Source organism: Pseudomonas sp. SMN5, from assembly GCF_052041925.1.
GTDB lineage: Bacteria > Pseudomonadota > Gammaproteobacteria > Pseudomonadales > Pseudomonadaceae > Aquipseudomonas.
Window position 1 is genome coordinate 1 of record NZ_JBKGGX010000022.1, and the last position, 99,142, is coordinate 99,142.

Annotated in this window: 104 protein-coding genes and 1 pseudogene; 32 read left to right on the forward strand and 73 right to left on the reverse strand. The window is 59.5% G+C overall.

All coding sequences use genetic code 11. The features are described from left to right. Positions 1–1,255, reverse strand: a pseudogene (locus tag ACLEJR_RS20375) (type IV secretion protein Rhs); the annotation flags it as partial. Positions 1,256–2,185: 930 nt separating this feature from the next. On the opposite strand from ACLEJR_RS20375, the gene ACLEJR_RS20380 reads away from it, so the two are divergent. The 6 genes from ACLEJR_RS20380 (at position 2,186) to ACLEJR_RS20405 (ending at position 8,103) form a co-directional block, all read left to right on the forward strand. After that, positions 2,186–2,809 carry a CDP-alcohol phosphatidyltransferase family protein gene (locus tag ACLEJR_RS20380; protein WP_440816047.1) on the forward strand — a complete coding sequence of 208 codons (624 nt, stop codon included), beginning with the start codon at positions 2,186–2,188 and terminating at the stop codon, positions 2,807–2,809. A gap of 11 nt (positions 2,810–2,820) precedes the next feature. After that, positions 2,821–4,578 (forward strand): bifunctional alpha/beta hydrolase/class I SAM-dependent methyltransferase, encoded by a 1,758-nt coding sequence (locus tag ACLEJR_RS20385; protein WP_440816050.1) that lies wholly within the window; start codon positions 2,821–2,823, stop codon positions 4,576–4,578. Beyond that, positions 4,578–5,903, forward strand: a complete 1,326-nt coding sequence (locus ACLEJR_RS20390; RefSeq protein ID WP_440816051.1) for a phosphatase PAP2/dual specificity phosphatase family protein — start codon at positions 4,578–4,580, stop codon at positions 5,901–5,903. The genes ACLEJR_RS20385 and ACLEJR_RS20390 overlap by 1 nt, the downstream gene beginning before the upstream one ends. Then, positions 5,893–6,348 (forward strand): hypothetical protein, encoded by a 456-nt coding sequence (locus ACLEJR_RS20395; RefSeq protein WP_440816053.1) that lies wholly within the window; start codon positions 5,893–5,895, stop codon positions 6,346–6,348. The genes ACLEJR_RS20390 and ACLEJR_RS20395 overlap by 11 nt, the downstream gene beginning before the upstream one ends. Before the next feature lie 200 nt (positions 6,349–6,548). After that, positions 6,549–7,169 (forward strand): lysophospholipid acyltransferase family protein, encoded by a 621-nt coding sequence (locus ACLEJR_RS20400; RefSeq protein ID WP_245141492.1) that lies wholly within the window; start codon positions 6,549–6,551, stop codon positions 7,167–7,169. Position 7,170: 1 nt separating this feature from the next. Further along, the gene (locus ACLEJR_RS20405) at positions 7,171–8,103 is read left to right on the forward strand and encodes a phosphatidate cytidylyltransferase (protein WP_440797945.1); all 933 of its coding nucleotides are present in this window, start codon (positions 7,171–7,173) and stop codon (positions 8,101–8,103) included. A 74-nt stretch (positions 8,104–8,177) separates the two neighbouring features. Here ACLEJR_RS20405 and ACLEJR_RS20410 read toward each other — a convergent pair whose 3' ends face one another. The 8 genes from ACLEJR_RS20410 to ACLEJR_RS20445 all read right to left on the reverse strand — a co-directional run bounded on the left by ACLEJR_RS20410 (position 8,178) and on the right by ACLEJR_RS20445 (position 14,943). Beyond that, positions 8,178–9,044, reverse strand: a complete 867-nt coding sequence (locus ACLEJR_RS20410; protein ID WP_440797943.1) for an MBL fold metallo-hydrolase — start codon at positions 9,042–9,044, stop codon at positions 8,178–8,180. 288 nt (positions 9,045–9,332) lie between these two features. Further along, on the reverse strand, positions 9,333–10,490 hold the full coding sequence (locus tag ACLEJR_RS20415; protein WP_440797941.1) for a glutathionylspermidine synthase family protein: 1,158 nt from the start codon (positions 10,488–10,490) through the stop codon (positions 9,333–9,335). 12 nt (positions 10,491–10,502) lie between these two features. Further along, positions 10,503–11,216 carry a DUF1190 domain-containing protein gene (locus ACLEJR_RS20420; protein WP_440816055.1) on the reverse strand — a complete coding sequence of 238 codons (714 nt, stop codon included), beginning with the start codon at positions 11,214–11,216 and terminating at the stop codon, positions 10,503–10,505. Between the two features lie 18 nt (positions 11,217–11,234). Continuing rightward, complete coding sequence (locus ACLEJR_RS20425; protein WP_440797937.1) at positions 11,235–11,663, reverse strand: DUF350 domain-containing protein; 429 nt, start codon at positions 11,661–11,663, stop codon at positions 11,235–11,237. Positions 11,664–11,678: 15 nt separating this feature from the next. Then, positions 11,679–12,347 (reverse strand): DUF2491 family protein, encoded by a 669-nt coding sequence (locus ACLEJR_RS20430; RefSeq protein WP_440816056.1) that lies wholly within the window; start codon positions 12,345–12,347, stop codon positions 11,679–11,681. Beyond that, a complete protein-coding gene (locus ACLEJR_RS20435; RefSeq protein WP_440816058.1) occupies positions 12,334–13,368 on the reverse strand; it encodes an ion channel in 1,035 nt (344 codons plus the stop codon). Before ACLEJR_RS20435 ends, ACLEJR_RS20430 begins: the two co-directional genes overlap by 14 nt. Before the next feature lie 271 nt (positions 13,369–13,639). After that, positions 13,640–14,338, reverse strand: a complete 699-nt coding sequence (locus tag ACLEJR_RS20440) for a PspA/IM30 family protein (protein WP_440816061.1) — start codon at positions 14,336–14,338, stop codon at positions 13,640–13,642. A 23-nt stretch (positions 14,339–14,361) separates the two neighbouring features. Beyond that, entirely contained in the window at positions 14,362–14,943 is a 582-nt protein-coding gene (locus ACLEJR_RS20445; RefSeq protein WP_440797929.1) for a YjfI family protein, read from the reverse strand. A gap of 283 nt (positions 14,944–15,226) precedes the next feature. Between ACLEJR_RS20445 and ACLEJR_RS20450 the strand changes: the two genes are divergently transcribed. Continuing rightward, positions 15,227–15,466, forward strand: coding sequence for a type II toxin-antitoxin system RelB/DinJ family antitoxin (locus tag ACLEJR_RS20450; RefSeq protein ID WP_440816063.1), 240 nt, complete (start codon positions 15,227–15,229; stop codon positions 15,464–15,466). Further along, positions 15,456–15,749 carry a type II toxin-antitoxin system RelE family toxin gene (locus tag ACLEJR_RS20455; protein WP_440797926.1) on the forward strand — a complete coding sequence of 98 codons (294 nt, stop codon included), beginning with the start codon at positions 15,456–15,458 and terminating at the stop codon, positions 15,747–15,749. Before ACLEJR_RS20450 ends, ACLEJR_RS20455 begins: the two co-directional genes overlap by 11 nt. A gap of 30 nt (positions 15,750–15,779) precedes the next feature. On the opposite strand, the gene ACLEJR_RS20460 is transcribed toward ACLEJR_RS20455, so the two are convergent. From ACLEJR_RS20460 to ACLEJR_RS20485, 6 genes are read right to left on the reverse strand one after another with little or no spacing between them, the layout of a single operon-like run. After that, on the reverse strand, positions 15,780–16,634 hold the full coding sequence (locus ACLEJR_RS20460) for a YfaP family protein (protein WP_440816065.1): 855 nt from the start codon (positions 16,632–16,634) through the stop codon (positions 15,780–15,782). A 3-nt stretch (positions 16,635–16,637) separates the two neighbouring features. Then, on the reverse strand, positions 16,638–18,257 hold the full coding sequence (locus ACLEJR_RS20465) for a DUF2300 domain-containing protein (protein WP_440816068.1): 1,620 nt from the start codon (positions 18,255–18,257) through the stop codon (positions 16,638–16,640). Position 18,258: 1 nt separating this feature from the next. Further along, positions 18,259–22,827: an alpha-2-macroglobulin family protein gene (locus ACLEJR_RS20470; RefSeq protein ID WP_440816145.1), complete on the reverse strand. Its 4,569-nt coding sequence runs from the start codon at positions 22,825–22,827 to the stop codon at positions 18,259–18,261. Beyond that, on the reverse strand, positions 22,824–23,474 hold the full coding sequence (locus ACLEJR_RS20475) for a DUF1175 domain-containing protein (RefSeq protein ID WP_440797920.1): 651 nt from the start codon (positions 23,472–23,474) through the stop codon (positions 22,824–22,826). Before ACLEJR_RS20475 ends, ACLEJR_RS20470 begins: the two co-directional genes overlap by 4 nt. Next, positions 23,459–25,168 carry a DUF2138 domain-containing protein gene (locus ACLEJR_RS20480; RefSeq protein ID WP_440816070.1) on the reverse strand — a complete coding sequence of 570 codons (1,710 nt, stop codon included), beginning with the start codon at positions 25,166–25,168 and terminating at the stop codon, positions 23,459–23,461. Before ACLEJR_RS20480 ends, ACLEJR_RS20475 begins: the two co-directional genes overlap by 16 nt. 36 nt (positions 25,169–25,204) lie before the next feature. Continuing rightward, positions 25,205–25,993: a YfaP family protein gene (locus ACLEJR_RS20485; RefSeq protein WP_440797917.1), complete on the reverse strand. Its 789-nt coding sequence runs from the start codon at positions 25,991–25,993 to the stop codon at positions 25,205–25,207. A gap of 573 nt (positions 25,994–26,566) precedes the next feature. Here ACLEJR_RS20485 and ACLEJR_RS20490 point away from each other — a divergent pair. The 3 genes from ACLEJR_RS20490 (at position 26,567) to dxs (ending at position 29,707) form a co-directional block, all read left to right on the forward strand. Continuing rightward, positions 26,567–26,809, forward strand: coding sequence for an exodeoxyribonuclease VII small subunit (locus tag ACLEJR_RS20490; RefSeq protein WP_305498501.1), 243 nt, complete (start codon positions 26,567–26,569; stop codon positions 26,807–26,809). Next, entirely contained in the window at positions 26,806–27,693 is an 888-nt protein-coding gene (locus tag ACLEJR_RS20495) for a polyprenyl synthetase family protein (protein ID WP_440816073.1), read from the forward strand. The genes ACLEJR_RS20490 and ACLEJR_RS20495 overlap by 4 nt, the downstream gene beginning before the upstream one ends. A gap of 115 nt (positions 27,694–27,808) precedes the next feature. Beyond that, on the forward strand, positions 27,809–29,707 hold the full coding sequence (dxs, locus tag ACLEJR_RS20500; protein WP_440816075.1) for a 1-deoxy-D-xylulose-5-phosphate synthase: 1,899 nt from the start codon (positions 27,809–27,811) through the stop codon (positions 29,705–29,707). A 121-nt stretch (positions 29,708–29,828) separates the two neighbouring features. Here dxs and ACLEJR_RS20505 read toward each other — a convergent pair whose 3' ends face one another. The 11 genes from ACLEJR_RS20505 to nrdR form a co-directional block, all read right to left on the reverse strand. Next, complete coding sequence (locus tag ACLEJR_RS20505; RefSeq protein ID WP_440816077.1) at positions 29,829–30,248, reverse strand: MFS transporter; 420 nt, start codon at positions 30,246–30,248, stop codon at positions 29,829–29,831. Then, the gene (gene ribA / locus ACLEJR_RS20510) at positions 30,245–30,862 is read right to left on the reverse strand and encodes a GTP cyclohydrolase II (protein WP_440797908.1); all 618 of its coding nucleotides are present in this window, start codon (positions 30,860–30,862) and stop codon (positions 30,245–30,247) included. Before ribA ends, ACLEJR_RS20505 begins: the two co-directional genes overlap by 4 nt. Before the next feature lie 109 nt (positions 30,863–30,971). Continuing rightward, positions 30,972–31,730, reverse strand: a complete 759-nt coding sequence (locus ACLEJR_RS20515; RefSeq protein ID WP_440816078.1) for a substrate-binding periplasmic protein — start codon at positions 31,728–31,730, stop codon at positions 30,972–30,974. Positions 31,731–31,741: 11 nt separating this feature from the next. Then, the gene (locus ACLEJR_RS20520) at positions 31,742–32,245 is read right to left on the reverse strand and encodes a phosphatidylglycerophosphatase A family protein (protein ID WP_440797904.1); all 504 of its coding nucleotides are present in this window, start codon (positions 32,243–32,245) and stop codon (positions 31,742–31,744) included. Beyond that, entirely contained in the window at positions 32,242–33,207 is a 966-nt protein-coding gene (thiL, locus tag ACLEJR_RS20525) for a thiamine-phosphate kinase (protein WP_440816080.1), read from the reverse strand. Before thiL ends, ACLEJR_RS20520 begins: the two co-directional genes overlap by 4 nt. A 134-nt stretch (positions 33,208–33,341) precedes the next feature. Then, positions 33,342–33,842, reverse strand: a complete 501-nt coding sequence (gene nusB / locus ACLEJR_RS20530) for a transcription antitermination factor NusB (RefSeq protein ID WP_440797901.1) — start codon at positions 33,840–33,842, stop codon at positions 33,342–33,344. Then, positions 33,839–34,315, reverse strand: a complete 477-nt coding sequence (ribH, locus tag ACLEJR_RS20535; protein WP_440797899.1) for a 6,7-dimethyl-8-ribityllumazine synthase — start codon at positions 34,313–34,315, stop codon at positions 33,839–33,841. Before ribH ends, nusB begins: the two co-directional genes overlap by 4 nt. 239 nt (positions 34,316–34,554) lie before the next feature. Then, complete coding sequence (gene ribBA / locus ACLEJR_RS20540; protein ID WP_440797897.1) at positions 34,555–35,646, reverse strand: bifunctional 3,4-dihydroxy-2-butanone-4-phosphate synthase/GTP cyclohydrolase II; 1,092 nt, start codon at positions 35,644–35,646, stop codon at positions 34,555–34,557. Between the two features lie 16 nt (positions 35,647–35,662). Next, complete coding sequence (locus ACLEJR_RS20545; RefSeq protein ID WP_440816083.1) at positions 35,663–36,328, reverse strand: riboflavin synthase; 666 nt, start codon at positions 36,326–36,328, stop codon at positions 35,663–35,665. A gap of 46 nt (positions 36,329–36,374) precedes the next feature. Next, positions 36,375–37,508, reverse strand: coding sequence for a bifunctional diaminohydroxyphosphoribosylaminopyrimidine deaminase/5-amino-6-(5-phosphoribosylamino)uracil reductase RibD (gene ribD / locus ACLEJR_RS20550; protein ID WP_440816086.1), 1,134 nt, complete (start codon positions 37,506–37,508; stop codon positions 36,375–36,377). Next, a complete protein-coding gene (gene nrdR / locus ACLEJR_RS20555; protein WP_024778359.1) occupies positions 37,505–37,969 on the reverse strand; it encodes a transcriptional regulator NrdR in 465 nt (154 codons plus the stop codon). Before nrdR ends, ribD begins: the two co-directional genes overlap by 4 nt. 127 nt (positions 37,970–38,096) lie before the next feature. On the opposite strand from nrdR, the gene ACLEJR_RS20560 reads away from it, so the two are divergent. The 3 genes from ACLEJR_RS20560 (at position 38,097) to trxA (ending at position 40,286) form a co-directional block, all read left to right on the forward strand. Further along, positions 38,097–38,561, forward strand: coding sequence for a YbaY family lipoprotein (locus ACLEJR_RS20560; protein ID WP_440816089.1), 465 nt, complete (start codon positions 38,097–38,099; stop codon positions 38,559–38,561). Beyond that, a complete protein-coding gene (locus ACLEJR_RS20565; protein WP_440816092.1) occupies positions 38,558–39,211 on the forward strand; it encodes a class I SAM-dependent methyltransferase in 654 nt (217 codons plus the stop codon). Before ACLEJR_RS20560 ends, ACLEJR_RS20565 begins: the two co-directional genes overlap by 4 nt. 202 nt (positions 39,212–39,413) lie before the next feature. Beyond that, positions 39,414–40,286, forward strand: a complete 873-nt coding sequence (gene trxA, locus ACLEJR_RS20570; RefSeq protein ID WP_440816094.1) for a thioredoxin — start codon at positions 39,414–39,416, stop codon at positions 40,284–40,286. A gap of 70 nt (positions 40,287–40,356) precedes the next feature. On the opposite strand, the gene ACLEJR_RS20575 is transcribed toward trxA, so the two are convergent. Further along, positions 40,357–40,731: a hypothetical protein gene (locus ACLEJR_RS20575; RefSeq protein ID WP_440797885.1), complete on the reverse strand. Its 375-nt coding sequence runs from the start codon at positions 40,729–40,731 to the stop codon at positions 40,357–40,359. A gap of 129 nt (positions 40,732–40,860) precedes the next feature. Between ACLEJR_RS20575 and ACLEJR_RS20580 the strand changes: the two genes are divergently transcribed. The 5 genes from ACLEJR_RS20580 to ACLEJR_RS20600 all read left to right on the forward strand — a co-directional run bounded on the left by ACLEJR_RS20580 (position 40,861) and on the right by ACLEJR_RS20600 (position 45,066). Continuing rightward, complete coding sequence (locus ACLEJR_RS20580; RefSeq protein ID WP_440797884.1) at positions 40,861–41,451, forward strand: DUF2796 domain-containing protein; 591 nt, start codon at positions 40,861–40,863, stop codon at positions 41,449–41,451. A 185-nt stretch (positions 41,452–41,636) separates the two neighbouring features. Then, positions 41,637–42,347, forward strand: a complete 711-nt coding sequence (locus tag ACLEJR_RS20585) for an ABC transporter ATP-binding protein (RefSeq protein WP_440816096.1) — start codon at positions 41,637–41,639, stop codon at positions 42,345–42,347. Position 42,348: 1 nt separating this feature from the next. Beyond that, a complete protein-coding gene (locus ACLEJR_RS20590) occupies positions 42,349–43,614 on the forward strand; it encodes an ABC transporter permease (RefSeq protein ID WP_440797880.1) in 1,266 nt (421 codons plus the stop codon). Positions 43,615–43,625: 11 nt separating this feature from the next. Further along, on the forward strand, positions 43,626–44,144 hold the full coding sequence (locus ACLEJR_RS20595) for a DUF3299 domain-containing protein (RefSeq protein WP_440816099.1): 519 nt from the start codon (positions 43,626–43,628) through the stop codon (positions 44,142–44,144). Positions 44,145–44,367: 223 nt separating this feature from the next. Then, the gene (locus ACLEJR_RS20600) at positions 44,368–45,066 is read left to right on the forward strand and encodes an OmpW/AlkL family protein (protein WP_440797876.1); all 699 of its coding nucleotides are present in this window, start codon (positions 44,368–44,370) and stop codon (positions 45,064–45,066) included. 139 nt (positions 45,067–45,205) lie between these two features. Here ACLEJR_RS20600 and ACLEJR_RS20605 read toward each other — a convergent pair whose 3' ends face one another. Both ACLEJR_RS20605 and ACLEJR_RS20610 read right to left on the reverse strand, forming a co-directional pair. Next, on the reverse strand, positions 45,206–46,135 hold the full coding sequence (locus ACLEJR_RS20605; RefSeq protein ID WP_440816101.1) for an NAD-dependent epimerase/dehydratase family protein: 930 nt from the start codon (positions 46,133–46,135) through the stop codon (positions 45,206–45,208). Continuing rightward, positions 46,128–47,012 (reverse strand): sugar nucleotide-binding protein, encoded by an 885-nt coding sequence (locus ACLEJR_RS20610; RefSeq protein ID WP_440797872.1) that lies wholly within the window; start codon positions 47,010–47,012, stop codon positions 46,128–46,130. The genes ACLEJR_RS20605 and ACLEJR_RS20610 overlap by 8 nt, the downstream gene beginning before the upstream one ends. A 302-nt stretch (positions 47,013–47,314) precedes the next feature. Here ACLEJR_RS20610 and ACLEJR_RS20615 point away from each other — a divergent pair, with 302 nt between their 5' ends. Further along, on the forward strand, positions 47,315–51,628 hold the full coding sequence (locus ACLEJR_RS20615) for an Lhr family helicase (protein ID WP_440816103.1): 4,314 nt from the start codon (positions 47,315–47,317) through the stop codon (positions 51,626–51,628). A gap of 118 nt (positions 51,629–51,746) precedes the next feature. On the opposite strand, the gene ACLEJR_RS20620 is transcribed toward ACLEJR_RS20615, so the two are convergent. After that, positions 51,747–53,834 (reverse strand): mechanosensitive ion channel family protein, encoded by a 2,088-nt coding sequence (locus ACLEJR_RS20620; protein WP_440816105.1) that lies wholly within the window; start codon positions 53,832–53,834, stop codon positions 51,747–51,749. Positions 53,835–54,121: 287 nt separating this feature from the next. Between ACLEJR_RS20620 and ACLEJR_RS20625 the strand changes: the two genes are divergently transcribed. The 4 genes from ACLEJR_RS20625 to ACLEJR_RS20640 are packed head-to-tail and all read left to right on the forward strand — an operon-like array spanning position 54,122 to position 58,155. Continuing rightward, a complete protein-coding gene (locus ACLEJR_RS20625) occupies positions 54,122–55,048 on the forward strand; it encodes a DUF72 domain-containing protein (protein ID WP_440816108.1) in 927 nt (308 codons plus the stop codon). Next, positions 55,045–55,857, forward strand: a complete 813-nt coding sequence (locus tag ACLEJR_RS20630) for an endonuclease/exonuclease/phosphatase family protein (protein ID WP_440816110.1) — start codon at positions 55,045–55,047, stop codon at positions 55,855–55,857. The genes ACLEJR_RS20625 and ACLEJR_RS20630 overlap by 4 nt, the downstream gene beginning before the upstream one ends. Next, positions 55,854–57,152 carry a cardiolipin synthase ClsB gene (gene clsB, locus ACLEJR_RS20635; RefSeq protein ID WP_440816113.1) on the forward strand — a complete coding sequence of 433 codons (1,299 nt, stop codon included), beginning with the start codon at positions 55,854–55,856 and terminating at the stop codon, positions 57,150–57,152. Before ACLEJR_RS20630 ends, clsB begins: the two co-directional genes overlap by 4 nt. Next, a complete protein-coding gene (locus ACLEJR_RS20640; protein ID WP_440816116.1) occupies positions 57,139–58,155 on the forward strand; it encodes a lysylphosphatidylglycerol synthase domain-containing protein in 1,017 nt (338 codons plus the stop codon). Before clsB ends, ACLEJR_RS20640 begins: the two co-directional genes overlap by 14 nt. 125 nt (positions 58,156–58,280) lie before the next feature. Here ACLEJR_RS20640 and ACLEJR_RS20645 read toward each other — a convergent pair whose 3' ends face one another. The 3 genes from ACLEJR_RS20645 to ACLEJR_RS20655 all read right to left on the reverse strand — a co-directional run bounded on the left by ACLEJR_RS20645 (position 58,281) and on the right by ACLEJR_RS20655 (position 61,445). Continuing rightward, complete coding sequence (locus tag ACLEJR_RS20645) at positions 58,281–59,039, reverse strand: alpha/beta hydrolase family protein (RefSeq protein WP_440797858.1); 759 nt, start codon at positions 59,037–59,039, stop codon at positions 58,281–58,283. Then, a complete protein-coding gene (locus ACLEJR_RS20650; RefSeq protein WP_440797856.1) occupies positions 59,029–60,138 on the reverse strand; it encodes a DUF3182 family protein in 1,110 nt (369 codons plus the stop codon). Before ACLEJR_RS20650 ends, ACLEJR_RS20645 begins: the two co-directional genes overlap by 11 nt. Positions 60,139–60,446: 308 nt before the next feature. Further along, the gene (locus tag ACLEJR_RS20655) at positions 60,447–61,445 is read right to left on the reverse strand and encodes a GlxA family transcriptional regulator (protein ID WP_440816119.1); all 999 of its coding nucleotides are present in this window, start codon (positions 61,443–61,445) and stop codon (positions 60,447–60,449) included. A 99-nt stretch (positions 61,446–61,544) separates the two neighbouring features. Between ACLEJR_RS20655 and ACLEJR_RS20660 the strand changes: the two genes are divergently transcribed. The 4 genes from ACLEJR_RS20660 (at position 61,545) to ACLEJR_RS20675 (ending at position 65,397) form a co-directional block, all read left to right on the forward strand. Then, positions 61,545–62,099: a cysteine hydrolase family protein gene (locus ACLEJR_RS20660; RefSeq protein ID WP_440816122.1), complete on the forward strand. Its 555-nt coding sequence runs from the start codon at positions 61,545–61,547 to the stop codon at positions 62,097–62,099. 482 nt (positions 62,100–62,581) lie between these two features. Beyond that, complete coding sequence (locus tag ACLEJR_RS20665) at positions 62,582–64,132, forward strand: hypothetical protein (protein WP_440816124.1); 1,551 nt, start codon at positions 62,582–62,584, stop codon at positions 64,130–64,132. An 87-nt stretch (positions 64,133–64,219) separates the two neighbouring features. Further along, positions 64,220–64,921 carry a hypothetical protein gene (locus ACLEJR_RS20670; protein ID WP_012270256.1) on the forward strand — a complete coding sequence of 234 codons (702 nt, stop codon included), beginning with the start codon at positions 64,220–64,222 and terminating at the stop codon, positions 64,919–64,921. A gap of 59 nt (positions 64,922–64,980) precedes the next feature. Beyond that, on the forward strand, positions 64,981–65,397 hold the full coding sequence (locus ACLEJR_RS20675) for a very short patch repair endonuclease (RefSeq protein WP_440816127.1): 417 nt from the start codon (positions 64,981–64,983) through the stop codon (positions 65,395–65,397). 27 nt (positions 65,398–65,424) lie between these two features. Here ACLEJR_RS20675 and ACLEJR_RS20680 read toward each other — a convergent pair whose 3' ends face one another. Both ACLEJR_RS20680 and ACLEJR_RS20685 read right to left on the reverse strand, forming a co-directional pair. Further along, complete coding sequence (locus tag ACLEJR_RS20680; RefSeq protein ID WP_440816128.1) at positions 65,425–67,146, reverse strand: ATP-binding protein; 1,722 nt, start codon at positions 67,144–67,146, stop codon at positions 65,425–65,427. Positions 67,147–67,154: 8 nt separating this feature from the next. Continuing rightward, the gene (locus ACLEJR_RS20685; protein ID WP_012270253.1) at positions 67,155–68,288 is read right to left on the reverse strand and encodes a DNA cytosine methyltransferase; all 1,134 of its coding nucleotides are present in this window, start codon (positions 68,286–68,288) and stop codon (positions 67,155–67,157) included. Positions 68,289–68,659: 371 nt separating this feature from the next. Between ACLEJR_RS20685 and ACLEJR_RS20690 the strand changes: the two genes are divergently transcribed. Together ACLEJR_RS20690 and ACLEJR_RS20695 are read left to right on the forward strand one after the other, a co-directional pair. Next, positions 68,660–70,006, forward strand: a complete 1,347-nt coding sequence (locus ACLEJR_RS20690; protein WP_012270252.1) for an ATP-binding protein — start codon at positions 68,660–68,662, stop codon at positions 70,004–70,006. Further along, positions 70,006–70,971, forward strand: coding sequence for an O-methyltransferase (locus ACLEJR_RS20695; RefSeq protein WP_440816130.1), 966 nt, complete (start codon positions 70,006–70,008; stop codon positions 70,969–70,971). The genes ACLEJR_RS20690 and ACLEJR_RS20695 overlap by 1 nt, the downstream gene beginning before the upstream one ends. 149 nt (positions 70,972–71,120) lie before the next feature. Here the strand turns inward: ACLEJR_RS20695 and ACLEJR_RS20700 are convergent, their stop codons facing one another. Both ACLEJR_RS20700 and ACLEJR_RS20705 read right to left on the reverse strand, forming a co-directional pair. Then, the gene (locus tag ACLEJR_RS20700) at positions 71,121–71,594 is read right to left on the reverse strand and encodes a hypothetical protein (RefSeq protein ID WP_440816131.1); all 474 of its coding nucleotides are present in this window, start codon (positions 71,592–71,594) and stop codon (positions 71,121–71,123) included. 16 nt (positions 71,595–71,610) lie between these two features. Further along, positions 71,611–72,036, reverse strand: a complete 426-nt coding sequence (locus tag ACLEJR_RS20705; RefSeq protein ID WP_196176575.1) for a hypothetical protein — start codon at positions 72,034–72,036, stop codon at positions 71,611–71,613. An 85-nt stretch (positions 72,037–72,121) separates the two neighbouring features. Here ACLEJR_RS20705 and ACLEJR_RS20710 point away from each other — a divergent pair, with 85 nt between their 5' ends. Continuing rightward, positions 72,122–72,397, forward strand: coding sequence for a helix-turn-helix domain-containing protein (locus tag ACLEJR_RS20710; protein WP_012270246.1), 276 nt, complete (start codon positions 72,122–72,124; stop codon positions 72,395–72,397). A gap of 1 nt (position 72,398) precedes the next feature. Here ACLEJR_RS20710 and ACLEJR_RS20715 read toward each other — a convergent pair whose 3' ends face one another. The 6 genes from ACLEJR_RS20715 to ACLEJR_RS20740 all read right to left on the reverse strand — a co-directional run bounded on the left by ACLEJR_RS20715 (position 72,399) and on the right by ACLEJR_RS20740 (position 79,814). Next, on the reverse strand, positions 72,399–72,863 hold the full coding sequence (locus tag ACLEJR_RS20715; RefSeq protein ID WP_012270245.1) for a hypothetical protein: 465 nt from the start codon (positions 72,861–72,863) through the stop codon (positions 72,399–72,401). Beyond that, complete coding sequence (locus tag ACLEJR_RS20720) at positions 72,856–74,925, reverse strand: integrase (protein ID WP_440816135.1); 2,070 nt, start codon at positions 74,923–74,925, stop codon at positions 72,856–72,858. The genes ACLEJR_RS20715 and ACLEJR_RS20720 overlap by 8 nt, the downstream gene beginning before the upstream one ends. Further along, positions 74,915–76,480, reverse strand: a complete 1,566-nt coding sequence (locus ACLEJR_RS20725; RefSeq protein ID WP_440816137.1) for a site-specific integrase — start codon at positions 76,478–76,480, stop codon at positions 74,915–74,917. The genes ACLEJR_RS20720 and ACLEJR_RS20725 overlap by 11 nt, the downstream gene beginning before the upstream one ends. Then, the gene (locus ACLEJR_RS20730; RefSeq protein ID WP_196176577.1) at positions 76,473–77,759 is read right to left on the reverse strand and encodes a tyrosine-type recombinase/integrase; all 1,287 of its coding nucleotides are present in this window, start codon (positions 77,757–77,759) and stop codon (positions 76,473–76,475) included. Before ACLEJR_RS20730 ends, ACLEJR_RS20725 begins: the two co-directional genes overlap by 8 nt. Positions 77,760–77,891: 132 nt before the next feature. Continuing rightward, on the reverse strand, positions 77,892–78,407 hold the full coding sequence (locus tag ACLEJR_RS20735) for a single-stranded DNA-binding protein (RefSeq protein ID WP_053151937.1): 516 nt from the start codon (positions 78,405–78,407) through the stop codon (positions 77,892–77,894). 9 nt (positions 78,408–78,416) lie between these two features. Then, on the reverse strand, positions 78,417–79,814 hold the full coding sequence (locus ACLEJR_RS20740) for an MFS transporter (RefSeq protein ID WP_440797851.1): 1,398 nt from the start codon (positions 79,812–79,814) through the stop codon (positions 78,417–78,419). A 179-nt stretch (positions 79,815–79,993) separates the two neighbouring features. Between ACLEJR_RS20740 and uvrA the strand changes: the two genes are divergently transcribed. Beyond that, on the forward strand, positions 79,994–82,828 hold the full coding sequence (gene uvrA / locus ACLEJR_RS20745) for an excinuclease ABC subunit UvrA (RefSeq protein ID WP_440816140.1): 2,835 nt from the start codon (positions 79,994–79,996) through the stop codon (positions 82,826–82,828). Between the two features lie 158 nt (positions 82,829–82,986). Here uvrA and bfr read toward each other — a convergent pair whose 3' ends face one another. From bfr to rpsJ, 30 genes are all read right to left on the reverse strand, one after another. Beyond that, positions 82,987–83,451 (reverse strand): bacterioferritin, encoded by a 465-nt coding sequence (gene bfr / locus ACLEJR_RS20750; RefSeq protein ID WP_420767529.1) that lies wholly within the window; start codon positions 83,449–83,451, stop codon positions 82,987–82,989. 158 nt (positions 83,452–83,609) lie between these two features. Beyond that, positions 83,610–85,058, reverse strand: coding sequence for a catalase (locus tag ACLEJR_RS20755; protein WP_440816142.1), 1,449 nt, complete (start codon positions 85,056–85,058; stop codon positions 83,610–83,612). 223 nt (positions 85,059–85,281) lie between these two features. Then, positions 85,282–85,668 (reverse strand): 50S ribosomal protein L17, encoded by a 387-nt coding sequence (gene rplQ, locus ACLEJR_RS20760; protein WP_095109685.1) that lies wholly within the window; start codon positions 85,666–85,668, stop codon positions 85,282–85,284. A gap of 42 nt (positions 85,669–85,710) precedes the next feature. Next, complete coding sequence (locus ACLEJR_RS20765) at positions 85,711–86,712, reverse strand: DNA-directed RNA polymerase subunit alpha (protein WP_003186012.1); 1,002 nt, start codon at positions 86,710–86,712, stop codon at positions 85,711–85,713. A 22-nt stretch (positions 86,713–86,734) separates the two neighbouring features. Next, positions 86,735–87,355 carry a 30S ribosomal protein S4 gene (gene rpsD / locus ACLEJR_RS20770; RefSeq protein ID WP_003176404.1) on the reverse strand — a complete coding sequence of 207 codons (621 nt, stop codon included), beginning with the start codon at positions 87,353–87,355 and terminating at the stop codon, positions 86,735–86,737. A gap of 18 nt (positions 87,356–87,373) precedes the next feature. Next, entirely contained in the window at positions 87,374–87,763 is a 390-nt protein-coding gene (gene rpsK / locus ACLEJR_RS20775; protein WP_002555466.1) for a 30S ribosomal protein S11, read from the reverse strand. Positions 87,764–87,793: 30 nt separating this feature from the next. Continuing rightward, positions 87,794–88,150 (reverse strand): 30S ribosomal protein S13, encoded by a 357-nt coding sequence (gene rpsM, locus ACLEJR_RS20780; RefSeq protein ID WP_003194635.1) that lies wholly within the window; start codon positions 88,148–88,150, stop codon positions 87,794–87,796. A 130-nt stretch (positions 88,151–88,280) separates the two neighbouring features. After that, a complete protein-coding gene (gene rpmJ, locus ACLEJR_RS20785; RefSeq protein WP_002555468.1) occupies positions 88,281–88,397 on the reverse strand; it encodes a 50S ribosomal protein L36 in 117 nt (38 codons plus the stop codon). Between the two features lie 30 nt (positions 88,398–88,427). Then, complete coding sequence (secY, locus tag ACLEJR_RS20790; RefSeq protein WP_003186029.1) at positions 88,428–89,756, reverse strand: preprotein translocase subunit SecY; 1,329 nt, start codon at positions 89,754–89,756, stop codon at positions 88,428–88,430. After that, positions 89,757–90,194 (reverse strand): 50S ribosomal protein L15, encoded by a 438-nt coding sequence (gene rplO, locus ACLEJR_RS20795; RefSeq protein ID WP_003186032.1) that lies wholly within the window; start codon positions 90,192–90,194, stop codon positions 89,757–89,759. A gap of 3 nt (positions 90,195–90,197) precedes the next feature. Next, entirely contained in the window at positions 90,198–90,374 is a 177-nt protein-coding gene (gene rpmD / locus ACLEJR_RS20800) for a 50S ribosomal protein L30 (protein ID WP_003186033.1), read from the reverse strand. Between the two features lie 2 nt (positions 90,375–90,376). Continuing rightward, complete coding sequence (rpsE, locus tag ACLEJR_RS20805; protein WP_003186035.1) at positions 90,377–90,877, reverse strand: 30S ribosomal protein S5; 501 nt, start codon at positions 90,875–90,877, stop codon at positions 90,377–90,379. Positions 90,878–90,880: 3 nt separating this feature from the next. Beyond that, a complete protein-coding gene (rplR, locus tag ACLEJR_RS20810; RefSeq protein WP_003186037.1) occupies positions 90,881–91,231 on the reverse strand; it encodes a 50S ribosomal protein L18 in 351 nt (116 codons plus the stop codon). 10 nt (positions 91,232–91,241) lie between these two features. After that, complete coding sequence (gene rplF / locus ACLEJR_RS20815) at positions 91,242–91,775, reverse strand: 50S ribosomal protein L6 (protein WP_003186039.1); 534 nt, start codon at positions 91,773–91,775, stop codon at positions 91,242–91,244. Positions 91,776–91,787: 12 nt separating this feature from the next. Then, a complete protein-coding gene (gene rpsH, locus ACLEJR_RS20820) occupies positions 91,788–92,180 on the reverse strand; it encodes a 30S ribosomal protein S8 (protein WP_017848802.1) in 393 nt (130 codons plus the stop codon). A 210-nt stretch (positions 92,181–92,390) separates the two neighbouring features. Beyond that, a complete protein-coding gene (rpsN, locus tag ACLEJR_RS20825) occupies positions 92,391–92,696 on the reverse strand; it encodes a 30S ribosomal protein S14 (protein WP_003186042.1) in 306 nt (101 codons plus the stop codon). Between the two features lie 13 nt (positions 92,697–92,709). Further along, on the reverse strand, positions 92,710–93,249 hold the full coding sequence (rplE, locus tag ACLEJR_RS20830) for a 50S ribosomal protein L5 (protein ID WP_003186044.1): 540 nt from the start codon (positions 93,247–93,249) through the stop codon (positions 92,710–92,712). Between the two features lie 20 nt (positions 93,250–93,269). Beyond that, on the reverse strand, positions 93,270–93,584 hold the full coding sequence (gene rplX / locus ACLEJR_RS20835) for a 50S ribosomal protein L24 (RefSeq protein WP_003186046.1): 315 nt from the start codon (positions 93,582–93,584) through the stop codon (positions 93,270–93,272). Positions 93,585–93,595: 11 nt separating this feature from the next. Then, on the reverse strand, positions 93,596–93,964 hold the full coding sequence (gene rplN, locus ACLEJR_RS20840) for a 50S ribosomal protein L14 (RefSeq protein ID WP_002555479.1): 369 nt from the start codon (positions 93,962–93,964) through the stop codon (positions 93,596–93,598). Positions 93,965–93,987: 23 nt separating this feature from the next. Beyond that, positions 93,988–94,254 carry a 30S ribosomal protein S17 gene (rpsQ, locus tag ACLEJR_RS20845; RefSeq protein ID WP_003194644.1) on the reverse strand — a complete coding sequence of 89 codons (267 nt, stop codon included), beginning with the start codon at positions 94,252–94,254 and terminating at the stop codon, positions 93,988–93,990. Positions 94,255–94,256: 2 nt separating this feature from the next. Next, positions 94,257–94,448: a 50S ribosomal protein L29 gene (gene rpmC / locus ACLEJR_RS20850; RefSeq protein ID WP_002555481.1), complete on the reverse strand. Its 192-nt coding sequence runs from the start codon at positions 94,446–94,448 to the stop codon at positions 94,257–94,259. Continuing rightward, on the reverse strand, positions 94,448–94,861 hold the full coding sequence (gene rplP / locus ACLEJR_RS20855) for a 50S ribosomal protein L16 (protein ID WP_003186052.1): 414 nt from the start codon (positions 94,859–94,861) through the stop codon (positions 94,448–94,450). Before rplP ends, rpmC begins: the two co-directional genes overlap by 1 nt. A 12-nt stretch (positions 94,862–94,873) precedes the next feature. Continuing rightward, a complete protein-coding gene (gene rpsC, locus ACLEJR_RS20860; protein ID WP_003176422.1) occupies positions 94,874–95,560 on the reverse strand; it encodes a 30S ribosomal protein S3 in 687 nt (228 codons plus the stop codon). Positions 95,561–95,573: 13 nt separating this feature from the next. Beyond that, entirely contained in the window at positions 95,574–95,906 is a 333-nt protein-coding gene (gene rplV, locus ACLEJR_RS20865; protein ID WP_003103908.1) for a 50S ribosomal protein L22, read from the reverse strand. A gap of 11 nt (positions 95,907–95,917) precedes the next feature. Continuing rightward, positions 95,918–96,193: a 30S ribosomal protein S19 gene (gene rpsS / locus ACLEJR_RS20870; protein ID WP_002555486.1), complete on the reverse strand. Its 276-nt coding sequence runs from the start codon at positions 96,191–96,193 to the stop codon at positions 95,918–95,920. Between the two features lie 16 nt (positions 96,194–96,209). Beyond that, positions 96,210–97,034 (reverse strand): 50S ribosomal protein L2, encoded by an 825-nt coding sequence (gene rplB / locus ACLEJR_RS20875; protein WP_007924198.1) that lies wholly within the window; start codon positions 97,032–97,034, stop codon positions 96,210–96,212. A gap of 14 nt (positions 97,035–97,048) precedes the next feature. Next, positions 97,049–97,348 (reverse strand): 50S ribosomal protein L23, encoded by a 300-nt coding sequence (gene rplW, locus ACLEJR_RS20880; RefSeq protein ID WP_002555488.1) that lies wholly within the window; start codon positions 97,346–97,348, stop codon positions 97,049–97,051. Then, positions 97,345–97,947, reverse strand: coding sequence for a 50S ribosomal protein L4 (rplD, locus tag ACLEJR_RS20885; RefSeq protein ID WP_003186057.1), 603 nt, complete (start codon positions 97,945–97,947; stop codon positions 97,345–97,347). Before rplD ends, rplW begins: the two co-directional genes overlap by 4 nt. 12 nt (positions 97,948–97,959) lie before the next feature. Next, positions 97,960–98,595 (reverse strand): 50S ribosomal protein L3, encoded by a 636-nt coding sequence (gene rplC, locus ACLEJR_RS20890; RefSeq protein WP_440797843.1) that lies wholly within the window; start codon positions 98,593–98,595, stop codon positions 97,960–97,962. Between the two features lie 80 nt (positions 98,596–98,675). After that, positions 98,676–98,987: a 30S ribosomal protein S10 gene (gene rpsJ, locus ACLEJR_RS20895; RefSeq protein WP_003186070.1), complete on the reverse strand. Its 312-nt coding sequence runs from the start codon at positions 98,985–98,987 to the stop codon at positions 98,676–98,678. Positions 98,988–99,142 lie beyond the last annotated feature (155 nt).

Genomic DNA, 99,142 nt, shown 5'->3' on the forward strand with positions numbered 1-99,142 from the left:
ATTTGCTGAGTTGGGTGGAGCCCCGGGATTTTTCCCGCGCCACAGCAGCGGGGTTGCTGACAGACAAGGCCGGCGCGTGCTCAGGGGTGATGTTCAAAGGTCCGACAGGTGTCGGCTTCAACGGCGCGCGTTGAGCGCTGACTACCAGCGGTTTCAGCACATCGGCATGTTGATCGAGCCGGTTGGTGGTGAGCTCTCCCAACCTCCGGCTCGACGCCTGCAACCATTGCCGAGCCCGTCCCGACCGGACTCTATCCAGCACCCTGCCACTCATGCGCACGCCCAGGCCGAGGGCGCCGGTCAAACGCGTCAGCAGGAAACTGATCAGCACCGAGGCGCGCATTTCGCCAACGACTTCAGCCAGGTATTGCGGCGGCAACATCCGCAGCCAACTGGCGAAGGCTGCCATGTGAACGAAGAGCAACGGCTCGTCGCTCAACACCATCAAGCCTTTGGCAATTGCCTCGGAGGAGGCTTTGAGCAGCTGTTCAAGTTCAGCCTGGGTCAGGTAGTCCAGCAGTTTTTCGCTGTTGGCCTGTAGATCCGCCAGCAGCTCGAAGACCTGCTTAACGTCGTCCCACAACCCATGCAGGGCCTGTTCAAAACCGCGCCAATCGGCTTGCTGCAACATCCCGTAGCGTTCGCGAAAACCGGCGTCGGAAAATTCGCTCCACAGTGGTTGAAATTCGCTTTCCCACTCTGCCTTCAGCCAGCTCTCCAGTTCGGCGATCACGCCTTGGTAGGACGCATAAAGCGCCTTGACGTGATCCGCCGTGACCTGAGGGAAAAAAGTGATGCGATAGCGGTGTCCGCGCCAGCATTCGGGGATTTCCAGAATGCCGCTGGGGCCGATCACGTGGTGGACCGGCTCGCCGAACGTCTCCTTTCCCGGCGCGCCGCCAGTCACCGGTTCCAGCATCACCGGCGTGTCGCCGATCGGCACGAAACGCGCCGCCTGGAACATATGCACCAGCGTCAGCGGACCGTCTGCCGGACAAGCTGTCACCGTGGCGCTGACGGGTTCATTCAGGTTTTTAGGCGCCGCCAGCGAGACTTCATTGCCGACTTTGAATACTTGTTCAACACCCAGCGCCCAGCCGGTCCAGAGGCTTTCAGCCAGGGCGTCGTAGCCGTTCAGGCAATTGCGAAAATCCGCCAGCACCGCCTCGACATCCGGCTGCTCGGGGTCCATGGCCGCCACCACCAGCAAGCCGATGGGGTTGTTCATAGCCAGGAGTTTGTCGCGGACGAACATGCAGGAATCTCGCATAACTGGACGGACGCGAGACTTTGCCGAGGTTGGTTGAGGAATTAAGTCAGGGAAAGAAGCGGTGGGTGTAGGGCGATTCGGTAAATCGCGGTACGGCTGGAAGGGATTGGGTGGCTGTCAGGCCGTCTCGCGAGCAGGCTCGCTCCCACAGTTGGATTGGGGTATACCGCGAGAGATAGGTCGGCTGTCAGGCCGTCTTCGCGGGCAAGCCCGCTCCCACAGGATTCAGGTACAGCCGGAAAAGTCAGGTTGGCCGTCAGGCCGCCTCGCTTTGCTTTGCTTTGGCTTTTGATCTTGAGCGCCCCATCAACCACAAGGGCCGAACGCAGGCATTGCGTAGTGGGCAACCCGGCATGGATGCCGGGTTAGCCGCGCAGGGCCATGGATGGCCCATCGCGGCGGCCCACGGAGCAATGCCGGAGTGAGGGAACACCGAGCCTTGGCGAGGTGCCCAGTGGTGGGGCGAGGCGCTTTTGGTTACTTTTGGCGCCTTATCAAAAGTGACCCGCCGTAAGGGCGGAACCCTAAGTGGCCATTATCGCAGCAATGGATATGTACTCGATCAACAGAACCGAGACCGACAATCAGGCCGCCATCGCGAGCAAGCTCGCTCCCACAATTGGATCGCAGTACAGCCGGTAGAAATCGTTCGGCTATGAGACCGCCCCCACAGTTGGATTGGGGTACGGCTGCAAGAGACTGGTCGGCTATAAGACCGCCTCGCGAGCAAGCTTTGCTCCCACAGAAGGCAGGCCACCGAAGACAGGTCAAAGAAGGCTCGCCGCAGGAATTTTCCGTCAGCAAATGCCTATTCTCACGCATTCCCACGAAATTCCCCCCAGCGATCCCCCAACCTGTCGTAATCTCGCAACTGCACACCGTTCATCCGAAAAACCGGCCTGAGATTCCGTTCAAATGCCCTCGATCTACCAACTCAAACCCGCCTTCCAGAACCTGCTGCGACCCGCGGTCCAGCGGCTTTACGACAACGGCACCACCGCCAACCAGATCACGTTGCTGGCCGGTGCGGTTTCGGTGCTGGTCGGTGCGGTGGTTGCCGGGTTTGCCCAGCACCCATGGATCTTCGTGCTGGTGCCGATCTGGATGTTCCTGCGCATGGCTCTGAACGCCGTGGATGGCATGCTCGCCCGGGAGTTCGGCCAGCAATCGCATCTGGGCGCGTACCTGAATGAGCTCTGCGATATCATCGCCGACGCTGCCTTGATCCTGCCGTTTGCCCTGATTCCCGACGCCAGTCTGTTGCTGGTGTCGTTGGTCACGCTGTTGGCGTTGTTCAGCGAATACGCCGGTGTGTTGGGGCCGATGGTCGGGGCTTCGCGGCGTTATGACGGGCCGATGGGCAAGAGTGACCGGGCCTTTGTGTTTGGCGTGTTGGCGACCGGTATTGCCCTGGGCTGGCTCGGGGCGCTGTGGGTCGACGGTGTAATGGCGGTGGTGGCCGCCCTGCTGGTTTATACCTTGGTCAACCGGGTGCGTCAGGGCCTGGGCCAGGTGAAGGAAAACGCTCCCTCAGCATAAAGGAACTTGCAATGCGCGAAGCTCAAAACCGGACATTCACCACCCATGATGGCGTGGAGTTGTTCTACCGGCACTGGCCCGCCGTGGCCGAAACCCCAGGCGAACCGCGCCAGGCGGTGCTGTTGTTTCACCGTGGTCACGAACACTCCGGGCGCATCGCGCACCTGGTGGATGAGCTGGATTTGCCCGGCTTCGAATTTTTTGCCTGGGACGCACGCGGTCACGGCCAGTCCCCTGGCGAGCGGGGCGACAGCCCGAGTTTCGCCACCAGTGCGCGGGATGTGCAAACCTTCTGCGATCACATCGGCGCGGCTCTCCAGATCGACGAACAGAACATCGCCGTGGTCGCGCAAAGCGTCGGCGCGGTGATCGCCTCGACCTGGGTCCACGACTACGCACCGCGCATTCGCGCCCTGGTGCTGGCGTCGCCGGCGTTCAAGGTCAAGCTCTACGTGCCGTTCGCCCGGCCGGGGCTGGCGTTGATGCGCAAGTTTCGCGGCAACTTTTTCGTCAACAGTTACGTCAAGGCGAAATTCCTCAGCCATGATCCGGAGCGCGTGGCGTCCTACGACAGCGATCCGCTGATCACCAAGGCGATTTCAGTGAACGTACTGCTGGGCCTGTACGAAGCCGCCGACCGCGTGGTCGCCGACGCCCAGGCGATCCAGGTGCCGACCCAGCTGTTGATCTCAGGCTCGGACTTTGTGGTGCATCGCAAACCCCAGGAGCAGTTCTTCGACCGGCTGGGCAGCCTGCGCAAAGAAAAACACATCCTGCCGGGGTTCTTCCACGACACCCTGGGCGAGAAGAACCGTGCACCGGCCATCGCCAGTGCCCGACGCTTCATCCTGCAGAACTTCGAGCGTCCGCTGGAGCGCCCTTCCCTGCTGGACGCCGACCGCATCGGTGCGACCTGCGCCGAAGCCGAGTGCCTGGCGACGCCGCTGCCGCACAACTCGTTGCGCGACCTGTACTGGCGTATGACCCGCGCCAGCATGCGTTTCGGCAGCGGCTTGTCGGCCGGCGTCAAGCTGGGCTTCGACACCGGGTTCGACTCCGGCAGCACTCTGGATTACGTCTACCGCAACCGCCCCACCGGCACCTCGGCGGTGGGCCGGATGATCGACAAGAATTACCTGAACTCCATCGGCTGGCGCGGCATTCGCCAGCGCAAATTGCACGTCGAAGAGCTGCTGCGCCTGGCGATGGGCAAGCTGCGCGAAGAGAACCGCGAAGTGCGCATCGTCGACATCGCCGCCGGCCATGGCCGCTATATTCTCGAAGCGCTGCAAGGGGTGAGCCCGTTGCCGGAATCGATCCTGTTGCGGGATTACAGCGACATCAACGTGCGGGACGGCAGTGCGCTGATCGTTGAAAAAGGCTTGGGCGAGATCGCGCGTTTCGTCAAGGGCGATGCTTTCGACCGCGAGGATCTGGCGGCCCTGGAGCCGAAGCCGACCCTTGCGGTGGTATCCGGTTTGTATGAGCTGTTTGCCGACAACCAGTTGGTCGGCGGCTCGCTCGCCGGCCTGGCGGAAGCGGTGGAGCCCGGCGGTTTCCTGGTCTACACCGGCCAGCCATGGCACCCGCAACTGGAACTGATCGCCCGCGCCCTGACCAGCCACCGCGCAGGCCAGGCCTGGGTGATGCGTCGGCGCAGCCAGGCGGAAATGGATCAGTTGGTCGAGGCCGCCGGTTTCCGCAAGATCACCTTGCGGGTCGATGAGTGGGGCATCTTCAGCGTTTCGCTGGCTCAGCGCGTGCAGTAATGAGTGCCGTCATCGCACCGACCCGCGATCCCGCCCTGCTGAAACCGGCGGTGCTGTGGCTGCTGTTGCTGGCGCCGCTGTTCTTCAGCACCTATGGCTTCGCCACCTGGGTCACGTCCCAGCGTGACGATGTCGGCACGCTGGTGTTCGGCTGGGAAAGCCACATGCCGTTCATGGCCTGGACCATCGTGCCCTATTGGTCGATCGATCTGCTGTACGGCCTGTCCCTGCTGTTGCCCACCAGTCGCGACGAACTCAAGCGCCACGCCCTGCGTTTGCTCACGGCCCAGGTGATTGCGGTCAGTTGCTTCTTGCTCTGGCCGCTGCGTTTTACCTTTCCTCGCCCGGAAATGGACGGGGTGTTCGGATGGCTGTTCGAGGTGCTGGCGGGGTTCGACAAACCGTTCAATCAGGCGCCGTCACTGCACATCGCCTTGCTGGTGATTCTCTGGGTCTGCTATCAGCGGCATCTGCAAGGTGTCTGGCGCTGGCTGATGCACGGCTGGTTCGCGCTGATTGGCGTGTCGGTGCTGACGACTTATCAGCATCACTTCATTGACTTGCCCACCGGTGCGTTGGCCGGTTGGTTGTGTGTCTGGCTGTGGCCGCTGGACCGGCCCAGCCCGCTGCAAAGTGCCCGCCTCACGTCAGATCCGAAACGCCTGCAACTGGCCCTGCGTTATGCCCTGGGCGCAGCGGCGCTGTTCATCCCGGCGTTTGCTTTCGGCGGCGCGTGGCTGTGGTTGATCTGGCCGGCGGTAGCCGTGCTGTGGGTGGCGCTGAATTACCTGATGTTCGATGCTGGCGGCTTCCAGAAGCGCGCCGATGGCCGATTGAGCCCGGCCGTGCGCTGGATGCTGGCGCCGTATCTGGCAGCAGCCTGGGTGAATTCTCGGTTGTGGACGCGTGAACATCCGCAGCCGGATCACGTACTGGATAACGTCTGGCTGGGGCGTATTCCTACCTCGTCGGAATTGAAGGATGGCACCTTTGCCGGTGTGCTCGATCTGTGCGCCGAGCTGTCCATGGACAGCACCGGGATCGCCTATCGCGCGCTGCCGGTGCTCGACCTCACCGCGCCCACCACCGAGCAATGCCTGGAAGCCGCGCAAGCGATTGAAAGCCTGCGCCAGCATGGGCCGGTGCTGGTCTGCTGCGCGTTGGGCTATTCGCGCAGCGCCACCGCGCTGGCCGCGTGGTTGCTGCACAGTGGTCGGGCGGCGAGTGTGGACGAGGCCATTGGGCAGATCCAACGCGCTCGTCCGCGAGTCGTGTTGCATCAGGCGCACCGTCAGGCACTGGAGCCGTTAGCCCATGAGCAGTGACATGCAGTTGCACGCCGTGGCGAGTCTGTTGCGCCGGGGCCATTCGCTGGATCAGTTCTCCACCGGCCTGACCCTGTTGGCGGCGCTGCTGGGGTTGGGTCAGTGGTTGTTGGGCCGGATGGATCCCTGGTTGTTGTTGTTCAGCGCCGTATTGTTCACCCTGGGCGTACTGCAAAAATACTGGGCGCTGCGCGTGGCGTTCGATGCCGATCTGTTCCAACGCGTGGCCGACGGCACCCAACCATTGGCCGAGCGCACCGAGGCCCTGGACCGCGCCCTCAACGCCCTTGGCTTGCAACCGGCCGAGCGTGGCGGGCGGCTCTGGACCGAACGCAGCCATGGCGCGTTGCGGCTGTTGCGTCGGCAATCGCTGCTGCTGGCCGCGCAAGTTATCTTCACGCTGGGCTTTATCTTGAGCAGCCCCTGGCTAGCCTTCCAGACATAGTTTTTTGCTCAAGCACACCTGATAACAAAACTGTTTTTGTGGCGAGGGAGCTTGCTCCCGCTGGAGGGCAAAGCCCTCCCAAAATGCCTGGGGCCAGCCAGATTCATGGGGTCACTTCGTAGCCCAACGGGAGCAAGCTCCCTCGCCACGGTCCACTTGAAAACTGCGTCGCTGTTTAATTCTCGGGATAAGGAATCCTCATGTTCGAACCCGTGGTCGCCAACCTCATCACCTCCGCCGCCCGCATGGTCACGGGCGCCCGCAGCCTGTGGCTCGGTTGTGCGCCGCAGCCGGTGCAGCGGATCTACTTCGCCAACCACAGCAGCCATGGCGATTTCGTGCTGCTCTGGGCCTCGCTGCCGCCGGCGTTGCGCAAGCTGACCCGCCCGGTGGCCGGGGCCGACTATTGGCAGAAGAGTCCGTTGCGCCGCTACATCATCACCCGGGTGTTCAACGGCGTGCTGGTGGACCGCGAGCGCAAGGATCCTTCCTATAACCCTTTGCAACCGATGCTTGAAGCGTTGGAAAACGGCGACTCGCTGATCATTTTCCCCGAGGGCACGCGCAACCCCGACGAGGGCTTGTTGCCGTTCAAGAGCGGGATCTATCACTTGATGAAAAGCCATCCCGAGGTCGAGGTGATCCCGGTGTGGATCGCCAACCTCAACCGGGTCATGCCCAAGGGCCGAGTGTTGCCCTTGCCGCTGTTGTGCACCACCAGTTTCGGCAAGCCTTTGTGCATCGAAGAGGGTGAAAGCAAAGAGCAATTTCTCGAACGCAGCCGCGCCGCGCTGCTGGCACTGGCCCCGGAGCACGTCTGACATGGATCGATATACCCTGATGTTGTTCGGCGGCATCGGCGCCATTCTGGTGCTGGCTTCGCTGATCGGTTTCATTCTCAAGCAAAAAACCAAGGGCACACCGAATTCGGTGATCGATAACCTCAACGCGCGGATCAACGCCTGGTGGGTCATGGTGCTGGTGATCGGCATCGCGTTCTGGCTCGGCAATGCAGCGGTGATCCTGCTGTTCTACGCCGTGTCGTTCTATGCCCTGCGGGAATTCATGACCCTGACGCCGACCCGGCGCAGTGATTATCCGGCGCTGGTGGCCGCGTTCTACCTGGCGCTGCCGCTGCAATACCTGCTGATCTACTCCGACTGGTACGGGCTGTTTTCGATCTTCATTCCGGTGTACGTGTTCCTGCTGCTGCCGATCCTGGCGTCCCTGGGCGGCGACAGCACACACTTTCTGGAGCGCGCCTCGAAGGTTCAGTGGGGCTTGATGATCGCGGTGTTCTGCATCTCTTTCGTGCCGGCGCTGCTGACGCTGGACATCGCCGGATTCGAGGGCCGCAACCTGCTGCTGATCGCCTATCTGGTGATCGTCGTGCAACTGTCGGATGTGTTGCAGTACGTGTGCGGCAAGTTGTTCGGCAAACACAAGATTGCGCCGAACCTGTCACCGTCAAAAACCACCGAGGGCTTCGTCGGCGGAATCCTGCTGGCCTCGCTGATCGGCGGCGCGTTGTGGTGGATCACCCCGTTCAACCCGTGGCAGTCGTTTCTCATTGCTTTGCTGATCAACCTGCTGGGCTTTGCCGGCGGCATCGTCATGTCGGCGATCAAGCGCGACCGTGGCGTCAAGGACTGGGGGCACATGATCGAAGGCCACGGCGGTATGCTCGATCGGTTGGACTCGGTGTGCTTCGCCGCGCCGATCTTCTTTCATCTGGTTCGGTATTGGTGGACCTGAAGATAGCCGTAAGTAACTGACACCCAACAAAGCTCTTGTGGCGAGGGAGCTTGCTCCCTCGCCACGGGATTGAGCTACACCTGCCGGATACTCGAATCCGTCCGCACGGTATTCGCCCGGGCCATCGCCCGCTCCCATTCCCGGGCGTCGTGGCTGCAAAAGATTTCCAGCTTCTGCTCATGGCTGTGCGCCAACTCCCGCAGGCGGTTCTGGTTACGCATCCGGGCCGGGCGGTCGGTGTCCATCATCCATTGATAGAAACGCATGCCCGGCGGGCAATGGCGTTCGGGCTGGTGGATTTCGTCGTGGAAGAAATACGCATCGCCGGCATGCAGCATCCAGCCGTCCGATGTACGCAGGGCGATCCCGGCGTGGCCGGCGGTGTGACCGTGCAGCGGCACCAGGAAGATGTCCTCCTCTTCCGCGCCGATCAGCGCCCGCACCGAGTCGAAGCCGAACCAGGTATCACCCTCGGGCGCATAGAACTCCCAGCTGTCCACACCCTGCCATTGCCGGGCCTGGAACCGTCTACGGGCGATCCAGCTCTCGGCACTACGTGCCACCGCCATCTCGTCGCGCATGACATGCACCCGCGCCTGAGGAAAATCCTGGAGCCCGCCGGCATGATCGAAATCCAAGTGGGTCAGAAGGATATGCCGCACATCGTGGGCATCGAAACCCAGGCGCCGGACCTGTTCCAAGGCCGTGAGGCGATGCTCGAACTGGATGTTGTTGAACACCCGGAAAAAGCGACTCAAGCGTTGCGGCGTCTGGATATCCCGCTGGCCGAAGCCGGTGTCCACCAGGATCAGGCCGTTGCTGTCGGTTTCGATCAGCAGGCAGTGACACACCAGGCACGCCGTCAGCCCCCGGCTATAGCCATCGAACAACGCCCCGCCCACCGGGCACATGCAACCGCAGTTCAAATGGTGGACGCGCATGAATGGCCTCCTTTTCGCAGGTATGGCGTGTGTTTCGTTTTTGAGTCGGGTCTCTTGAAATCGACTGGGCGGGGAGCGAGGGAATTCCGCAGAAGCGACAAACGGTGAAACACCCCGTGGCGAGGGAGCTTGCTCCCGCTGGGGTGCGTAGCAGCCCCTCTCCAAGTTGATGCGCATTGCCTGACACACCGCAGTGGATGGTTTTGGGGCTGCTGCGCAGCCCAGCGGGAGCAAGCTCCCTCGCCACAAAAGCGCTCTCGCCACACAGGTTTCGGTGCAGCGATCCACTCAATCCAGAATCAAATGCGGCAGGAACCGGCTCGAATCCTTGGTGATCAGGCTGTTGTCTTCTCGCACGCCGATGCCGGCCGCCTGGTCGCCGATGACCCAGGAACCGATCAGTGTGTAGCTGTCGTCAAACCTGGGCAGCGGTGCGAATTCCTGGAGGATGTACGGCGCGTCGGTGTAAGGCCCGTCTTCCTTGACGATCAAGCCCTCAGCGGTCTGAAGCTCGATGTTGGCGCCTTCCCTGGAGAAGAACGGCTTGCGCACCCAGCCCTTGGGCACCGCTTTGCCGGGGTCGGTGTCCAGGTGCGCGGCGAGCAGGTTCGGGTGGCCTTTGTTGAATTCCCACAACAGCGGCAGGATGCCCTTGTTGGAGATGATCGACTTCCACGCCGGCTCGAAGAACTGCGTATCGCTCTGCGCAATCGCTGCGCCGAAGGGTTCGTGGAAGATGAACTCCCAGGCGTGCAGCTTGAACAGGTGGGGAATCCAGCGTTCTTCCAGGTCGACGAAGCGCCCTTCACTGTTCAGGCCGATATCCTCGATGTCGATGTGCCGCGATTCGATGCCGACGGTTTCCGCGATCAGGCGCAAGTAGTCGGTGGTGCCCTTGTCTTCGACCGAGTCTTTCATCGAGGCGAAGTAGAACGGCTGCTTGATCTGCAACTGGGCAAAGGCCTGGTGCAGCTTGGTGTCGATGCTGTTGAACTGGTCGGCATGCGCCGGCAACAGGCCGCGCTCGATGCATTGTTCCAGCCAGCCCCACTGGAACGCCGCGGCCTCGTACAGGCTGGTCGGGGTGTCGTAGTTAAGCTCCAAGAGCTTGGCCGGGCCGGTGCCGTTGTAGGAGAAGTCCATGCGCCCGTACAGATGCGGGTGGCCTTCGAGCCAGGAGGTGCGCACCAGGTCGAAGAACGGCGCGGGAATGCTCAGGCGCTCCAGCAGCTCTTCGTTCTGTACCACCCGGGCCACCAGGTCCATGCACATGTCATGGATCTCGGTGGTGGGGTCTTCCAGATCGTCTTCGATCTGCTTGAGCGTGAACTGGTAGTACGCGCTCTCGTCCCAATAGGGTTCGCCGTCGATGGTGTGGAACAGAAAGCCGAGGCTCTCGGCGGTCTGCTTCCAGTCCGGGCGTTCGGCGCAATGGATCTTCTTCATCGCCCTCGTTCCTCAGCCGCCGAAGCTGCTGCTGGAACCACCCCAACCGCTGCGGGCGCTGGCCTTGCTGCCGAAGCCACCGCGAGAGGTGGACGAGGCGACGGAGATCGACTTGTTGGCGGAGCGAACCGTGTCGGTGTAGCTGCCATAGCGCGCCTGGTTCGACTTGTTGAAGGTCGAGCCCTTCGCCACTAGCTGGGCCAGCGTCGAAGACCCGAAGCCGCCGCGATCATCGCGGTAACGGTAGACCGGCTCGGAGTAATAGCTGTTGCGGTTGTTGCTCAGCATGTTGCCGATCAGCAATCCGGTCAGCAGGCTGCTGCCGGAGAAACCCGAACCGCCGGTGTTTGCTTCCGAAGCCGGCAACTGGGCCGCGGCAGCGTCCACCTGGGACTGGGTGACTTCGCCATTGGCGGTCAGTTCGAAACCACCCAGTTTAGGGATGAACTTGCCGGTGGAGTCCTGCTGGCACCAATCGGCGACGAAGTCGGCATCGCAATCGGCCTGGTTGTCGTACACCGGCGCGATACGACGATGCTCGGCCATGGCGTTCATGAACGCATCGGAGCAGACATCCACCGGCAGCTTTTCGTCGACGCATTGCTGCACGGACTGGAAGTTGTATTTCTTCTGCAACGGGTAGGTTTTTTCCGTCGGCCCGCAGCCGGATATCGCCATGGCGACCGACGCGGCCAGCGAGAGCTGAACGTACTTGCTTCGTTTCATCGGGGTCTCCTGGCGCGATCAGTTCGGGGACGGCGTCATGCACGCGGCGTTCAACATGCCAACGCTGATGGCCACGGCCGCAATGTAAATGCCCGCGGCGATCTCACCTTTCTTGATGCGCTCCGAAGCGCCCTTGAGCACCAGGCTGGTCATCAGGAAGGCCAGCAACTGGACAAACGCGGCGATCACCGCCCAGACCACGAAATCGAGGATGCTGACCGAGTAGGCAATCACGTTGCTGGCCGGGATGGCGAAACCGATGATCGCACCGCCCAGGGCGATGGCGGCGGCCACGTTGCCTGAACGGATCAGCTCGAATTCCTTGTGCGGCGTGATGCGGGTGTAGATGAACTGGAACAGCGCGAACAGCACGGCCGCGCCGAGGATGTACAGAACGAAGCCGAGCACGGCGGGCTTGTTCAGGGAAACGGAGAGCGCTTCAAGCATGGATTTTATCCTTGTTCAAAAAGTGTTCAGGTCAGTGGTGTACAGCGAAATGCCCAGCGAAGTACTCAAGCTGACGGTGCCTTCCGCGTCCTCCTCAACGGAGAACAGCAGGAATTCCCGGCGATCCGTCAGGCCGGTGTCGCGGGCGTACAACATCGAACGGTGTTCGACGCTGTAGGATTCCTCGGGATTGGTCACCCGCTCGCTCAACGCCACCAGTTCCGTCTGGCCCGGCTCGGTGCCCCATTCCCGCTGGTATTCGACGCCGTCGTGGGTGTAGGTCGGCAGGCCGATCAGGCTTTCAGGGCCGGCCAGGCGGCGCAATTCGGCTTCGCTGTTGATCGTGACGTAGCTGAGGTAATTGAACAGGATCACCGACTCGACCTGCCCGGCGATCTCACCGCTGGTGTGCACCTGCAGCCAGTAGTCCTCGTCGTCCATGTAGCAGCGCGACAGCCAGTTCGACTGCCCGAGGTCAACGACGCCCAGGGCCCAGATCTGCTGGGGGCCGGGGATGACCACCGCGCTGTTGCCGTCGAGCAGCAATTTCAGCGTGGCGTCGAACGTGACCTGCTTGCCGGACGCCAGGCCCAGCGGCCCGACGATTGGCGAACTGTCGCGGATGCTCGGGTTCTTGTCCGCGTTCGGGGCCTCAAGCCCCATCAACTGTTTAAACCATCCCATTGGAGATGTCCTTGAGACGCGTGGAGGCGATGTAGAAGAGTTCGCCACCCTCGACGCGAGTCGCGCCGGGCGGGTTGATCGACGGCTGTCGGGCGCCTCGGGCGCGATAGCCGATAAGCGTAGCGTTGTCTTGCGCTTTCATCCGGGTGTAGAGGTCACCGAACGTCGCTTCAAATGTGTCGGGCAGTTTCATCAGGTACTGGGTGGCACCTTCGCCGACGCAGAGCAGTTCGTTGATGACCACTGAGGAGCCCGGGTCCTGGGAGGCTCGCACCAGCATTTCGATGGCCATGCTGGAGGTGCATTCCAGGCTTGGCGCGTAGGCGCTGGCAAGGGCGGCGATTTCGCTGTCGTTGAAGTGGGCGACCACGTGGCCGACCGGGCCCAGTTGATTGACCGCCAGCACGGTGGCCAGGGTCAGGTCATCGGAATGGGTACGCACCAGGACCCGTTCGGCACCCGGCACACCGGCACGTTGCAGAAGCGCGACGGACGACAGGCTCTCGCCCTTGATGAACGTGGTCTTGCCGGGCATGGGATTTTCTTCGAGATCGCAGTCGCAGATGACGATCAGGTTGTCATTGGACGTTTCGTCCTGCAGCAGCAATTCGATGACCCGCTCGCTGGACGCTCCTTCCCAACCGATGAGCACGGTGTGGCCGCTCTTGCCGGTGAAATCGCCTTTGCCCTTCATGCCTTTTCTCCATACATCGATGACGCTGCTGGTGGTTTTGCCGATGGCCGCCGTCAGCAGCGCAATGCCCCCGAGCATGACCCAGGTCGCCACGAAAATCCGTCCCGCCGCAGTCTGTGGCGCGAGATCGCCGTAACCGACCGTGAGGGTGGTGGTGAGATAGAAGTAAGTAAACGTGGCGGCAGCGATGAGGTGCTGCTCGCCCAGGAGCAACAGGCCGATCCAGGCCGTGGACAGGTGCACGCCCAGCGCAATCACCAGCCCCGCCCAGCCGAACCGATGGAAAAAGGACGCTGCGTAGGTGCGCAACAAAAGAAAGATCGACATTGCGTCCCTGACTCCGTGGGGCTTGGTTCCTGGTGGGTCACGACTGATGTCTGGATGACATCGGATGCGGTGACCGGGCAGCATTAAACCTGTTGCGCGGCGCAGATAAAAGTAGCTGCACAACAATTAATCCGACGAACGCCGCGCAACATTGTGGCGAGGGAGCCTGCTCCCGCTGGACTGCGCAGCAGGCCCATCATTTTTTGGGACCGCTTCGCGACCCTGCGGGAGCAAGCTCCCTCGCCACGGGTACTGCGAACGCTTGAATGGATTACTCCGCCGATTTTTTCTTCAGCCGCTCCAGGATCGCATTGGCGCTGCCTTCGTTCGGCGTGATGCCAGCCTCGCGCAGTTTGCGTTCCAGGTCGTTACCGGTGGAAGCGTCGGCCAGTTCGTCCTGGGCTTGCAGTTCGGCGGCGCGTTGCTGCTGCTTGGCTTGCAGGCGGTTGAGGGTGCCGACGGCGGTTTCCAGCTTGCCGTTGGCGCCGCCGCTGGCGATGGAGGCGCTGACCTGGGCTTTCTGTACGCTTTCACGGGCCTTGGCCATGTCCACTTGCTGGCGCAGGCTCTTGATACGGCTTTCGGCCTTGGTGATGTCCTTGCGCATGTTCTCGGCGTAGGTGCCGAACTCAGCGGCTTGCTTCTGCTCGGCGTCCAACTCGCCGGTCAGGGTGGAAATGGCTTCAGCCACTTCCAGCGCCAGGTCTTCGCGGTTGGCCTGGATCGCGGCCAGGGCCTTGGATTCCAGGTCCTTGATCTTGGCGTTGTATTCGCCGACGCGATCGGTGGACAGCTTGTGCTTGGCCATGATGGTCACCAGCTCACGCTTGGCGTTCGCCAGGGCGCTGTCGGCGTCGCGGATTTCCTGGTCGAGGATGCGCAGGGCCTGTTGGTCGACAATCGATTCGCCGACTTCGTTGGCACCGCCACGCAGCGCGGTGAACAATTTGCTCCAGATGGACTGTGTCATTGGATAGGTTCCTGTTCGGCGAATTAGATGAAGAAGCGTTCGAAGGCTTCGCTGGCGCGCTGGACGTTGTCGACGAGGGTTTTGACCTCGGTCACCACGTTGGTCAGGCTGGAGTCGGAGCTCAACGCGCCGAACATGTTGTAGACCACCTGCCCGTTGGGCATGGACTCGATGCCGATCGAGGACAGCGGGAACATTTCCCGGCTGCGCAGGACCGCGTCATTGAAAGCGGCGACATCGTTGATCGATTCGACATCCACCAGCACGGTGTCGACGATGATCTGGTCGCCCACCACGGCGATGTAAATCGGCAAGCCGCCGAAATCGTTCATTTCCAGCTTGATGCTGGATTCGGAGCCTTGGACGAGGGAAAGGGTGATGTCATTGGCAACCACTTCGTCCAGCGCCTGCAGCGCGCTGTAGAGGCGATCGATGTTCCAGTTGTTACCTGCGCTCATGTAATCCTCCGACATGAATGAGCCAGCCAGAATCGGTTGGCGTAGCTGTTTCTCCATCTGCTTGAGCAGGCTTCGATTTTCGGGAAGCACCCAAGCCTCGTGTTTCACATACCCGGCGGCACTCAGGCCCGCACGCATCTGCTTCATGTAGAAGCTCGACGGTTTCTTTGCGGCAGGTTTGGAGCGCTCTCCCTTAAGGCTCGTTGAATCGGTGACAGACTCGTCAGGCGAGTCTGTCGCAGAGCTGGATTGCATGCTGCTGACCCCACTGTGAAAAACTCACGCGTGAGAGACACTACGCCTAACCTGCAAAGCTCACAATACTCACGCGTGAGATTTTTTCGGCTCGTCTGAAAACAGCAAAATCAGTTTGCAGGGCGAGAAGCGCAGCTGCTAACGTAACGCCAAACGTCATTACAGGTATCAACCCATGGCCTCCATCAACATCCGCATTGACGATGACCTCAAGCAGCGGTCCTTTGCCGAACTGGAAAAGCTCGGTGTCACACCTTCCGAGCTGCTGCGTCAGACTCTCCAGTACGTGGCAGAACGAGGCAAGTTACCGTTCAAGGCCGCATTGGTCAGCGAGGAAGACGAAGCGCTCATCGCAGTGGTTACGGAACGTCTCGCCAACCCTCAACGAGTGACGGTCAGCCTGGATGACCTATAGCCTTGAATTTGATCGACGCGCATTGAAGGAGTGGAACAAGCTAGGCGAAACACTGCGACAGCAGTTCAAAAAGAAGCTCATCGAAATTCTTGAAAACCCTCGCATCGAAGCCAACCGACTCCGACAACTTCCTGACTGCTACAAATTGAAACTACGCAGCGCCGGGTATCGCCTTATTTATCAGGTGATTGATCACGAAGTCGTTGTGTTCGTAGTTGCAATTGGAAAACGCGAACGTGAAGCGGCCTATCAAGATGCGCAGGAGCGCATCTCGTCCATCTGAATTGTCCAACAACCGTTGGACAATTGGCCTTCACGGATAGCTGAAACTCTTGACCAACGTCAGCTCCCCCACCGCCCGCATCGGCACGAGGAAGGTTTCCATCTTCTCGTTCGGGGTACCTTCTTCGGTGATGATGGTGACTTGCGCGGTGGTCAGGGCCTGTTCGGGTTCCTGGCGGCTACCGCTTTCTTCGCCCTCTTCACCTTCGTCGCCGCCCTCATCATCGACGTTGCGGTAACCGCCGCCGAAGTAGTTCACATACACCAGGTACTGGCCCTTGATCGGCGCCGGCATGGAGGCGATTTCCGGGCCGTAGCCGGTGGTGACGTCAATGTCGAGGGCGGCGCCGTTGGGGGCGACGCGGTCGCCGTACCAGACGTGGGCGCCATCCGGGGTGACGAGGTGCAGGTCGATGTCGGTGCCGTCGCTGTCCCAGGTCAGCAGCACCCGCAACTTGGCCGGCGTGGCGCCGCCGCTGGTGTTGAGAAACTGCGTGCGGTGGCGATGCTGTCCATCGGGGCTGCGCACTTCGACACTGTTACTGCCGTTGGGAAATGAATACGGCCGGTCAAAACGCCCTTCGGCATCGAGCTTCAGCGGCATGCTCATGCCATTGACGATCAGCTTGCCCGGCTCGCGAGTGTCCTTGGGCGTCGCCTTGATCTGGCCGCGGATGCGGGCGGTGTCGGCCTGGCCCAGGGGCGTATTGACCGACGAGGCCGGGTAGTTGACGGTCTGGCTGTAGTTCTCACCCTCACCGCCCGGCGCACCGCTGCGCCAGCCGCCGATGGGGGTATCGAGCTTGATGCTGTCGGCGGCGTAGGCCTGTGGCAAGGCGGTCAGGGCGCAGAGCAACAGCAAGACCTGGGGATAACGGAGTGTCATGGTCTATTCCAGCAAGAGGTGACGGGCGAGCCCTTCGATATATTCTTCGTCCTGGCCGTTGGGATGCGCTTCAAAGGCCAAGTGCAGGTATTCATGTGTCAGGTCGAGGCGGTCTTGCAGCGACAGCACGCCGCGCACGTAGATGCGCTGACGCTCGCGGTCGACATAGGGCCGGCCGAAGGCGACGCGGCAGACGGCGAAAGCGCTGATTTCGTTGTAGCCGACTTCGCTTTCCAGCCGCGAACGCCAGCCACGCCGCTGCTTCAGCAGCCAGTCCTGGGCCGCAGGCAGCGCTTCGCAGGACGCCACCGGGTTGTCCCAACGGCTGAGGCTGGCGCGGGGATAGGCGTGCAGCAGGATGGCGTCGTAGCGCTGACCGGCGTTGGCCTGTTCCACCGCTTGCAGCCAGGACAGCTTGTCAGGGCCGGCCTGGTCAGAGTGGTAGGTAACGTCGGTGCCGGCCAGCACCAGATCGCTGGTCCAGGCCGCAATGGCGCGGGTTTCAGGCGCTGCCGGGCGAGGCGCGACGCGTTGGCGATGGCTGCTGTCGTCGATGCTCAGGCAGTCGCCATTGCGTTGGGCGTTTTGCAACAGGTATGTGCGAATCGCCACGGCCAACGCCTTGGCGGCCTCGACCGGCTCAGCCTTGGCTTCGCGTTGCAGGACCCGGGCGACATACTCTTCCCGATCCAGTCGCGCCACCAGCTTGCCAGACGTCAGGAACAGCTCGCCATCGCTGTGGATATCCAGGCGATTGCCGTTGGTGAACTCGACCCGGTAGTCGCCGCGCAGTTGACCCGGTGTGGCCGCACGCTCGCCCGCCATCACCCGCTGCAACGGATAGCGGGCGAACAGGCCGACCTCAACACAGCGCCCGGTTTCCGCCGGCCAGCGCGCCGGCAATGCCGCTGCCAAGCCCTCTGCGTAGACCTTCAGGACCTGCTGGCTAGTGCCCCGCCCACCGGCCCATACCGGAGTGCCATCAGCCAGCCAGCCGGCAAAACCACCCTGGCGCGACGCCGGGCCCTGGTCACCCAGCCAACTCCAGGTCTTGGCCCGCAGGCGGCTGCCCAACTCGCCGACCAGTCGCCCGTCCGCCGCGTTGAGCACCACGTCCAGCAGCACACGACGGGCCTGATCCTGGGCCGGCAAGGTTGTCAGCGCCTTGAGCAGTTCCGCGACCGGCACTTGGGTCTGGGGCTGTAGCGACGGCAAATCCATCAGCCACGTCGGCGCCTGACGGGCCCGCCAGTAATCGCGCCAGCCATTGGCCGAAAGCCCCAGGCGCTGCGGCTCGAAGTACAAGCCGCAGGACTTCACCAGCGCCTGATCGCGACCAATGCTTTGCCCGGCGTTGCAGCAATAGACCTCTTCTTTCGACTCGCCGCGACATTCATAAGCCGGCTCGCGGGCGTTGGTGTCCACCAGCCAGGCGTAGACAAACAGCTTCCACAGGCTGCCCAACGGCGCCTGCAAGGAGTCGGGCAGCGGCTGGCGATCCAACACCTGGGTCTGGCTCACTCGCAGCAACTGCCCGTCGAACGCCAGGCGCAACGGGTCGTCCTGCGCTGTCGCCAGCGCAGGGATCAAGCACAGCAGCCACCCAACCCACCGCATGCGCATGTCAGTTGACCGTCACCTGACCGAGCGCCGGTTTTTGTTCCCGCGCCTGATTCTGCGGCGCGTAGACCTGGGTGAAGCGCACCGGTGGCAGGTTGAACTGGCCTTTCTGGGAGAAACGCACCAGATGGCGCAAGCGCAGTTCGCCGCTCAGGGCATCCACCGGCACTGCATAAGCCATCTGCCCCGGCTCGAAGCGGGCTTTTTCCAGGGCGCTCGGCTCGCTGTCAGCCTTGCCGATCAACTGGATGCCCCAGGTGGTGCGTTCCACATCGGCGCCCGGTGGCAGCGGCACTTCGAGCATGCCGTAGCGCAGCGGCGTCGGCGCCTTGCTGTTGATGATCACCTCATCCAGGTACAGGGCATCGCTGGACAACGGCTTGTTGCCCACCGGTTCGAGCTTGAAGGTGAAGGCCTCGTCGCCCGGCACCAGACGCGACAGGCGCCGGGTGATCGATACCGCCATCGACGCCAGCGGTGGTTGCTGGCTCTGGAAGCTCAGAGCCGCTTGCAACGGACGTTCCTGGGCGCCGGTCAGGGTCAGCATTGTAGGGAGCTGCGCGCCCTGCCATTGCCAGTAGGTTTCACCAGTCGCGCCTTGCTTGGCTTTCCAACCTTCGCCCGGTGCCAGGGTGACCGCCGGCGCGGCTTGTTCGATGCTGCGTTGCAACCAGCTCAGGGCCAGGGCGCGTTCCAGGGTGGACTGCTGCGGCAAGACACGCTCCAGCAATGCCTTGGCACGGGCCTGATCGAAGGCCTGCAACGACAGCAGCAAGGCTTCGGCGAATGAATCGGAACTGACCGCCAGTTGCTGTTGCGCAGCCTCCACTTGACGGCTGAACGCGTCCGGCATTGGCACTTTCGCTTGCTTGGCCAGGGATGCCGTCAACACGCGAGCACTCGCCAGGCCAAGGGCCGAATCCGGTGCATTCATGATCAGGCTGTCTTCGCCGCCGTCCATGACGCTCTCGGTGGCGCCTGAACCGGCCTTCGACAGATCCTCCATCAGGCCGCTGAGCAAGGTGTTCACCGGCAGTTGCATCTGCTTGGCGAACGACAGGATCAGCGCACGTTGCAGCAGAGGTGTATCACCGGCCTGCTTGGCATAGGTTTCCAGCACCCGCTGCCAGTGCTCCGGCGGCAGGCTGACGTCCAGGGCCTTGCTGGTGTACCAGTCGGCGTAATAGGCGTAGGCGGTGAGGAACGCATCCGGCTCGCCATCCTGGCCCCACCAGGTGAAGGCCGCCGACGGACCGGCCATCTGCACCAGACGCAAGCGGCTGTTCTGCATGATCAGGCGCAAGCGGTCGCGAACCTGTGGGTTCGACGCCAGCGACGGATAAGCAATGCTCAACGGCAGCAGTTGGCTGGCGGTCTGCTCGACACCCCCGTAGGGGTAGCCGAGCAGGTCATCCAGGGCCGAACGGAACAGCGCTTGCGGGCTGTCGTCCAGGCGCAGACGGATATCGCTGGCGTCGGTCGGCAAGGACAACGGTGTATCCCCGCTCGCTACGTCGAGGCGCTGGCTCTGGGTGACTTGCCAACCGTTGCCGCTGGCGTCCAGGCGCACGGCCAGGGTGTCCTGGGTCTCGCCGTTGACTTGCAACTGCACGCTCAAGTCACCGCTGCTCAGCGCCAGGGCCGGCAACGCCACGTAGTTGATGCCATTCTTCAGCTGCGCCGCAACCCGTTGTTCGGTGCCGGCGTAACGGATCAGCAGCTCAGTCGCCACTGGTTTCTCGGACTGGCTGAACGCGAACAGGCCCAGTTGCGGCTTGTCGCCACTGCGGAAACGGGTCGGGCCGCTCCACTTCAGGTACAGCGGTTTTTCGGAACGGATGAATTGCTTCTTCTGCCCGACCTGCCCGTCGTCGGAGATGGCCCGGGCAGTGATGCGCCAGCGGGTCAGGGAGTCCGGCATCTTGAAGGTGAAGCGCGCCTTGCCGCTGGCGTCGGTCACCAGCTCCGGCTGCCAGGCGGCGGTGTCGACGTCTTCACGCCGTGGCCGCTCCAGCACCTTCACGCCGCGTTCGCTGCGGTTGGCCTTGCCCGGCGCGCCAGGGCTGCCCGGCAGGGCCACGTCGTAGCTGATGAACGACAGGCTGGCGCTGGTGCGCACGTTGTTGCGACGCGGATGGTAGAAGAACTGGTCGATGGTCGGCGCCACTTCCGGCTGCAACGCATAGATCATTTCATCGACGACGCTGACGGTCAGGTGCGCCGGGATCGCCTTGCCGGCGAACTGGGTGCTCAGGTCCACGGTGACCGTGTCGCCCGGACGGTAGGTGGCCTTGTCGGTGACCACGGCGACATCGACCTGCGGCGTCACCACCTTGATGCCGGCGTTCTGGAAGCTGTATTGGCCGCCCTTGGTGTACAACACCGAGAACGTCATATTCGGCGCAAAAGCGTCCTTCACCGAAATGCGCGCGCGGTATTGGGTGTCGCTGAGCTTTTCCATTTTCAGCCAGTCGCCGCCCTTGGACAGCAGCGCCGTGGCCTCGACCTTGTCCCGTTCCAGGGACAGCAGCGCATCGCTGACCGGTTCCGGGAACGTAATCAACGCCAGGGCTTCATCACCGGCCTTGTATTCGGCTTTGTCGAGGACGATCTCGACGGTGCCCGGCACAGCCTTGATGCCATCGCCTGTCACCGAGTGACCGGCAGCGCCGATGACTCGGCCGTGATCGTCCTTGAGGGTCAGGTTGTAGGTACCGGGACGCTCGAAGGCGACGCTGAAACCCTTGTCCTTGGCCGTCAGTTTGCCTTCGCCGGTGCTCTGGTCTTCCAGGCGTACCCAGGCGTAGCTGGCCGGTGTCACGGCCTTGCTTTGTTCGCTGGCGCCTTCGTTGCTGTAGCTGAACGCAACCTTCTCGCCAGTGGCACTGAAACGCTGGCGGGCGCTCAGGCGGAAATTCGCCGCGCCACGGTCAATGAGGATTTCCTTGGTGGTCTTGACCCGATACGCCGCGCCGTCGCTGGCAAACACAGTGAGCGTGTAGCGGCTCGGTTTGTCGGCAGCGGGCAGGTCAAGCGTGGCGTTGCCTTTGTCATCGGTGGTCACTTCGCTGCTGGTCAGCTCGACCGGGAATTGCCCCAGGTATTGCAGCTCGTTGTCCACCATGGACAGTTGCTGGGCGCGCAGGCTCAGGCTCACGGTGGCGTTGACCACCGGCTTGCCGTCCGGGTACAGCAGCACCAGGTTGCCTTTGACCGGCTCGCCAGTACGGTAATCCTGCTTGGCGAGATTCAAGGCGATCTCGAAGTGCGGCTTGATGTACTCGGCCACGCGGAAGGCGCTGCTATAGACCTGGTCCTTGTAGCTGAAGCGCAACTCGTAGCCGCCAGCCACGGCGTTTTCCGGCAGTTGGAAACGGCCCTGGGTGCCGGCCTTGGAATCGAGCTTCAAGGCCAGGTTCTGCAGCACGGTGCCGGTGGCATCCAGCACGCTGACATTCACATCGGCGGCGGCCGGTTGCACCGAATCACGGGCATTCTTGAATTCACGCCCGACGATCTTCATCGACACCCAATCCCCCGGTCGATACAGCGGCCGGTCAGTGAAGGCGTAGAGCTTGGTGTCGTAGATTTCGCTGTCGTAGTAGAAGTTTTCCGAAACGAATACCCCGCCCTCCTCGTCTTCGCCGATGACGAACGAACGCTCCGGACTGACGTGCTTGAGGCGCAACAGACCGTCTTCGTCGGTGGCACCGCTGCTCATCACGCCCAGCCCGTCGGTCCACAGCACATTGACCTTGGGCACCGAACGACCTTCATGCTTGCGCGCGGCCCAGACCATCAGCTCGTCGCCGGCAATCTTGCTCACGGCCACGGTGTTGGAAACGAAGACCATGGTGGTCGCCCGGTATTTGCCGATCAGCGCTTCCACCAGGTACAGGCCCGGCTTGAGCTGGCCCAGCGGCACATAGACGTTGCCCGGCGCGACGCTGACGAACTCACTGGACGAACCGGCCAGGTTGACGCCTGCCGGCGGCTGGATCGGCTTGGCCTGCCACAGTGGATAACGGAACTGGCTGACCACCGGCAGGCCCGGAATCAGGGCGAATTGCGCCGGTGCGTCGTACGGGGTCGGTGCCACCAGGGCATCACCGACTTTCAGCTCAGGCACTTCTTCGGTGACCTGCTGGCGGGACTCATAGGAGAACGCCCGCTGCATCACCCGGCGCGACTTGCGATACCAGTTGTCCCACAGATACGCGAGGGTGTTCGACAGGCCTTCGCCCTTGAACTGGCCGTCGCTGACCACGCGGTGCAGATTCTTCTGGCGCTTGAGGAAGTCCAGTGGTTTTTCGATGCGATAGATACGGATATCGGCGCCGCCATAGGGCTCCATGCGGAACCGGCGGTAGTCGCGACCGGGGGCTTCGAGGCGGACCATGGCCTGCTCATCGCTGGCAAAGCTGCTGTCGGCCAGCAGGAAGAAGCTTTCACCGGACACTGGCGTGTAGCCGCTGGGCTGCACCGTATCTTCGGCGTTGACCAGGGGTGCCAGCAACAGGACGAACAGCAGGGGTAGTTTTGAACACAAGCGCAGCATGCGGGCACCGGTCATTGGGAGAGAAAGTTGAGTCGATAGACGCCGATGAAGTTGGGGTTGGCTGCGTCGGGTATCCATCGGGTGTCCTTCCAGTTCATGAGTTGTTGCAGGCTTGCGGAGCGCATGCCGTTGTCGGTAGGGGTTGTGGTGCCGGTGTGATAGGCGATGTAGCGGCCCATCCAGATCATCAGGTGCTGGTCGTCGCCCTGGTCGAAGAACATCAGGTCGCCGGGACGCGCCTGGGCGACATCGCGGCCCACCAGGCGGCTGTTGAACTGGATCAGCTTGATCGCATTGACATAGGGCCCGACCTTACCGCCGCCCTGCTGCCATTGCTGGGCCAGGCGTCGCTGTTCGTCGGTCAGCGTTGATTCCGGCGGCAGGTAGCGGTTGGAAAGGCCATTGCTGCGCAGCCATTTTTCATCGTGGACCTTCAGCGCTTCATTGGCGGCAAAACGCACCAGCCCGGCACAATCCTGCTGATACCAGCGCGGGCTCGGGCCTCGGGTCAGTTGCTCTTCGGCAATGCGCACGAACCAGGCGCGAAAGACCTGGGACTGCTGCACGTCCAGCATCGGCGCCTCGACGGCAAACGCCCGGCCGCCCAGCAGCAATGCCAGCAGTCCCAGGTTGCGGATCAGTCCTGTCACAGCGCTTTCCATTCCAGCGGCAGCCACTGCCAGTGACCGTCCGGCTCGCTGCCTTCAGGCAAGGTCAGGGCGTACTTGCCGTAGCCGCCGAGGGTCCGCAGTTTCGGGATCAGGTAGGTTTGCGCGGCGTTGTAGAACACCGGCTCCATGTCCTGGGGCAAGCTGTCGAGAGTTTCACGCTGCATCAGTTGCGCCATGGCGTCCGGGCCGAAGTAGATCGGCATCAGCACGTCTTGGGGAACTACGTCGGCCATCGGCGGGAAACGCTTGTCGAGAGTGCCGAGGGCCTTGTCCACCAGCTTGTCGTCCAGGGAAAACAGCAGGGTCGAACCGTGGCGCGCCAGGCTGACCCGCAGGAATGCCTTGCCGGTGATGGCGTCGGGTTGCAGCGAATCCTTGGCCAGATAAGGGCCGAAGTTCGAACTCACCTGGCGCTGCCACTGGTGCATCGCGCCTTCCTGTTTTTCGACCACTGGGAATGCGTGTTCGGCGACGTTGTTCTCGTAGGCACCGACCATCGAGCCGAACAGTTTGCCCAGGTCAGCGTCGAGCTTGCCGTCGCTGTCGTTCAGGCTGGCCACCAGCAGCGGCGTATACAGGCGCGAGTCGGCATACCAGCACAGGCCCGCTGCACCGGCCGCATGCTCGACCATAGCCTGGGCGGCTTTTTCGTCGGCGCCAAGTTTGACCAGCAGCGGTTTCTGCGGCTCGGCGGCCAGGGGCAAGGCTACGCAAGCGCTGGCGCCCATGGGCATGGCTTGCCAGATCGGCTTGAAGTCGAAGTCCGGCTGGTTTTCCAGCTCGTCCATCGCCAGGAAGCTGTGCCAGCCCTTGTCATCCATGTCGAAGCGCAAGCCGGCGAAATTCGGGATGAACCGTTGGTAGCCCATGGCAAGCACATTGGCGTTGACCGAAATGCGTTGCTTGACCTCCGGCGCCTTGGGCGGCAGGCCGAAGGCCTCGGGGAACAGTTTGTCGCCGTTGAGCAGGGCGGCCAGGGCGGTGGTCGACACGCTGCCGCGCTCTTCCGACGGGCCGTTGGCCGGGTCATAGAGTTTCGTCGGGTTGGACAGCACCACCAGTTTGTCGCCATGGGAGGCGAAGACCAGGGATTTGCTGGCGTTGTAGCTGAGCTGGTACAGCGCCACGTCATCGCCACCGACCCGCAGGTCGCTGAGCTTGCTCAACTGCGTATCGTCCAGCGCGACTTTCGCCAGTGGCTCCAGCACCTTGGCCAGCCCGCCACGGTCCATCACCAGCAAAAAGTCTTTGAGACGACCATCGGCGCCGCGCCACAGCGCCACGTCGGCCGGTTGGTCAAGCAGCTCCTGGATCAGGCTGTCCTGCAACTTGAGGTCATGCTCGTAGATGATCCGGCGCAGGCTGCCCATCAGCCCGAGGCGGTCGGCGTGGGTTTCGTAATAGAAGACGAAATCCTCGGTGAGCGTGGCCTTGAGGAGCGGCACCGTCAGCAGGTCCTTGGGCAATTGGCTCAGCGAATGGGCTTCAAGCAAACCGTCGGGACGACTCAGGCCGAGTTTCTCCAGTGCCAGCTCCGAAGGTGGCGCCTTGGGTTTGTGCATGAACCAGCCCAGGCCGGCGGCGACACCGGCCACCAGGCACAGCCCGATCAGCAGCGCCGGCCAGCGGCGCGCGGGTTTAGCGACAGGTGTCGGCGTGGTCGGGGAAGCAGTGTTGTCGCTCATATTCACAAGGGCCTATTCATCCGTGGAGCGGAGTACTTAATAGTTGAAGGTCTTGACCAGCAGCAGATCACCAATGGCGCGCAGGGGCACGACAAAGGTCTCGCGTTTTTCATCGACGGTGTTTTCGTTGAGCACCAGGTTGATCTGCGAGGTGATCACCTCGTTCTGGTTGCTGGTTTCGTCGAAGTTGTACCCACCGTCGCCGTAGTTTCCCCAGTAGTTCACATAGACCAGGTAGGTGCCGTGCATCGGCGCGGTCATGGTGAACATCTCGGGGCCGGGGCCATCGACGCCATCGGGGTCGAGGCCACCACCGTTGCTCAGCGCCGGCTGGCCGAAGAATGCATGTTGGCCGTCCGGTGTGACGATATGCAGGTCGAGCTCGGCCTTGGGATCATCCCAACCGAGCACCACGCGGATTTGCGCCGGGGTGCGCAGATTGTTGGCTTCATAGAACTGCACCCGCTTGAGGGACTTGCCCTCGGAGCTGCGCACCTCGACGCTGTTGGAGCCGGCACCGAACGCATACGGCCGGGCGAAACGGCCTTGCTCGTCGGTATAAAGATTGAGCGGATTGCCGTTGACCGCCAGGCTGTGGGGTTGGCGCATCGTACCCATGGCCTTGATCCGGCCCTCGATCATCGTGCGATTGCGCTGCACGCCACGGTCGATGGGCGGCGTGGGATAGGCAACCTGGGGGTTTTCGCTGCGATCGAGCAAACCGTTGAAGCGCCAGCCACCCACCGGCTCCGACAGCTCGGCCGAAGGCTCGGCCCACGCCTGGGACGCGCTCAACAACACGATCAACAATGAAAGAAAACGCACGTCTGCCTCCTGCCATGCACAACGCAACCCGGCGCCCTTCCTCGGCGCTTGTTTGTCATTATTCGGGTTTCGTCTGAAGGCCCCGTTACAAAGGGGCTGTAGATGGCGCGAAGATTAGCGATTCGGCCAATTATTCACAATCGGGGAACACGCGAATCTGTGTGGGAAATCACGTACTGAGGGGTGGTGTGAGCCGAATAAGACGGCTATTCGGCTCATCAAATGAGCCGAGCAACCAAAACTGTTCAAAATTTGAGCTACTTCAACCCAGCTACGCACAAACCGTGGCGAGGGCGCTTGCTCCCGCTGGACTGCGCAGCAGCCCCCCCCCCAAAGCTGAATGCGTTTCGCCTGACAAACCGGGTTAGCCGGACTCGGGGCCGCTGCGCGCCCCAGCGGGAGCAAGCTCCCTCGCCACAGGAGCGGTCCTCAGTGCCAGCTCATCAAGACGCATGCCCACGCCACAGGCTCGCAGCTTCAAGATCCAGATGATTTGTCCCCGCCCCTGATTTGCCCCAATACCCCATGTCTGCTAGTGTCGCGCCGGTTTAACAGTCAACCGGAATAGCCGCCATGGCCCGCAAAAAAGCTGCACTGGATTTCGAACAATCTCTGGCCGACCTGCAAGCGCTGGTCGAACGGCTGGAGAACGGCGAATTGTCGCTGGAAGACTCGCTGACCGCCTTTGAGCAGGGTATCGGCTTGACTCGCGACTGCCAGGCGGCGCTGGCCCAGGCCGAGCAGAAGGTGCAGTTGCTGCTCGAGCGCGACGGTGAACTGACCGAAGAGCCTTTCGACGCGGAACAGCCTGAATGATCGATGCTTATCAGGCCAGCAGCCAGGCCCGGGTCAATGCTGCGCTGGACACCCTGTTCACCGCCCCGAGTCCGGAGCTGGGGCGCTTGTACGAAGCCATGCGCTACAGCGTGATGAACGGCGGCAAGCGTGTACGTCCACTGCTCGCCTACGCCGCCTGTGAAGCCTTGGGCGGCGTGGCCGAACAGGCCAACGGCGCGGCCTGCGCGGTGGAGCTGATTCACGCGTATTCGCTGGTTCACGATGACTTGCCGGCGATGGACGATGACGACCTGCGTCGCGGCCAGCCGACCACCCACAAGCAATTCGACGAAGCCTGCGCAATCCTCGCCGGCGATGGCTTGCAGAGCCTGGCCTTCACCGCCTTGCTGGACCCGACCCTTAGCGATTGCCCGGCGCAGATTCGCCTGGACATGGTCAGCGCCTTGGCATTGGCGGCGGGCCCCGCTGGCATGGTCGGCGGCCAGGCCATCGACTTGGGTTCGGTGGGCCTGAAGCTGGATCAGAGCGCCCTGGAATACATGCACCGGCACAAGACCGGCGCGCTGATCGAGGCCAGCGTCAAACTCGGTGCCCTGGCCAGCGGCCGGGCCACGCCCGTCCAGTTGCAAGCCTTGCAGACCTATGCCCGGGCCATCGGCCTGGCGTTCCAGGTGCAGGACGACATCCTCGACGTGGAAAGCGATACCCAGACCCTGGGCAAACGCCAGGGTGCCGACATCGCCCGCGACAAGCCGACCTACCCGGCCCTGCTGGGCCTCGATGCCGCCAAGGCCTACGCCCTGGAATTGCGCGACCAGGCCCTGGAAGCGTTGCGACCGTTTGACGCGGCGGCCGAGCCGTTGCGCGACTTGGCGCGTTATATCGTCGAACGACGCAGTTGATACAGGGTCCACCCATTCATAAGTGCGTATCGGCCAAGTTCCGGCCAACGCGTGGGCAGCTTGCGATGCATAGGGTAAACTGCCGCCTCTTTCTATACCTATAACGATTCGCCTGATGCCCACGACGTTTCAAGAGATTCCCCGCAAACGCCCGACCACGCCGCTGCTGGACCGCGCCAACACGCCGGACGGCCTGCGCCGGCTGGGTGAAGCCGAGCTGGAAACCCTGGCCGATGAGTTGCGCCTGGAACTGCTCTACACGGTCGGCCAGACCGGCGGGCACTTCGGTGCGGGCCTGGGCGTCATCGAGCTGACCATCGCCCTGCATTACGTGTTCGACACCCCGGACGACCGACTGGTGTGGGACGTCGGGCACCAGGCCTATCCACACAAGATCCTGACCGGCCGCCGTGCGCGCATGGGCACCCTGCGCCAGAAGGATGGCGTGGCTGCATTCCCGCGCCGTTCGGAGAGCGAATACGACACCTTTGGCGTCGGCCACTCCAGCACCTCCATCAGCGCCGCCCTGGGCATGGCGATTGCCGCCCGCCTGCAGAACAGCGAGCGCAAGGCAATTGCGGTGATCGGCGATGGCGCACTGACCGCAGGCATGGCGTTCGAGGCGCTGAACCACGCGCCGGAAGTCAACGCCAACATGCTGGTGATCCTCAACGACAACGACATGTCGATCTCGCGCAATGTCGGCGGATTATCCAACTACCTGGCGAAGATCCTCTCCAGCCGCACCTACGCCAGCATGCGCGAAGGCAGCAAGAAGGTGCTGTCGCGCCTGCCCGGTGCCTGGGAAATCGCCCGCCGCACCGAGGAGTACGCCAAGGGCATGCTGGTGCCCGGCACGCTGTTCGAAGAGCTGGGTTGGAACTACATCGGCCCGATCGACGGCCACGACCTGCCGACGCTGATCGCCACGCTGCGCAACATGCGCGATCTAAAGGGCCCGCAGTTCCTGCACGTGGTCACCAAGAAGGGCAAAGGCTTCGCCCCGGCGGAAGTCGACCCCATCGGTTACCACGCCATCACCAAGCTCGAACCGCTGGACGCCCCCGCCGCCGCACCGAAAAAGGCCGGTGGACCGAAGTATTCCGGCGTGTTCGGCCAGTGGCTGTGCGACATGGCCGCCGCCGACCCGCGCCTGGTGGGCATCACCCCGGCGATGAAGGAAGGCTCGGACCTGGTGGCCTTCAGCGAGCGTTACCCGCAGCGCTACTTCGACGTAGCGATCGCCGAGCAACACGCCGTGACGCTCGCCGCCGGCATGGCCTGCGAAGGCGCCAAGCCGGTGGTGGCGATCTACTCGACCTTCCTGCAACGCGGCTATGACCAGTTGATACATGACGTGGCGGTGCAGAACCTCGACGTGCTGTTCGCCATCGACCGCGCAGGCCTGGTGGGCGAAGACGGCCCGACCCACGCCGGCAGCTTCGACCTGTCGTTCCTGCGCTGCATCCCCGGCATGCTGGTGATGACCCCGAGCGACGAGAACGAGTTGCGCAAGATGCTCACCACCGGCCACCTGTTCAATGGCCCGGCGGCGGTGCGCTACCCACGTGGCACCGGCCCGAACGCCACCATCGACGCCGACCTCGAACCCATTGAGATCGGCAAGGGTGTCATTCGCCGCCAAGGCAAGCAGACTGCCCTGCTGGTATTTGGCGTACAACTGGCCGAAGCCATGAAAGTCGCCGAGACCCTGGGCGCCACCGTGGTGGACATGCGTTTCGTCAAACCCCTGGACGAAGCCTTGGTACGCGAGATCGCCGGCAGCCACGAACTGCTGGTGACCATCGAGGAAAACGCCATCATGGGTGGTGCCGGCGCGGCGGTCAGCGAATTCCTGGCCCGCGACAACATTCTCAAGCCCGTGCTGCACCTGGGGCTGCCGGATATCTACGTCGAACACGCGAAGCCAGCGCAGATGCTGGCGGAATGTGGGCTGGATGAAGCCGGGATCGAAGCATCCGTGCGCCAGCGGTTGCAGTTGCTGGGCCGATAATTTTCAAGCAACAAAAAACCTGTGGGAGCGAGCCTGCTCGCGATAGCGGTAGATCAGCCAATGATTCGTTGACTGACATACCGCTATCGCGAGCAGGGTCGCTCCCACAGGAGTTGTGCTATCAGCCGAGCTGACGCGGGATGCGATACAGGTAGAACAGCACCGCCGTCGACAGCGCCAACAGGATCAACGGCACCGCTTCCAACCCCACGAATACCGCCAGCGCACCGATCCAGGCCGGCAGCCCCGCAACCAGGAGCGCAGCGCGGCGACGGGCTGCCAGGGTGATCCAGGCTTCAGGCTCCTGGGGTGTGTCGAGGGCTTTCTGGGTGGACACCAAGGCATTCTTGTAAGGCCCGAAAAACCGCAGGCTGACAAACATCGAGGCCAGGCCCGCGATGAACAGCGGCATCGCCAACACTGGCAGAATCGCTTCGCCCTGACCGAACACTGCGTTGATCACGAACAACGGCAGCAAGGCCAGCGCCAGATATTGCCACCATTTGACGGCCAATCGCCGCCGGACCTGACCACGGGTCACGCCCGGTCAACCTCGCCCTGATGCTCGTTGCCCATCATGTGGTCGAGCTTGCTGGCCTTGGTCGCCAGGTAGAGTTTGTTGTGGGGATTGTGCCCGGTGTGCAGCGGCACGCGTTCGGCCACCACGATGCCCATGTCAGTCATCGCCTTGACCTTGCGCGGGTTGTTGGTCATCAGTCGCAGCGACTTGACACCCAGATGCTCCAGCATCGGCAGGCAGATGCTGTAGTCGCGCAGATCAGCGGCAAAGCCCAGGCGCTCGTTGGCTTCCACCGTATCGGCGCCCCCATCCTGCAACTCATAGGCGCGGATCTTGTTCAACAGGCCTATGCCACGCCCTTCCTGGCGCAGGTACAGCAGCACGCCACGGCCTTCACGGGCGATGGCCTGCAACGCGGCTTCGAGTTGCGAACCACAATCGCAGCGCTGACTGAACAGGGCATCGCCCGTCAGGCATTCGGAGTGCAGGCGGCCAAGCACCGGCGCGCCATCGGCGATATCCCCCAGGCTCAGCACCACGTGCTCGCGGCCGGTGGCTTCATCGAGAAAACCATGCATGGTGAATTGCGCAAAGGGCGTTGGCAGCTTGGAAGCGGCAACAAAAACGACAGGCACCGGTGTGCTCCTGATCTAGTACTGGAGATTCGCAGAGGCAGGCATTGTAACAGCAGGTCCGGGCGGACGCTTAGGCTGAATTGTCGTCTATTACCATCGAAAAGTTTGATTACGGCTTGGGTGGCTTGCCGTTCTCGTCGAATGGGTAAGGTTGCTTCCAACGCTCGAAAATCGGCTTCAACTGGCCGCTTTTGACCAGTACCTCCATGCGCCGATCATACAACGCCCGTAATGCCCGACCATTCTCGGTGTTGGCAAACCCCAGGTAGAGCGGCAGATTGATCAGCGGCGTGAGCCTGAACTGCTGAGGGTTGTCGGTCTTGGAGAGCACGTCCTGGATTTCCATCAACGCATCGATATAGAAGTCGGCGCGATCGTGCACCAGCATTGGCAGAATACCCACGGCACGGTGGATTTCATTGAAGCGACGGACATTGGGCAGGTAGCTGTTGTACTCGTAGCCGCGCATCCAGACCAGGCGGTAATTGCCCAATGTCGCCAACGTGGGCGCCGGCTTGCTCATCAGCCCCAGCGCGTAGATGTGATCGACGTCGTAATGCCACTTTGGATAGAGCACGCCTTCGGTTTCATCGCGGTAGGCGCCGACCTGGACGTCGGCTTCGCCACGCTGCACAAGCCCTGTGGAACGGGTATAGGGCACGCTGCGGATCTCCAGCTTGACGCCTTCGGGTTCGAACACCTCGCGCAAGATATCCCAGCCCATGCCCTGGCCGTCGGCCTGGGTATAAGCCGCCCACTCTTCGCTGGCGGCGCGGACCTTGCCCGGCAGCGGCGCCTGGTCGGCCGCCCGAACACCGAGACAGATCCCCAGACACAACAACAGCAACAGTGCGCGACTCACGCCCATTCCTGACTCCCTCAGGTGAAACACCACACCAATCCTTGCATTGCCAGCCAGGCAAAGACCCCGGCCAGTACATCATCAAGCATGATCCCTACACCTCCATGCACATGTCGGTCGATCCAGCGGATCGGCCACGGCTTGAGGATATCGAAGAAGCGGAACACCACAAAACCCGTCAACAGCCAGTACCAGCCTTCAGGCACCAGCCAGAGGGTGATCCACATACCGACCATTTCATCCCAGACGATACCCTCATGATCGTGCACTCGCAGGTCATCCGCCACTTTGCCGCACAACCAGAAGCCAAACAGCATGGTGATGCCCAGCATCAGCCAGTAGCCCCAGTCCGGCAACATCTGCCACAACGGTATGAAGGGTAGCGCAACCAGCGAGCCCCAGGTGCCCGGAGCCTTGGGCAAGGTGCCCGAACCGAAGCCGAATGCCATGAAATGCCATGGGTTGCGCCAGACCGAGGGCGGAACGAACTCTGCCGGGACCTGATTGGGATGATCTGTCACGGTGTCTCCCGAAAATGTTGATAACCCCGAATTGTCGGAGTGATGTCGTGCCCGGAGCCGTCAACCAGTGTGACGCCCTCTCCGGCCATGACCGAGCCGATTACGTGGACCGGCCAGCCTTCGGCCTGCAATACCGACAATGGGGCCGGCGGCACGGTGAATAACAGCACATAGTCGTCACCGCCACTCAGGGCGGCGTCCTGCGCGAGCGTGCGACCAAGAAACGCCTGTAAAGCGTTGGACAGCGGCAGCCGGTCCCGTTCCACTTGTAATGCGACACCGGACGCCAGGGCGATGTGGCCGCAATCGGCCAGCAGGCCATCGGAAATATCCATCGCCGCACTGGCCTTGCCACGCAACGCCAGGCCCAGGTCGAGCTGCGGGCGCGGTGACCAGTAATGGGCCAACAGCGGTTCGGCGACATCCGGTTCAGCGCTGCGTTGGCCGAGCACCAGCGGCAAGGCACCGGCGGCATCGCCCAGTTCACCGCCGACACACAATAAATCGCCAGGCTGTGCGCCGCTGCGGGTCAAGGCCTGGCCGGACGGCACGCGGCCAAACACGGTCATGGTCAGGCTCAACGGCCCACGCGTGGTGTCCCCCCCTACCAGCGCCACGCCACAAGCCTGGGCCATCTGGTTCAAGCCACGGGCGTAGGCTTGCAGCCAATCGGCGGTCACCGTCGGCAAGGTCAGGGCAAGGGTAAAGGCAAGGGGCTTGGCGCCCATGGCAGCCAGGTCACTGACCGCCACGGCCAACGAACGTTGGCCGAGCAGGAACGGGTCGCAAGGTTCGGGAAAGTGCACACCGGCCACCAGCGTGTCGGTGGACACCGCCAGCTGTTCCCCGGCAGGAACGGCCAGCAATGCGCAGTCGTCGCCGATCCCCAGCGCAACGCCCTCGCCGCCCTGCGCGCAGGGCGCGGCAGCGAAGTAGTTGCGGATCAGCTCGAATTCGCCCATCAAGTATCCTGCCTCACCCATGCTGTTCTTTTTTTTGTCGGCGCCTGTTGGCGCCATACTGCGTTGCCCGGCACCAACAGTCACTCGACAAAAACGAACGCATTGGCGAGACAGGACACCGGTGCAAGCGTCGGTCAGCGCTTGAACGCTTTCACTTCGGCTTCACGCAGGCGCGGGGCGAGCTTGTCGAGGACGCCGTTGACGAATTTGTGGCCGTCAGTGGAGCCGAAGACTTTCGCCAGTTCGATCCCTTCGTTGATCACCACGCGATACGGTACGTCGACGCGCTTGAGCAGTTCCCAGGTGGACAGGCGCAGGACCGCCAGTTCGACCGGGTCCAGCTCTTCGATGGTCAGGTCCAGGCAAGGCGCGAGCGCGGTGTCGATCTCGGTCTTGAACTGCGGTACCCCATGAAGGATCTCGCGGAAATACGCACCGTCGACATCGGCGAAATCGTTGTCGACGCGAAACTGCGCCTCGATCTCGTTCAACGACTGCTTGGCCATGTGCCATTGATACAACGCTTGAGTCGCGAGCTGACGGGCTTCGCGACGCTTGGCGCTTTTCGATGGCTTGCCGGCATCGGCCGGCTTGGGATCGCGCGGGTTGAAACGATCGCTTTCGTCGCTAATCACTTGGCCTCCAACTGCGCCAGCAGGCTGACCATTTCCAGGGCGGACAGGGCAGCTTCGGCGCCTTTGTTACCGGCCTTGGTGCCGGAACGTTCGATGGCTTGCTCGATGGAATCGACGGTCAGTACGCCGAAGGCGACCGGTACGCCGAACTCCATGGACACCTGGGCCAGGCCCTTGGTGCATTCGCCGGCCACGTATTCGAAGTGCGGAGTACCGCCACGAATGACCGCGCCCAGGGCGATGATCGCTGCAAATTCGCCCTTTTGAGCGACTTTTTGCGCAACCAGCGGAATTTCGAAGGCGCCAGGGGCGCGGATGATGGTGATGTCGCTTTCGTTCACGCCATGGCGAACCAAGGCATCGACCGCACCGCCAACCAGGCTCTCGACCACGAAACTGTTGAAACGGCCCACTACCAGAGCGTAGCGGCCTTTAGGGGCGATGAAGGTACCTTCGATGGTCTTCAGGGTCATTCGTCAGATCTCTTAAAGAGCCAGAGCGCGTTTCGGTACGCGCTCCTTGGTGATATTTAGCCTTGAATACAGAGCCTCGATTGCGCCATGTCGTTCACTTGCGTACTCGTGGCGAGGGAGCTTGCTCCCGCTGGGCTGCGAAGCGGCCCTTCTTGTGGGCGCTGCGCACCCAAGCGGGAGCAAGCTCCCTCGCCACAATCAATCACAAGTCTGAACAACGATGCCGAAATCCCGGGCCATTATTCGGAGGGCACGTATTCTACAACTTCCAGGTCGAAACCGGATATCGCATTAAACTTCATCGGTGCGCTCATCAGGCGCATTTTACGCACACCCAGGTCGCGGAGGATCTGCGAACCGGCACCAACGATGCTGTAAGTGGTCGGTTTTTTCACCGCCGCCTGATCGCCGGTTTCGCGGATATGCGCCAACAACACGTCGCCATCCAGCGGGTGCCCGAGCAGCAGCACCACGCCGCTGCCGGCCTCGGCCACCGCGGCCATGGCGGCCCGCAGGCTCCAGCGGCCGGGCTGCTTGACCATCAGCAGGTCGCGCAGCGGGTCCATGTTGTGCACGCGCACCAGGGTCGGCTCTTCGGCACACACGGTGCCCAGGGTCAGCGCCATGTGCACGTCGCCTTCTACCGAATCACGGTAGGTCACCAGGTTGAACTGGCCCAGTTCGCTGTCCAACGGCTGCTCGGCAATCCGCTGAACGGTACGCTCGTGGATCATCCGGTAGTGGATCAGGTCGGCAATAGTGCCGATCTTGATGTTGTGTTCGGCGGCGAAGGTTTCCAGTTCGGCGCGACGGGACATGGTGCCGTCATCGTTCATCACTTCGCAGATCACGCCGGCAGGCTCGAAACCGGCCATGCGCGCCAGGTCGCACGCCGCTTCGGTATGGCCGGCGCGGGCCAGGGTGCCGCCGGCCTGGGCCATCAGCGGAAAGATGTGACCGGGGCTGACGATGTCCTCGGCCTTGGCGTCCCGGGCGGCCGCAGCCTGCACGGTGCGCGCACGGTCGGCTGCGGAGATACCGGTGGTCACGCCCTCGGCGGCCTCGATGGACACGGTGAACTTGGTGCCGAAGCCCGAACCGTTGCGCGGGGCCATCAGCGGCAGTTTCAGCAGCTCGCAACGTTCGCGGGTCATCGGCATGCAAATCAGACCACGGGCGTGCTTGGCCATGAAATTGATGTGCTCGGCCTTGCAGCATTCGGCGGCCATGATCAGGTCGCCTTCATTCTCGCGGTCTTCGTCATCCATGAGGATGACCATCTTGCCTTGGCGGATGTCTTCAACCAGTTCTTCGATGCTATTGAGCGCCACGCGGCACCCCCTTGGGTCAGGATTTCAGATAGCCGTTGGCGGCCAGAAAGCTTTCAGTGATGTTGCTGCCGGAGGCCGGCTCTGCGGCCTTGTCGCCGAGCAACAGGCGCTCCAGGTAGCGGGCCAGCAGGTCGACTTCCAGGTTGACCCGGCGCCCCGGCCGGTACGAGGCCATGATGGTCTCGCTCAAGGTGTGCGGGATGATCGTCAGCAGGAACTCGGCGCCATCCACCGCGTTGACCGTCAGGCTGGTGCCGTCGACGGTGATCGAGCCCTTGTGGGCGATGTATTTGGCCAGTTCTTTCGGGGCGCGGATACGAAACTCCACGGCCCTGGCGTTATCGCTGCGCGACACCACTTCGCCGACGCCGTCCACATGGCCACTGACCAGATGGCCGCCCAGACGGGTGGTGGGGGTCAGGGCTTTTTCCAGGTTGACCGGGCTGCCGCTCTTGAGGTCATTCATGGCGGTGCAGTCGAGGGTTTCGCGGCTGACATCGGCCAGGAAACCATTGCCGGGCAGTTCCACCGCGGTCAGGCATACACCGTTGACCGCGATGCTGTCGCCCAGTTTGACGTCGCTCAGGTCGAGCTTGCCGGTTTCGACGTGGACCCGCACATCGCCGCCCTTGGGGGTGAGTGCGCGGATGCTGCCAATGGATTCGATAATGCCGGTAAACATGGAGTCCTCCTCGAGAACGGGCCGCCGCTTGAGCGAAGGCCGGGAATTATACGCTGGCCGGCGAGACGGGAACGGCTATGACTCGCCAGTCATCGCCCACGGCGCGGATTTCGGTGATTTTCAGCGCCGGGGCGTCCTTCATCTGCGCCAGTGGCCAGTCCAGTAACGGTCGCGCAGTGGAGCCCAGGAACTTGCCGGCGAAGAAAATCTGGAACTCATCCACCAGCCCCAGCCGGGCAAAGGCTCCCGCCAGGCGCGGACCGGCTTCCACCAGCACCTCGTTGACGCCACGGGCCGCCAGTTCCTTGAGCAAACGATGCAGGTCGACCTGGCCGTCATCTCCCGCAACGATCATGCATTCAGGGCCGTTGGCGTACTGTTCTTCCACCGCCATGCACGTGGCGACCAGCGCCGGGCCGGCCTTGAAGAATGGCGCGTCCAGCGGCACCCGCAGGCGTCCGTCCACCAGCACCCGCAACGGCGGACGGCTCATGACCTGCGCGGTTTGCTCCGCGTCCAGGCCCAGTTCATCGGCACGCACGGTCAGCCGGGCGTTGTCCGCCAGCACCGTGTCGGCGCCGGTCAGTACCACACTGGCCTGGGCCCGCAGCCGTTGCACCGCCGAGCGCGCAGCCGGACCGGTGATCCATTGGCTTTCGCCGCTTTGCATGGCGGTGCGACCGTCGAGACTCATGGCGAGCTTGACCCGCACGAACGGCAGGCCGTGCTCCATGCGCTTGAGGAAGCCCGGGTTGAGCTGGCGCGCTTCGCCCTCCAGCACGCCGCTTTGGGTGGCGATACCGGCCTCGGCCAGCCGTTGCAGGCCGCGACCGACGACCTCCGGGTTCGGGTCCTGCATCGCCGCGACTACCCGTGCCACTCCAGCGTTGACCAGCGCATCGGCACAGGGCGGCGTGCGCCCGTGATGACTGCAAGGTTCCAGCGTGACGTAGGCGGTGGCGCCTCGGGCCAGCTCACCGGCTGCGCGCAAAGCGTGGACCTCGGCATGAGGTTCACCGGCACGCACGTGCCAGCCTTCACCGACAATCTGCCCGTCGCGCACGATCACGCAACCGACCCGGGGATTGGGGTGAGTGGTGTAATGGCCGCGCCGCGCCAGTTCCAGGGCGCGGGCCATGTAGTGGGCATCGAGCACCGCCTGTTGCGCCGGGCCGGTCATTCTTTCACCGGTTCACGGGCCAGGCGGTCGATTTCCTCGCGGAATTCATTCAGGTCCTGGAAGCGCCGGTACACCGAGGCGAAGCGGATGTAGGCGACTTCGTCGAGCTTCTGCAGCTCGGCCATCACCAGCTCGCCGACCACCAGGGACTTGACCTCGCGCTCGCCGGTGGCCCGCAGCTTGTGCTTGATGTGCACCAGCGCCGCTTCCAGGCGCTCGACGCTCACCGGGCGTTTTTCCAGGGCGCGCTGCATGCCGGCGCGCAGTTTGTCTTCGTCGAACGGCTGGCGGCTGCCGTCGGTTTTGATCAGGCGCGGCAACACCAGTTCAGCGGTCTCGAACGTGGTGAAACGTTCGCCGCAGGCCAGGCATTCGCGGCGGCGGCGGACCTGTTCGCCCTCGGCGACCAGTCGCGAGTCGATGACTTTGGTGTCGTTGGCACCGCAGAAGGGACAGTGCATGGTGGCAGGCAACAAAAAAAGGGAGGGCCATGGTAGCGCATCCCACTGGCAAGACAAGCCATAGGGTTTACGGTATACAGACGGGCTTACCACCTGATCCATGGAATTTACCTTGCCGGAGCCACACATGCCGCTACGATCGCTCGTTTTGCTCAGTCTTTTCAGCCTGCTGATGGCGTGCAGCAGCGACGCGCCCAAGCCCGCCGCGCCCGCACCGGCACCGGCGCCGAAACAGGCCCAGGAAAAAGCCCGCCACGCAGCTGAGCTGGGGCCATTGCCAGCATATCAGCGTGAATTGAGCGGCACTCTCGAAGGCGTCCCGGCCGGCGCGGAAGTTGAACTGGCGCTGCTGGTGATCGACGACAAGGACCGTCCGCAACAGTTGCTCGCCAGCTCCAGCCTGATCGGTACCAACCAGGCCCTGCCCTTCCGCCTGCGCTTCAACCCCGAAGCCTTTCCTGCCGGCGCCCGGGTGGAACTGCGCGGTCGCGCCAGCCAATCCGGCCAATTGATCCTGCATCTGCCGGAACAACGCATCAGCCAACCGACCACCCAGGCCCTGGGCGCCCTGCAATTCGTCAAAGCACCGTGAATGCACCACACGACCTGCAACGCGCCTTGGGCGAGTTGCTCGGCGATGCGCGCCTGGTGGCCTGCCCGCTGCCCGGCACTGACCTGAAGCTGTGGTTGATCGACGGCGACAACATGGACCGCGCCTTCAGCCCGGAAGAAACCCGGCGCATCCTTCATGAGCCGCCCTATTGGAGCTTCTGCTGGGCCAGCGGCCTGGCGATGGCGCGCTACCTGGCCGAGCGGCCGCAGTGGGTGGCGGGCAAGCGGGTGCTGGATTTTGGCGCCGGTTCCGGCGTGGCGGGCATCGCGGCGGTCAAGGCCGGAGCGCTGGAAGTGGTGGCGTGCGACCTCGATCCGCTGGCGATTGCCGCCTGCCAAGCCAATGCCGCGCTCAATGGCGTGGAGCTGGGTTATTCGGCGGATTTTTTCGCCGAGGCCGACCGCTTCGACCTGATCCTGGTCGCCGACGTGCTCTACGACCGGGCCAACCTGCCGTTACTCGACCACTTTCTCAGTCGCGGCCGCGAGTCCTTGGTAGCTGATTCCCGGGTGCGCGATTTTCAGCATCCGCTGTACCGACGCATCGAGATGCTCCAGGCCATGACCTTGCCGGACCTGGCTGAGCCTGAGGAGTTTCGGCATGTGAGCCTGTATCACGCGCGGCGTTAGCTCCAAAAGCATCGCGAGCAAGCTCGCTCCCACAGGGTTTCCCGTTGTTCACATCATTTGCGCACGACGCTCCTTCTGTGGGAGCGAGCTTGCTCGCGATGAGGCCCTGCCAGTCGACACATATCCCTGAGCATCGCCTGCGCTTTCAGCCCATCCCACCAAGCCTTATAGTTGCCCCATCCAAGCGTTCTACGAGATTCCCATGACCCAGGACACGCCCTACATCTTCGACGCCACCACCGCCGATTTCGACCAGTCGGTGATCGCCAACTCCTTCCACAAACCAGTGCTGGTGGATTTCTGGGCCGAGTGGTGTGCACCGTGCAAGGCGCTGATGCCGATGCTGCAAGGCATTGCCGAGAGCTATCGGGGTGAATTGCTGCTGGCCAAGGTCAACTGCGACATCGAACAAGACATCGTCGCGCGCTTCGGCATCCGCAGCCTGCCGACCGTGGTGCTGTTCAAGGACGGCCAACCGGTCGATGGCTTCGCCGGGGCCCAGCCGGAATCAGCCGTGCGGGCGATGCTTGAGCCGCACGTGCAGATGCCTCCGCCAGCCGCCGCCGACCCGTTCGAGCAGGCCCAGGCGCTGTTCGACGACGGTCGTTTCGCGGACGCCGAAGCGCTGCTCACGGTGTTGCTAGGCGAAGACAACACCAACGCCAAGGCGCTGATCCTGTATGCCCGTTGCCTGACTGAACGCGGTGAACTGGGTGAAGCCCAGACGGTGCTCGACGCAGTGAAAAGCGACGAACACAAGGCCGCCCTGGCGGGTGCCAAGGCGCAGATCCAGTTCCTCGGCCTGGCGAAAGACCTGCCGGATGCCGCCGAGCTCAAGGCGCGCCTGGCAAAAGACCCACAAGACGACGAAGCGGTGTACCAACTGGCGATCCAGCAACTGGCCCGTCAGCAATACGAACCGGCCCTCGACGCGCTGCTCAAGCTGTTCATGCGCAACCGTAGCTACAGCGAAGGCCTGCCCCACAAGACCTTGCTACAAGTGTTCGAACTGTTGGGCAACGATCATCCGCTGGTGACGACTTATCGTCGCAAGCTGTTTGCGGCGCTGTATTAGAGGAGCAGCTGCAAGCTTCAAGCTTCAAGCTTCAAGCTTCAAGCTTCAAGCTTCAAGCTGCAAGACTGTCTTAGCTTGCAGCTTGCGGCTTTGAGCTCGTCGCTTCGATCCAGCTATAGAGCGGCGTATCCCCGCCGCTCAGCACCTTGACCTCGGCACAATGGCGCAAGCGCACCAGCAGGCGCTTGCCCGCCGAGGCGCTGCCGGTCAGGCCCTCGAGCTGTTCGAGCAGGTCCGGACCGCTCAACTGCCCGGCCTTGCGCAGCAGTTCCTTGGCGATCTGCCACTGGGCATCATCCTGATTTACCGGCTTGGCCATCGGTGTTGCAGCGCTCTCGGGCTTGACCGCCTGCAGTTGCGCGCCGAGCTGCGCCCAGTCGCCCTCATCCATTTCAATCGTCAAGTCCACCGGCCAATCACCGACGGTTCCGCGTATCCGCAACATTACCGTGCTCCTGAAAATTTCATCTGCCCATGCTCCCATGGGCCTTGCGCGACGCCAAGCAGACGGTCAAACTCTGCGCAGTTTTGTTATAAGATCACATAACACGTCATGTATTTCCGGAGATCCGTCATGCGCCGTCTGCTTCTCGCCCTGCCGTTCGCCCTGCTGCCATTGGCTGTCGCCCATGCGGCTGTCGAGCATGATCACGATCACGACCATGAGCACGGGAGCCTGGGCGCCCATGAACATGGCGTTGGCCGGCTCAATGCCTCACTGGACGGCGAGACCCTGGAGCTGGAGCTCGACAGCCCGGCGATGAACCTGGTGGGCTTCGAACACGCCGCCACCAGCGCCGCCGACAAAGCCAAGGTGGCCGCGGTGCGGGCGAAACTGGAGAAACCGGCGGCGTTGATCAACCTCGCCGATGCCAAGTGCTCCCTGGAGCAGCAGGAACTGGAAAGCCCGTTGTTCGGCGACGAACCGGGACACGCGGACCATGCCGAAGACGCCGATGACGATGGCGACGAGCACCACGAACACAGTGAAATCCACGCCCATTACCAGTTCCGTTGTGTCGCGCCCGGCGCCTTGACGCATCTGGACCTGGCGCCCCTGTTCAAAGCCTTCCCGGCCACTCGGAAGATCCTGGTACAACTGATCGGCCCGAACGGCCAGCAAGGCGGGGAAGTGACGGCCGAGGCACCGGCCCTGAAGTTCTAAGTACACTGCAAAACCCTGTGGGATCTGATGTGAAGCAGAATCTGCATTCACCACATATCCAATGTGGGAGCGAGCCTGCTCGCGAGAGGCCGGCACATCCAACATAGATGTCGCCTGACCCATTGCTTTCGCGAGCAGGCTCGCTCCCACAAGGGGCTATTCCCATCATCCTGACATCGGCCAACATGACCCAAGCTCTCATCGAACTGTCCGACCTGGTTTTCAGCTGGCCCGGGCATCCGCCATTGCTGGACATCCCGGCGTTTCGCCTGGAGTCCGGTGAAACGCTATTTCTCAAGGGGCCCAGCGGCAGTGGCAAGACCACGCTTCTGGGGCTTCTGGGTGGGGTGCAGGTGCCGGATCGCGGCAGCATCCGCCTGCTCGGCCAGGAGCTCAGCGCGCTGGGCGCCGGCCGTCGCGACCGGTTTCGCGTGGATCACACCGGCTACATCTTCCAGCAGTTCAACCTGCTGCCGTTTCTCTCGGTGCGCGAGAATGTCGAGTTGCCCTGCCACTTTTCCAAGCTACGGGCGCAGCGGGCCGTACAGCGCCACGGCAGTGTCGATCAGGCCGCCGCAACCTTGCTGGCCCACCTGGGCCTGACCGATCCGAACCTGCTCGGACGGCGCGCCGACTCGCTGTCCATTGGCCAACAGCAACGGGTCGCCGCCGCCCGGGCCTTGATCGGCCAACCGGAACTGGTGATCGCCGACGAACCGACCTCGGCACTGGACTACGACGCGAGGGAAAACTTCCTGCGGTTGTTGTTCGCTGAATGTCGCGACGCCGGATCGAGCCTGCTATTCGTCAGCCATGACCAGAGCCTGGCAGCGCTGTTTGACCGCAACCTCTCGCTGGCCGATCTCAATCGCGCCGCCAAGCCACTCGAGGTCTGAGATGTATCTGTTCCGTCTAGCCATGGCCAGCCTGGCGAACCGCCGCTTCACCGCGATCCTCACCGTTTTCGCCATTGCGCTGTCCGTCTGCCTGCTGCTGGCGGTGGAGCGGGTACGCACCGAGGCGCGGGCCAGTTTCGCCAGCACCATCAGCGGCACTGACCTGATCGTCGGCGCCCGCTCGGGCTCGGTGAACCTGTTGCTGTACTCGGTGTTTCGCATCGGCAATGCCACTAATAACATCCGCTGGGACAGCTTCGAACACTTCGCCAGCAACCCGAAAGTGAAATGGGCGATTCCCATGTCCCTGGGCGATTCCCATCGCGGTTATCGGGTGATGGGCACCACCGAAGCCTACTTCGAGCATTACCAGTACGGTCGCCAACAACACCTGGCGCTGGCCGATGGCCGGGCGTTCGCCACCGATCCGTTCGAAGTGGTGCTCGGCGCCGAAGTGGCCGAAGCGCTGCATTACAAGCTCGGCGACCAACTGGTGCTGGCTCACGGCGTAGCGGCCATCAGCCTGGTCAAGCACGACGACAAGCCGTTCACCGTGGTCGGCATCCTCAAGCGCACCGGCACCCCGGTGGACCGTACCTTGCACATCAGCCTCGGCGGCATGGAGGCGATTCACATCGACTGGAAAAACGGTGCGCCAGCCCAGGGCAACGGCCGCATCAGCGCCGACCAGGCCCGCAACATGGACCTCACGCCTCAGGCGATCACCGCGTTCATGCTCGGCCTCAACAGCAAGATTTCGACCTTTGCCTTGCAACGCGAGATCAACGAGTTCCGCGGCGAACCGTTGCTGGCGATCCTGCCCGGCGTGGCGTTGCAGGAACTGTGGAGCCTGATGGGCACGGCGGAAAAAGCCCTGTTCGTGATCTCGCTGTTCGTGGTGCTGACCGGGTTGATCGGCATGCTCACGGCGATCCTCACCAGCCTCAACGAGCGCCGCCGGGAGATGGCGATCCTGCGTTCGGTGGGTGCGCCGCCGTGGCACATTGCAAGCCTGCTGGTGCTTGAAGCCTTCGCCCTGGCGCTGGCCGGCGTCGCATCGGGCCTGGCGCTGCTGTACGTCGGGATCGCTGCAGCCCAGGGCTATGTGCAGTCGGCCTATGGCTTGTATCTGCCGCTGGGCTGGCCGAGTGAGTATGAATGGACGCTGATGGCTGGCATCCTGCTCGCCGCCCTGCTGATGGGCAGCGTGCCGGCCTGGCGCGCCTATCGCCAATCGCTGGCCGATGGTCTGTCGATCCGTTTATGAGGACATTGAAGATGCCCCGCGCCCTGCTTGCGTTGTTGATGATGGTCGCCCTGCCGCTGTGGGCGGCCGAGCCGAGGGACCTGGCCTGGTCGGAAATGATCCCGCCCGACGCGCCGCCGGAAGTGCCGAACATGACCCCGCTGCACGACCTGTCGAAGATGAGCGACGCCCTGGCCGCCGAGTCCGCGCCGGCAGCCAGGCAGGAGATGCCCAACGCGCCGGTGGTCAAGGCGCTCGATGGGCAGCAGATTCGTTTGCCGGGTTACATCGTGCCGCTGGAAGTCAGCGAGGAAGGCCGCACCACGGATTTCTTGCTGGTACCGTATTTCGGCGCCTGCATCCATGTACCACCACCGCCGTCGAACCAGATCGTGCATGTGAAGAGCGAAGTCGGGGTCAAGCTCGATGAGTTGTACCAGCCGTACTGGGTCGAAGGGCCGATGCAGGTCAAGCCGTCCACCAGCGAACTGGCCGATGCCGGGTATCAGATGGAGGCTGAGAAGATTTATGTGTATGAGCTGCCGGAGTGAGTCCGGTAATTATCGTATCGCCAGTTAAATAGTCATCGCGAGCAGGCTCGCTCCCACATTGGATCGGCATGCACCGTCCCGGTGGGAGCGAGCTTGCTCCGGGCGGCGATCCGACGATGAGGCCCCTGAAGTCTCATCACACTTTCATTGAGCTGAGTCAAAAGACCGCCCCAGAGCGCTTCGTACCATAGGCCATCCTTTTTGAATGCCCTTTGGAGCTCCCATGCACAAGTCTCTGCTCAGCGCTTCGCTCGTTGCCCTCGCGCTCGCCGCCCCGCTCGCCCAGGCCCATACGGCCGGCGATATCATCGTTCGCGCCGGCGCCATTACCGTCAATCCAGAGGCCGACAGCGGCAGCGTCAAGGTCGACCGTGGCCCGCTGGCCGGCGCCGACCTGGGCGGCAAGGCGACCATGAGCAGCGACACCCAACTGGGCTTGAACTTCGCCTACATGCTGACCAACAACCTGGGGATCGAACTGCTGGCGGCTTCGCCGTTCGAGCATGACGTGAAGCTCAAAGGCACCGCTCTCGGCGCGGCCAACGGCAAACTCGGCACCCTCAAGCACCTGCCGCCGACCCTGAGCCTGGTCTACTACCCGCTCGACGCCAAGTCGGCGTTTCAACCCTACGTCGGCGCCGGTATCAACTACACCTGGATCTACGACGAACACGTCGGCAGTGGCGCCAGCGCCAACGGTTTCAGCAACTTCCGTGCAAGCAACAGCTGGGGCATGGCGTGGCAGGTCGGCGCCGACTACATGCTGACCGATAACATCATGATCAACGGCCAGATTCGCTACATCGACATCGACACCAGCGCCTACGTCGACAACAACGCCGTGGCCGGCGGGACACGGGCCAAGGTGAATGTCGATGTGGATCCGTGGATCTATATGGTGGGGTTGGGTTACAAGTTCTGACCCATACTTTCAAACTTGCGCAAATCCCTGTGGGAGCGAGCCTGCTCGCGATAGCGGTAGATCAGTCAGCCTCTATGTTGGCTGACAAACCGCTATCGCGAGCAGGCTCGCTCCCACATTAGGTTCCGGTGTCCGTGGTTCAGCGGCCCAGCAACCGCGCCAGCCCCACGCTCATCGGCGTTTGCGTCGGAAAACTGAAGCGCTGCAACAGCCGCTGGTTGTCCGCCCGCGAGTGGCGAATGTCACCAGAGCGCGCCGGGCCGTAGCTGATCGGCGGCAACTTGCCGACCACTTGCTCGAGGGCCTGGAGCATTTGCTTGAGGGTCGTCGCCTGGTTCCAGCCGACGTTCACTGCGCCGACTTCCACTTCTGGCTTTTCGATGGCCTGCACCAGCAGGTCCACCAGGTCTTGGACATAGACAAAATCCCGGGTCTGCTCGCCATCGCCGAACACGGTGATCGGCAAGCCTTTCTGTGCCCGCTCGCTGAAGATGCTGATGACCCCGGAGTACGGCGAAGACGGATCCTGACGTGGACCGTAGATGTTGAAGAAGCGGAACACCACCGGCTCCAGGGCGTGCTGGCGGCGATAGAAATCCAGGTAGAACTCGCTGGCCAGTTTGTCCGAGGCATAGGGTGTAAGCGGTGCCTTGGGCGTGTCCTCGTCGATGGACTGGCCTTCGCCGTTGTTGCCGTAGACCGCGGCGCTGGAGGCGAACAACACGCGCTTCACGCCGGTCTGGCGCATGGCTTCGCAGACATTCAGGGTACCGATGAAATTGCTCTGGTGCGTGCGTACCGGGTCATCCACCGAGGCTTGCACCGAGGCCACTGCCGCCAGGTGCGCCACAGCGCTGCAACCGGCCATGGCCTGGGCCACCAGCGCCGCGTCGGCGACGTCGCCTTCGATCAGTTCGACCGCCGGGTTATCTAATGGCAGGTTGCTGCGCTTGCCGGTGGACAAGTCATCGAGGACGCGCACCGAATGTCCCCTGGCAAGCAGGGCGTCGGTCAGGTGCGAGCCGATGAAACCCGCACCGCCGGTGATTAAAACAGGGCCTTCAGCCATGGCGATAGAACCTATCCAGTAAGCCCGGGAGCGCGGCGCGCCAGGCGCGGGGCTTGATCCCGAAAGTGTGCAGAATTTTCTTGCAGGCCAGCACCGCGTGCTGCGGTTCTTCGGCGGCGTCCGGCCGTGCGGCGTGAGCCTGGGCGGTGGGCGACTCGATCGCCAGCGGATGCAGGGCGCGGGCTTCGGTGAGGATCGCCTGGCCCAGCGCCAGCGGCGTGGTCGCTTCGTGCCCGGCGTAATGATAGGTGCCCCACAGCGGCGCCGCGCAATCGAGTTGCTTGAGCACCGAGATGATCACTCGTGCCGCATCGTCCACCGGCGTCGGATTGCCCCGGCGGTCGTCGGCCAGCGGCAGCTCCTCGGGCTGTTCGGCGCGGGCCAGGAAACGGCCAAGGATGCCGTCGGCGCTGTCGTCCAGCAGCCAGCCGAAACGCAGCAGCACATGCTGCGGACAGGTCGCACGTACGCTTTGCTCGATCCGCCACAACGCCTGGCCACGCAGGCCCAGGGGCACCGGTTCGTCCTTCTCGCTGTAGGCGGTGGCACGGGAACCGTCGAACACCCGGTAGCTGGACGGTTGCACCAGGACGATGTTGTGGTGCTGGCACAGTTCGGCCAGGCGCTCGACGGCGCGTTCCTGGCTGGCCAGGCGCTGCTCGCTGACGGCCTCGGCCTGGAACCAGTCGAAGTAATACGCCAGGTTGATCAAGGCGTCCGGCCGGGTGTCGTCGAGCAGTTGCGTCAGGCTCGCGGCATCCCAACCGTCTTCGGGCGGGCGGGGGGCAAGAAAACCGATGTCTTCTTCTGCACCGAGGCGAATCAGCGCCTGCCCAAGGGCATTTCCGCCGCCCAGTAACATAAGGCGCATTCGCATAAAATCAGCAGGCCCAGTCTGTTGGCACAAGAATTTGGATCGACAACGCCCACAGGCGTCGCCGGAATCGTTGCATTTTGCGGGTTTAGTGCGCAACCGTCATCCGTAAAGTGCAGATCGTGGGTTCGGGTTCGGCTCGATGGCCCTATCGCGAGCAGGCTCGCTCCCACATTCGACTGCATGTTGTCTGACGAAACTCGGTTGACTGTGGGAGCGAGCTTGCTCGCGATGAGGCCCAACCTGGTAACGGAGATCCCGATCGGTACTTGCATCTTCCCCACCCCACCCGCATAACTGCTCCTATGAATCTGCCCCTCGCAGCCGACCACGCCATGGCGGGCTTTCACCCTGCCGTGCGCGCCTGGTTCAGCCAGACATTCCCGGCGGTCACGGCCGCCCAGGCCCAGGCGTGGCCGTTGATCAGTCAGCGCCGTTCGACCCTGGTGGCCGCGCCCACCGGTTCAGGCAAGACGCTGACGGCGTTTCTCGCGGTGCTCGACGATCTGGTGCATCGCGGCCTGGAACAGGGCGGCCTGCCGGACCAGACCCTGGTGGTCTACGTCTCACCGCTCAAGGCCTTGAGCAACGACATCCAGATCAACCTGCAAAACCCGCTGGCCGGGATCACCGAACAGCTGCGACAAATGGACCTGCCGCCGCTGCACATCACCACCGCCGTGCGCACCGGCGATACCCCACAGAAAGACCGCTCGGCCATGCGCAAGAACGCGCCGCACATCCTAGTGACCACGCCCGAATCGCTCTACGTGCTGCTCGGCTCGGATTCCGGTCGGAAGATGCTCGCCAGCACCCGCACAGTCATCGTCGACGAAATCCACGCCATCGCCGCCAGCAAGCGCGGCAGCCACCTGGCCTTGAGCCTGGAACGCCTGCAAGCGCTGTGCGCCGAACCGCTGGTACGGATCGGCCTGTCCGCCACGCAGAAACCCATCGAAGCGGTTTCGCGTTTCCTGGTGGGCGAAGGGCGAACCTGCGACATCGTCGACATCGGCCATGCGCGCCCACGGGATCTGGACATCGAGGTGCCACCGGTGCCGCTGTCGGCGGTGATGGCCAACGATGTCTGGGAGCTGGTCTACAACCGTCTGGCCGAACTGGCCCGGGAACACCGCACCACCCTGGTATTCGTCAACACCAGACGCCTGGCCGAACGCTTGAGCCGGCATTTGAGCGAGCGCCTGGGCAAAGACGCGGTGGCGGCCCATCACGGCAGCCTGGCGAAGGAGTTTCGCCTCGACGCCGAGCAACGGCTCAAGCGCGGCGAATTGCAGGTGCTGATCGCCACCGCCTCGCTGGAACTGGGTATCGACATCGGCGATGTCGACCTGGTGTGCCAGATCGCCTCGCCCCGTTCGATCTCGGCGTTCCTGCAACGGGTCGGACGCTCCGGGCACCACGTCGGCGGTACACCCAAGGGCCGGTTGTTCGCCACCACCCGCGACGATCTGATCGAATGCGCCGCCCTGCTCGACTGCGTGCGCCGTGGCGAGCTGGACATCCTGCACATCCCCAAGGCACCGCTGGACGTGCTGGCCCAGCAGATCGTCGCCGAAGTGAGTTGCCAGGAATGGCAGGAACAGGCGCTCCTGCAGATGTTCCGCCGCGCCGCGCCCTATGCTGAATTGGATGAAGGCCATTACCAGGCCTTGCTGCAAATGCTCGCCGAGGGCCTCAACGGTCGCCAGGGCGTGCGCAGCGCCTATCTGCACCGCGATGCCGTCACCCGCACCCTGCGCGGACGCCGGGGCAGCAAGCTGACCGCCGTGACCAGCGGCGGGACCATTCCGGATAACGCCGACTACAGTGTGCTGCTCGAACCCCAGGGCTTGAACATTGGCAGCGTCAACGAAGATTTCGCGGTGGAGAGCATTGCCGGCGACGTGTTCCAGCTCGGCAATACCTCCTACCGGATCATTCGCGTCGAGACCGGTCGCGTACGGGTCGAGGATGCCCAAGGCCAGCCGCCGACCATCCCGTTCTGGCTCGGCGAAGCCCCAGGGCGTAGCGCTGAACTGTCGGTGGCGGTGGCGCGCCTGCAAGCCCAGCTCGACGCACTGCTTGATGCCACGCCGGGCGATCTGCAACCGGCGCTGGACTGGCTGACCGGCACCTTGCAGCTGAATCTGCCGAGTGCCGAACAACTGCTCGATTACCTGGCGCCGTCACGCCGGGCCTTCGGCGCCTTGCCGTCCCAGGACACGTTGCTGATGGAGCGCTTCTTCGATGAGTCTGGCGGCACGCAACTGATTATCCACACGCCCTTCGGCAGCCGCATCAACCGCGCCTGGGGCCTGGCCTTGCGCAAGCGTTTCTGCCGCACCTTCAATTTCGAACTGCAAGCCGCCGCCAGCGAAGACGCCATCGTGTTGTCGCTGTCCACCAGTCATAGCTTCGAGCTCGACGAAGTCTGGCGCTACCTCAACAGCCACAGCGCCGAACAGATCCTGGTCCAGGCGGTGCTGGATGCGCCGCTGTTCGGCGTGCGCTGGCGCTGGAACGCCGGCGTGGCCCTGGCACTGCCGCGTTATACCGGCGGGCGCAAGGTCGCACCGCAGATACAACGGATGAAAAGCGAAGACCTGATCGCCAGCGTGTTCCCGGACCAGATCGCCTGCCTGGAAAACCTCGCCGGTGAACGGGAGATTCCCAATCACCCTCTGGTGGAGCAGACCCTCGACGATTGCCTGCACGAAGCCATGGACAGCGAAGGCTGGCTGGCCCTGCTGCGGCGCATGGAAGCGGGCGAGGTTCGGCTGATCAGCCGCGACCTGCCGGCGCCCTCGCCCCTGGCGGCGGAGATCCTCAGTGCCCGGCCCTATACCTTCCTCGACGACGCGCCGCTGGAAGAACGGCGCACCCAGGCGGTGATCAACCGGCGCTGGAGCGACCCACAGTCCACCGACGACCTCGGCGCGCTGGACGCCGAGGCCATCCAGTCGGTGCGCGAAGAAGCCTGGCCGACGCCGACCAACCTCGATGAAATGCACGAAGCGCTGATGAGCCTGGCCTGCATCGCCGACAGCGAAGCCAGCGCCCACGGGCCCTGGCTGGACTGGTTGCGCACGCTGGCCGAGCGTGGTCGCGCCAGCCACATACAGATCAGCGCCGAGCGCGGTTTATGGGTGGCCTTGGAACGCCTGACCTGCCTGCAAGCCATTTATCCACAGGCCCAATGGCAGCCGCCACTGACGCCGCTGGCCGGTTTCAATGAAGCCTGGGACAGCGACGAAGCCGTGGTGGAAGTGCTCCGCGCCCGGCTCAGTGCGTTCGGGCCGCTGCCGCTGAAGGCCATTGCCTACCCGCTGGGTCTGTCGACGCCGCCAGTCACCCAGGCTCTGGCTCATCTGGAACAGCAAGGCTACGTACTGCGCGGTCGCTTCACGCCGGGCACCGGCCAGGAAGAATGGTGCGAGCGGCATTTGCTGGCGCGTATCCATCGTTACACGGTCAAGCGCCTGCGACGAGAAATCGAGCCGGTGATGTTGCAGGACTTCATGCGATTCCTGTTCGACTGGCAGCACCTTTCCACATCGACCCAAGGCCGAGGCAACGCCGTGCTGCCGTCAATCGTCAGCCAATTTGAAGGTTACCCGGCCGCCGCCTCGGCCTGGGACAGCGACTTGCTGCCGGCGCGGATCAAGGACTACTCGCCCACCTGGCTCGATGAGTTGTGCCGCAGCGGCCGGCTGGTCTGGACGCGCCTGAGCGCCCGACAAAAGCTTTCGGCCAGCGCGCTGCGCAGCACACCAGTGGTGTTGCTGCCGCGCAGCCAGGTCGGCCTATGGAGCAGCCTGGCCGAACAGACGCCCCTGGAAGAACTGTCGCTCAAGACGCAAAAAGTCCATCAGGCCCTGAGCGAACATGGCGCACTGTTTTTTGATGAACTGCTGCACGAGGCTCATCTGCTGCGCGCCGAGCTGGAAATCGCCTTGCAGGAACTGGTGGGTGCCGGGCTGGTGAACGCCGACAGCTTCGCCGGCCTGCGAGCGCTGATCACCCCGGCCAGCAAACGCCAGGCCCGCAGCAGTCGACGCGGACGTGGAGCATTTGTCGGCGGCATGGATGACGCTGGGCGCTGGGCCTTGTTGCGCCGCAATGCATCCGCCGCTGTTGAAAGCAACCGCCCGGCGCCGACCCCGCCCGAAACCCTGGAACACATCGCCATGACCTTGCTGCGCCGCTACGGCGTGGTGTTCTGGCGCTTGCTCGAACGGGAAGCCGATTGGCTGCCGAGCTGGCGCGAACTGCTGCGCACCTTCCATCGGTTGGAGGCTCGGGGAGAGATTCGCGGCGGGCGTTTCGTCAGTGGGCTGGCGGGCGAGCAGTTCGCCCTGCCCGAAGCGATCCCGTTACTGCGCGAGGTGCGCCGGCGGCCCACCGACAACAGTCTGATCGTGGTGTGTGGCGTCGACCCGCTGAACCTGGCCGGGACTCTGCTGCCGGGGGCGAAAGTGCCGGCGTTGGCGAGTAATAGGTTGGTGTACCGCGATGGAGTGCCGGCGGCGGCGCTGATCGCTGGCAAACCGGTGTTCTGGATGGAGTTGGATCAGCAAGGGATGGCTGAGGTGCGCAGCAGGCTGATTCAGAAAGGTTGAGGAAAAGCAGGTCTGGCCCCATCGCGAGCAAGCTCGCTCCCACAGGAACAGCGGTGATCCCTGTGGGAGCGAGCCTGCTCGCGATGAGGCCATCAGCCTCGCTACATGACTCAGCAAATTATTGAGATCGATCAGCCACTGCATCCCCGACTTTCGGCTCCCCCACCAACCGCTGCGGCATCACCACCTGTTGTGGATAAGTCTGCGCGAAATGCACCGCCGGGTTCTCATCCACCAGCTTCTTCAGCCGCTGGTTGAACGCCCGGCTCACTGCATATTGCCCGCCGGAGACGGTACGGAACTGCGCAGTCAGCACCACGCCATTGAGGTCCATCCGATCCACCCCAAACACATCCAGCGGCCCCTGCAGGTTGAACTTGAGGAACGGGTCCTCCGAGATCGAGCGCCCGGCTTCGCGAATCAGCTCGATGGCCTGGTCCACATCGCTGTCGTAGGTGAACTGCACCGAGAAGAACGCGAAGGCGAATTGCCGGGATTGGTTGGTCACGGCCTTGATCTGGCCGAACGGCACCGAGTGGACGAAGCCCTTGCCGTCGCGCAGGCGCAGGGTGCGGATGGTCAGGCCCTCGACGGTACCGGCGTGGCCGGAACTGAGCACCACCCAATCGCCGATGGACAGGGTGTCTTCAATAATGATGAACAATCCGGTGATCACGTCCTGCACCAGTTGCTGTGAACCGAAGCCGATGGCCAGACCCACCACCCCGGCGCCGGCCAGCAGTGGCGCGACGTTGATGCCCAGGTTGGCCATGGTGGTGATCGCGCAGATCACCACCAGGATGATTTTCGCGGCATTGCGCAGCAACGGCAGGATGGTCTTGACCCGCGTGCTCGGCTGGCGGGCTCCGCGCTTGTTCAGCGGCGGTTTGAGGGCTTCCTGGATCGCCGTGTCGAGCACCACCCAGGTCAGCCAGGTCACCAGGAAGATCAGGCCGATGCGGCTCAATGAATCACTGATCGCCCGCCCTACCGCATTGCGCGAGGCGAACTCGAACAGCGAGATCCCCCAGATCCGCCCGAGGATTTCAATGAACGCCACCGCCATGACAATTCGCAGCAAGGCATGCGCCAGGCTCAGCAACCGGCCTTTGTAGGCGCTGTTGCGCTGGATCGTCTCGAACCGGGGAGACTTGAACACCTGCTGGAACACCGTACTGAGAAACACCGTAGCGATCAGCAGGATGGTGGTGAACAACGCGCAGCGCAGGGCCTTCTGGTTATCTTCGCCGACGCCGATCAGGCTCACCGCCGAGACCAGCACCATCAGCAGGATCGGCCAGTTCCACAAACCCGAGAAAATCCGCAGCGACTCCTGCAAGGCCGGCTGTTTCAGGCGTTGCGCCAGCGGCCGGTTGCGGATCAGATGCGCCACCGGGCGGCGCATGCGAATCACCAGCCAGCCGAAGATCACCGAAGCGAACAGTCCGGTGAACACCGCGACGCTGCTGGTGATATTGCCACCCAGTTGCCGAGCGATCTGCGGGCTGGTCAGCGCATCGCTGAGGGCCGCGAGAAAGCCGATCAGAAACAACGGCCGCGGGCTGAAGCGGCGGATGATCGACACTGCCCGGCGCTTGTGCCCGGCGTTGAACATCACGATCACGCAGAGCAGCACCGAGGTGGAGAAAATGCCGCTGCTGGTGGCGTAGGCGAAACACAGCGCCAGGGCGCGCCCGACCGAAACTTGCAGAAAGTGGCTGACGTACAGCGTCAACGGCAGGCACACCAATGCCGGGAGCGTGTAGGGCAACAGGTAGCCGAGCAGGTCGCGAATGCGCCGGCGGCTGCGCAGCCAACGCCCCGGGCCGAGGCGTCGCATCAGCAGGCGGGCGCCGGTCCAGATCAGCCCAAACGTCCCCAGCCAGACGCCGGACAGCAGCATGAAATCGCCGGCTACGCGCCAGGAAGAGCGGGAGGTCTGGTCCACCAGCCGATCCACCTCGTCCGCCGCCCGATCCGCCCGCAGACGCCAGGCATCCACCAGGCTCTGGTTCAGGTCAAGCTTGTCCTGGACGTCGTCGATGCTCGAACTGATGGCGCCGAGCAATCCGCCCTGCACCAGCGGCTCGGGTTCGGTCGGGGTTTCGCTGGAAGCGGGCGTACCGGGAACGGCAGCCGTTGCGAATGCGACGTTGCCGGTCAGTGTCAGCAGGACCAGCAGCAATGCAGCAGTCAATCGAGACAAAACGCGAGGCTCCTACGCAGGGGGCGGTAAGGAACTGATCCCTATCGGGCGGGCAAGTTCGCTCCCAAGATCAACACAAGACCCTGTGGCGAGGGAGCTTGCTCCCGCTGGGTGCGCGCAGCGGCCCTGTTTTTCCGGGGCTGCTGCGCAGCCCAGCGGGAGCAAGCTCCCTCGCCACGAGAACCGCACCAGGCCCCACCGCCGAGCAATCCAGCGAAACTTTCCGCCCCGCCCGACAGTCATCACAAGACACAGGCAGTACGAGGTCATTGGCACGGGAGGGACACATGACGGCGATCCACATTGGCATTTCCGGTTGGCGCTACACGCCTTGGCGCGGTGATTTCTATCCCAAGGGGCTGACCCAGAAGCGGGAACTGCAATTCGCCTCGCGTGCAGTCAACAGCATCGAAATCAATGGATCGTTCTACGCCCTGCAACGTCCCGAACGGTATGCCCAGTGGTACGCCGAGACGCCGTCCGGCTTCGTCTTCAGCGTCAAGGCGCCACGCTTTATCACCCATATCAAACGCTTGCGTGACGTCCATAAACCGTTGGCCAACTTCTTCGCCTCAGGAGTGCTGGAGCTCAAGGAAAAACTCGGCCCGATCCTCTGGCAGTTCCCACCGAGCTTCAAATTCGACCCCGAGCTGTTCGAAGACTTTCTCAAGCAACTGCCCCACGACACCGAAGGCGCCGCGGCACTGGCACGCGAGCACGAACCGCGCCTGGACGGCCACGCCAGCACCCGTGCCGATAAAAAGCGCCCATTGCGCCATGCCGTCGAGATCCGCCATCAGAGCTTCATCGACCCGCACTTCGTGACCCTGCTCAGGCGCTATGACGTGGCCCTGGTGATCGCCGACACCGCCGGCAAATGGCCTTATCGCGAAGATGTCACCAGTGACTTTATCTACATCCGCCTGCACGGTGCCGAAGAGCTGTATGCCAGCGGCTACACCGACGAAGCGTTGAAACGCTGGGGCGACCGGATCGAAGCCTGGAGCCACGGCACGCAACCGGATGACGCGCAACTGATCGATCCGGATAAGAAGCCCCGGGCGCGCAAGAGCCGCGAGGTGTTCTGCTATTTCGACAACGACATCAAGGTCCGCGCGCCCTATGACGCGCGTCACTTGCTGCACCGCTTCGAACTGGGCAAAGACCTCGCCACTGCGCCCGGAGTCAGCCCGGCCGAGGGGGTATTGTCATGAGCAGCCGGCAGTCCACCGAGACCTCCCGCGAGCCGACCCAGCCCGTGAACCAGGACCTTGCCCCGGTCAATCGCTTCACCGTACTGACGGTCAACACCCACAAAGGCTTCACCGCCCTGAACCGCCGCTTCATCCTCCCGGAATTGCGCGAAGCGGTGCGCAGCGTGGCCGCCGACGTGGTGTTTCTGCAGGAAGTCCACGGCACTCACGAACACCACCCCCAGCGCTACAGCAACTGGCCGAGCATGCCGCAATACGAGTTCCTCGCCGACAGCCTCTGGCCGCAATTCGCCTATGGACGCAACGCGGTGTATCCGGAGGGTGACCATGGCAACGCTTTGCTGTCGAAATTCCAGATCATTCGCCACGACAACCTCGACGTGTCTATCAGCGGCCACGAAAGCCGCGGCATGCTCCACAGCGTACTGCGCCTGCCGGGCGTCGAAGGCCAGCAAGTCCATGCGATCTGTGTGCACCTGGGGCTGCGCGAAGGCCATCGGGTCGAACAACTCAAGCTGCTGTGCAAACGCTTGAGCGAACTGCCAGCCGATGCCCCGGTGATCGTCGCCGGTGACTTCAACGACTGGCGCGGCAAGGCCAGCGACTTGCTACAACCCTGCGGCCTGCGCGAGGTGTTCGCCGAACACTGGGGCAAGCCGGCCCGCAGTTTTCCGGCGCGCCTGCCGATGCTGCGCCTGGACCGCATCTACGTGCGCAACCTCAAGGCCCGCCAACCCCAGGTGTTGAGCGTACGCCCCTGGTCGCACCTGTCAGACCATGCCCCGCTGTCGGTGGAGATCGAATTATGAGCGCGACGATGAACAAGGCGACGGTGGAACAGGTCGAGGCGCCACCCACCGAGCGCAACCCGGCGCTGGTCGATGTCGAATATGGCTGGCACGGCAATAACCGCGTCACGCTGTTGGAAAACGGCGAAGAGTATTTTCCACGAGTCTTCGAGGCCATTCGCCGGGCCGAAAAGGAAATTCTCATTGAGACTTTCATCCTGTTCGAAGACAAGGTCGGCAACGAACTGCGCGACCTGTTGGTGGACGCCGCCCAACGCGGCGTGCGCGTCACCCTCAGCCTGGACGGCTTCGGCTGCGGCGAGCTGACGCCCAACTTCCTGGCGTCGTTGAGCGATGCCGGGGTGCGCCTGCAAATGTTCGACCCCGCGCCCCTCCACTTGGGCATTCGCACCAACTGGTTCCGCCGCCTGCACCGCAAGGTGGTGGTGATCGACGGAGTGATCGCGTTCATCGGCGGGATCAACTTCTCAGCCGACCACTTGGGCGATTTCGGCCCCGAGGCCAAACAGGACTATTCGGTCGAGATCAAAGGTCCGGCGGTGGTCGATATCCACCATTTCGCCTTGATGCAGAGCGGTCGTCCGGCCCGGGCCAAATACTGGTGGCAGCGACGCCGCAGCCGGCGCAGCGAGTTGGCGTTCAGCGATCACGACGGCCAGGTGCGCCTGGTCTATCGCGACAACCATGATCACCAGACCGACATCGAAGAGGTCTACCTGCAAGTGCTGCGCAGCGCCCAGCGCCGGGTGATGATCGCCAACGCGTATTTCTTCCCCGGTTATCGGCTGTTGCGGGAGATGCGCAATGCGGCGCGACGCGGCGTGGAAGTCAGCCTGATCCTGCAGGGCCAGCCGGACATGATGATCGCCAAGCTCGCGGCGCGGATGCTCTACAGCTATCTGCTCAAGGCCGGCGTGGTGATCTACGAATACTGCGAACGGCCGCTGCACGGCAAGGTCGCGCTGGTGGACGAGGACTGGAGCACCGTGGGTTCGAGCAACCTCGACCCCTTGAGCCTGTCCTTGAACCTGGAGGCCAATGTGCTGATCCGCGACCGCGCGTTCAACCGCCAACTGCACGAGCGCCTCGACTACCTGTGCCGCAACCATTGCACCGTCATGCGCGAAGCCCAGGCCCCACGCGGGCTGATCTGGCGCATGACCATCGGGTTCATGGTGTTCCACTTCTTGCGCCACTTCCCGGCCTGGGCCGGATGGCTGCCGGCCCATAAACCGCGTCTGAAACCTTTTTCGCCGCCGACGGCGGTCCGGAGCGAACCCCATGAACCACTCTGAAGCGCAGACCGCGCCAAGGGACACCCGAACGCCGGACCAGGCCAAGCCCACCTCGCGCTGGAGCCGCTGGAAAAGACCGCTGACCCTGGCCTTCTTCCTGCTGCTGATCGTGCTGTTCACCGCCCTGGCTCGGCGCATCGACTGGTCGGAGGTGTTCGATACCCTGGCCGACTTCAAAGTGCGCACACTGATCATCGCCGCAGGGCTGACCATCATCAGTTTCATCACCTACGCCTGCTTCGACTTGATTGGCCGCACCTACATCCGGCAGAAACTGGGCTGGCGGCAGATCCTGCCCGTGGGGGTGATCAGCTACGCCTTCAACCTCAACCTCAGCGCCTGGGTCGGCGGGATCGCCATGCGCTATCGACTGTATTCGAGGTTGGGGGTCAGCACCGGGAACATTGCCAAGATCCTCGGACTGAGCCTGGCAACGAACTGGTTCGGCTACATGACCCTGGCCGGCGCGGTGTTCAGCAGCGGCCTGGTAACGATGCCGCCGGGCTGGAAACTGAGCAGCGGTGCGTTGCAGGGCGTGGGCGTGCTGTTGCTGCTGGCGAGCGCCGGGTATCTGCTGGCCTGTCGCTTCTCCAAGCGCCGGGCGTGGACCATTCGCGGCATGGAAATCAACCTGCCCTCACTGCGCATGGCGGTCTTGCAACTGGCGCTGGGGGCGCTGAACTGGTCGCTGATGGCGGCGGTGATCTTCACCTTGCTGCCCAGCAAACTGGAATACCCGGTGGTGCTCGGGGTGCTGCTGATCAGCAGCATCGCCGGGGTCATCACGCATATTCCGGCGGGGCTTGGGGTGTTGGAGGCGGTGTTCATCGCCTTGCTGCAGCATGAAGTGTCGCGGGGCAGCCTGCTGGCGGGGTTGATTGCTTACCGGGCAATCTACTTCATCCTGCCGTTGTTGATCACGGTGGTGATGTACTTGGTGATCGAGGCGAAGGCCAAGGCGCTGCGGGTGAAGCCTGGGGTCAAGTCATCAAGATCTGAATAATGGAGCGTTTGGACGGGCCTCATCGTCGGATCGCCGCCCGGAGCAAGCTCGCTCCCACAGTTTGAAATGAGTTCCCCTGTGGGAGCGAGCTTGCTCGCGATAGGGCCCTAATTATCACTACAAAATCACCGCTCCTGAATAATGCTCAACCGCTCCCCTACCACCATTTCCGTGATCCAACCCACCAAGATCGAGGTGTAGGCCTGTTGTGACACAGGGTCGCTCAAGGCATGGTCGGCGCCATCGATGATCCGGTGGGTCAGCGAATGGGTCTGCTGGCAGGCCGCTCGATAGCTCATGATGGTGGCGTGAGGGACATGATCATCCGTTTCAGACTCCACCAGCAGCACATCACCGGTGAATTTCGAACAGGCCTGCAAGGCGCGGTTGGTGTCGGCGTGCACCAGGGTGCTGCGGTAATCCAGCAGGTCGGCCTTGTCCAGATCGCGCTTAGGCGTATTCCATTGTTCGTCGCGATACAGCGCCGGCACTCGCAAGGCCAGCCAGCGCACCGGTCGCAGCGCGGTCAGGATCGAGGCCAGGTAGCCGCCGTAGCTGGTGCCCACCACGGCAATCGCCGAAGTGTCGAGGGCCGGATGGGCCAGCAATCGATCATAGGCCGCCAACAGGTCGCGAAGATTGTCTTCCCGCGTGACCCGCGACAGGGGAATTCCCGCCCCACCGGTATGACCGCGCAAATCGAAGGTCAGGCATACGCAGCCCAGGCCGGCGATGCCCTTGGCCCGTTCCAGGTCGCGCTCCTGGCTGCCGCCCCAGCCGTGCACGAACAACACGCCGGGGACCTTGGATTTGGGACTCAGGAAAGTCCCGTTCATCCGTTCATCGTCAATCTCGATCTGAATGGTTTCGCTTCTAGCCGTCATAGGAATGAACCGTCACGTATTTGAGAAGGAAATCGCCATTGTGCGCCGGGCCGCGGTAGACCTCCCGGGCTCCGGGCGGCAGCGGTTGGTCGACGTAGGTCTCCACCGAGGACACCCGCACGGCGCAGGTTTGCGGGTCCTCGACGAACGCCTGCAATGCCGCCAGCTCGGCACTGCTGGCCCCGCCCATGCGCCAGGACTGCTCCAGGACGCCGCCGCGGGGCTGCCCCCCGACATCCAGGCCCTGGGCGATGTCGTAGTTGCGCCGGGACGCGAAAAAGTTCGGGTAGGCCTGGTTCGCTGCGTCATCGAACACCTGCGCCAGCCGCACCGCCTCACGTACATCGTCGGGCAGCTCCAGCTTGAGCAGTTCGATATAGCCGCCCTGGGCCACCAGCAAGTCCGAGCCGCCGTAGACTTCCAGGCCTTCACTGTCGCGGGTCAGGTGCTGCACACCGCAATAGCTCAAGACCCAGCCGTCGATGAAGCTCTGGCCGACGCTCTGAGTCTTGACCTCACTGAGGTTCTGTTCCAGCACCACACCATCGCGAAACGTTGCTTGGGCGTCGGGCGCAGCGGCCAGTTCATCGAACTGCGCCAGGCTCGCGATGACCCGCTGGTCGCGTCCGGCAGAGGCATGGATCGGCTTGAGGCGGATCGCCCCGTTGTACAGCAGATGCTCGGCGGCCAGGCGTGCGTCCTTGAGCGAAAAGACCGTCACGCCATCCAATACCGCGCTGCGGGTCAGCTTGGCAAACAAAGGCGACCAACCTATTGGCGCCACCGCGTGCTTATTCAACAGACCGTGGGCGATCGCCTTGGTGCAGATGAAATCATGCTCGACGAAACCGCCCCACAAGTCCTCCGGCCCTTGCACGCCCAGGCGCTGCGCGGTCTCGGTGCCAATCAGGGTTTGGGTGGGCAGCCAATACAGATCTGGAGCGACGGCTTGCTGCCCGTCATGACTGCCGCCGAATTCCCATCCGAGAATCTGCGCCAGCCAGCGGGCCAGCGCCCGATTGGTCTCGACTTCGTGGAGCGGTGCGTGAGGATTGACCGAATGAGCCATTACCGTTTTCTTGCGATTGACCGACGTCATGCGTTGCCCTTTTTCCTGCGCTCGATGGCTGTCGGTAAAGGGGTGCAGAGATCAGGCCAACGCCGCGCCACTGGACGCAGGATCAACGCAGCGGCGGCCTGGAGGTGAAATGGATGGCACCTGGCCTGTTTCATTCTGCACGACAGGCCCGCACGATCCGGCAAAATGCACGATATCCTCGAAGCAACACATCCCCGTGGCGAGGGAGCTTGCTCCCGCTGGGGTGCGAAGCGCCCCTCAATGTCACAAATCAAACCAGGGGCCGCTGCGCAGCCCAGCAGGAGCAAGCTCCGTCGCCACAATGAGATTTATTGTGGCCTTGAGATCGCGGGCGGACTCACCCCAAACCGTGCCCGATAGTCACTCGGCGCCATCCCGGTGATTTTCTTGAACGTGGCCCGGAAGGCACTCGAATCCTGATAACCCACCGTCCAGGCAATGTGATCGATGGTGCCATTGGTGAATTCGAGCATCTCCCGGGCCTTTCCGACACGCAGGTGTTGGCAGTACTCGGTGGGCTTGAGCCCGGTGGCGGCGCGAAACCGGCGCAGGAAGGTGCGCTCTTCCAGCCCGGCCCGCTCGGCCATCGCTCCCAGCGAAACGTCCACTGCGCCGCTGCCTTGCAACCAGTGCTGGACCTTGAGAATCGCCTTGTCCCCGTGCCCGAGGATCGGTGCGAAATTGCTGCCGCACTGGCTTGCACTGTCGCTGTGCTCGATCACCAGGAACTGCGCGGTGCGCGTGGCAATGCTCGGGCCGAGCAGGCGATCCACCAGGCGCAGGCCCAGCTCCGACCAGGCCATCAGTCCGGCGGTAGTGATCAGGTCGCCATCGTCGACGATGGGCTTATCGGCGTTGAGCTTGATCGCCGGGTAACGCTCGGCGAAACCCTTGGCGGAGGTCCAATGGGTGGTGGCGCTGCGCCCGTCGAGCAGGCCGCTTTCGGCCAGCAGGATCGAACCGACGCAAACTCCGCCCAACACCGTGCCGCCGGCGTGCAGCGTGCGCAACCAGTCCATCAGCGCCGGGCAAGCCAGGCCGTCGTCGAACGCGGCAATCGATGGCGGAATCAGCAACGCGACCAGCTGACCGGCCGGCCCGGTTTCGCTGTCGAATTCGCGCATCGGAGCGTTGCCCTGCCCCGCCCGCCAGTGGCTGACGCGCAAGCGCGGCAGCTGCGCGTTGGCCTGTTCGCCGGCGATCCGCCCCGCCACTGCAAACAGATCGGTCAAACCGTGCACTGCCGCCAACTGCGCGCCGGGATAAATCAGGATTCCCAACTCGGCGACTGCCCTGTGCTGCGTCATTGTCAGTTTTCCCTCGCTTTTTGTCGTTGCGGCCAATCCTCGAACCGGCGGCAAGCGCCAATACTGGCCGCACATCCAATCCGATCAAGGAAAGCCTCCATGTCCAAGCAAGCGCTCATCGTAGTCGATATCCAGAACGACTACTTCCCCCAAGGAAAATGGCCACTGGTCGATGCCGAAGCCGCCGCCGACAATGCCGCACAAATCATCGAAGCCTTTCGCCAGACCGGCGACCCGGTGGTGCACATCCGTCACGAATTCACCTCCGACGACGCCCCGTTTTTCACTCCCGGTTCCGACGGCGCGAAGCTGCACGCCAAAGTACTCAACCGCGCCGATGAACCGGTGGTGCTCAAGCACTTCGTCAATTCGTTCCGTGAGACCGAGCTGCAAGCCATTCTCGAGCAACTCGGTGTCGAGAAACTGGTCATCGTCGGCAGCATGAGCCATATGTGCGTCGACGGTGTCACCCGGGCGGCGGCGGACCTGGGTTATGACGTCACGGTGATCCATGACGCTTGCGCCACCCTGGACCTGGAGTTCAATGGCGTCGTTGTCCCAGCCGCCCAGGTGCATGCAGCCTTCATGGCGGCGCTGGGATTTGCTTATGCGAGCGTGGTGGGTACGCAGCAGTTCCTCAGCGCCAAGGCCTGATCAGCAAGCGTAAAAAAACCGCGCCTCGGTAACGAAGCGCGGTTTTTTCTTGAGCGAGGCTTTCGACTGCGTCTTAGAACGGTTCTGTGTACATGGAGAGCGTAAACAGGTCGCATACCCTTTGAAAATCAAGGTCTTGGACACACATAACGATCTCCGAACAGAAAAAAAGTAAACAAAGCCCAGGCTACAGGCGGGTTGTTTACATTTTGCTTGCTTCAGCGGCAGCCGTCAGCCAGTAAAGCTGTTGGGCTAAACTGCCCCATTCCCGCTCGTCATGGCCAAAACCCATCCATCCGTACGAGCAAGATCACACTGAGCGTCAGGTAGATCCCTGCCGACGCCGCAGAGCGGCCAAAGGGTGGAGCTCAACTGCTGCTCACCTGAGCCGACGAGAAGCATCGCTTGGGCTGGATGCCAGATCGCCATCACCCCGGCTTTCGCTTCTGATAGATTATTTTGAACAAGTAGGGGGAACTTGAATGTCTAGCTCGGAAAGACCAGGTGTTTTCGACATATCGGATGCAGAGGGAGTGAATGACTCCGAGCGATTGCTGATGAGGCTATGCCGAAAGTCGTTCTTGAGCCTGTGGGCCCACGCCAACTTGCACACTGACCAGGACATGCACAATGGGAAGGGAAGCGCGAAAGAGTTTGCCGATGTAATGGTCGTATTCGGAGATGACATCGTCATTTTTTCCGACAAGCACATCACCTATCAGTCCGAAACTGATACCAAGGTTGCTTGGAAGCGCTGGTATAAACGTGCCGTTACTAGTTCTGCAAAGCAGTTGTATGGTGCCAAAAGCTGGCTGGAGCGTTTCCCACATAGGGTGTTTTTGGATTCCAAATGCACTCGACCTCTACCCGTGCAGATTCCCGACATTACAAAGATACGTTTTCACCTTGTCGCAGTGACACGGGGGAGTGCTGAGGCCAGCGCGAAGCACTTCTCAGGCAGCGTCGGCTCGCACATGATCCAAACCGGCGTGGACCACAACGCCTATGCGGAACTTCCGTTTACCACTGGCCCGCTAGATTCTAGTAAAGAATTTGTCCACGTCTTTGATGAGATCTCCCTCGAAGTACTGATGCACGAGATGAGCACCATCAAGGACTTCGTCGAATACCTAGGTGCGCGTAGGGCCTTCTTGCTCAATCCGAATACGATAATAACAAGTGCAGGGGAAGAGCAACTGATTGCATCTTACTTAATGCATACTAATGAAAATGAGCATGCATTCCATCCTAGTACAGAAAACGCTCCTCATCACATCAGCTTCGATGAAACACTTTATCCTGAACTGCTATCACGCCCAGAGTACAGGGAGATGCACGCCCAGAATGAGATAAGTGAATTTTGGGATGCGTTGATCGAAAAATTTATAACCGTAGGGGATCCAACGATCACTGACCTGGGCGCGAATCAAAAGAATCATGAAACTGAGCTCGCCCTGCGACTTATGGCAAGTGAAACCAGGTTCATGAGACGTGAGCTATCACGCCACTTCTTTGAGATGATGGAACTAGCAAAGGCCGGGCAGTACGTGCGCCGGGCTCGCACCCTGACTACACAGCAAGCTCCAGATCTCCTATATATTTTTTTGGCATGTCCGAAGTTTGCAGAGCAGTCCTATGTGGACTACAGGCAATACCGAAGTAGGCTTTTGCTTTCGTATGCACAGTGCGCAAAACTTAAGTTCACTGGAGCTAAGACCATCATCGCACTTGGTTTCGATCATCCATTGAAAGACTATCAAGGGGGCTCCGAAGACGTATGTGTATACATTCGCGATGAATACACTGAGGAGGAGCGGACTGAGGTGGAAAGGCTGAGATCGGCGCTTGGAATCTACGCGGATTCCAGCACCCCGACAGAGAGCAGGAGCTTTCAGTTTCCGGCGGCGGACAGCCTTCAACTTGGCACCGCCGTCGTTGTTCGGCAAACTGCAAGCAAGCGAAAGCAACTAAAAACAAAGAAATCAAAAAACATACAACAGAAGCAAGCGAGAAAAGCTAATCGGAAAAGATAGTTTTTCCCCGAGTCGGAGGTTTTGAGGTAGCCTCAAACTGTTATTGAAGCTTAGAGCCCACATCGCACCTGTAACTGGAGCTAATGTATGGATCCGAAGCATCTCTTTCTAGATGAGCGCTTGAAAGGCAGATGCACCTATTGCGGTGGGCCGCCGGAAACGGTTGACCATGTGCCCTCCCGCGTTCTTTTGGATAATCCACTTCCAGCAAATCTTCCGGTCGTCGAAGCCTGCCAAAAATGCAACGGCGGCTTCTCGTTGGATGAGGAATACATAGCGTGCCTGCTGGAATGCACCATGTCCGGAACAACCGAGATCAGCGAGCTATCACGAGAGAAGATAAAGCATGCACTAGCCCGAAATCCGCGATTGAGAAATCAGTTGGAACAATGTCGTAGAACGGATGACTGTGGACATATCTGGTGGCAGCCCGACGAAAGGAGAGTCCGCAACGTAATCATGAAGTTGGCGCAGGGGCATGCGGCATACGAGTTGGGAGAGTCCTGCAACGATCAGCCGGACCATTATTCGGTTCGCGCCATCCCAACGATGACTACTGAAGAGATAAATGACTTCGAGATCCTTGAGGACTGCGTTCAGCCGCTATGGCCTGAAATAGGATGCCGTGCGTTTCTACGAGCATCGGGTAAACCCGTTCCTCCAATTCAAATTGGAGCATGGTTGATCATACAGTCCGGACGCTACAGATACCTGGTTGACTGGCAAGATGGTGTCGACGTCAGAATTATTATTGGCGAATATCTAGCCTGCCGGATAGTATGGTACTGAAGAAGCATATCTCAATTAAGCAACCGTTCGAGTCGAATTGAAATTGCTTAGGCCCCCTAATGGACAGATTGAGCGTCGAGCAGCGTAGCTGGTTAATGAGTCGTATCAAAGGAAAAAATACGACCCCGGAACTTATCGTCAGAAAGTTAGTGTACGGCATGGGGTATCGTTATCGACTACATCTAAAATATCTACAAGGACGGCCAGATCTTACCTTTCTGAGAAGGAAGAAGGTGATATTCGTAAACGGTTGCTTTTGGCATGGCCACCCTAACTGTAGGTATGGGCGACTTCCGAAAACCCGACTCGAATACTGGCAGGAGAAAATAGAGAAAAACAAAAGAAGAGATACAAAAAATATTCATGCCCTCCAAGCAGATGGCTGGCAGGTACTAACGGTCTGGCAATGCGAACTTAGAAATCTAGAGCAACTGAGGGAAAAACTGCAAAATTTTATAGATGGGCCAATAACATAAGGCCCATCTGACATACCATCAGTAAAATCAGCTCCCCAAAAATGTTTCCAGAGCCTTTAAAGCATTGTTCCTTATCTGCTTTGCCTCAGAAAAATCAGTAAGCACTCCATCTTCGTGCACAATACCATTCAGGCGCGATAGGTCCTTAATAAAATTATCTATTGAGGTCTTTGTTCCTCTCCGCAGGTCAGAGCTAAATATTTCAGTATTTTTCACCGCCCAACTTAACATATTTGCCAGAGACGGAGTAAAGTCACGCTTCTGCTTTTGACTGAAAGGCCGACCCTGAACAGCCTGCTCCTCGAAAATGGAGTCCTTTACTTTCTGATAATGTTTATGCCTCAACAAATAATCACGAAGCGCCGCCTCAAACAATACACGAAGCAATATCATTGCTGTATATGGGTGCTCTTTGATTGAGATCTCCCGAGCCTCCTGAAGGAAGGATGCGATTCGTGGCGAGCTACTAATTGAGGATAAGTTGTAAATCAACATATCCATTTCTTTAGTATGAATCGCAGATCCAGGAACCACTTTGCCTTTAGGATCAGCACCTCCACCTAGAGGTTTTCCACCAAGCCCGCTAGCAGCACCAGTACCTCGGGGCTTAGCTGGCTCGGAGGCTACGCCCCCAGATTTCGGCTGCCTTAAGTTTCTATTTCTACTTCGATAATCATCCGCAAGCTCCTTAAGCGAACTCAAAACCTCTATATGCGTTTGATTATTTGTATTTATACCAGTTTTCTTCGTATCCCATGGTAGCAGAGAGGGGTCCTCGCTAACATAGTGAGCCCAACCAAGGAACCCATGATACTCGTTGTGCCAAGCCGTTGTTGTCCAGCCAGTAATTTTGGTTTTATCGGCAACCAATATTATCCTGTCATTGCAAACAACATACCACCCATATTCAGGTGTCAGCCCCTTAATAACCGGTTTAAATTGTTCATAGTCGATTTCAAATTTCGCTATGCGATAATTTTCATGAAGCCCGGCCTCCAGGTACACGGATACGCCACTTTGAGATACAAAATTCTTTGCTCGCTTCTCTAAGAAATCAGGATTGCGTATTTTTGGGCCGAAGCTACCCACCTTTTTCTTATTAACACTAATTACCAGCCCTTTAGCACAAAATATTGCATAGCGAATTCTTATTTGATCTCGCAGGGTATCAAGCCAAGTATCTGAACCTAAATCTGATAGCACATCATTTTTAACGCTATCGATTTCTAGCTTATAATAACTTTTCTTACTTGTAGGAAGTCTTCTCGCCTGGATAGTTGATTTATTCTCTACTGCTAATCGCACATCCATCTCAGAAAACCCAAGAGAGAATGCATGCACCCCATTATCTGTCATCAGCCGCACAGAACTTCCAAGCTTGAATATAGCCCGATTAAGCCCGACCCCATAATGACCAATACCAAAAGCGTGTTTCGACCTCTTCCCTATTGTAAAAACCTTGTCAGAAAGCGTGCTCTCATCTATCCCAGCACAATTATCGGACACAGCTACTTTTCGAGAGGTAACATCCAGATCAATCTTAAAGCCCTTATATGAGGCTGGCAACCCATATGAATCCTTTTTGAAACTCTTTGAAGCGCGAATAATTTTCGAGCGAGCAGCATCTATAGAGTTATCAATTAAGTCGTATATGCACTCTATCGTGCTCACATCGGAAGTGAGGCCTTGAATCAAATAGTCGGCGTCCGAGTTAAAACTTACCTCAATGCTATCCTTCACGACCGCCATGCTTCCTCCTACGCAGCGACTCTGCGCTCTAACTTTTCCGCAATAATGCTCATCAAATGATGAGACATAAGTGGCGAAACACTATTTCCTATCATCCGGAAAGAATGCCACATCGTGGGGTGAAAAAGGAACCAATCCGGAAACCCCTGCAGTCTGGCCGCTTCTCTAACTGTAATTACTCGTGGCTCTGAGGGGTGAATAGGCCTCATAGCCTGAAAGCTGCCTTTATCGCTCCCGGTGCCAGCGCGCAGCGTAGGGCAATGCCCTCCCCAGGAAAGCCTAGGATATCGACTTACCAGCTCCGTCTCACCAGGGCGGGTCTCGCTGAAGCGCTCAATTACTGGTTGCGTGTGCTTTGTGTTTATTACGCCAGAAATCTCGCCATGTATCAGACGTTCTAATGAAAGTTTCGAGCCTAGTCCTTTTGGTGGCATCGCCCGCATTTTTAAAGCGTATTCCGACAATGACACCCTCCTATATTTCGCCCAAGTGAACAGCTCAGACGTTCTTAACTCATCGTCATTAGGAGAGGGGATATCACTTATGGCTTCTCGAACAGTGACGGAACTTTTCACAAGGCTAGCAACCACCTCCTGCTGGGTGATAACGTCCATAGAAGAGGAGTCGACACCTATTATCACCACTCGCTTCCGAGAGGTTGCGGCCCCACAGTCAAGAGCATTAATTTTCAACGGACCAACAACATGATAATTTGCAGGAATTAAATTGAGCGCAGCCTCTAGAACAAGTTTATTCTTCTCATCCAAAAGCCCTTCTACATTCTCCATCAAGAAGAATCTCGGCTTCAACTCACGCACCTGTTTAAAATATTGCCCTAGCAAAGCATTTCTCGGGTCATCGGTTTTCCGAAGACCTATACGACTAAATCCTTGGCAAGGGGGCCCGCCAATAATTCCATCTATCCTTTTTCCTTTAAGGATACCTTTCCACATACTTGGTGTAACTAGCGCCAGATCAGTGTTGATGGTTTGCGTAAGAGGGAAGTTTAAGCTATAGGCGGACTGGAGATCCTTATCAACGTCCACTGCTGCTAGCGAATGGAATCCTGCCAATTCAGCTCCAAGCCCAAGGCCGCCACAACCAGAAAACAAGTCGATCACAAGAGGTTTTGAGGTGTCCACGGCATGCCCCTAGATGAGAATTGGGGGAGAGTGCCATGAAATAGCATTTTTGTCGATCGTCAGGACATCGAATCCTTTATTGTGCACGCCCACCCCTGATCCGTTACCTGAATGGTGTCAGAATAAGCTGGCGCTATGACATCATCAAGAGTACAAATTCATTAGACTCTCTGGCCCGCATGCAGGACGGCTAGGGAACGCCGTACCGTATGCAGACTCAGCCCAGGCTACGCTTATAGGTTGCAGCGACGACAGGCAGTGAATGGCTACACCTGGCTCGTCCTCAATGGCGGCGTGATGACGCCGGACCGGGTATGAGGTAGCGTAGTGCTAACGAGCATCGCATCATCAGTGCAATTCGAGGAGGAACTGTGGCAGAAACGGATTCTGAGATCAGGGACAGCATCAGTGCAGAGCCAACAAAGGCTTTCTTCGTAGATATGCTTGTCCGGGATATCCCTCTCGAACAGGCAGTGCTCGATCTTGTCGATAATTGCGTTGACGGCGCCAAGAGACTGGCTAAGCAGGCAGAGCAACCGTATGAAGGCTGCTCGGTGAAAATTACTCTTGATCAGACACATTTCCGCATTTTGGACAACTGCGGAGGCTTTGATATCGAGACAGCCCGTGAGTACGCGTTTCGATTTGGACGTCCAGCCGGTGCAAAAGCCACATCTCACTCCATTGGGCAATTTGGTGTTGGGATGAAGCGTGCTCTATTCAAATTTGGCCGCCATTTCAATGTGCAATCAGCGACCTCAAATGAGGCTTGGGCTGTTGATGTAAATGTTGACGAATGGGAAGCACAATCTGGGTGGAGCTTTCCATGGGCAAAACCTCAAGACAACAGCGTATCAACTGCCTCGCCAGGAACCGATATCAAAGTTACAAAATTAAGACCTGAAGTAGCCCTGAAGTTCGGAACGGCCTGGTTCAGAAATAGTATAGTTGGGCTGATAAAGTCAAAACATCGTCAGTTCATATCCGACGGCCTACAGATTTCAGTCAATGATTTTCGCATTGACGCAACCAACATTTATTTGCTGGTAAGCAATGGCTTTACACCTGGCACAGACATACTCACGTTTACAAGCGAAGGTTCAGCTCCGGTAACTGCGAAAATAATCGTAGGCGTAGGAACGTCGTCTCCTAAGGAAGCTGGATGGAATGTCATCTGCAACGGCCGAGTTATTTTAGAGGCGGACAGACGAGCTGTAACTGGCTGGGGCTTGATTGAAGAGGAAGCAGGAAAAACATTAATTCCAAGCTTCCACAATCAGTTTGCCAGATTTCGCGGCATAGTATCCTTTGACTCCGAGGATTCGTCACAAATCCCTTGGAATACAACAAAAACTGATGTAGACCAAGATAGTATTATATGGAGAAAGGCATTTCAGCGAATGCTTGAAATGATGCGCCCTGTAATTGATTTCCTAAATGAACTTGACGCAGACATTGATGAAAACACCCGCGAAAAAAGCGCCCTATTAGACTTTGTCACAAAAGCGTCCCCCCAGCGTCCTGAGTCATTTTCGGTAAAAAAGGACTTCACTGCTCCCGCCCGAGGGTCGATAGTTAAGGGCCCTAAAATGGTTAAGATTCAATACTCCCGGGCCGTGGATGATGTAACTTTCCTTCAAGATGCGCTAGGGCTTGGATCGGCCAAGGCTGTTGGCGAGGCATGCTTTGATATGATTTTGAAAAGGCAACGTGACTAATGGCAGCTAGTTTTCGAAGGATTGACTACTCCCTGCGCCCCGCAAAATATGCAGAGAGAAAAATGTTGGTCGACATTTTTCGTCGACTGACTCCATTCCAACCAATTGAGGACTATGGCTACGTTGGCTTTGGTTCTGTATGGTTTTCTGACTTCATTTTATTCCATAAATCTCTCGGCATCAAAAACATGGTTTCAATAGAAGCATCAGAAGGTGCACGCGAGAGGTTCGAAGAAAACCGCCCATTCCAAATAAGTATGAAGTTTTCGAATTCGTCAGAAGCACTACCCAAGCTTAATTGGGACCAGCGCACCGTTGCCTGGTTAGATTACGACGACACCTTAGTTACATCAATGCTGCATGATGTCCGATCTGTAGCATCTCGGGCTGTGTCGGGCTCTATCTTAGCGGTATCTGTACAATGTATGAAAGCCAAGGCGCTTATTGAATATCATGAAGAAAATGATCCGTCAAAAGCGAGCGCCATTGAAAGATTTAGGCAAACTTTTGGTAGAGAGCGCGTACCTGATGAAGCGCGAGATGAGGACCTTGCCGGATGGCCTTATGGCAAACTATGCAGAAAAATTCTAACAACTGAAATAGAGCTTGCACTATCAGATAGAAATACAAATCCAGAAACAGCCATGCAGTTTATCCCAATATGCGAAATCGAATATCAGGACGATGCACGCATGACAACTATAGTTGGGATATTTGTTTCACCGGAAGAAATTGAGCGCTATAAATCCTGCTCATTTAACAAATTAGACTTCATGCCTATAGACAATAAAGCCATCCGCATAGAGATGCCTAAGCTTACAGTTAGAGAGCTTCGAAAAATTGAACAGCAGCTACCGAATATTGAAGGCGTAGAGCTTTCTCTCGGTTCCATACCGCGATCAGACGCGGAAAAATTTTGCAAAATGTATCGGTACTTCCCAAACTTTGCAGTTATGGAGGTCTAGCTGGAGTCGGAAGCCACTTCGCGTATTAAAAGACCTATTTTACCTTACCATATAAATTCCCGAGCACCGGCAATTCGTCGAAAACATCCACCTACAGCATTGACAACATCTGAAATCAATTGATTTTATACTTACTGCATAGAGATGAACTACTCTAACTTAGTATATCCCGTTATTCGCCCCAAAGTTGCAGCATAGTGACGGGTCTGATATTTCAGAACAGCTTTCATTTGTGGGGTAATATCTTCCTTTAGCCCCCACTCAAAGGCTTTCTTATCCAGCATGTGACGCGCAGCGAGTTCAGCAGCCTCAAGGGTAGGTTGTGGGGGTTTCAGTTCATCCCATTCGTTCAAAACCGTCCTTAGCTGAGCAGCTTTCGAACGCAGTATGCAGGGATAACGGATCAGCCGGTCTATTACGTACAGCAGCCTTCGCCTTTGCTCGTCGGCCGTATCCGGCCGAACCAGATGCTTCCTGAGCAAATGAACTAGGTCCAATTCCCCATACCAAACTTGTTTCGCAAAGTCAGCCAGGGACTCTTCAGCAACCTGTCGTGGGCTAGGCAAACTGATATCATCTATCAATTGAAGGACAAACAGTTCACCCTGCTGGTCTAGATCCAAGGCCGCCTCCGCAAAGTCATCTCCGAGAGTAAATCAATCGAAGGGAGGTATGCTCCAGATCCTGAACATATCCGTCCCAATAACTACCGCCACCTTCCAACTTGTAGACATATGCCAAGTGCTCCTGCGTAGGACTGATCGCCTCGCATAACTCCACGAGTCCCTCCATCAGCCAGCCCGTGCGCCGATTGAGATGCCTTGGGCTAACCAGCAGCACATTCTCCACACGCAGCCTCTCGGTCTGCTGCGACAGCACGTCTTCGAACGCCGACATGTCTGCGATCATCAGCATGCTGCTCAAGGTTACGTCGCCACTCTCCTCTGTGCAGCAGACGTAAAGCCATGGACACTGGATCGCCTGCTCGACGTAGCGCCAAACGCGAAGTCCATCGCCGAACGCACCGGCTCCTTTCACCTCTGCCTTCAGATGTGTTCTGAACATGCCATAGCTCCACCAAATGAACACTATAGATTGTAGCCCTAAAGAGCTCACGCAGGCTTCATCGTTCCTTTTGCGAGGTTGGCAAATGGAACTGAAACAAGCATTCGGGCAGGCTCTGAAGCAGCTCAGAATGAGCCAAGGGCTCACTCAGGAGGATTTTTCCGACGTAAGCAGTAGAACCTATCTCAGCACACTTGAGCGAGGCCTGAAGAGCCCGACCCTCGATAAGCTTGACGAGATTGCATATGTCATGGAGGTGCACCCCGTGTCGATCCTTGTCCACAGTTACTTACTGCGCGATAGATCAATGACCATCGAGCAACTGTTCAAGCGTGTCCAGGAAGAGCTTGGAAACCTTTGACTCACCCCTTACCGCCTGCGAATCTCTTTGTGCGGGTAAGCTTAGTCAGCTCTCTATCCACGCGAGGAAGGGGCGTGCTCAGAGATTCTTTCGTCATCCCTTTCAAATATGCGTTATAGGCCCACGTCACGAATTGCTCGAGCAGACTTTCGTTCTCCACTTTCAGGCGAGCGTTTTCGGCCTCCAAGCGCTTAAGACGTTCTGTAAGCGCTCCAACCTCTGCAGTAGATAATTTTTGGTGGAGCCGCGAACCAGGCACCTTGCTAAGACGCGCCTTAGTAGCCTGGTATGTCGATTTAATACGGGCGTGCTTGTCGAGTGCCTGACGCGTGTAACGAACACCCAGGTGCTTCTCAATTGCCTCAATGAGCAGATCCCAAGAAAGCTTGCCTGACCACCCATCCAACACACAGACAATGTGTTCGATGGCATGATCATCGAGATTTTTTGCTCGCCTTTTAGCCATGCTTGCTCCGCTTCATTCGGCTAGCGTTAGTCGGCGCCAAGCGCTTTAGCGTCGAATAACCATCCAATGCGGCTCGATCCTCTAGCGCTTGCTCCACTCCCGTCGAAGAAATGATCGGAACATCAGCCAGCTGAATTACAGCGCCGGTTGGAACTGCTGGGTTATCAAGAATCTCTGTAAGCTGTATCAGACGTAGTACAGTCTTCTTATGGTGCTCCATCCAGCGATCCGCTCCGTAGTAGCCCTTCACCGTCGCAGCTTCAGCACGCACCAGCAATTCCTGCGCATCCTGTAGCCGACGTTCCACCATTATGGCCTTGCCTTCATCGCCCTTCACGCATACGTGCTCGTTACAGTTGATGCAGTCGGCATGCCGCTCGCATGGCATCATCGTGTAGTCATGGACGCAGAAGCCAAAGTCAGTTGTATGGGCTGTCGGAATCTTAAGACGTGCAAACTCATCTCGTGAAATCGGGATATTCTTCGGCAGCTTCGCCAGCGGGCCGAACATATGGGATTCGTCGCCAATGGACTCGCGAATCTTCGCCACCATTTGATCTGCGCTCACATGGTCATAAACCTCGTTTTGACGGACATCCAAGCGCCCCGACCACTTCGCAATATCCAACTGACTCATCCCCCCTGCCTGCGCCAGGGTGTTCAGGTAGTGACGGAACTGATGGGTAGATACTCGGATTCGGCTGCCATCTGGTTCAGTGAAGCCAAGGCGCTCAAATATGGACTCAAAGCCATGCTCACTTCTGGTGCCGAGTGCTGTATTCACCTGATTGATGCTGACCGGCTCAATGACACAGCTAAATGTACCTCTTGCAGAGTGGAGCTCATTACGCCGCACTACGATGAGTGCCTCCGAATATTTGAGTCCCATCTCCGTGTTTAGCAGCGGAAACCCGGATGGAAGTTGCAGTATTGCGGCCTTTTCAACATCAGCAAATCGCGCGCATACGCCGCTTTCATTCTTAATCAACAACACATTATTTGCGGTGCACCATTGACTCGCAAATGAAGCCGACCCTTTCTCCAGCAAAATCACCTGTTGAACTTCATCCATTGTCAGCAGCTCTTGCCTCCTGAGGTGTTCCAAATCGTGGGGCAGATACAGCCTTTCAGGATTAAACTCATACCATTGAGCAATACGACGAGCGTCTTCCGTCAAACGCCTAATTTTGGCGATGGCCTCAGCGACAACGGGAGCCATCGAGGGAATAATCCATTTAACCATTGGATCAGCCCCCTTAGCCGGTTGCCATCGCAGACCGTAGGCATCTTTACCGCCCGAAGTTTTGTCATGAACCTCACAGCTCTCGGCAAGCAGTAACACCTCATTGATACGATCAGGAGCAGAGCAGAGAATCGCGGCAATCGACGAAAACAGCACGTCTTTAGGCTGGGTCGCAATCTGAAACGTCTTAGGAAGCGCTTCCAATGCGGCTTGAGATGGCATTTTTTCGGTACGGCGCTTGTCAAACTCCTGCCCCACACGAACCGTATCGAGCGGTCGTTTGATAGCGCTACGCCACGAGAGCGGAACCGCTGTCAGACGGTTTTCTGACATGAACTTAGCAATCAACTCAAGCTGAGAACCCACTCGATAGGCCGTAGATCCTGAAAGCCGTTCAGCGATAGCTCGCGCAGCTCGATTAAACGTGTCGCCATCCATCATCACTGGGACCAAGTGGCCGCTCTGCCTAAGGGCAGCATCAAGGGCGCGCAGCGCAGTAACGCGAAAAGCTGGATTCTTCGTCGGTCGCATACCCTGCATATATCGTACGTAAGCCTTGGCAAACGAAACAAACGGTTCAGCCATCTGAGTTGGCAGTATGTCGTCTACAGTTTCTTGAGTAGAGAAATAGACGCGGACCCGCTTCTTCCCATGCCCCTTCAACTGCGTGGTGTCAGTTACGTCCCAAGCCATGTCATCAAAGCGCAGGTCTGCACCGAAAATGGTGAGCTGCGATCTGCACATAGTGACGAACGCGGCTAAGTTCGCTGAAGCATCTATCTCGGCCTTTGGCGTGAATACCGCGATATCAGCAGACATCACCTTCCTCCTTCCGAGTTTCCCGAATTTGTCTTATCACCTCAGCAACGGCAAGAATCGTCCGATCATTTATGGTTGCAATTCGAGTATCCACTCCCGACATTAACCGGTCACGCTCGGACAGGAGGTACTCCAGTACCGCTTCGTGAGGGCCATCAATCCACGCTTGAAAACTCTTACATGTGTAGCAAGCAATTGGCGCCATAAAGCCGCACGAACCACAGCGACTGCAGTTACCCATTGGCTTCATGCATGCGTCGAAACGGGGGTCAACGATGCGACTCCTAGGGTCATCGCCGCGGATTGCCAATGATTCGTCGTTGATGATGACGCCGGCAAAAGCATGAGCCAGGGGTGCCATGTGAAGTGCTATAGCATGGTCAATTCGCTCAACGATTTCCGGGGTAGCTTTCACATAAACACCAACGTTCTGCGTGTCACTGTGGTCGAGCAGTTCAGCAATTATGAGTTCCCCGTGCCCTTCCCGTGCGGCGGACGTAGCAACCGTATGTCGCAGCCTTTTTGATGTAACTTTAATCGGTTCACCTGTGCGCTCAGAGCGTACATGCAAAGCACTGAACACTGACTTAACTCTGTGTCCGATCGCCTCAGGTGACGAATGATCATGAAAATTTGGACGAGCACAACTCATTGAGTTCTTTTTGGGAAACAAAGGCGCTTGCGACGGCGCATCCAAGAATTCTCTTTTATCCTTAAATCTTTCCAGGATACTGTTCGCATGGGAAACGAGGAGTTTCCCTATGCTTGGCGTTATCAAGCGGTCCTTGAACTGCTCCCGCCGTGCCTCGGCAGTGGCTTGTTTAACCCGCGGAACTCTCAGTACGTACTCCTTTCGCCCATCGGACTTATCAATCTCACTTATATCGCACACCTTCAGCATTGCGAACTGAATGTTTCTCTGCCCCAAGAGCAAACAGAGCCAAGCCAAAAGGTAGTCATCGAGAGGAATCTGGCCAACGGCAAAGGCATCGTTTAGTGCCGCGTGCACAGCAGAACGTTCAACGTCCGTAAGAGGACCTTTAAGAGGATCCATGGTCAGGACCGCAGTTCCTTTCCGGACGCCTTTAAGGCGAATGCTATTTAGGAAGCGAACGGCGTCGCCCGTCACACCTGGCACTCCAAGGCGGTACCATTTTTTGAAGAATGCCCTCAAGCCTCCTAACTTCCACTCCTTATCGGAGCTCAGAGATGCTCTATAAGTAATAAGAAGTGGTGCGTCAATTTCATTTACCAATCGCTCCCGAGCAGTAGCTATCGATACCAATAACACCCTTAGGTTGTCGAATATCGCAGCGACGGTCGACGCTTCAGTGTTCTCGGCATACCAGATCAGGGGGACCTTCGCAGACTCAACAAACTCCTCTGTTGCATACTCACTCAGTCTGTTGAAGTTCACGCAAATTGCACTGAGGCCATCGTGAAACGCCCAGCGTTTTCCACTCGGATCGAAGACCGCCCCGCTTAGAGTACTCACGGTGGGCGGAAGCTTCTGGTAGCCGGAAAGACGGGAGGGTAAGACAGCTTCTTCAGTCATTATTGCCCCACCCTTCTGTCTGCTTAGACTGCATGCCTAGAGACACCTGCTGAGCTTTTAGTCGAACGTGTCGACGAGTGTATTGCCCAGCGGTTTTCGAGGTCGGCGCCCACCCCATCAAGAACGAGCGCATGCGTTCTTCCTCGGCGTCAGAGACCTTCGCATTGTCCATTATGTCCGAGAAGCGGTCGTTCCACGTGTGGCGAAGAACATGGGGAGTCACAGCATCGAACTCGCCATTAAAGGCATTTCGAAGTTCGGCGAAAACAGCATTCACGGCACTTAGCGACAGGGGCGACCCTGTGCCCATGGCGATGAACAGGAATGGGTGACGCCTTGCGCCTTCAGTGTTTCGGCGTGTATTCGTTATATATTCGTGCGTCAGCCTGCAAAGACCTGGGGATAACGGAATTTTTCTATCACGTGTCTTGACCAATGGCTGATCCTTTCGGGGATCCTCCGGATCGTCTGCCCGTCTGGCCACAATCAGCTCTTCCGACTGGAAGTTAATGTCGGGAATTTTTACATTTAAAAGTTCGCCACGACGTAGGCCAAGCTCGTAGAACCAGCGGACCAGGAGAGAATTCCGAATACGCGCGCCTTCCCCCTTCCAGGGGTTCTCCGGCGAGATCGGCGATGTGACGCTGAGGAGTCTCTCGGCAACCTCTGGCTGAAGCCCTTCCCTCAGTCCAATGGTATTCCGGCCCTTGTGGCGCGGCAGTCGCGCATCCAGAGCAGCCTTGCAAGATGTCCATTCATTCCAAAGTCGCTCGCCCTCAGCTGCACCAGAGTGATGACGCGCCATGTGGTATCTCACAAGCCAATCAAGATAGTCCCGGATGACCCGAATACGGTTAGCTGCGGTATGACCCGCTACCTCAGTTGGTGCAAATTGCCGCTGAACAAGGCGCAAACTTTCAGCGGCGCCTCTACGAACGGATTTATGGGAGGGAGGGATGGAATTGCACTTCAGTTGATCAGCGACAGGCCGCCTACAGTGCCGAACAAGCTCGTCAAGCTCGCTCAAACGAAAGACACTTCCCTCTTGAATCCGCTGGTCAATATCAATCTGATTTGAGTCGAGGAATAGCTGCAATACCATGATTGACCGCAAGACTTGGTCAATCGTATTGCTCGCCCTGTTGGTAGCCCGAATCTCGCTGAGCACATAAACAGACGGCTCGAATAAGGGATCACCGGTGGCAAGTGCTATCAGCACAGGCAGGCGCTCCCCAGAGCTCAAAACAATCGTCTTTACCGCATACGGATTCAGAGTCATTTGTTTACACCTTCGGGAGGTAAACGCTTAACAAATGTAGCTCTTACTCCGCAAAAATCTGTAAACAATAAAAAAGCGAAGCCAAATCAATGGCTTCGCCTCAGATGTTGTCACTTCTTAAATAGCTGTTTTTCAGAACGGAATATCGTCATCGAAGCTGTCGAAATCCGGAGCCGGTTGCGGCGCGGCCTGTTGTGGGGCCGGGCGCTCGCGCTGTGGCTGAGGCGCCGACTGTGGACGCGGGGCCTGCTGGCGCGGGGCGGACTGCTGGTAGTTGTTGCCACCTTGTTGCTGGTCGCCCTGTGGACGGCCACCCAGCAGCTGCATGGTGCCTTGCATGTCGACGATGATTTCAGTGGTGTAGCGCTTGATGCCGTCTTTTTCCCACTCGCGGGTCTGCAGCTTGCCTTCGATGTAAACCTGCGAACCCTTGCGCAAGTATTCGCCGGCGATTTCCGCCACTTTGCCGAACATCGACACGCGGTGCCATTCGGTCTTCTCGACCTTCTGGCCGGTCTGCTTGTCGGTCCACTGTTCGCTGGTCGCCAGACTCAGGTTCGTCACGGCGTTGCCGTTCGGCAGATAGCGAACTTCGGGATCCTGGCCGCAAGTACCGACCAATATGACTTTGTTAACCCCACGGGCCATAACGTTCTCCTAGGCTTCGCACGCAGTCGGGGCCGGGTTGTTCACCAGGCGCTCGAGCGTCGCACGATCCAATAATTCGGTGTCCAGTTTGATATAAACGGCCGCTTCGTCGGCGACCACCACTGCATCGGTTACTCCAACGACGGCCTTGAGGCGCTCGGTCAGGCCTGCTTCGCGGATGGCTTCGGGCGACAACGGCAAGCGCAGGCTCGTCACATACGGAGGTTCGCGCATGGTAACAGCAAAAAGCAGCCAAAGTGCAGCCAGCGCGGCGCATCCCAGGAACACAACCGACAGACCGCCATGCTGGAACAACCAGCCGCCGAGGATCCCGCCCAACGCCGAACCCAGGAACTGGCTGGTGGAGTAGACCCCCATCGCCGTGCCCTTGCCGCCCGCCGGTGAAACCTTGCTGATCAACGACGGCAGTGAAGCCTCCAGCAGATTGAATGCGGTAAAGAACACCACAGTGCCGATCACCAGGGCCCGCAGGCTGTCGCCGAACTGCCAGAAGAATAGCTCAGTGAGCATCAGCGTCACGACCGCGCCGAGTAAAACTCGTTTCATTTTGCGTCGCTTCTCGCCATAGATGATGAACGGGATCATGGCGAAGAACGAAATCAACAAGGCCGTCAGGTACACCCACCAGTGCTGCTCCTTGGGCAGCCCGGCCTTCTCGACCAGCGCCAGCGGCAAGGCGACGAAGCTGGACATGAGCATGGCGTGGAGCACGAAAATCCCCAGATCCAGGCGCAGCAGGTCCGGATGTTTGAGAGTCGGGATCAGCGCCTGGCGGGCCACGCCCGACTCGCGGTGCTGCAACGGCCCGGTGGAGCGCGGCACCATGAACGCAACGATCAGAATCCCCACCAGTGCCATGGCCCCGGTCGCGAGGAACAAGCCGGACAGGCCAAAGGCGCGCGTCAGCAGCGGTCCTACGACCATGGCGACCGCGAACGACAGACCGATCGTCATGCCGATCATCGCCATGGCTTTGGTCCGATGCTGTTCTCGGGTCAGGTCTGACAGAAGCGCCATCACCGCTGCGGAAATAGCCCCGGCGCCTTGCAGAATGCGTCCGGCAATCACGCCCCAGATCGAGTCGGCGTTGGCCGCCAGCACACTGCCGAGGGCGAAGACGACCAGCCCCAGATAGATGACCGGACGGCGGCCGATGCGGTCGGAAATGATCCCGAACGGGATCTGGAAAATCGCCTGGGTCAGGCCGTAGGCGCCAATCGCCAAGCCGATGAGGGCCGGGGTTGCGCCCGCCAGGTCCATGCCATAGGTGGCCAATACCGGCAACACCATGAACATGCCCAGCATACGGAAGGCGAACACCAGGGCCAGACCGCTTGCCGCGCGGGTCTCGCCGCTGCTCATGCGTTCGCTGTGGGGATCGTGCATGGAAAAACCTCATGTGAACCGGCGGCGATTCTACCAGTCCCATCGATTGAGGGGGTATATGGCGACCGTTTGCCGCGCAGTCTTCATGTATGGCGCAAAACTCACTTTCAATAGTGTGTATCCATCCAGTATTTACCCGTATACTCCTACGTTTTCGACGCCCGCCGAGCGAGGCCACTTTGGACAAGATCCTGATTCGTGGGGCCCGTACCCACAACCTGAAGAACATCGACCTGACCCTGCCCCGGGACAAGCTGATCGTCATCACCGGCCTGTCCGGATCCGGCAAGTCATCGCTGGCTTTCGACACGCTGTATGCCGAAGGCCAGCGACGCTATGTCGAGTCGCTGTCGGCCTACGCCCGGCAGTTCCTGTCGATGATGGAAAAACCCGACGTCGACACCATCGAAGGCCTGTCGCCGGCGATCTCCATCGAACAGAAGTCGACCTCCCATAACCCGCGGTCGACCGTCGGCACCATCACCGAGATCTACGACTACCTGCGCCTGCTGTACGCACGAGTCGGTATCCCGCGCTGCCCCGACCACGACATTCCGCTTGAGGCCCAGACCGTCAGCCAGATGGTCGACCTGGTGCTGGCCTTGCCCGAAGGCAGCAAGTTGATGCTGTTGGCGCCCGTGGTCCGCGAACGCAAGGGTGAACACCTGTTGGTCTTCGAAGAGCTGCGCGCCCAGGGTTTCGTACGGGCCCGGGTCAACGGCAAGCTCTGCGAGCTGGACGAACTGCCGAAGCTGGATAAACAGAAGAAGCATTCGATCGATGTGGTGGTCGACCGCTTCAAGGTCCGCGCCGACCTGCAACAACGCCTGGCCGAGTCCTTCGAGACCGCGTTGAAACTGGCCGATGGCATCGCCCTGGTGGCGCCGATGGACGATGAGCCGGGCGAGGAGATCATCTTCTCGGCACGCTTCGCCTGCCCGATCTGCGGCCACGCCATCAGCGAACTGGAACCCAAGCTGTTTTCCTTCAACAACCCGGCCGGCGCCTGCCCGACCTGCGATGGCCTGGGAGTGAAGCAGTTTTTCGACACCAAGCGCCTGGTCAACGGCGAGCTGACCCTGGCCGAAGGCGCGATTCGTGGCTGGGACCGGCGCAACGTCTATTACTTCCAGATGCTCGGGTCGCTGGCGGCCCATTACAAGTTCAGCCTGGACAAGCCGTTCAACGAGTTGCCTGCCGACCAGCAGAAATACATCCTGCACGGCAGTGGTTCGCAGAGTGTCGACTTCAAGTACCTCAACGACCGCGGCGATATCGTCAAGCGCTCCCACCCGTTCGAAGGCATCGTGCCGAACCTGGAGCGCCGCTATCGCGAGACCGAATCGGCCAGCGTGCGCGAAGAACTGGCCAAGTTCCTCAGCACCCAGCCGTGCCCGGATTGCCGCGGCACCCGCCTGCGCCGCGAAGCACGGCACGTATGGGTCGGTGAAAAGACCCTGCCGGCGGTGACCAGCCTGCCGATCGGCGACGCCACCGAGTATTTCGACGGCCTGAAGCTGACCGGGCGCCGGGGGGAAATTGCCGACAAGATCCTCAAGGAAATCTGTGAACGCCTGCAATTCCTGGTGAACGTGGGCCTGGACTACCTGACCCTGGATCGCAGCGCGGACACCCTGTCCGGCGGCGAAGCCCAGCGTATCCGACTGGCCAGCCAGATCGGCGCCGGCCTGGTGGGGGTCATGTACATCCTCGATGAGCCGTCCATCGGCTTGCATCAGCGTGACAACGACCGGTTGCTCGGGACCTTGAAACACCTGCGGGACATCGGCAACACGGTGATCGTGGTCGAGCACGACGAAGATGCGATCCGCCTGGCCGACTACGTGGTGGACATCGGTCCCGGCGCAGGCGTGCACGGCGGGCACATCGTCGCCCAGGGCACCGCTGCCGAAGTCATGGCGCACCCGGACTCCCTGACCGGCAAATACCTGTCGGGCCGGGTGAAGATCAAGGTCCCGGCCAAGCGCACACCGCGTAACAAGAAGCTGTCGTTGACCCTCAAGGGTGCCCGCGGCAACAACTTGCGCAACGTCGACCTGGAAATCCCCATCGGCCTGCTGACCTGTGTCACAGGCGTGTCCGGTTCAGGCAAGTCGACGTTGATCAACAACACCCTGTTCCCTCTCAGCGCCACGGCGCTGAACGGCGCCACGACCCTGGAAGCCGCCGCCCACGACAGCATCAAGGGCCTGGAGCATCTGGACAAGGTCGTCGACATCGACCAGAGCCCGATCGGACGGACACCGCGCTCCAATCCGGCAACCTACACCGGGCTGTTCACGCCGATCCGCGAACTGTTCGCCGGCGTGCCGGAGTCCCGCTCCCGCGGCTACGGCCCGGGCCGGTTCTCCTTCAACGTCAAGGGCGGGCGCTGCGAAGCTTGCCAGGGCGATGGTCTGATCAAGGTGGAAATGCACTTCCTGCCCGACATCTATGTGCCGTGCGATGTCTGCAAGAGCAAGCGTTACAACCGCGAGACGCTGGAGATCAAGTACAAGGGCAAGAACATCCACGAAACCCTCGAGATGACCATCGAAGAAGCTCGTGCATTCTTTGATGCAGTGCCGGCCTTGGCGCGCAAGCTCCAGACATTGATGGATGTGGGCCTGTCGTATATCAAGCTCGGTCAGTCGGCAACAACCTTGTCCGGTGGTGAAGCCCAGCGGGTCAAGCTGTCCCGCGAGTTATCCAAGCGTGATACCGGCAAGACCCTGTACATCCTCGACGAGCCGACCACCGGCCTGCACTTCGCCGACATCCAGCAACTGCTCGATGTGCTGCATCGCCTGCGCGACCACGGCAACACCGTGGTGGTGATCGAGCACAACCTGGACGTGATCAAGACCGCCGATTGGCTGGTGGACCTTGGCCCGGAAGGCGGCTCCAAGGGCGGCCAGATCATCGCCGTAGGTACACCGGAGCAGGTGGCCGAGATGAAGCAGTCCCACACCGGCTACTACCTCAAGCCGTTGCTGGAGCGTGATCGAGACTGATCGATACCAATCACGAAAAAGCCCCTGCCATCTCTCGATGCCAGGGGCTTTCTATTTTCCTGTGGGAGCGAGCCTGCTCGCGATGGCGGTGTGTCAGCTTGCATCTCTGTGGCTGTAGAAACGCTATCGCGAGCAAGCTCGCTCCTACGAACGGGCGATCAATACTGCGATTGCAGGTAATTCTCCAACCCGATCAACTTGATCAGACCCAACTGCTTCTCAAGCCAGTAGGTATGGTCTTCCTCAGTGTCATTGAGCTGCACACGCAGGATCTCGCGAGTCACGTAATCATTGTGCTGCTCGCAAAGCTCGATGCCTTTGCACAGCGCCGCACGGACTTTGTATTCCAGGCGCAGGTCGGCGGCGAGCATGTCGGGCACCGTGGTGCCGATGTCCAGGTCATCCGGACGCATGCGCGGTGTGCCTTCGAGCATCAGGATCCTGCGCATCAGCGCGTCAGCGTGCTGAGCCTCTTCTTCCATCTCATGGTTGATGCGTTCGTAGAGCTCGGTAAAACCCCAATCCTCGTACATCCGCGAATGGATGAAATATTGATCACGGGCTGCCAGTTCGCCGGTCAGCAACGTGTTGAGGTAATCGATTACGTCTGGGTGACCTTGCATCGCCCTACATCTCCACAAGCTTTGAAAGACTCTAGTTTGAACCAAGCTGACCGCGAGGTCACTGTTCCATCGCAATAAAAGTGAAGAAAATCCGAGAAACACAGGCGAAATAACGCAAAAACCGCCCTAATGAGGGCGGTTCTGCTTCTCGTTTAGACTTAGTTAAGCTGTACGCCCAACGCTTTGGCAATACCTTCTCCATAAGCGACATCCGCCCTGTAGAAGTGTTGCAGCTGACGATCGACGACATCTGCCGAAACACCACTCAATGCACCGGCAATGTTGCTGATCAGAAGAGCCTTCTGCTCGTCGTTCATCAAGCGGAACAGCGCACCGGCATGACTGTAATAGTCGGTGTCTTCGCGGTGATCATAACGATCCGCCGCCCCATTGAGGGCCAAGGCTGGCTCCGCATAGCGCGGGGCTTGCTTTGGCGCTTCCACGTAGCTGTTAGGCTCGTAGTTGGGCGCCGCTCCGCCATTGCTGCCAAACGCCATGGCACCATCACGTTGGTAGGTATTCACTGGGCTGCGCGGAGCATTGACCGGCAGTTGCTGGTGATTGGTGCCCACACGGTAGCGATGCGCATCGGCGTAAGCGAATACCCGACCTTGCAGCATGCGGTCCGGCGAGAGACCCACGCCTGGCACCATGTTGCTCGGGCCAAACGCAGCCTGCTCGACTTCAGCAAAGTAGTTCAGCGGGTTGCGGTTGAGCTCCAACTCACCGACTTCGATCAACGGAAACTCTTTCTGCGACCAGGTCTTGGTCACATCGAACGGATTCTCGTAATGAGCCGCCGCCTGGGCCTCGGTCATGATCTGTATGCAGACGCTCCATTTCGGGAAGTCACCGCGCTCGATGGCATTGAACAGGTCACGCTGGGCGTAATCCGGATCGGTACCCGCCAAACGTGCCGCTTCAGCCGGGGCAAGGTTCCTGATCCCTTGCCTGGTCTTGTAGTGCCACTTCACCCAATGACGCTCGCCTTGTGCGTTGATCAGGCTGTACGTGTGACTACCAAAGCCGTGCATGTGACGGTAACCGTCGGGAATGCCGCGGTCCGAGAACAGGATGGTGACCTGGTGCAGCGCCTCAGGCGAGTGCGACCAGAAATCCCACATTGCCTGGGCACTTTTCAAGTTGCTTTGCGGCAGACGCTTCTGAGTGTGGATGAAATCCGGGAATTTCAGTGGATCGCGGATGAAGAATACCGGCGTGTTGTTGCCGACGATGTCCCAGTTGCCTTCCTCGGTGTAGAACTTCAAGGCGAAACCGCGCGGATCGCGCTCGGTATCGGCAGAACCACGCTCACCGCCCACAGTAGAAAACCGCAGGAAGGTTGGGGTCTGCTTACCTACCGACTCGAACAGCTTGGCACTGGTGTATTGAGTAATGTCACGGGTCACGGTGAATGTACCGTAGGCGCCCGACCCTTTGGCGTGCACACGACGCTCGGGGATATTCTCACGGTTGAAGTGGGCAAGCTTCTCGATCAGATGGAAATCGTCGAGCAGCAACGGACCACGTGGGCCGGCGGAGCGAGAATTCTGGTTATCGGCGACTGGAGCGCCGCTGGCGGTCGTAAGCGTTTTGATCTGGCTCATGATCAATCTTCCTGGTCGGGTCTTCGAACTGCCGGCTAATCGGCTGGAAAGGAGTATTGATCATGTTAGTGACAGTCTCCAAATTCATTAAATCATGGACATCGATAGCTATTATCTAAGGACGAAGACTTGCCAATAGCGAAGCCAGGCGAAACGGCACAACCGCTTTTCTTTCAGGCACAAAAAACCGGGCACTAGGCCCGGTTCTTTGTATGTTGCCGACTTACTCAGCGGATACAGCTTCACCGCTGGTAGAGCGATCAACCAACTCGACGTACGCCATAGGCGCGTTGTCGCCAGCGCGGAAACCGCACTTGAGGATGCGCAGGTAGCCACCCTCACGGGTAGCGTAACGCTTGCCCAGGTCGTTGAAGAGCTTACCAACGATAGCTTTCGAACGAGTACGGTCGAAAGCCAGACGGCGGTTAGCCAGGCTATCTGTCTTGGCCAGAGTGATCAGCGGCTCGGCAACGCGGCGCAGTTCTTTGGCTTTCGGCAGTGTAGTTTTGATCAGCTCGTGCTCGAACAGCGACACCGCCATGTTCTGGAACATGGCCTTGCGGTGCGAGCTGGTGCGGCTCAGGTGACGACCACTTTTACGATGACGCATGGTTCATTCCTTACCAAACACAACGTTCGGTGATTACGACGATCAGGCAGTCGCCTTGTCGTCCTTCTTAAGACTTGCAGGCGGCCAGTTGTCGAGGCGCATGCCGAGGGACAGACCGCGGGAGGCCAGAACGTCCTTGATTTCAGTCAAGGATTTCTTACCCAGGTTCGGAGTCTTCAACAGCTCTACTTCGGTACGCTGAATCAGGTCGCCGATGTAGTAGATGTTTTCCGCCTTAAGGCAGTTGGCCGAACGTACAGTCAGTTCCAGATCGTCAACCGGGCGAAGCAGGATCGGATCGATCTCGTCTTCCTGCTCGACAACCACTGGCTCACTGTCACCTTTGAGGTCGACGAACGCAGCCAACTGCTGTTGCAGGATGGTTGCAGCGCGACGGATAGCCTCTTCAGGATCCAGGGTGCCGTTGGTTTCCAGATCAATAACCAGCTTGTCCAGGTTGGTACGCTGTTCGACACGGGCGTTTTCCACCACGTATGCGATACGGCGAACCGGGCTGAACGAAGAGTCGAGCTGCAAGCGACCGATGCTGCGGCTTTCGTCTTCATCGCTCTGACGCGAGTCTGCCGGTTCATAACCACGACCACGAGCTACGGTGAGCTTCATGTTCAGGGCGCCGTTAGACGCCAGGTTAGCGATTACGTGATCGGGGTTAACGATCTCGACATCATGATCCAGCTGAATATCGGCAGCGGTAACCACCCCCGAACCCTTCTTCGACAAGGTCAGCGTAACTTCGTCACGACCGTGCAGCTTGATAGCCAGACCTTTAAGGTTCAACAGGATTTCAATTACGTCTTCCTGTACACCTTCGATGGCGCTGTACTCGTGGAGCACACCGTCAATCTCGGCCTCGACTACTGCACAGCCGGGCATTGAGGACAACAGGATGCGGCGCAGCGCGTTGCCCAGGGTGTGGCCGAAACCGCGCTCGAGAGGCTCGAGCGTGATCTTGGCGCGGGTTGGACTGACAACCTGCACATCAATATGGCGGGGTGTCAGGAACTCATTTACCGAAATCTGCATGGATGCACCTATTTTCTAGCCCTTACTTGGAGTAGAGCTCGACAATCAGGCTTTCGTTGATGTCGGCGGACAGATCACTGCGAGCAGGAACGTTCTTGAAAACGCCCGACTTCTTCTCAGTGTCTACTTCTACCCATTCTACGCGGCCACGTTGGGCACACAGATCGAGAGCTTGGACAATGCGAAGTTGGTTCTTTGCTTTCTCGCGAACAGCCACCACGTCACCAGCACGAACCTGGTAGGACGGAACGTTTACGGTCTGGCCGTTAACGCTGATCGACTTGTGCGATACCAGCTGACGGGATTCGGCACGAGTGGAGCCGAAACCCATACGGTATACGACGTTGTCCAGACGGCATTCGAGCAGTTGCAACAGGTTTTCGCCGGTTGCGCCTTTCTTGCCAGCTGCTTCTTTGTAGTAGCCGCTGAATTGACGCTCGAGAACGCCGTAGATACGACGGACCTTCTGCTTTTCACGCAGTTGGGTGCCGTAATCGGACTGGCGACCGCGGCGCTGGCCGTGGATACCAGGTGCTGCTTCAATGTTGCACTTCGATTCGATCGCGCGCACGCCGCTCTTCAGAAAGAGATCGGTGCCTTCGCGACGAGCGAGTTTGCATTTTGGACCAATGTAACGAGCCATTCTTTACAATCTCCTGGATTACACGCGGCGCTTCTTCGGCGGACGGCACCCGTTGTGCGGGATTGGCGTCACGTCGGTGATGCTGGCGATCTTGTAGCCACAGCCGTTCAAAGCGCGGACTGCGGATTCACGACCTGGACCTGGACCCTTGACGTTGACGTCGAGGTTTTTCAGGCCGTATTCCAGCGCAGCTTGACCAGCACGCTCAGCAGCTACTTGAGCAGCGAACGGGGTGGACTTGCGGGAACCGCGGAAACCCGAACCACCGGAGGTAGCCCAGGAAAGAGCGTTACCTTGACGGTCGGTAATGGTCACGATGGTGTTGTTAAAAGAAGCATGGATGTGGGCGATGCCATCAACCACTGTCTTTTTAACTTTTTTACGAGGACGAGCAGCAGGTTTTGCCATGATTTAATTCCTGTCGATTCGCTGGGGCGATTACTTGCGGATCGGCTTACGCGGACCTTTACGGGTACGCGCGTTGGTCTTGGTACGCTGACCGCGTACTGGCAGACCACGACGATGACGCAGACCGCGATAGCAACCGAGGTCCATCAAGCGCTTGATTTTCATGTTGATTTCGCGACGCAGGTCACCTTCAGTGGTGAACTTCGCCACTTCGCCACGCAGCTGTTCAATTTGCTCGTCGCTCAGATCCTTGATCTTTGCCGCTGGGTTGACCCCAGCCACTGCACAAATTTTCTGTGCAGTAGTGCGACCAACACCATAGATGTAGGTCAGCGAGATAACAGTATGCTTGTTATCTGGAATGTTGACGCCTGCAATACGGGCCATTCAGTGGGACTCCAATTGACAGCTACCTACGCCCCGGAAGCCAAGAAATAGGGCGCGAGATAATATCGCTGTAATAACAAATAATCAACCCGGCAGCACACTAGCTGCCGGGCTTAAAGCACAATCACACTCAGCCTTGGCGCTGTTTGTGACGCGGTTCCGCGCTGCAAATTACCCGAACAACACCTTCGCGGCGAATAATCTTGCAGTTACGGCACAGCTTTTTCACCGATGCACGAACTTTCATCACCAACTCCTCGAACCTTATGGACGCTACTCAGCGCAACATGCCGCTGCCGTAGCCCTTCAGGTTGGCTTTCTTCATCAGGGATTCGTACTGGTGCGAAACGAGGTGCGATTGTACTTGGGACATGAAGTCCATCACAACCACGACCACGATCAGCAACGAGGTCCCGCCAAGGTAGAACGGTACGTTTGCCGCAACCACCAGGAACTGGGGCAACAGGCAGACGGCCGTCATGTAAAGAGCACCGAACATGGTCAAGCGAGTCAGAACGCCATCAATATAGCGTGCCGACTGCTCACCTGGACGGATGCCCGGAATAAAGGCACCGGACTTCTTCAGGTTTTCCGCTACGTCTTTCGGATTGAACATCAACGCCGTATAGAAGAAGCAGAAGAAAATAATCCCTGCACTAAACAGCAGAATATTCAAAGGCTGACCAGGAGCGATCGACTGCGAGATGTCCTGCAACCAGCCCATACCTTCAGACTGGCCGAACCAGGCACCCAACGAAGCCGGGAACAGCAGGATGCTGCTCGCGAAAATGGCCGGAATAACACCGGCCATGTTCACCTTCAACGGCAAGTGGCTGGTCTGCGCAGCAAACACCTTGCGGCCCTGCTGACGCTTGGCGTAGTGAACAGCAATACGACGCTGACCACGCTCGATGAACACCACGAAACCGATAATCGCTACTGCCAGCAGACCGATGGCAACCAAGGCGAAGATATTGATATCACCCTGACGCGCAGACTCGAAAGACTGCCCGATCGCTCTCGGAAGACCGGCGACGATACCTGCGAAGATCAACATCGAGATACCGTTGCCAACACCACGCTCAGTAATCTGCTCACCCAGCCACATCATGAACATCGCGCCCGCCACAAAGGTGGTTACCGCAACGAAATGAAAGCTGAAGTCAGCAGTGAACGAAACGCCCTGCCCCGCCAGGCCAATGGACATGCCAATGGCTTGAACGAGTGCGAGGACGACAGTGCCGTAGCGGGTGTACTGGCTGATCTTGCGACGGCCAGCTTCACCTTCCTTCTTCAACTGCTCCAGCTGCGGGCTGACGGCGCTCATCAGTTGCATGATGATCGATGCCGAGATGTACGGCATGATCCCCAGTGCAAAGATGCTCATCCGCTCCAGCGCGCCGCCGGAAAACATGTTGAACAAGCTAAGAATGGTCCCCTCATTCTGTCGAAACAGGTCCGCGAGTCGGTCCGGGTTGATACCTGGAACCGGGATGTGTGCGCCTATTCGGTAGACGATAATCGCCAGGAACAGAAAACGCAGACGAGCCCAGAGTTCAGACATACCGCCTTTGCCGAGCGCAGAGAGAGCACCTTGCTTAGCCATTTATTCCTCGAACTTGCCGCCAGCTGCTTCGATAGCCGCACGCGCACCTTTGGTGGCGCCGATTCCCTTTCCGATGGTGACAGCACGAGCAACTTCGCCCGACAGCATGATTTTCACACGCTGAACGTTCTGGTTGATCACGTTGGCATCCTTCAGGGACTGCACGGTGACGATGTCGCCGTCCACTTTGGCCAGCTCGGACAGACGCACTTCTGCGCGGTCCATGGCTTTCAGGGAGACGAAACCGAACTTCGGCAGGCGACGATGCAGCGGCTGTTGACCGCCTTCAAAGCCTGGAGCAATGGTGCCACCGGAGCGGGAGGTCTGACCTTTGTGGCCACGGCCACCGGTCTTGCCCAAACCACTACCGATACCACGGCCCGGACGATGCTTTTCGCGACGGGAACCCGGCGCTGGACTCAGATCATTGAGTTTCATCGATTAACCCTCGACACGCAGCATGTAGTAAGCCTTGTTGATCATCCCGCGATTCTCGGGAGTATCCAGGACTTCTACAGTGTGACCGATGCGACGCAGACCCAGACCCTTAACGCACAGTTTGTGGTTAGGAATGCGGCCGGTCATGCTTTTGATCAGCGTAACTTTTACGGTAGCCATGATCAGAAGATCTCCTTGACGCTTTTGCCACGCTTGGCGGCAATGGATTCAGGAGACTGCATTGCCTTCAAACCCTTGAAAGTGGCGTGAACCACGTTTACCGGGTTAGTCGAGCCGTAGCACTTGGCCAGAACGTTCTGAACGCCAGCAACTTCGAGGACAGCACGCATAGCGCCGCCAGCGATGATACCGGTACCTTCAGAAGCAGGCTGCATGTACACCTTCGAAGCGCCATGGGCAGACTTCATTGCGTACTGCAGAGTGGTGCCGTTCAGATCAACCTGGATCATGTTGCGGCGAGCAGCTTCCATTGCCTTCTGGATCGCAGCAGGCACTTCACGCGACTTGCCACGGCCGAAGCCAACACGGCCCTTACCATCACCCACCACGGTCAACGCGGTGAAAGTGAAGATACGGCCGCCTTTAACGGTTTTGGCTACGCGGTTAACTTGAACCAGCTTCTCGATGTAGCCTTCGTCGCGCTTTTGGTCGTTATTTGACATAACTTAGAACTCCAGCCCAGCTTCACGAGCAGCATCAGCCAGCGCCTTGACGCGGCCGTGGTACTTGAAGCCAGAGCGGTCGAAAGCCACCTGCGAGACGCCAGCGGCTTTAGCACGCGTAGCGACCAGCTGGCCAACCTTAGTGGCCGCGTCGATGTTGCCAGTGGCGCCATCACGCAGTTCTTTATCCAAAGTCGAGGCACTTGCCAGGACTTTGTTGCCGTCGGCCGAAATGACCTGGGCGTAGATGTGCTGCGACGAGCGGAACACGCAGAGACGCACGACTTCGAGTTCGTGCATTTTCAGGCGTGCTTTGCGAGCGCGACGCAGTCGAGTAACTTTTTTGTCGGTCATTTGCTATGCCCTACTTCTTCTTGGCTTCTTTACGACGGACGACTTCGTCCGCGTAGCGCACACCTTTGCCTTTGTACGGCTCTGGTGGACGGAAGTCGCGGATCTCGGCGGCCACTTGACCTACCAGCTGCTTGTCGATGCCCTTGATCAGGATATCGGTCTGGCTAGGAGTCTCAGCGGTAATGCCTTCCGGCAGTTCGTAATCCACTGGATGCGAGAAGCCAAGAGCCAGGTTCAGCACTGTGCCCTTTGCTTGCGCTTTATAACCAACACCGACCAGCTGGAGCTTGCGCTCGAAGCCTTGGCTTACGCCTTGGACCATGTTGTTTACCAACGCACGAGTGGTACCAGCCATTGCGCGAGTCTGTTGATCGCCATTGCGAGCAGCGAAACGCAGCTCACCGGCTTCTTCAACGATCTCGACGGACGAATGGATGTTCAGTTGCAGAGTGCCCTTGGCACCCTTCACCGAAAGCTGTTGGCCTGCGAATTTGACTTCGACACCGGCTGGCAGCTTAACGGGGTTCTTAGCGACGCGTGACATGCTTATCCCCCCTTAGAACACAGTGCAAAGTACTTCGCCGCCGACACCGGCAGCGCGCGCAGCACGATCAGTCATCACACCTTTGTTGGTGGAGACGATAGACACACCAAGACCGCCACGAACTTTCGGCAGATCTTCGACGGACTTGTACTGACGCAGGCCTGGACGGCTAACGCGCTTCACTTCCTCGATGACCGGACGGCCTTCGAAGTACTTCAGCTCGATGGACAGCAGAGGCTTGATTTCGCTGCTGATCTGATAACCCGCAATGTAACCTTCGTCCTTCAGGACTTTGGCAACAGCAACCTTCAAAGTAGAAGATGGCATGCTTACGACGGACTTTTCAGCCATCTGGGCATTACGGATACGAGTTAGCATGTCCGCTAACGGGTCCTGCATACTCATGGGCTAGACGCTCCTAATACACAAAAAATTAGCCTTTCGGCTAGTGCGTGTCGCCGAGAAATTCCGGGCATGAAAAACACGGGCTCAGGCGAGCCGGGTATTCTAGACACACCCCAGAAATGAATCAAGCCCCATAAGGGGCTTGATTCATATTCAAGGCCACCGGCGGTCAGGATCCTGGGATCCCGAACACCGATGCTTTGACAGCGCTTACCAGCTGGCCTTGACCAGACCTGGAACGTCACCACGCATTGCAGCTTGACGCAGCATGTTACGGCCGAGGCCGAACTTGCGGTATACGCCGTGCGGACGACCAGTCAGGCGGCAGCGGTTACGCATGCGCGAGGCGCTTGCGTCACGTGGCTGCTTCTGCAGGGCTACGGTAGCTTCCCAACGCGCTTCTGGACTTGCGTTCAGATCGACGATGATTGCTTTCAGCGCTGCACGCTTGGTGGCGTACTTGGCAACGGTGAGCTGACGCTTCAGCTCACGGTTCTTCATGCTCTTCTTGGCCATTTTCCTACTCCAATCAGTTGCGGAACGGGAATTTGAAAGCGCGCAGCAGTGCGCGACCTTCGTCATCCGTCCGAGCAGTGGTGGTCAGGGTAATGTCCAGACCGCGGAGAGCGTCGATCTTGTCGTAATCGATTTCCGGGAAGATGATCTGCTCTTTTACGCCCATGCTGTAGTTGCCACGACCATCGAAGGACTTGGCATTCAGGCCGCGGAAGTCGCGAACCCGAGGCAGGGAGATCGACAGCAGACGATCCAGGAACTCGTACATACGCTCACGGCGCAGGGTCACTTTGACGCCGATCGGCCAACCTTCACGGACTTTAAAGCCAGCGATGGATTTCCGAGCGTAAGTCACAACGACTTTCTGACCGGTGATCTTTTCCAGGTCGGCAACGGCGTGCTCGATGACTTTCTTGTCGCCGATCGCTTCGCCCAGACCCATGTTCAGGGTGATTTTGGTAACGCGCGGAACTTCCATCACGTTCGAAAGCTTAAGTTCTTCCTTAAGTTTCGGTGCGATTTCCTTCCGGTAAATCTCTTTTAGTCGTGCCATGGTCTTCTACCTAGCAGTGTTCAAGCATCAACCGCTTTTTGGGTCGACTTGAAGACACGAATTTTCTTACCGTCTTCTACTTTGAAACCAACGCGGTCAGCCTTGTTGGTTTCGCCGTTGAAGATGGCGACGTTGGAAGCGTGCAGTGGCGCTTCTTTCTCGACGATACCGCCCTGTACGCCCGACATCGGGTTAGGCTTGGTATGACGCTTGACCAGGTTCAGACCACCAACAACCAGACGGTTATCAGCAAGAACCTTCAGCACCTTACCGCGCTTACCTTTGTCTTTGCCGGCGATCACGATGATCTCGTCGTCACGACGAATCTTTTGCATGTCGGATCTCCTTACAGCACTTCTGGGGCGAGCGAGACGATCTTCATGAACTTCTCGGTACGAAGTTCACGGGTCACTGGCCCAAAGATACGGGTGCCGATCGGCTCTTGCTTGTTGTTCAACAGAACAGCAGCGTTGCCATCAAAGCGGATAATGGAGCCGTCAGCACGACGAACGCCGTGGCGAGTGCGGACTACAACAGCAGTCATCACTTGGCCTTTTTTCACCTTACCGCGAGGAATTGCTTCCTTCACGGTAACTTTGATGATGTCACCGATACCAGCGTAACGACGATGGGAGCCACCCAGCACCTTGATGCACATAACGCGGCGAGCGCCGCTGTTATCGGCCACATCGAGCATGGATTGAGTCTGAATCATATAATTTCTCCGACCCCTAGCCCTTAGACTTCCACAGCGCGTTCGAGAACATCAACCAGTGCCCAAGACTTGGTCTTGGCCATCGGACGAGTTTCACGAATAGTGACTTTGTCGCCGATATGGCACTGATTGGTTTCGTCGTGCGCGTGCAGCTTAGTCGAACGCTTAACGTATTTACCGTAGATCGGGTGCTTGACGCGACGCTCGATCAGAACGGTGATGGTTTTGTCCATCTTGTCGCTGACAACACGGCCAGTCAGCGTACGGACAGTTTTTTCGGCTTCAGCCATGATTACTTACCTGCCTGCTGGTTGAGCACAGTTTTCACGCGAGCGATGTCACGCTTAACTTGCGAGAGCAGATGAGACTGCCCCAACTGGCCAGTTGCCTTCTGCATACGCAGATTGAACTGGTCGCGCAGCAGGCCGAGCAGTTGCTCGTTCAGCTGCTGTGCTGATTTTTCACGAAGTTCATTCGCTTTCATCACATCACCGTCCGTTTAACAAAGGAGGTGGCGAGCGGCAGCTTTGCAGCAGCCAGGGCGAAAGCCTCACGCGCCAGCTCTTCAGAAACACCCTCGATTTCATACAGGACTTTGCCTGGCTGAATCTGGGCAACCCAGTACTCCACGTTACCCTTACCTTTACCCATCCGAACTTCGAGTGGCTTCTTGGTGACAGGCTTGTCCGGGAATACACGGATCCAGATCTTGCCGCCACGTTTTACGTGACGGGTCAGGGCACGACGTGCCGACTCGATCTGACGAGCGGTGAGACGACCACGAGCAACAGACTTCAGCGCGAACTCGCCGAAGCTGACTTTGCTACCGCGCAGTGCCAGGCCACGGTTGTGACCGGTCATCTGCTTGCGGAACTTCGTACGCTTTGGTTGCAACATTTGGCGTACCCCTTACTTAGCAGCTTTTTTACGAGGCGCTGGTGCTTGTGGTTTCAGTTCTTCTTGGCGACCACCAATTACTTCGCCTTTGAAGATCCAAACCTTTACACCGATCACACCGTAGGTGGTGTGAGCTTCGTAGTTGGCATAGTCGATGTCGGCACGCAGGGTGTGCAGTGGCACACGACCTTCGCGATACCATTCAGTACGTGCGATTTCAGCACCGCCGAGACGACCGCTCACTTGGATTTTGATGCCCTTGGCACCAATGCGCATGGCGTTCTGTACAGCGCGCTTCATAGCGCGACGGAACATGACGCGACGCTCCAGCTGCTGAGCTACGCTCTGCGCAACCAGCATACCGTCGAGCTCCGGCTTGCGGATCTCTTCGATATTGATGTGCACAGGCACACCCATTTGCTTGGTCAGGTCCTGACGCAGCTTCTCAACATCTTCACCTTTCTTCCCGATAACGATACCTGGACGAGCGGTGTGGATGGTGATGCGTGCAGTCTGAGCCGGACGATGGATATCGATACGGCTTACGGACGCGCTTTTTAGTTTGTCTTGGAGATACTCACGCACCTTCAGATCAGCGAACAAGTAGTCCGCATAAGTCCGGCCGTCTGCGTACCAGACGGAGGTGTGCTCCTTGACGATTCCCAGGCGAATGCCAATGGGATGTACTTTCTGACCCATCTCTTCGACTCCGTTACTTGTCAGCAACCTTGACAGTGATATGGCAAGACCGCTTGACGATGCGATCAGCACGGCCTTTGGCACGTGGCATGATGCGCTTCAGCGAACGCCCTTCGTTGACGAAAACGGTGCTGACTTTCAGGTCATCAACGTCTGCGCCTTCGTTATGCTCGGCGTTGGCTACGGCCGACTCCAGCACTTTTTTCATGATCTCGGCGGCTTTCTTACTGCTGAAAGCCAACAGGTTGAGCGCTTCGCCCACCTTCTTCCCGCGGATCTGGTCGGCGACCAAGCGGGCTTTCTGGGCGGAGATTCGAGCGCCCGACAACTTAGCGGCTACTTCCATTTCCTTACCCCTTAACGCTTGGCTTTCTTGTCAGCCACGTGCCCACGGTATGTGCGGGTACCGGCGAACTCGCCCAGTTTGTGGCCGACCATGTCTTCGTTCACGAGAACTGGGACGTGCTGGCGACCGTTGTGTACAGCGATGGTCAGACCGACCATTTGTGGCAGGATCATCGAACGGCGCGACCAGGTCTTAACTGGTTTGCGATCGTTCTTTTCCGCCGCCACTTCGATCTTCTTCAGTAGGTGAAGATCAATAAAAGGACCTTTTTTCAGAGAACGTGGCACTGTCGTATCCCTCTATTTACTTGCGACGACGGACGATCATTTTGTCGGTACGCTTATTACCACGAGTCTTCGCGCCCTTAGTCGGGAAGCCCCATGGCGATACCGGATGACGACCACCAGAGGTACGACCTTCACCACCACCATGTGGGTGGTCAACCGGGTTCATGGCAACACCACGAACGGTTGGGCGAACGCCACGCCAGCGCTTGGCACCAGCTTTACCCAACGAACGCAGGCTGTGCTCGGAGTTCGAGACTTCGCCCAGGGTCGCACGGCATTCAGCCAGGACTTTACGCATCTCACCAGAACGCAGACGCAGGGTCACGTAGACACCTTCACGAGCGATCAGCTGAGCCGAAGCACCAGCGGAACGAGCGATTTGCGCGCCTTTACCTGGCTTCAATTCGATGCCGTGTACGGTGCTACCAACTGGAATGTTGCGCAGTTGCAGAGCGTTGCCCGGCTTGATCGGCGCCAGAGCACCTGCGATCAGCTGGTCGCCAGCGCTCACGCCTTTAGGGGCGATGATGTAGCGACGCTCGCCATCTGCGTACAGCAGCAGAGCGATGTGAGCAGTACGGTTTGGATCGTATTCGATACGCTCGACGGTGGCAGCGATGCCATCCTTGTCGTTGCGACGGAAGTCGACCAGACGGTAATGCTGCTTATGACCACCACCCACGTGACGTGTAGTAATGCGGCCATTGTTGTTACGACCACCAGACTTCGATTTTTTCTCGAGCAGCGGTGCGTGAGGAGCGCCTTTATGCAGCTCCTGGTTGACCACCTTGACCACAAAACGGCGGCCAGGGGAAGTCGGTTTGCATTTAACGATTGCCATGATGCACCCCTTCCTTACTCAGCACTGCTGCTGAAATCGAGATCTTGGCCTGGCTGAAGGGAGATAACTGCCTTCTTCCAGTCATTACGCTTGCCCAGACCGCGAGCAGTGCGCTTGCTCTTACCCAGAACATTCAGGGTAGTCACGCGCTCTACTTTCACGCTGAACAGGCTTTCGACGGCCTTCTTGATTTCCAGCTTGGTTGCGTCGGTAGCAACCTTGAAAACGAACTGGCCTTTCTTGTCTGCCAGAACCGTAGCCTTCTCGGAAACGTGCGGGCCAAGCAGAACTTTAAATACGCGTTCCTGGTTCATCCCAGCAGCTCCTCGAATTTCTTCACGGCCGACACGGTGATCAACACCTTGTCGTATGCGATCAGACTGACCGGATCGGAACCTTGTACGTCACGTACATCGACGTGCGGCAGGTTGCGAGCAGCCAGGTACAGGTTCTGATCAACAGCGTCAGACACGATCAGGACGTCAGTCAGGCCCATGCCATTCAGCTTGTTCAGCAGATCTTTGGTTTTCGGTGCTTCAACAGCGAAGTCCTGAACCACGACCAGACGATCAGTACGCACCAGCTCAGCAAGAATGGAACGCATCGCCGCGCGATACATCTTCTTGTTCAGCTTCTGGGAGTGATCCTGTGGACGAGCTGCGAAAGTGGTACCGCCGCCACGCCAGATTGGGCTACGGATAGTACCGGCACGAGCACGGCCAGTACCTTTCTGACGCCATGGGCGCTTGCCGCCACCGGAAACGTCGGAACGGGTCTTTTGCTGCTTGCTACCTTGACGGCCGCCAGCCATGTAGGCCACGACTGCTTGGTGAACCAGCGTCTCGTTGAATTCGCCGCCAAATGTCAGTTCGGAAACTTCGATCGCTTGAGCGTCATTTACATTTAATTGCATGTCAGCTTCCCCTTAACCGCGAGCCTTGGCTGCTGGACGTACAACCACGTTGCCGCCAGTAGCGCCAGGAACAGCGCCCTTGACCAACAACAGATTGCGTTCAGCGTCCACGCGCACTACTTCGAGGGACTGCACGGTCACGCGCTCGGCGCCCATATGACCGGACATTTTCTTGCCCTTGAATACACGACCAGGAGTCTGGCACTGGCCGATAGAGCCTGGAACGCGGTGGGATACGGAGTTACCGTGGGTGTTATCTTGCCCGCGGAAGTTCCAACGCTTGATCGTACCCTGGAAGCCTTTACCCTTGGACTGACCGGTTACATCAACCAGTTGGCCAGCGGCGAAGATTTCAGCCTTGATCAGATCGCCGGCCTGGTAGTCGCCTTCTTCAAGACGGAATTCCATTACGGTACGACCAGCGGCAACGTTCGCTTTTGCGAAGTGGCCAGCTTGAGCTGCTGTTACACGCGAAGCGCGACGCTCGCCGACAGTGACTTGCACTGCACGATAGCCATCGGTTTCTTCAGTTTTGAACTGGGTGACGCGATTCGGCTCGATCTCAATGACCGTGACCGGAATGGAGACACCTTCTTCGGTGAAAATACGGGTCATACCGCATTTACGACCGACTACACCAATAGTCATGTTGTAAACCTCATGAGTGTACGGGGCTTTCACCCGCTATGGCCGCCCATTTCAGAGCGTTACACGACCAAGACCGAGTCTTAGCCGAGGCTGATCTGCACTTCCACACCGGCCGCAAGATCAAGCTTCATAAGTGCATCAACGGTTTTATCCGTTGGCTGGACGATGTCCAGAACGCGCTTATGAGTGCGGATCTCGTACTGGTCACGCGCGTCTTTGTTGACGTGCGGGGAGACCAGAACGGTGAACCGCTCTTTACGGGTAGGCAGTGGAATAGGACCACGCACTTGAGCACCAGTACGTTTCGCGGTTTCCACGATTTCCTGGGTGGATTGGTCGATCAGGCGATGGTCAAAAGCCTTCAACCTGATACGGATTTGCTGATTTTGCATTGGATTTCAGACTCCGGCTGCTATTCCCACCGGGCGCAATACGCCCGTTAAAAGGAGGCGCAATTCTATAGACGCACCTGATAGGTGTCAACTCAATAAAAAAGCCCCCGCTAGGCGGGGGCTTCTTCACTCATTGAGCTGACTCTGAAAGAGCC

Bases quoted from the DNA above. Each gene is read 5' to 3' on its own strand.
- ACLEJR_RS20735 (WP_053151937.1), bottom strand. From the start codon at position 78,407: ATGGCCCGTGGGGTTAACAAAGTCATATTGGTCGGTACTTGCGGCCAG.
- nrdR (WP_024778359.1), bottom strand. From the start codon at position 37,969: ATGCACTGTCCCTTCTGCGGTGCCAACGACACCAAAGTCATCGACTCG.
- bfr (WP_420767529.1), bottom strand. From the start codon at position 83,451: ATGCAAGGTCACCCAGACGTAATCGATTACCTCAACACGTTGCTGACC.
- ACLEJR_RS20675 (WP_440816127.1), top strand. From the start codon at position 64,981: ATGGACAGATTGAGCGTCGAGCAGCGTAGCTGGTTAATGAGTCGTATC.
- ACLEJR_RS20515 (WP_440816078.1), bottom strand. From the start codon at position 31,730: ATGGGCGTGAGTCGCGCACTGTTGCTGTTGTTGTGTCTGGGGATCTGT.
- ACLEJR_RS20605 (WP_440816101.1), bottom strand. From the start codon at position 46,135: ATGGCTGAAGGCCCTGTTTTAATCACCGGCGGTGCGGGTTTCATCGGC.
- rplQ (WP_095109685.1), bottom strand. From the start codon at position 85,668: ATGCGTCATCGTAAAAGTGGTCGTCACCTGAGCCGCACCAGCTCGCAC.
- ACLEJR_RS20600 (WP_440797876.1), top strand. From the start codon at position 44,368: ATGCACAAGTCTCTGCTCAGCGCTTCGCTCGTTGCCCTCGCGCTCGCC.
- rplV (WP_003103908.1), bottom strand. From the start codon at position 95,906: ATGGAAGTAGCCGCTAAGTTGTCGGGCGCTCGAATCTCCGCCCAGAAA.
- ACLEJR_RS20480 (WP_440816070.1), bottom strand. From the start codon at position 25,168: ATGAGCGACAACACTGCTTCCCCGACCACGCCGACACCTGTCGCTAAA.
- rpmC (WP_002555481.1), bottom strand. From the start codon at position 94,448: ATGAAAGCGAATGAACTTCGTGAAAAATCAGCACAGCAGCTGAACGAG.
- ACLEJR_RS20590 (WP_440797880.1), top strand. From the start codon at position 42,349: ATGTATCTGTTCCGTCTAGCCATGGCCAGCCTGGCGAACCGCCGCTTC.
- ACLEJR_RS20455 (WP_440797926.1), top strand. From the start codon at position 15,456: ATGACCTATAGCCTTGAATTTGATCGACGCGCATTGAAGGAGTGGAAC.
- ACLEJR_RS20665 (WP_440816124.1), top strand. From the start codon at position 62,582: ATGTCTAGCTCGGAAAGACCAGGTGTTTTCGACATATCGGATGCAGAG.
- ACLEJR_RS20725 (WP_440816137.1), bottom strand. From the start codon at position 76,480: ATGACTGAAGAAGCTGTCTTACCCTCCCGTCTTTCCGGCTACCAGAAG.
- ACLEJR_RS20460 (WP_440816065.1), bottom strand. From the start codon at position 16,634: ATGACACTCCGTTATCCCCAGGTCTTGCTGTTGCTCTGCGCCCTGACC.
- rpsC (WP_003176422.1), bottom strand. From the start codon at position 95,560: ATGGGTCAGAAAGTACATCCCATTGGCATTCGCCTGGGAATCGTCAAG.
- ACLEJR_RS20585 (WP_440816096.1), top strand. From the start codon at position 41,637: ATGACCCAAGCTCTCATCGAACTGTCCGACCTGGTTTTCAGCTGGCCC.
- ACLEJR_RS20610 (WP_440797872.1), bottom strand. From the start codon at position 47,012: ATGCGAATGCGCCTTATGTTACTGGGCGGCGGAAATGCCCTTGGGCAG.
- ribD (WP_440816086.1), bottom strand. From the start codon at position 37,508: ATGACCGGCCCGGCGCAACAGGCGGTGCTCGATGCCCACTACATGGCC.
- ACLEJR_RS20405 (WP_440797945.1), top strand. From the start codon at position 7,171: ATGGATCGATATACCCTGATGTTGTTCGGCGGCATCGGCGCCATTCTG.
- ACLEJR_RS20395 (WP_440816053.1), top strand. From the start codon at position 5,893: ATGAGCAGTGACATGCAGTTGCACGCCGTGGCGAGTCTGTTGCGCCGG.
- ACLEJR_RS20705 (WP_196176575.1), bottom strand. From the start codon at position 72,036: ATGTTCAGAACACATCTGAAGGCAGAGGTGAAAGGAGCCGGTGCGTTC.
- rpsK (WP_002555466.1), bottom strand. From the start codon at position 87,763: ATGGCAAAACCTGCTGCTCGTCCTCGTAAAAAAGTTAAAAAGACAGTG.
- ACLEJR_RS20740 (WP_440797851.1), bottom strand. From the start codon at position 79,814: ATGCACGATCCCCACAGCGAACGCATGAGCAGCGGCGAGACCCGCGCG.
- ACLEJR_RS20720 (WP_440816135.1), bottom strand. From the start codon at position 74,925: ATGTCTGCTGATATCGCGGTATTCACGCCAAAGGCCGAGATAGATGCT.
- ACLEJR_RS20755 (WP_440816142.1), bottom strand. From the start codon at position 85,058: ATGAGCCAGATCAAAACGCTTACGACCGCCAGCGGCGCTCCAGTCGCC.
- ACLEJR_RS20470 (WP_440816145.1), bottom strand. From the start codon at position 22,827: ATGACCGGTGCCCGCATGCTGCGCTTGTGTTCAAAACTACCCCTGCTG.
- rplO (WP_003186032.1), bottom strand. From the start codon at position 90,194: ATGAAACTCAATGATCTGAGTCCAGCGCCGGGTTCCCGTCGCGAAAAG.
- ACLEJR_RS20400 (WP_245141492.1), top strand. From the start codon at position 6,549: ATGTTCGAACCCGTGGTCGCCAACCTCATCACCTCCGCCGCCCGCATG.
- ACLEJR_RS20660 (WP_440816122.1), top strand. From the start codon at position 61,545: ATGTCCAAGCAAGCGCTCATCGTAGTCGATATCCAGAACGACTACTTC.
- rplP (WP_003186052.1), bottom strand. From the start codon at position 94,861: ATGTTGCAACCAAAGCGTACGAAGTTCCGCAAGCAGATGACCGGTCAC.
- ACLEJR_RS20385 (WP_440816050.1), top strand. From the start codon at position 2,821: ATGCGCGAAGCTCAAAACCGGACATTCACCACCCATGATGGCGTGGAG.
- ACLEJR_RS20580 (WP_440797884.1), top strand. From the start codon at position 40,861: ATGCGCCGTCTGCTTCTCGCCCTGCCGTTCGCCCTGCTGCCATTGGCT.
- ACLEJR_RS20440 (WP_440816061.1), bottom strand. From the start codon at position 14,338: ATGACACAGTCCATCTGGAGCAAATTGTTCACCGCGCTGCGTGGCGGT.
- rplW (WP_002555488.1), bottom strand. From the start codon at position 97,348: ATGAACCAGGAACGCGTATTTAAAGTTCTGCTTGGCCCGCACGTTTCC.
- ACLEJR_RS20695 (WP_440816130.1), top strand. From the start codon at position 70,006: ATGGCAGCTAGTTTTCGAAGGATTGACTACTCCCTGCGCCCCGCAAAA.
- ACLEJR_RS20380 (WP_440816047.1), top strand. From the start codon at position 2,186: ATGCCCTCGATCTACCAACTCAAACCCGCCTTCCAGAACCTGCTGCGA.
- ACLEJR_RS20670 (WP_012270256.1), top strand. From the start codon at position 64,220: ATGGATCCGAAGCATCTCTTTCTAGATGAGCGCTTGAAAGGCAGATGC.
- ACLEJR_RS20730 (WP_196176577.1), bottom strand. From the start codon at position 77,759: ATGACTCTGAATCCGTATGCGGTAAAGACGATTGTTTTGAGCTCTGGG.
- ACLEJR_RS20640 (WP_440816116.1), top strand. From the start codon at position 57,139: ATGAACCACTCTGAAGCGCAGACCGCGCCAAGGGACACCCGAACGCCG.
- ACLEJR_RS20420 (WP_440816055.1), bottom strand. From the start codon at position 11,216: ATGAAACGAAGCAAGTACGTTCAGCTCTCGCTGGCCGCGTCGGTCGCC.
- rpsH (WP_017848802.1), bottom strand. From the start codon at position 92,180: ATGAGTATGCAGGACCCGTTAGCGGACATGCTAACTCGTATCCGTAAT.
- ACLEJR_RS20390 (WP_440816051.1), top strand. From the start codon at position 4,578: ATGAGTGCCGTCATCGCACCGACCCGCGATCCCGCCCTGCTGAAACCG.
- rplD (WP_003186057.1), bottom strand. From the start codon at position 97,947: ATGCAATTAAATGTAAATGACGCTCAAGCGATCGAAGTTTCCGAACTG.
- ACLEJR_RS20430 (WP_440816056.1), bottom strand. From the start codon at position 12,347: ATGGGATGGTTTAAACAGTTGATGGGGCTTGAGGCCCCGAACGCGGAC.
- rpmJ (WP_002555468.1), bottom strand. From the start codon at position 88,397: ATGAAAGTTCGTGCATCGGTGAAAAAGCTGTGCCGTAACTGCAAGATT.
- ACLEJR_RS20680 (WP_440816128.1), bottom strand. From the start codon at position 67,146: ATGGCGGTCGTGAAGGATAGCATTGAGGTAAGTTTTAACTCGGACGCC.
- ACLEJR_RS20645 (WP_440797858.1), bottom strand. From the start codon at position 59,039: ATGACGGCTAGAAGCGAAACCATTCAGATCGAGATTGACGATGAACGG.
- ACLEJR_RS20425 (WP_440797937.1), bottom strand. From the start codon at position 11,663: ATGCTTGAAGCGCTCTCCGTTTCCCTGAACAAGCCCGCCGTGCTCGGC.
- rpsQ (WP_003194644.1), bottom strand. From the start codon at position 94,254: ATGGCTGAAGCCGAAAAAACTGTCCGTACGCTGACTGGCCGTGTTGTC.
- rplC (WP_440797843.1), bottom strand. From the start codon at position 98,595: ATGACTATTGGTGTAGTCGGTCGTAAATGCGGTATGACCCGTATTTTC.
- rplF (WP_003186039.1), bottom strand. From the start codon at position 91,775: ATGTCACGCGTCGCTAAGAACCCCGTTAAGCTGCCAGCCGGTGTCGAA.
- rpsE (WP_003186035.1), bottom strand. From the start codon at position 90,877: ATGTCAAATAACGACCAAAAGCGCGACGAAGGCTACATCGAGAAGCTG.
- ACLEJR_RS20435 (WP_440816058.1), bottom strand. From the start codon at position 13,368: ATGTCGATCTTTCTTTTGTTGCGCACCTACGCAGCGTCCTTTTTCCAT.
- ACLEJR_RS20450 (WP_440816063.1), top strand. From the start codon at position 15,227: ATGGCCTCCATCAACATCCGCATTGACGATGACCTCAAGCAGCGGTCC.
- thiL (WP_440816080.1), bottom strand. From the start codon at position 33,207: ATGGGCGAATTCGAGCTGATCCGCAACTACTTCGCTGCCGCGCCCTGC.
- ACLEJR_RS20715 (WP_012270245.1), bottom strand. From the start codon at position 72,863: ATGGCTAAAAGGCGAGCAAAAAATCTCGATGATCATGCCATCGAACAC.
- ACLEJR_RS20575 (WP_440797885.1), bottom strand. From the start codon at position 40,731: ATGTTGCGGATACGCGGAACCGTCGGTGATTGGCCGGTGGACTTGACG.
- ACLEJR_RS20625 (WP_440816108.1), top strand. From the start codon at position 54,122: ATGACGGCGATCCACATTGGCATTTCCGGTTGGCGCTACACGCCTTGG.
- rpsJ (WP_003186070.1), bottom strand. From the start codon at position 98,987: ATGCAAAATCAGCAAATCCGTATCAGGTTGAAGGCTTTTGACCATCGC.
- ribH (WP_440797899.1), bottom strand. From the start codon at position 34,315: ATGACCCTGAAGACCATCGAAGGTACCTTCATCGCCCCTAAAGGCCGC.
- dxs (WP_440816075.1), top strand. From the start codon at position 27,809: ATGCCCACGACGTTTCAAGAGATTCCCCGCAAACGCCCGACCACGCCG.
- rpmD (WP_003186033.1), bottom strand. From the start codon at position 90,374: ATGGCTACCGTAAAAGTTACGCTGATCAAAAGCATGACCGGCCGCATT.
- rplE (WP_003186044.1), bottom strand. From the start codon at position 93,249: ATGGCACGACTAAAAGAGATTTACCGGAAGGAAATCGCACCGAAACTT.
- ACLEJR_RS20410 (WP_440797943.1), bottom strand. From the start codon at position 9,044: ATGCGCGTCCACCATTTGAACTGCGGTTGCATGTGCCCGGTGGGCGGG.
- rpsD (WP_003176404.1), bottom strand. From the start codon at position 87,355: ATGGCTCGTTACATTGGTCCAAAATGCAAACTCGCTCGTCGCGAAGGC.
- ACLEJR_RS20495 (WP_440816073.1), top strand. From the start codon at position 26,806: ATGATCGATGCTTATCAGGCCAGCAGCCAGGCCCGGGTCAATGCTGCG.
- trxA (WP_440816094.1), top strand. From the start codon at position 39,414: ATGACCCAGGACACGCCCTACATCTTCGACGCCACCACCGCCGATTTC.
- ACLEJR_RS20445 (WP_440797929.1), bottom strand. From the start codon at position 14,943: ATGAAGCAGATGCGTGCGGGCCTGAGTGCCGCCGGGTATGTGAAACAC.
- ACLEJR_RS20490 (WP_305498501.1), top strand. From the start codon at position 26,567: ATGGCCCGCAAAAAAGCTGCACTGGATTTCGAACAATCTCTGGCCGAC.
- ACLEJR_RS20415 (WP_440797941.1), bottom strand. From the start codon at position 10,490: ATGAAGAAGATCCATTGCGCCGAACGCCCGGACTGGAAGCAGACCGCC.
- ACLEJR_RS20475 (WP_440797920.1), bottom strand. From the start codon at position 23,474: ATGGAAAGCGCTGTGACAGGACTGATCCGCAACCTGGGACTGCTGGCA.
- rplN (WP_002555479.1), bottom strand. From the start codon at position 93,964: ATGATTCAGACTCAATCCATGCTCGATGTGGCCGATAACAGCGGCGCT.
- rplX (WP_003186046.1), bottom strand. From the start codon at position 93,584: ATGCAAAAGATTCGTCGTGACGACGAGATCATCGTGATCGCCGGCAAA.
- ACLEJR_RS20630 (WP_440816110.1), top strand. From the start codon at position 55,045: ATGAGCAGCCGGCAGTCCACCGAGACCTCCCGCGAGCCGACCCAGCCC.
- rplB (WP_007924198.1), bottom strand. From the start codon at position 97,034: ATGGCAATCGTTAAATGCAAACCGACTTCCCCTGGCCGCCGTTTTGTG.
- clsB (WP_440816113.1), top strand. From the start codon at position 55,854: ATGAGCGCGACGATGAACAAGGCGACGGTGGAACAGGTCGAGGCGCCA.
- ACLEJR_RS20595 (WP_440816099.1), top strand. From the start codon at position 43,626: ATGCCCCGCGCCCTGCTTGCGTTGTTGATGATGGTCGCCCTGCCGCTG.
- ACLEJR_RS20545 (WP_440816083.1), bottom strand. From the start codon at position 36,328: ATGTTTACCGGCATTATCGAATCCATTGGCAGCATCCGCGCACTCACC.
- ACLEJR_RS20655 (WP_440816119.1), bottom strand. From the start codon at position 61,445: ATGACGCAGCACAGGGCAGTCGCCGAGTTGGGAATCCTGATTTATCCC.
- rpsN (WP_003186042.1), bottom strand. From the start codon at position 92,696: ATGGCCAAGAAGAGCATGAAGAACCGTGAGCTGAAGCGTCAGCTCACC.
- rplR (WP_003186037.1), bottom strand. From the start codon at position 91,231: ATGACCGACAAAAAAGTTACTCGACTGCGTCGCGCTCGCAAAGCACGC.
- ACLEJR_RS20560 (WP_440816089.1), top strand. From the start codon at position 38,097: ATGCCGCTACGATCGCTCGTTTTGCTCAGTCTTTTCAGCCTGCTGATG.
- ACLEJR_RS20710 (WP_012270246.1), top strand. From the start codon at position 72,122: ATGGAACTGAAACAAGCATTCGGGCAGGCTCTGAAGCAGCTCAGAATG.
- rpsM (WP_003194635.1), bottom strand. From the start codon at position 88,150: ATGGCCCGTATTGCAGGCGTCAACATTCCAGATAACAAGCATACTGTT.
- ACLEJR_RS20465 (WP_440816068.1), bottom strand. From the start codon at position 18,257: ATGCGCATGCGGTGGGTTGGGTGGCTGCTGTGCTTGATCCCTGCGCTG.
- ACLEJR_RS20765 (WP_003186012.1), bottom strand. From the start codon at position 86,712: ATGCAGATTTCGGTAAATGAGTTCCTGACACCCCGCCATATTGATGTG.
- secY (WP_003186029.1), bottom strand. From the start codon at position 89,756: ATGGCTAAGCAAGGTGCTCTCTCTGCGCTCGGCAAAGGCGGTATGTCT.
- ACLEJR_RS20615 (WP_440816103.1), top strand. From the start codon at position 47,315: ATGAATCTGCCCCTCGCAGCCGACCACGCCATGGCGGGCTTTCACCCT.
- ACLEJR_RS20650 (WP_440797856.1), bottom strand. From the start codon at position 60,138: ATGACGTCGGTCAATCGCAAGAAAACGGTAATGGCTCATTCGGTCAAT.